Source organism: Pseudomonas arabinosi (genome assembly GCF_047758675.1).
Taxonomy (GTDB): domain Bacteria; phylum Pseudomonadota; class Gammaproteobacteria; order Pseudomonadales; family Pseudomonadaceae; genus Aquipseudomonas; species Aquipseudomonas arabinosi.
On sequence record NZ_CP180480.1, the window covers coordinates 2,392,325 to 2,507,667 of the forward strand.

Here is a 115,343-nt window from a genome sequence, read left to right on the forward strand (position 1 = left end):
CATTGCGGCCGATGGCGGCGCGCTGGCTGACCCTATGTGCGGTGTCGGTACGTTCCTCGTCGAAGCCGCGATGATCGCCGCCGACATGGCGCCGAACCTGCGTCGCGAGCAGTGGGGTTTCACCGCCTGGCTCGGTCACGTCCCGGCGCTGTGGAAAAAGCTTCACGAAGAAGCCAGTGAGCGTTGCGCGGCCGGTCTGGCCAAGCCACCGCTGTGGATACGCGGTTACGAAGCCGACCCACGCCTGATTCAACCGGGTCGCAACAACGTTGAACGTGCCGGCCTGAGCGAGTGGATCAAGATCTACCAGGGCGAAGTCGGGACGTTCGAGCCACGTCCGGACCAGAACCAGAAAGGCCTGGTGATCTGCAACCCACCGTACGGCGAACGTCTGGGTGACGAAGCGAGCTTGCTCTATCTCTACCAGAACCTCGGCGAACGTCTGCGTCAGGCCTGCTTGAACTGGGAAGCCGCGGTATTCACCGGCGCCCCGGACCTGGGCAAGCGCATGGGCATCCGCAGCCACAAACAGTATTCGTTCTGGAACGGCGCGTTGCCGTGCAAGTTGCTGCTGATCAAGGTCACGCCGGACCAGTTCGTCACTGGCGAACGTCGCACTCCGGAACAGCGTCAGGTCGAACGCGAGCAAGCCGAAGTCGAAGTCGCAGACAACGACGTAGCACCCGGCAAGTACGAGAAATACAACAAGAACGGCAACCCGATCAAACCGGCACCGGTAGTGATCGAGCAACCGCGCTTGAGCGAAGGCGGGCAGATGTTTGCCAACCGTCTGCAAAAGAACCTCAAGGCCCTCGGCAAGTGGGTCAAGCGTGAAGGCATCGACTGCTACCGCGTCTACGATGCCGACATGCCGGAATACTCCATGGCCATCGACCTGTATCAGGATTGGGTCCACGTCCAGGAATACGCCGCGCCGAAATCCATCGATCCGGAAAAAGCCTCGGCGCGCATGTTCGACGCCCTGGCCGCCATTCCGCAGGCCCTTAACATCGACAAGAGCCGCGTGGTGGTCAAGCGTCGCGAGCGTCAGAGCGGCACCAAGCAGTACGAACGCCAAGCGGCACAGGGCAAGTTCGTCGAGGTCAACGAAGGCGGCGTGAAGCTGCTGGTGAACCTCACGGATTACCTCGATACCGGGCTGTTCCTCGATCACCGGCCGATGCGCATGCGGATTCAGAAAGAGGCGGCCGGCAAGCGTTTCCTCAACCTGTATAGCTACACCGCAACCGCCAGTGTTCACGCAGCCAAGGGCGGTGCGCGCAGCACCACCAGCGTCGACCTGTCGAAAACTTATCTGGACTGGGCGCGTCGCAACCTGTCGCTGAACGGTTTCTCCGAGAAGAACCGTCTGGAGCAGGGCGACGTGATGGCCTGGCTCGATGCCTGCCGTGACGAATACGACCTGATCTTCATCGATCCGCCGACGTTCTCCAACTCCAAGCGCATGGAAGGGATCTTCGATGTGCAGCGTGACCAGGTGCAATTGATCGACCTGGCCATGGCGCGTCTGGCCCCGGGCGGCGTGTTGTACTTCTCCAACAACTTCCGCAAATTCCAGCTCGAGGAAAATCTCACCGAGCGTTATGCCGTAGAAGAAATCACCGCCCAGACCATCGATCCGGATTTCGCCCGTAATGGCAAAATCCACCGTGCCTGGAAAATCACGGCTCGTTGACACTTGAAGGGATTGGATCCACAGAGCCTTGATTTTTAAAGGCTCTTGGCTTCTTTCTGTGCTGGTCAAATTGATGGCTAATAGCTATAACTCAACGCATGCCAATGGGCTTTCCCGCACCTGGCGTTTTGAGTTGCGTCTATGTCGTTACACGCCGTGCGCCCGAAAATCCTGGGTTTTATCAGTGAAGATGTCTCGGCCTGGCTGGTCGCGCTGCTGGTATTGGTTGTCGGCGGGATTCTCACGGGATTGCTGGCGTGGTCGACGCTGAATCTGTTCCACCATCAATTGCGGCAACGTTTCCAACTGCTGGCCAGTGAACGTTACAGCCGTATCGAAGAACGCTTCGAAGATCAGGAGCAGCGCCTCGATGGCCTGCGCCGGTTCTTTGCCAATTCCGATTCGGTCTCCCGTGCGGAGTTCGACGGTTACACCCAACCGCTGCTGCACCGGACTCAGGCCTATTCCTTCGCCAAGCGGGTAACCGGTGCCGAACGGGCGGTATTTGAACGCCAGGTGCGTGCAGAGGGTTTACCCGACTTCACCCTGCGTGAACTCAATGCCGACGGCCAGTTGCAACTGGCGGGCGAACGGGATGAGTACGTGGCGGTGCTGTATAGCCAGACCCAAAGCAAACTGGGTTCGCCGCTGGGCTACGACTTGTGGGCTCAACCTTTGCGCCGTGCCACCCTTGAACGGGCCGATCAGCACGGCGGCATGGCGGTATCGCAGCCGATGCATCTGGTCAGTATCGAACCGGCCTATGCCCGCGGCGTGCTGCTGGTCGCACCGGTGTTGCTGCGCAATAGTCCGGCTACGGCGGGGGGGAAACCGTACGGTTATGTCATGGCCGTGATCAGCATGCGCCAATTGCTGGCGGACGGGCTGCCGGAGGCTGGCCGTGACTATCTTTCGGTGCGCATCCTCGACTTATCCACAGACGATCAGCACGAAGTGCTTTATGAGTCCCCCAACACCTCGGCCCCCAGTGAGTTGGCCGCGACCCGGCTGCTACGGCTTGCCGACCATGACTATCAAGTTGACATACAGCCCAGCGATGCCTTCCTGCGAGCCAATCACTCTTCGGTGACCACCCTGGTGGTGCTGGGCGGCTTGCTCAGTCTGTTGCTCAGTGCCTTGCTCTATGTGCTGGTCAGTCAGCGTCAACGGGCGCTGAAAATGGTCGAACAACGGACCCGGGAGTTGCGCGCCCGCGAGCAGGAGTTGCGCGGCACCCATGGCCAGTTGCGCGGCGTGCTGAATGCCGCGACCCAAGTGGCAATCATCGCCACTGACCTGCGCGGGGTTATCCAAACCTTCAATGCCGGTGCCGAGCAAATGCTTGGCTACACCAGCGCCGAAGTGGTGGGCCACATGACCCTGGAAAACCTGCACCTGCCCCGGGAACTCCTCGCACGTTCGGCGGAGTTGAGCGCGCGTTATGGCAAACCGATTCCGACCTGCCAGGCGATGTTGGTCGAGGGCGGCGAGGAGGGCGGTCACGAAGCTCGGGAATGGACGCTGCTGCGTAGCGACGGCAGCCATTTGACAGTGAACATGCTGGCGACCCCGGTCCTCGACGAGCAAGGTTTGTGGGTCGGGCACCTGGCGATTTGTATCGACATCACTGAACGCAAGCGGGTCCACGAGGCCTTGGCGGCACGGGACCTGTTGTTGAAGAAACTCAGCGCCCATGTGCCCGGCGGGATCTACCAATTCAAGATGGAGTTCGATGGGCGCTTCAGCGTGATCTACGCCAGCGACGGTATTCGCGAGATCTACGAACTTGAACCGGACGTGCTGTTGTTCAACGCCGAAGCGATTTTCACGCGGATTCATCCGCAGGACACCACCCGGGTCCGCGCCTCGATCCGGGCGTCGGCGGACACCCTCAGCCCTTGGCGCGAGGAATACCGCGTGCAGCTGCCCCTGCGCGGCCTGCGTTGGGTTCGTGGCGAGGCGACCCCGGAGGAATTGCCCGGTGGCGGCGTGCTCTGGCACGGCTATGTCTCGGACATCTCCGACTTGAAACGGGTGGAAGAAGAACTGCGGGCGCTATCGATCACCGACTCTCTGACCGGGATCCACAATCGCCGCTACTTCCAGGAACGCCTGACCACCGAAATGGACCGGGTCGAACGCGGTGGCGGCGAACTGTCGGTGATCATGCTCGATATCGACCACTTCAAACGCATCAATGACCAGCATGGCCACGCGGTCGGCGATCGGGTGTTACAGATCGTGTGCGAACGCATCGGTCATCGGCTGCGCCGCACCGACGTGTTCTGTCGCCTGGGTGGCGAGGAGTTCATGGTGCTTTGCCCGGACATCAACGGCGAGCATGCCCATGTACTGGCCTTGCAGCTATGGCAAGGGTTGCGCAGTTCGCCGATCGAAGGCGTCGGGACCGTGACCGCCAGTTTCGGGATTGCCAGTTGGCGAGTCGGGGAGGGCGCGGATGCGCTGCTGCTGCGGGCGGATTCGGGAGTGTATGCGGCGAAACTGGCCGGACGGGATCGGGTAGAAGGAGAGATGAACTAGAGCTGGCAGCATGATCGTTCCCACGCTCTGCGTGGGAATGCCTCTAGGGACGCTCTGCGTCCAGTGACGCGGAGCGTCACGGGCTGCATTCCCACGCGGAGCGTGGGAACGATCAGTCTGTGGTGTTTTGCAGATCGGGTTAGAGCACCGAAGCCGTTTCCGGCAGTTTCGGCTGGCGATACAGGTCCAGCAGCACCTGATCCAGCACCGACGACGCGCCAAACGGTGCCTTGTCGTTGAGAATCGCCACCACCGCCCAAGTGTTGCCGTTGATGTCGCGGCTGAAGCCGGCAATCGCCCGCACGGTATTCAGGGTGCCGGTCTTGACGTGGGCTTCACCACGCATTGCAGTGGTCTTCAGGCGTTTGCGCATGGTGCCGTCGGTGCCGGCAATTGGCATCGAACTGATGAACTCGGCCGAATACGGGCTTTTCCAGGCCGCTTGCAGCATGCCGGCCATTTCACGCGCACTCACCCGTTCCGCACGGGACAGGCCGGAACCGTTTTCCATCACCAGGTGCGGCGCGGTGATGCCTTTCTTCGCCAGCCACTGACGCACGACCCGCTGTGCAGCCTTGGCATCGTCACCGTCGGCCTCGGTGCGGAACTGCGCGCCCAGGCTCAGGAACAGCTGCTGGGCCATGGTGTTGTTACTGTATTTGTTGATGTCGCGGATGATTTCCGCCAGGTCCGGCGAGAAGGCCCGAGCCAGGACCTTGGCATTTTTAGGTGTTGGCGCCAAACGGTCCACGCCCTGAATGCTGCCGCCCAGTTCCTTCCAGATTGCCCGCACGGCGCCCGCGGTGTAGGTCGCGTGGTCGAGCAGCGACAGGTAAGTCTGGGAGCTGCAACCCTCGCCCAACTGGCCGCCGACCGTCACGGTCACGCTGCCATCGGTCTGGGTCACCGGGTTGTACCGCACGCCACCGGTGCATTGCTTGGAGTTGACGGCTTTGACCTGGTTTTCGATGCGAATGGTGGCAATCGGCGGTTCCACCGACACCAGCACCCGGCCGTTGTCGTTACGCGCCACAAAACGCAGGGCCTTGAGGTTGACCATCAGCGCGTCAGGTTTGACCAGGAATGGCTTGTTATCGTCATTGCCGTCGTCGTTGAACTGCGGCAATTGCGGCTGTATGAAGAAATTGCGGTCCAGCACCAGGTCGCCAGTGATTTGCGTCACACCGTTGGCGCGCAGGTCACGCATCAGCAACCAGAGTTTTTCCATGTTCAGCTTCGGATCGCCGCCACCTTTGAGGTAGAGGTTACCGTTGAGGATGCCGCCGCTGAGCGTGCCGTCGGTGTAAAACTCGGTTTTCCACTGGTGGTTCGGGCCGAGCATTTCCAGCGCCGCGTACGTGGTGACCAGTTTCATGGTCGAGGCCGGATTGACCGAGACGTCAGCGTTGAAAATGGTCGGGGTGCCGGGGCCATTGAGCGGGATCATCACCAGCGACAGGGCGTTGTCCTGCATCTTGCTGGCCTTGAGGGCTTTTTCAACGTTGGGCGACAGCGCGGTGTTGATCTGGGCGGCGGAAACAGAGAAGGCCAGAGGGAGCAGAAAACCGGCCAGTAACAATGGACGCAAAGATTTGATCATGTGAAATAAACCCTACAGCCGAGGGGGAAAAAAACGAGGGCATGAAGATAAATTCCCTCAGTGGTCATGAAAGTGTCGGCATTATGCCCCAAGGTGTAGCGGCTTGTGCCGTGCGCTGGCCTTCTAATCCGCTATTTTTTACCGACGGTAGGGCTTGCAGCCCAGAGAGACGGGCAATCGGCGCCTTAAACTGCTAAAGTGCCGCCCGTTATTACTTATGAGGATTGTTCCAATGGCGACTAACCGTTCCCAGCGTCTGCGCAAAAAACTGTGCGTCGATGAATTTCAAGAGCTGGGTTTCGAACTGAACCTGGATTTCAAAGAAGATTTGGCTGATGAAGCCATTGATGCTTTCCTCGACGCTTTCCTGAAAGAAGCCATGGAAGCCAACGGTCTGGGTTATGTTGGCGGCGACGACTTCGGTCTGGTTTGCCTGCAGAAGCGTGGCTCGGTGTCCGAAGAGCAGCGTGCCGCTGTTGAAGCCTGGCTCAAAGGCCGCAGCGAACTGACCGAAGCAACCGTCAGCCCGCTGATCGACGTCTGGTACCCGGAAAAGCCGATCAATCCGGTAGCTTGATGTCATAAAAAACGGCGACCCAAGGGTCGCCGTTTTTTTATGTCCGGAAGATCAAGAGCTCGCAGCCTCGTTGCACTCGACAGCTGCTACAGGATGAACGCATTCCAATGTAGGAGCTGTCGAGTGAAACGAGGCTGCGATCTTTTGCTTTTCAGGCTTTACGCCAATTCAGAATCACCAACGTCAACACCCCCGCCACAATCCCCCAGAACGCTGAACCGATGGAAAACAGCGTCAGCCCCGACGCCGTGACCATAAAGGTAATCAGCGCAGCTTCCCGTTCCTGCACTTGCGCCATGGCAATGCTCAAGCCATTGATGATCGAGCCGAACAGCGCCAGCGCCGCAATCGACAGCACCAACTCTTTCGGCAGCGCGGCAAACAGCGCCGCCAGCGTCGCGCCGAACACCCCGGCGAACCCGTAGAAAATCCCGCACCAGACGGCCGCCGTGTAGCGCTTGTTGCGATCCTCATGGGCATGCGGCCCGGTGCAAATCGCCGCGCTGATGGCCGCGAGGTTGATCCCGTGGGAACCGAACGGCGCCAGCAGCAACGAAGCGATGCCGGTGGTGGTGATCAGCGGCGAGGCCGGCACGGTGTAACCGTCGGCGCGCAGCACGGCAATGCCTGGCATGTTCTGCGAGGTCATCGCCACGACAAACAGCGGGATGCCGATGCTGATGGTCGCGGCCAGGGAGAAGTGCGGCGTGGTCCAGACCGGCGTCGCCACTTCCAGATGGAAACCGCTGAAGTCCAGCAAGCCCATGAACCCTGACAGCGCCGTCCCGATCAACAGCGCGGCCAGTACGGCATAACGCGGCGACAGACGTTTGACCACCAGATAAGTGAAGAACATGCCCAATACCAGCGCGGTGCGATGCTGCGCGGCGACGAAGATTTCGCTGCCGATCTTGAACAGAATCCCCGCTAAAAGCGCAGCGGCCAATGAAGCCGGAATTTTTTTCACCAGCCGTTCGAAGCTGCCGGTCAGGCCACAGATGGTCACCAGCACCGCGCAGGTAATGTAGGCGCCAATGGCTTCGCCGTAGGTCACGCCGCCCAGACTGGTAATCAGCAACGCCGCACCGGGGGTCGACCAGGCAATGGTGATCGGTGTGCGATAACGCAAAGACAGGCCGATCGAGCACACCGCCATGCCAATGGAGATTGCCCAGATCCACGACGAAATCTGCCCGCTGGTCAGGCCCGCCGCTTGCCCGGCCTGGAACATCAGGACCAGCGAGCTGGTGTAACCGGTCATCATCGCGATGAAGCCGGCGACGATCGCAGAAGGCGATGTATCGGCCAAAGGGCGTAGTTGCGTGTGTGTGACGTCAGTCATGACAACGGTGTTCCTTGTTCAAGCTGCGGATTCTGCGTTCAAGCCTAAACTCAAAAGTAACCAGTCGTTGCAATACAGCGGAAGTGACAAACAGCCGTACAGTCGTGTTGCCACCCTCCATTGTGTACAATCGCGGTGTTTTTTACGCGATACTTGCCAGCGACCCACTGTGCCGTATTACAGTCACGGTCAATTCGCCGCAGTTCTCCCGACTCGAGTGCCCATGAACGAACAGTTGCAACCCCTAAAGAAACAACCGCGAGCAGGCAAAGCCGGCCGCAGCGGTACCCAGGACGATATTGTCTACGCGCATATCTTCGAGGCCATCCTCGAACAGCGTCTGGCGCCCGGCACCAAGTTGAGCGAAGAAGCGCTGGGGGAAATTTTCGGGGTCAGTCGCACCATCATTCGCCGCGCGCTGTCGCGCCTGGCCCATGAAGGCGTCGTGCTGCTGCGTCCGAACCGTGGCGCTGTCGTCGCCAGCCCGAGTGTCGAAGAGGCTCGCCAGGTGTTCATGGCCCGGCGTCTGGTGGAGCGTGCGATCACTGAATTGGCCGTGCAGCACGCCACTGCCGAGCAGATTGCCGAGTTGCGCCAGATGGTCAACGACGAGCGCGACAGCTTCTCCCGTGGCGATCGCGGCGCCGGTATTCGTTTGTCGGGCGAGTTCCACTTGAAGTTGGCCGAAGCGGCGAAAAACGCACCGCTGATCAGCTTCCAGCGCAGCCTGGTGTCCCAGACTTCGTTGATCATTGCCCAGTACGAAAGCGGCAATCGCTCCCACTGTTCCTACGATGAGCACACCCAGCTGATCGACGCCATCGAAGCGCGCAACGCTGAGCTGGCGGTGGACCTGATGATGCATCACATGGATCACATCGACAGCAAACTCAACCTCGACGAAGAAAGCGCGTCGGATGATTTGCATGCGGTGTTCTCGCATTTGTTGCAGACCAAGAAGCCAGGGCGGCCGGTCGCGAAACTCTGATAGACCGCGGCGCGCCCATCGCGAGCAGGCTCACTCCCACAGGGTTTTGTGTTGAACGCAAATCTTGTGTCCACTAGAGATCTACTGTGGGAGCGAGCCTGCTCGCGATAGCGATCGGACAGGCAATAAAAATCCCCCGGGCTGTAAAGCAGCGGGGGATTTTTTTGTGCCCGGAAAAACCTAGCGCTGATGCACCTGACTCCCCGCCGCATACGTCTGCAACACGGTCCGGTCATCGCCTAGCGTCATCAGCACAAACAACGTCTCGGCAATGTTATTGGCCTGCTTCAAGCGATAGCTGAGCAGCGGCGTGGCGTTGTAGTCCAGTACCAGGAAGTCCGCGTCGGTGCCCGGTTGCAGGGTGCCGATCTTGTCTTCCAGACGTAGCGCACGAGCGCCACCGAGGGTGGCCAGGTACAGCGACTTGAACGGGCTCAACCGGGCGCCTTGCATCTGCATGACCTTGTAGGCTTCGTTCAAGGTTTGCAGCAGCGAGAAACTGGTGCCGCCACCGACGTCCGTACCGATGCCGACATTCAATTTGTGCTTCTCGGCCATCGGCAGGTTGAACAGGCCGCTGCCGAGGAAGAAGTTCGACGTCGGGCAGAAGGCGATCGCCGAACCGGTTTCCGCCAGTCGCGCGCACTCGTCATCGCACAGGTGCACGCCGTGGGCGAATACCGAGCGCTCGCCGAGCAGTTTGTAGTGGTCGTAGACGTCCAGGTAGCCCTTGCGCTCCGGGAACAGTTCCTTGACCCACTCGACTTCCTTGAGGTTTTCGCTGATGTGGGTCTGCATGTACAGGTCTGGGAATTCGCTGAGCAACTGGCCGGCGAGGGTCAGTTGTTCCGGGGTGCTGGTCGGGGCAAAGCGCGGAGTGACCGCGTAGTGCAGGCGACCCTTGCCGTGCCAGCGCTCGATCAGCGCCTTGCTTTCGACGTAGCTGGATTCGGCGGTGTCGGTCAGGTAGTCCGGCGCGTTGCGGTCCATCATCACCTTGCCGGCGATCATCCGCAGGTCGAGCTGTTCGGCGGCTTCGAAGAACGAGTTCACCGATTGTGGATGCACGCTGCCGAACACCAGCGCGGTGGTAGTGCCGTTGCGCAGCAGTTCCTTGATGAAAATGCCCGCGACTTCGTCGGCGTGAGCCTTGTCGGCAAACTGGCTTTCGCATGGGAAGGTGTAGGTGTTGAGCCAGTCCAGCAACTGCTCGCCGTAGGCGCCGACCATGCCGGTTTGCGGCAAGTGAATGTGGGTGTCGATGAAGCCCGGGGTGATCAGCGCGTCCTGATAATGGGTGATTTCGATATCGGCCGGCAGGGTCGGCAGCAAGTCGCTGGCGTGACCAAGGGCGCTGATCTGGCCGTTATCAACCACCAGCAGGCCATCTTCGAAATACTCATACGAGGCTTCGATGCCCACTTCGGCAGGGTCGGCGATGCTGTGCAGAATGGCGGCGCGGTAGGCTTTGCGAGTCAGAGGCATAAAATTTCTCAATTCGTGGCTTGGCTGCGGCGTGAAGCAGGCAGCAGTTTGGCGATCGATGATCCGGCGCTGGCGGTGTGCTGGCCGAAATTGGCGTTATAGGTGGCGATGATTTCGCCGGCGATGGAGATGGCGATTTCCACAGGCAACTTGCCTTTGACTTCGCCGATGCCCATCGGGCAGCGCATGCGTTGCAGCACGGCGCTGTCGAAACCACGGTCCCGCAGGCGGTGTTCGAACTTCACCCGTTTGGTCTTCGAACCGATCAGGCCGAAGTAGGCGAAGTCGTTGCGCTTGAGAATCGCGGCGGTGAGTTCGAGGTCGAGCTGGTGGTTGTGCGTCATGACGATGCAGTAGCTGCCGGCGGGCAGGTTGTCGATTTCGTCCACCGGTTCTTCGGCGACGATTTTACGGACGCCGTGGGGGATCTGTTCCGGGAATTCGGCTTCCCGCGAATCGATCCAGCGCACGCGGCAGGGCAGGCTGGCGAGCAGCGGCACCAGCGCCCGGCCGACGTGGCCGGCGCCGAACACGGCGATCTGCGCCTGGACCTGGCCCATCGGTTCGAACAGCAACACGGTCACGCCGCCGCAGCACTGACCCAGGCTGGCGCCGAGACTGAAGCGCTCCAGGTGCGTGTCCTGCTTGCCACTGGCCAGCATCTCGCGGCCGATCTGCATGGCCTTGTATTCCAGATGCCCGCCACCGATGGTGTCGAAGGTCTGGTTGGCGCTGATGACCATCTTCGAACCGGCGTTACGTGGCGTCGAGCCGAGCTCTTCGATGATGGTCACCAACACGCAGGGTTCACCCTGGGATTGCAGGTCGGCGAGGGCGTCGATCCAGTTGTACATATTCACCTCAACATTTCTGTTGTCTATCCGGGCCTCATCGCTAGCAGGCTAGCTCCCACATTGTTTTGTGGTGTCCACCCATTTTGGATTCCCCACGAATCCTGTGGGAGCTAGCCTGCTAGCGATTGGTCGCGCCTCGGTATCAGAGCGAAGCCAACTCAACTTCGGTTTCAACAGCCTTCGCCACCTTCAACTGGCGCATCTGCTCACAGCCCCACAACACCCGCTCCGGGGTCGCCGGTGCGTCGATTTTCGGTTGATGCTTGTAGTCGCCCAGACTGGCCACGGCGTCCTTGATCGCACACCACGACGCGATACCGAGCATGAACGGCGGTTCACCCACGGCCTTGGAGTGGAACACGGTGTCTTCCGGGTTCTTGCGGTTTTCCACCAGCTTCACCCGCAGGTCCAGCGGCATGTCCGCCACCGCCGGGATCTTGTAGCTGGCCGGGCCGTTGGTCATCAGTTTGCCTTTGTTGTTCCACACCAGTTCTTCCATGGTCAGCCAGCCCATGCCCTGAATGAAACCACCCTCGACCTGGCCGATGTCGATCGCCGGGTTCAGTGAGTCGCCGACGTCGTGGAGGATGTCGGTGCGCAGCATTTTGTACTCGCCCGTGAGGGTGTCGATGATCACCTCGCAGCACGCTGCGCCGAAGGCGTAGTAGTAGAACGGCCGACCACGCGCCTGACTACGGTCGTAGAAGATTTTCGGGGTCTTGTAGAACCCGGTGCTCGACAGCGACACCTGAGCGAAATACGCCTGCTGGATCAGCGCTTCGAAGGTCAGGATGTGATCGCGAACTCGCACATGACCGTTGTGGAATTCCACGTCTTCTTCGCTGACCTTGTATTGACGCGCGGCAAATTCAACCAAACGTTTCTTGATGATTTTCGCCGCGTTCTGCGCGGCTTTACCGTTCAGGTCGGCGCCACTGGAAGCGGCGGTCGGCGAGGTGTTCGGCACCTTGTCGGTGTTGGTCGCGGTGATCTGCACGCGGTCCATTTCCACCTGGAACACTTCGGCCACTACCTGCGCGACTTTGGTGTTCAGGCCCTGGCCCATTTCGGTGCCGCCATGGTTCAGGTGGATGCTGCCGTCGGTGTAAACGTGGATCAGCGCACCGGCCTGGTTGAGGAAGCTGGCGGTGAAGGAAATACCGAATTTCACCGGGGTCAGCGCCAGGCCTTTTTTCAGGATCGGGCTGTTGGCGTTGTAGCGACGAATTGCTTCGCGGCGCTCGGCGTACTGACTGCTTTCTTCAAGTTCGGCGGTCATTTCCTCGAGCATGTTGTGCTCGACGGTCTGGTAGTAATGGGTGACGTTGCGCTCGGTCTTGCCGTAGTAGTTGGCCTTGCGCACCGCCAGCGGATCGAGGGCCAGATGGCGGGCAATCGCGTCCATGACTTCTTCGATGGCGACCATGCCTTGCGGGCCGCCGAAGCCACGGTAAGCGGTGTTTGAGGCGGTGTTGGTCTTGCAGCGGTGACCGTTGATGGTCGCGTCGCCCAGGTAGTACGAGTTGTCGGCGTGGAACATCGCACGGTCGACAATCGACGCCGAGAGGTCTGGCGAGCAACCGCAGTTGCCGGCCAGTTCCAGGGCAATGCCGTGCAGGCGGCCGGTGCTGTCGAAGCCGACGTCGTACTCGACGTAGAACGGGTGACGCTTGCCGGTCATCAGCATGTCTTCGACGCGCGGCAGGCGCATCTTGGTCGGCTGGCCGGTGAGGTGCGCGATCACTGCGCACAGGCACGCCGGGCTGGCAGCCTGGGTTTCTTTACCGCCGAAACCACCGCCCATGCGGCGCATGTCGACGACAATTTTGTTCATCGACACATCGAGCACTTCGGCGACGAGCTTCTGCACTTCGGTTGGGTTCTGCGTCGAGCAGTAGACGATCATCCCGCCGTCTTCAGTTGGCATCACCGAAGAGATCTGGGTTTCGAGGTAAAAGTGTTCCTGGCCGCCAATGTGCAGCGTGCCTTGGATACGATGCTCGGCAGTCGCCAAGGCACCAGCCGAATCACCGCGCTGATGCGTGTGACTGTCGAGCACAAAGTGGCGTTTGCGCAGCGCTTCAACCACGTCCAGCACCGGCTCCAGATCTTCGTATTCGATGATCGCGGCCATGGCGGCTTTGCGCGCAGTTTCCAGATCTTTCGCTGCAACGGCGAGCACCGGTTGACCGACGAATTGCACGTCGTCGATGGCCAGCAGCGGATCGCCCGGCAGCAGCGGCCCGATGTCTTTCAGGCCCGGCACGTCTTCGTGCGTAATGGCGATGCGCACGCCTTCAAAGGCGTAACAAGGTTTGGTGTCGATGCTGATGATTTTCGCGTGGGCGCGGTCCGACAGGCGTGCGTAAACATGCAACTGATTCGGAAATTCCAGCCGGTCGTCGATGTACTGCGCTTCACCGGACACGTGCTTGGAGGCGCTGTCGTGCTTGACGCTGCGGCCGACACCGGTGGTCAGGTCCTTGGCGAACAGTTCAGCCAGTTCGGCTTGGGTCTTCTCTACAGCGTGATGATTAGACATAAGCGGTCACCCGAGTCTCGATGTGCGGTGTTTGCAGTTCGATGAAGTATTTACGCAGCAGGTTTTGCGCGCTGAGCAGGCGGTATTCCTTGCTGGCACGGAAGTCCGAGAGCGGCGTGAAATCTTCGGCCAGTGCGGCGCAGGCGCGTTCGACGGTGTCGTTGTTCCAGGTGGCGCCGAGCAATACGGCTTCGCAAGCCTTGGCACGTTTTGGTGTAGCAGCCATACCGCCGAAGGCGACGCGGGCGTCGGCGATCACGCCGTTGTCGATGCGCAGGTTGAAGGCGGCGCAGACGGCGGAAATGTCATCGTCCAGACGCTTGGAGACTTTGTAGGCGCGGAACAGTTGTTCGGCGCTGGCGCGAGGCACGATGATCTTTTCGATGAACTCGCTTTCCTGACGCGCGGTGACCCGGTAATCGATGAAGTAATCTTCCAGCGCCATCGTGCGGCGGACTTCGCCTTTGCACAAAACAATCTGCGCGCCGAGTGCAATCAACAGGGGCGGGGAGTCACCAATCGGCGAGGCGTTGCCGATGTTGCCGCCGAGAGTGCCCTGGTTGCGGATCTGCAGCGAAGCAAAGCGCTGCAGCAATTCGCCGAAGTCCGGGTACTCGGCTTTCAAGGCTTCATAGCAATCGGAGAGGGAAGTGGCGGCGCCGATTTCCAGGCGATCGTCGAAACGCTCGATGCGCTTCATCTCGGTGACATTGCCGACGTAGATCATCACCGGCAAGGTGCGGTGGAACTGTGTGACTTCCAGCGCCAGATCCGTGCCGCCAGCCAGCAGGCGAGCCTGTGGGTAAGCGTCATAGAGGTCAGCCAGATCGGCGACGGTCAGCGGCACCAGACAGCGCTTGTCGCCACTGTTGAGTTCGCCAATATCGGTAGGGGCGATGGCCTTCAGGCGAGCGATGGTGTCGGCTTCACGGGCGTCGAACTGGTCCGTTTGCTTGCCGCAGCAGGATTGTTCGGCGGCCGCCAGAATCGGCCGATAACCGGTGCAGCGGCAAAGGTTGCCGGCCAGGGCTTCGTGGGCTTTATGAGCATCCGGTTGGTCGCTGTTCTTTTGCAGTGCAAACAGCGACATCACGAAGCCGGGTGTGCAGAAGCCGCATTGCGAACCGTGGCACTCGACCATGGCTTTTTGCACGCTGTGCAGCTCGCCTTGGTGCTTGAGGTCTTCAACGCTGATCAATTGTTTGCCGTGCAGTGACGAAACGAACGTCAGGCACGAGTTGAGGCTGCGATAGCGAATGTGTTCGCGGCCATCGTCATCCGTTTGCAGCTCGCCGACCACCACGGTGCACGCGCCGCAGTCACCGCTGGCGCAGCCTTCTTTGGTGCCGGGTTTGCCCACATGGTCGCGCAGATAATTGAGCACGGTCAGGTTTGGGTCCAGGGCGTGCTCGCTACGGAGTTCCTGGTTAAGTAAAAACTGGATCACGGAAGGCCTCGCAGACTCATTATTGTTGTTAACCGACTTGAACCGAATTTATCAGGTCTGACTTTGTGGTCAATGATTTTCTGACTTAAAGGTCAGGAAATAGCATTTTGTCGATCAACGACTCGTTCCTTTATTATTGACCCTCACGGGATAGCCTGCTTTTTTGCTGGATTCGTGCCAAAAACCGCCGAGTGGGCACTCCGCCATGACCCTTCATGTGCGTTACACTGCGCCGCTTGTGCAGATCGAAGAGTTTGAAGGGACAACCATGACGTTCAAGGCGCCGGACAGCCTCGCCGAGCAAATTGCTCACCACCTCGCCGAACGCATCATTCGTGGCGAAATGAAGCCCGGGGAGCGCATCCAGGAACAGAAGGTCACGCTGGCTCTCAATGTCAGCCGCGGTTCGGTCCGTGAAGCCTTGCTGATCCTCGAGCGCCGCCACCTGATCGCGATCCTGCCGCGACGTGGCGCACATGTGACGGAACTCACGGTTCACAAGGTCCAGAGCCTGTGCACGCTGATGAGCGAGCTTTACATCCTGCTGGGCAATGCCGTGGCCAGCGGCTGGAAAGTCCAGGCCGACATGGCGCCGTTCATGCAAATCCAGCAGCGCCTGACCGCCAGCTACGAGCGTCAGGACATTCGCACCTTTGTCGACGACAGCTTCAGTGTGATGCGCGCCGCGTATCCGTTCGCCAACAACCCGTACTTGCAGGAAACCGTCGAGAATCTGCAGCCGGCCATGAGCCGCGCGTATTTCCTCGCCCTGGAACAGCGCAAGGCCTCGATGAGCGAGTTCCTGGAGTTGTTCGAACGCTTGCTCGCCGCCGTGCTGGCCCGTGATTTTCCGCAGATCCGCATCGTGCTGACGGCGTATGCCCAGCGCAGCAGTGATCTGGTGGTCTCCGCCCTGACGGACGCTTAAGCGTGCGGCTAAAGTGCATCAAACTGGCGGGGTTCAAATCCTTCGTCGACCCGACCACGGTGAACTTCCCCAGTAACATGGCGGCGGTGGTCGGGCCCAATGGTTGCGGCAAGTCGAACATCATCGACGCCGTGCGTTGGGTGATGGGCGAAAGTTCGGCCAAGAACCTGCGCGGCGAGTCGATGACCGACGTCATCTTCAACGGCTCGACCAGTCGTAAGCCGGTGAGCCAGGCGAGCATCGAGCTGGTGTTCGATAACTCCGACGGCACCTTGCTCGGCGAATACGCGGCCTACGCGGAAATTTCCATTCGCCGCAAAGTGACCCGCGACAGCCAGACCACTTACTACCTCAACGGCACCAAATGCCGCCGTCGCGATATCACCGATATCTTCCTCGGCACCGGCCTCGGCCCGCGCAGCTACTCGATTATCGAGCAGGGGATGATCTCCAAGCTGATCGAGTCCAAGCCCGAAGACCTGCGCAACTTTATTGAAGAAGCGGCGGGCATCTCCAAGTACAAGGAGCGCCGGCGCGAGACTGAAAACCGCATCCGCCGCACCCACGAAAACCTGGCCCGCCTGACCGACCTGCGCGAAGAACTCGAGCGTCAGCTTGAGCGCTTGTACCGCCAGGCCGAGGCCGCCAAGAAGTATCAGGAATACAAGGGCGAGGAGCGTCAGCTCAAGGCTCAACTGTCGGCCCTGCGCTGGCAGGCGTTGAATGAACAGGTCGGTCAGCGCGAAGCGATCATCGGCAATCAGGAAGTCACCTTCGAAGCGCTGGTGGCCGAGCAGCGCAACGCCGATGCGGCGATCGAACGCTTGCGTGACGGGCACCACGACCTGTCCGAACGCTTCAATCTGGTGCAGGGGCGCTTCTACTCGGTCGGCGGCGACATCGCCCGGGTCGAGCAGAGTATCCAGCATGGTCAGCAACGCCTACGTCAGCTGCAGGACGATCTGAAAGAAGCCGAGCGCGCGCGTCTGGAAACCGAGTCTCACTTGGGCCACGACCGCACCTTGCTGCTGACGCTGGGCGAAGAATTGGACATGCTCACCCCCGAGCAGGAAGTCACCAGCGCCGCCGCCGAAGAAGCTGCCGCCGCGCTGGAAGACTCCGAAACCACCATGCACGCCTGGCAAGAGCAGTGGGACACCTTCAACCTGACGGCCGCCGAGCCGCGTCGCCAATCCGAAGTTCAGCAGTCGCGGATCCAGCAGCTGGAAACCAGCATGGAGCGACTGGCCGATCGACAGAAGCGTCTTGGCGAAGAGCGCGCCTTGCTCTCGGCAGACCCGGAAGACGCGGCGATCATGGAACTCAGCGAGCAATTGGCCGCGAGTGAAGCGACGCTGGAAGATTTGCAGGCCAGTGAAGAAGCCCAGGTCGAACGCCTCGAACAACTGCGTCAGGAATTGCAATTAGCGCTGCAAAATCAGCAGCAGGCTCAGGGCGATTTGCAGCGTCTGAACGGTCGCCTCGCCTCCCTTGAAGCCTTGCAGCAAGCCGCGCTCGATCCGGGCACCGGCACCGCTGAATGGCTGCGCGAACAGCATTTGGCGGACCGTCCGCGTTTGGCCGAAGGCCTGAAAGTCGAGGCCGGTTGGGAGCTGGCGGTGGAAACCGTGCTCGGCGCCGACTTGCAAGCGGTCCTGGTGGATGACTTCGGCGATTTCGATCTGGCCGGTTTTGCCCAGGGCGATTTGCGTTTACTCAGCCCCGCCACTGCTGGTGTGCGCGTGCCCGGCAGCTTGCTCGATAAAGTTGAAGCGCAGATCGATCTGGCGCCATGGCTGGGGCAGGTTAAACCGGTCGACAGCCTCGAACAGGCGTTGGCCCTGCGCAATCAATTGACCGCCGGCCAAAGCCTGATCAGCCGCGATGGTTACTGGGTCGGTCGACACTTTTTGCGGGTGCGCCGGGCCAGCGAAGCGGAAAGCGGTGTGCTCGCCCGCGGCCAGGAAATCCAGCGCCTGGGCCTTGAGCGCGAAGAGCGCGAAGCCACGGTCGAAACCCTGGAAACCCAACTTCAGAATCTCAGGGCGCAACAGCGTCAGCAGGAAAACGGTCGCGAACATCTGCGCCGTCTGCTGCAAGACGAAGCCCGTCAGCAAGGCGAGTTGAAAGCCCAGTTGTCCGCCGGCAAGGCCAAGGCCGAACAATTAACCTTGCGCCGTACACGACTGGACGAAGAACTCACCGAGCTGGCTGAGCAACGCGCTCTGGAACACGAAAATATCGGCGAAGCACGCCTGCAATTGCAGGAAGCCCTCGACAGCATGGCGCTGGACACCGAGCAGCGCGAGTTGCTGCTGGCTCAGCGCGACAGCTTGCGCGAGCGACTTGATCGGGTGCGGCAGGAAGCCCGGCAGCACAAGGATCACGCGCATCAACTGGCAGTGCGTCTGGGTTCGCTCAAGGCACAACACGACTCGACGCGTCAGGCGTTGGAACGTCTGGAAATGCAGTCCGAGCGCCTGACCGAGAAGCGCGAACAGCTCAGCCTCAATCTGGAGGAGGGCGAGGCGCCGCTGGAAGAGTTGCGCCTCAAACTCGAAGAGTTGCTCGACAAGCGCATGACCGTCGACGAAGAACTCAAGACTGCGCAGATCGCTCTGGAAGACGCCGACCGTGAACTGCGCGACGCCGAAAAACGTCGCAGTCAGGCGGAGCAGCAATCGCAATTGATTCGCGGCCAGATGGAAACCCAGCGCATGGAATGGCAAGCCCTGACCGTGCGCCGCAAGGCGCTCGAAGATCAGTTGCTTGAGGACGGCTACGACCTTCATGGCGTACTCGCCACGCTGGTGGCCGAGGCCAACGAGAAAGACGCCGAAGAAGAGCTCGAACGCATCGCCGCGCGGATTCAGCGTCTCGGCGCGATCAACTTGGCGGCCATCGACGAATACCAGCAACAATCCGAGCGTAAACGTTATCTGGATGCGCAGAACGACGATTTGGTCGAGGCGCTGGATACGCTTGAGAACGTGATTCGCAAGATCGACAAGGAAACCCGAAACCGCTTCAAAGATACCTTTGATCAGATCAATGGCGGTTTACAGGCCCTTTTCCCAAAAGTTTTCGGTGGAGGACGCGCCTATTTGGAACTGACGGGCGAAGATCTACTCGATACAGGGGTAACGATCATGGCGCAGCCGCCAGGAAAGAAGAACAGCACCATCCATTTACTGTCCGGTGGCGAAAAAGCCCTGACCGCATTGGCCCTGGTTTTTGCCATCTTCAAGTTGAATCCGGCGCCGTTCTGCATGCTCGATGAGGTTGACGCGCCATTGGATGACGCTAACGTTGGACGCTACGCACGGCTGGTCAAAGAGATGTCGCAGACGGTGCAGTTCATCTATATCACCCACAACAAGATCGCCATGGAAATGGCCGAGCAACTGATGGGGGTGACGATGCACGAGCCGGGTTGTTCGCGTCTGGTGGCAGTGGATGTCGAGGAGGCGATGGCGATGGTGGATGCCTGAGTCGGCGCTTGTAGGAGAGGTATTTTTGAGTTGTAGGACTTATTTACCTGCCCTGACTTGCTGGCCAATCGACATATTCGCGCAAGCCATTGTGACAGACGGTGTAAAGTTGCCTTTGGTCGTGCTAGTTTAATGTCAATTTTTCGTATACGTGGGCAAAACGCCTGTCAGAACATAGAGTTGGCGCCACGTTTTAAAGCGGTTTGCGAGTTGTAAACCCCTTATTTTTCAGCATTTTTTATAGAGGCACGGGATTACATGGAAATCGGTCTGCGCGAGTGGCTGATCGTCATCGGCATTATTGTCATTGCCGGTATTCTTTTCGATGGCTGGCGTCGCATGCGCGGCGGCAAGGGGAAACTGAAATTCCGTCTCGACCGAAGTTTGTCGAACCTGCCGGACGAGGACACCAGCGCCGAGCTGTTGGGCCCGCCCCGTGTGTTGGACACGCATAAAGAGCCGCAACTGGACGAGCACGATCTGCCGTCGGTGAGCATGCCTGCTCGTGAGCCGCGTGAGTCGGGTTCCAAGCGCGGCAAGCGTGGCCATGGCGAGCCTTCCCAGGGCGACATGAACCTCAGCCTGGATCTGGACGGCGGCCCGAGCTTCAGCAGCCGTGACGACGATTTCCCGGATGACACCAAGGCTTCAAGTTCGAGCAGCGACAAGGAACAACCGCAAGCCGAAGAAGTGCTGGTGATCAGCGTGATCTGCCGCGACGCTGCCGGCTTCAAAGGCCCGGCGCTGTTGCAGAACATTCTGGAAAGCGGTCTGCGTTTCGGCGAGATGGACATCTTCCACCGCCACGAAAGCATGGCCGGCAACGGCGAAGTTCTGTTCTCGATGGCCAATGCGGTCAAGCCGGGCGTCTTCGATCTGGACGACATCGACCACTTCAGCACACCGGCAGTGAGCTTTTTCCTCGGTCTGCCAGGCCCGCGTCATCCGAAGCAAGCCTTCGACGTGATGGTGGCCGCGGCGCGTAAACTGTCTCAGGAGCTGAACGGCGAACTGAAAGACGACCAGCGCAGCGTGCTGACTGCCCAGACGATTGAGCATTACCGTCAGCGCATCGTTGAGTTCGAACGTCGCGCCCTGACCCAGAAGCGTTGATTCAAAAGGTTGTTCCCGCGCTGCGCGCGGGACGATCAGCAAAATAGATTGAGCAGCCTCGGCTGCTCTTTTGCTTTATAAGAGAACACCCATGACCGCCGTCAAAAACCGCATTCTAGAGCTGCGCGCTGAGCTGGATCAGCACAACTATCGCTATCACGTGCTGGACGAGCCGAGCATTCCGGACGCCGAATACGATCGGTTGTTCCACGAGCTCAAGGCCCTCGAAGCGGCCCATCCCGAACTGATCACCAGCGACTCGCCGACCCAGCGCGTCGGCAGTGCGGCGCTGTCGGCGTTCACTCAGGTGCGTCACGAAGTACCGATGCTCAGCCTCGGCAACGCCTTCGAAGAAACCGACATGCGCGAGTTCGATCGCCGGGTGACTGAAGGTCTCGACCTGCCTGCAGGCGACTTGTTTGGCGGCGGTGCGGCGGTGGAATACAGCTGCGAACCCAAACTCGATGGCCTGGCGGTCAGCTTGCTGTATCTGGACGGCGTGCTGGTGCGCGGCGCGACTCGCGGCGATGGCACCACTGGCGAAGACATCAGCGTCAACGTCCGTACGGTGCGCAACATTCCGCTCAAGCTGCACGGTACTGGCTGGCCGGCGACCCTGGAAGTACGCGGCGAAGTGTTCATGTCCAAGGCCGGATTCGAGCGCCTCAACGCCACGCAGCTGGAAGTCGGCGGCAAGACCTTCGCTAACCCGCGCAACGCGGCGGCGGGTAGCTTGCGCCAACTCGATTCGAAGATCACGGCCAACCGTCCGTTGGAGTTTTGCTGCTACGGCATCGGCCAGATATCGGCCGATATTGCTGATACGCACATTGGCAATCTCAAGCAGCTCAAGGATTGGGGCATGCCGATCAGTCATGAGTTGAAGCTGGCTCACGGCATCGCTGAATGCCTGGATTATTATCGTGACATCGGTGAGCGCCGCAATTCGCTGCCCTACGAAATCGACGGCGTGGTGTTCAAGGTCAACAGCATCGCCTCTCAGCGTGAGCTGGGCTTCCGTGCTCGTGAACCGCGCTGGGCGATCGCGCACAAATTCCCGGCCATGGAAGAACTCACCGAATTGCTCGACGTGGAATTCCAGGTCGGTCGTACCGGTGCGGTGACGCCGGTGGCGCGCTTGAAACCGGTCAAGGTGGCCGGTGTCACCGTGGCCAACGCGACGCTGCACAACATGGACGAAGTGGCGCGTCTGGGCCTGATGATCGGCGACACGGTGATCATCCGCCGCGCTGGCGATGTGATTCCGCAGGTGGTGCAAGTGGTCATCGAGCGCCGTCCGGACGACGCACGGCCAGTACAGATTCCCGAGAAGTGCCCGGTTTGCGGCTCGCATGTCGAGCGCACGCAACTCGTAAAACGCAGCAAAGGTCGCGAGACCGTCAGCGAAGGCGCGGTGTACCGCTGCGTCGGTCGTCTGGCCTGCGGTGCGCAACTCAAGCAGGCAATCATTCACTTCGTCTCCCGTCGCGCCATGGACATTGAAGGCCTGGGTGAGAAGAGCGTCGAGCAATTGGTGGATGAAGGTCTGGTGAATTCGCCGGCCGATCTTTACGCGCTGACGTTCGAGCAGATCGTTGACCTCGAAGGCTTTGCCGAGCTGTCGAGCAAGAACTTGCTCAGCGCCATCGAAGACAGCAAGCAGCCGAGCCTGGCACGCTTCATCTACGCCCTCGGGATTCCCGATGTCGGCGAAGAGACGGCGAAGGTGCTGGCGCGTTCTCTCGGCTCGCTGGAGCGGGTTCAGCAGGCGTTGCCGCAGGTGCTCACGTACTTGCCGGACGTTGGCCTGGAAGTGGCTCACGAGATTCACAGCTTCTTCGAAGATGCGCATAACCAGCAGGTGATCAAGGACCTGCTCAAGCACGGTATGCAGATTCAGGATCAGGGTGAGCTGGGTGCCGAGTTTTCCGCCAGCACTACGTTGGGTGGCTTCCTCGACAAGCTGCACATACCTTCGGTGGGGCCGGGTGGGGCGCAGAAACTGGCGGATAAGTTTGGTTCGCTGGAGGGGGTCATGAGCGCTGACTGGCTGGACATGCGTCAGGCGCTGCCGGAGAAGCAGGCTACTTCGGTTCGGGAGTTCTTTGCGGTTGCGCAACATCGTCAAATTGCTGAAGCCGCCGAGAAGCAGCTGCGTGATTTCGGCATGCATTGGCAGAGCGAGAAGAAAGTCGTTGAAGGCTTGCCGCTGGCTGGGCAGACCTGGGTGCTGACCGGTTCGCTGGAGTTGATGAGCCGCGACATCGCCAAGGACAAACTTGAAAGTCTCGGTGCCAAGGTAGCGGGTTCGGTGTCGGCCAAGACCCATTGTGTGGTCGCCGGGCCGGGTGCAGGTTCCAAGTTGGCGAAGGCCAATGAGCTGGGATTGAAGGTTCTGGATGAAGAGGCGTTTGTCGCGTTTCTGAAGGCGCACGGTATCGACGTTTAAGATCGACAAGATCGCAGCCTCGTTTCACTCGACAGCTCCTACATTGGGACGAGTGCCCTCTGTAGGAGCTGTCGAGTGAAACGAGGCTGCGATCTTTTGATTTTGCCCACGCAAAACACGGGAACGATCACGGCGCGGGAATGATCTAGTCTTGGCAAGCCCCAGGGAGAGATCGCCATGTACCGCTTCTTCGAACAGCTCAGCTCACGCATCGCCGCGCCATTCATTGGCGAAAGTTCGCGTAACAGCAAGGTCTGGCAGTGCCGCTGCGGGCAGTCGCTGTTTTTTCGCAACAGCCAGTGCCTGGCCTGTTCGGCGGCGTTGGGTTATCAACCGGAGCAGAGCCGTTTATCGTCGCTGCAGCCCGGCGTGCAGGCTGATACCTGGTTGCTCGACGCCGATCCCGAAGCCGGTGTCTTTCGCCGCTGCGCCAACCTCGATTCCCCGGCCGCATGCAATTGGCTGCTGCCCGCCAATGACCACGATGCGCTATGCATCGCCTGTAGCCTGAACCACACCATCCCCGACCTGTCGATTGCCGAAAATCACGAACGCTGGCGCAAGGTCGAAACGGCCAAGCGGCGGCTGGTCGCGCAGTTGGTCAGTCTGGGTTTGCAGGTGATTCCCAAAACCGTGGACGAAGAGTCGGGGTTGGCTTTTGATTTCATCGGTGTCGACCTCGAAGGCAAGCCGCCCACCACGGGTCACGCCAACGGTCTGATCACCCTCGATATCAAAGAAGCCGACGACGCTCATCGCGAGCAGATTCGGGTGCAGATGCACGAACCTTATCGCACGCTACTCGGGCATTTTCGGCATGAAGTCGGCCATTACTACTGGGACCGGCTGATCGCCAACAGCCGTTGGCTGGAACCGTTCCGCGGCCTGTTCGGCGACGAGCGCGCCAGCTATGCCGACGCCCTCGAACGGCATTACCAGCAAGGCGCGCCGCTCGACTGGCAGCAACATTGCGTCAGCGCTTACGCGACCATGCACCCGTGGGAGGATTGGGCCGAAACCTGGGCTCACTACCTGCACATGATGGACGCGGTGGATACGGCGTTGGGGTTCGGGATGAGTGCCAGGGAGATGGACTTCGACTATCAGCCGTTTCCCCTAAGCACCCTCTATGATCCACAGCATCCCGGCGGCGCGGCGTTCCTGTCGTTCGTCAATGCGTGGATAGAACTGGCCGGCATGCTTAATGAGTTGTCGCGCAGCATGGGGCAGCCCGATTTCTATCCGTTCGTCCTGCCGCCGGCAGTGATCGCCAAGCTGCACTTCATCCACTTGGTGATCCAGCAAGAGGGCGGCCGGGCGGATGAGGTGATGCAGGACGTGTAGAGTCTGCTGAACGCTGCTGCGGACAACGGTGTTTCGCGCCCTGTGCATGTCCTTGACCTGATTCATATTTTTAATCTGGATCGAACGGTTGTAACTTCGTCTCAGATAGGTACAATGGCGCGGCTCGCCGTCAGGTGAGCGTCGTTATGGTGACCCCATCGGTCCCCCCGCAACGATTACCCGTGAACCTGGTCAGATCCGGAAGGAAGCAGCCACAGCGGGAACATTGTGTGCCGGGGTGTGGCTGGTGGGGTTGCCTCCATAACGCACCGCGAGTCCTCTCTCGCGTTATCTGTCTAAAAACACATGCTTGTTGCTCTGCCATGGATCTTGTCCAGGGCGGTGTTTTTTCGTGTCCGGTTTTCAGGGCGAACACATAAAAGGAGGCCGAGCTGTCGAATGCGACAGCTCGGCCTCCTTTTTTATTTCTGGCGCTAAGGCTTGGACAAGGCCTGGTCAACCGCTGCAATCAGCTTTCCCAGATCCTTCGGGGTGGCTTTATGTATGACACCGAACAGATACGCCCGCTGTTCATCTTCATCGCGTAAATCTGCGAAAAAGGCTTTCAGCTTCACACCCAACACATCGGCAAACAGGAACAGGGCTTCCACGCTGGGGGTGTAGGTGCCGGTTTCGAAGCGGCTGATGGTTTTGGGGTCAAAACCGGTTTTTTCACCAAGTTCAGCCTGAGTAAGCCCAGCGACCTTGCGGTAGCGCCGAATGGCCGCACCCAAACTTGAAATTTGCATCGCTTAATTCCCATTTAGAATCAAGAACTTAACGATAGATTTTTGCATTAGGCAACTGCATAATCCATCACCTTGCTTTGCAAAATGTGATGCGTTTCGTAGAATTGCCGCTCAAAATGGGCATTTTGGGCCTTTAAGGTTAGTTGATCTCTGCTGTCAGGAGGCCATCAAACGCTGTTCATGGAGCGATATCGTGTTGCTGCGCATTACCTATAAAAACATCTCTTCCGGGCATCCTGCGCTGGTCGAGCGGTATCACCGCTAGCCACTGCGAGCCTGACTCATGGATGAGAAATACCGCAGGGCCGTGGATGCCGCCGCGATTTTTTCCGAGACTGATCTGAGCGGCCGGATCACCCACGTCAACGATCAGTTCTGTGCCGTGTCCGGCTATAGCCGCGAAGAACTGCTCGGGCAGAACCATCGTCTCCTCAACTCGAGTCTGCACTCCGCCGATTTCTTCGCGGCCATGTGGCGCACCATCGCCTTGGGCAAGGTATGGAAAGGCGAGATTTGTAATCGCGCCAAGGACGGCAGCCTGTATTGGGTCGACAGCACCATGGTGCCGGTGCTCGATGACGCTACCGGGCGGGTTGACCGTTATCTTTCGATTCGTTTCGACATCAGCGAAAAACACCAATTGCTGCATTCACTGCAATGGCGGGTGGGTCATGACGTGCTGACCGGGCTGCCGAATCGCGCGTTCCTCTCGGAATTGCTGGATCAGGCGCTGGAGTTCTCCCGTCACGAAAACATCCCGCTGGCGGTATGCATGCTTGATCTCGACGGCTTCAAGGCGGTCAACGATGGCTACGGGCATGCCAGTGGCGATCTGCTGTTGGTCGAGGTGGCCAAGCGTTTGCGCACCATTGTTCGCGGTGAAGATGTGGTGGCGCGGTTGGCCGGTGACGAATTTGTGCTGGTGTTGCGATACGTGCGAGACCTGCCGGAACTGCGTGCGGCGTTGAACCGGGTGCTCGGCGCCATTTCGGCGCCGTACTCGCTGCATGGCAAGGGCGTCAATGTGTTTGCCAGTATCGGCGTCACCCTGTTCCCCGACGACAATCAAGATGCCGAAACATTGTTGCGTCATGCCGATCAGGCCATGTACGTGGCGAAACAACGCGGTCGCAATCGCTTTCATTTGTTCGACGTGTCCCGGGATCAGGAGGTCAAGGCCACTCACCAGACGGTCGAGCGAGTGCGCCAGGCGTTGGCTGCCGGTGAGTTGCGTGTGCATTTCCAGCCCAAGGTGAACATGCGTCGTGGCGAGGTTGTCGGCTTCGAGGCGTTGTTGCGTTGGGAGCATCCGCAACACGGCATGGTGCCGGCCCGGGAGTTTTTGCCGCTGGTGGAAGAAACGGACCTGATCATCGACATTGGTGAGTGGGTGATGGATCAGGTCCTGTCGCAGTTGCACCATTGGCAGCAAGCGGGGCAGGGCTGGCCAGTCAGCATTAATATTGCGGCACGACATTTCCAGCGCGCGGATTTCGTCGACCGGCTCAAGCACGTGCTCGCCCGGCATGCTCAGGTGGCTCCGCAGATGCTCGATCTGGAAATCGTCGAGTCGGTGGCGATCGAGAACATTCAGCATGTCAGTACCTGTTTACAGGCCTGTCAGGCGCTGGGGGTGCAGTTTTCACTGGGGGACTTCGGCACCGGCTATTCGTCTCTGAGCTACCTCAAGCGTTTACAAACCCAAACCATCAAGATCGACAAATCGTTCGTGCGCGACATCCTTAATGATCGTGATGATCTGGCCCTGACCATGGCGGTCATTGGTCTGGCTCGGGCTTTTGGCCGGCAGGTGATCGCCGAAGGGCTGGAAAGTGTCGAGCACGGTGAATTGCTGCTGCGCCTGGGCTGCGAAGTTGCTCAAGGCTATTTCATTGCCCGGCCGATGCCGCCCGCAGAAGTACCGGGCTGGGTCGAGGGTTTTGTAGCGCCGCCGCAATGGCAGGTGATGGATCAAGCAGGCTGAACTCGGTCCATGTAGCAGCTGCCGAAGGCTGTGTTCGACAGCTGCTACAGATCTCCGGGGCCGCCGATATACAGTCGGATAATGTCGTCGATTTCCCCCGACATTTTCATTCGCACCAAGGTGCGCAAAATGCGCTGCACCGGCACCTTGGGATCGTTGCGGATATAGCAGCCGACACTCTGTTCCTGCAAAACCGCCACGCCTTGCAGTTGCCGGCCAGGCAGCAGGCGCTGATTGAACCAGTCCAGCGTCCATTGATTGCTCACGGCGTAGTGATAGCGTCCGGCCAGGAGTTTTTCCAGCACCTGTTCCTGGTTGCGCGCGTCTTCGCGATGCAGTCGGTCGGCGTCGAACAGCGGTTGCAAGGTCGGGTAGCTGTAGCCGAGTACCGTGCCTATGGTTTGTCGCGGCAAGTTCGCAGGCGTCACTGAGGTCGGCGGATCTGCCCGGCTGATCAGCATGTCGCGCTGAAACCAGAGTGGAATGCTCCAGATGTAGTCCCCGGACTGATTCGGCTGCCAGGACTGCGCCGCATAGCAGCGGATATCGACTTCGCCGTGCTCCATGGCGTTTTGCACTCGCGTGCGAGGCAGCACGTGGAATTCGGCCGGCACGCCGACCTGGGTCGCGAGGCTGACCATCACGTCGTGCAGGATGCCTTGGGTGGGGCGGCCGCGTTCCAGTTGCACCATCGGCATCGCCCAACTGTCGGGCACCACGAAGCGCAGCGGCGGCTCGGCGCCAGCGACATTCAGGCTGATCAACAGCAGTGCCCCCAAGGCCAGCCGCATAAACGCTCCGGTGCTGATAAAACCTGAGACGATAAAAGCCCCCGAAAGATCATCTTAGCCAGATTAGACGAGCGCACCGGATGCAATTTTGGCCTTGCTCCGATAGCATTAGCCGCTTCTGTTCCTTCGTTGCGACGGTTTTCGATGAGTTATCAGGTTCTTGCACGTAAATGGCGTCCGCGCTCGTTCCGCGAAATGGTCGGCCAGACCCATGTGCTCAAGGCTCTGATCAATGCCTTGGACAGCCAGCGGCTGCACCACGCCTATCTGTTTACCGGTACCCGCGGGGTCGGCAAGACCACCATCGCGCGGATCATCGCCAAATGCCTGAACTGTGAAACAGGTATCACTTCAACGCCTTGCGGCGAGTGTTCGGTGTGCCGCGAGATTGATGAAGGTCGCTTTGTCGACCTGATCGAGATCGACGCCGCGAGCCGGACCAAGGTCGAAGACACCCGCGAACTGCTCGACAACGTGCAATACGCACCGAGCCGCGGGCGCTTCAAGGTCTACCTGATCGACGAAGTGCACATGCTCTCCAGCCATTCCTTCAATGCGCTGTTGAAAACCCTTGAAGAGCCGCCGCCCTACGTCAAGTTCATCCTGGCGACGACCGATCCTCAGAAACTTCCTGCAACCATTCTTTCGCGGTGCCTGCAGTTCTCTCTGAAGAACATGACGCCGGAGCGTGTGGTCGAGCATTTGACCCACGTGTTGGGCGTCGAGAACGTGCCGTTCGAAGACGACGCACTGTGGCTGCTGGGCCGTGCTGCCGACGGTTCGATGCGCGACGCCATGAGCCTGACCGACCAGGCCATCGCCTTCGGTGAAGGCAAAGTCATGGCCGCCGACGTACGGGCGATGCTCGGCACGCTCGATCACGGTCAGGTCTACGACGTTCTGCATGCGCTGATCGAAGGCGACGCCAAGGCCTTGCTCGAAGCCGTCCGTCACCTGGCCGAACAAGGCCCGGACTGGAATGGCGTGCTCTCGGAAATACTCAACGTGCTGCACCGTGTCGCGATCGCCCAGGCCCTGCCTGAAGGCGTCGACAACGGTCATGGCGACCGTGATCGGGTGCTGGCGCTGGCCCAGGCATTGCCGGCCGAAGACGTGCAGTTTTATTACCAGATGGGCCTGATCGGTCGCCGCGACTTGCCGCTGGCGCCGGATCCGCGCGGTGGCTTCGAAATGGTCCTGCTGAGAATGCTCGCGTTCCGACCGGCAGACACCGAGGACGCTCCGAGGCAACCGCTAAAGCCAGTGGGGATCAGCCAGGCCACAGTTGATTCCGCAAATTCAGTGGCTGCCGCGCCCGTTGTTGCGCCGGTAGTCGTTGCGGCAGTTGCACCCGTCGCGCCTGTGCCGGTTGCGGCGGTGGTTGTTCCCGTGCAAGCGCCCGAGCCTGAGCCGGTTGCGCCCGTCGTTGCGCCCGAGCCTGTCGTTGAGGCTGTAGCGGTCGAAGCCGTCGTCGATCTGCCCTGGAACGACCCGGTAGAACCCGAAGTCGTTCAGCAACCCGCCGTCGAGCCGGTGCTGGAAACCGCCAGCGAGCAACCTGATTTGGCGCCGATGCCGTTGCCGACGCCCGACAGCGTAGTGCCGGACGCGCCGGAGTGGGCCGCTGCGCCGATTCCGGAGCCGTCGGTAGCCGAAGTCGATGCCGCGACACCGGGCATGGACCTGGACGACGAGCCGCCGCTGGACGAGGACTACATCGAGCCGGACATTGAATCGGCCTACAGCTACCTCGATGAACTGGCCAGCGAACACACCGCCGAGCCAGCGCCGGAAGCGGAACCTGAACCGGCCGCCATGCCGGCCACCGGTCTGGCGGCGCAATGGCTGGAGTTGTTCCCGAAACTGCCGATCTCCGGCATGACCGGTAGCATCGCCGCCAACTGCACGTTGATCGCCGTCGAGGGTGACAATTGGCTGATGCACCTGGACCCGGCCCACAGCGCGTTGTTCAACGCGACTCAACAGCGTCGCTTGAACGATGCGTTGAACCAGTTTCACGGGCGTACGCTGACCCTGCGCATGGAGTTGATCAAGCCCGAGCAGGAAACCCCGGCCCAGGCTGCGTCCCGTCGCCGTGCGAACCGTCAGCGCGAGGCCGAGGAGTCGATCCACGGTGATCCGTTCATCCAGCAAATGATGCAGCAGTTCGGTGCGGTGGTCCGTAACGATACTATTGAACCTGTCGAGACCCTGGTCACTCAGGGCTAATAACTGAAGGTGTTCGGCCGAAAGGGCCGGGCGCTGTATTTATCCAAGTACTTTTGAGGTGATTCCCATGATGAAAGGTGGCATGGCCGGCCTGATGAAGCAGGCACAGCAGATGCAGGAAAAAATGGCCAAGATGCAGGAAGAACTGGCCAACGCCGAAGTCACCGGTAAAGCCGGTGGCGATATGGTCACCGTGGTGATGACCGGTCGTCACGACGTCAAGCGTGTGACCATCGATCCAAGCCTGGTCGAAGGCTTGAGCGAAGACGACAAAGAGATGCTGGAGGCTGTGTTCGCCGCCGCCGTCAACGATGCCGTGCGCAAGATCGAAGCCAACAGCCAGGACAAAATGTCCGGCATGACCGCTGGCATGCAACTGCCACCGGGTATGAAACTGCCATTCTGATTCGCCAAAACGCGTCGGATGGGTTACAAAAAAATGCCAGGCATCGCGCCTGGCATTTTTGTTTCTGGTTGTTGGACATAGATCGTTCCCACGCTCTGCGTGGGAATGCCTCAATGGACGCTCTGCGTCCGCTTCGGCAGGGACGCCGAGCGTCCCGGGCTGCATTCCCACGCAGAGCGTGGGAATGATCAGTGCTGGTGAGGCAGAAACATCGAACGCGACACCTGCATAAAGGTCTGCTCCCTATACCGCCGAATTCATCGATCTAAAGGAGAAGTTCACATGCCACAAGCATTGACCCTCAACCAACGTATCGTCCTGGCGTCCCGCCCGGTAGGCGCGCCGACGCCGGAGAATTTCCGCCTGGAGCGCGTTGCGCTGCCGGACCTGGCCGATGGTCAGGTGCTGCTCAAGACCCTTTACCTGTCACTCGATCCCTACATGCGCGGACGCATGAGCGACGCGCCGTCCTACGCCGCTCCGGTTGAAATCGGCGAGGTGATGACCGGTGGCGCTGTCAGCCGGGTCGAGCGTTCGCTGAATCCGAAATTCCACGAAGGTGATCTGGTGGTCGGTTCCACCGGTTGGCAGAGCCACAGCATCAGCGACGGTCGCGACATCATTCCGGTGCCGTCCGGGCTACCGAGCCCGTCAATGGCGCTGGGCGTGTTGGGTATGCCAGGAATGACCGCGTATATGGGCCTGATGGATATCGGCCAGCCCAAGGCCGGCGAAACCCTGGTGGTTGCGGCTGCCTCCGGCGCCGTGGGTTCGGTGGTCGGCCAGGTGGCGAAGATCAAGGGCTTGCGCGTGGTCGGCGTGGCCGGTGGCGCGGACAAGTGCCGTTATGTGGTTGAGGAGTTGGGTTTTGATGCCTGCATCGATCACAAGAGTCCGAACTTCGCCGATGAATTGGCGAAGGCGTGCTCCGAGGGCATCGACATCTATTACGAAAACGTCGGTGGCAAGGTGTTCGATGCGGTGCTGCCGTTGCTCAAGCCCAAGGCGCGAATTCCACTCTGCGGTCTGATCGCGTCCTACAACGCTCACGAAGCACCGGCCGGCCCGGATCGTCTGCCGCAATTGCAGCGCACGCTACTGACCAAACGTGTGCGAATCCAGGGCTTCATCGTGTTCGACGACTACGGCGATCGTCAGCCGGAATTCGTCAGCGCCATGGCGCCGTGGGTGCGCGACGGTAAGGTGAAGTTCCGCGAAGACGTGGTCGATGGCCTGGAGCAGGCACCCGAAGCGTTCATCGGTCTGCTGGAAGGACGCAACTTCGGCAAACTGGTTGTGCGGGTCGCCCAGGACTGAGTAATTGACGCTAAACAGAGGCGCGGGTATAAACCGCGTCTCGTTGTTTTGTCGGACTTTTCCCCATGAGCTTCAGCCCTTTGATTCGCCAACTGATCGACGCCCTGCGAATTTTGCCAGGTGTGGGTCAGAAAACTGCCCAACGCATGGCGTTGCAGCTGCTCGAGCGTGATCGCAGCGGCGGCTCGCGATTGGCCCTGGCACTGAGCCAGGCCATGGAAGGGGTGGGCCATTGCCGGTTATGCCGCACGCTGACCGAAGACGACCTCTGCCCGCAATGCGCCGATACCCGTCGCGACGACACCTTGCTCTGCGTGGTGGAAGGGCCGATGGACGTCTACGCGGTGGAGCAGACCGGTTTCCGTGGGCGCTACTTCGTGCTCAAGGGCCATCTGTCGCCACTCGACGGCCTCGGGCCGGAAGCCATCGGTATTCCGCAACTGCTGGCGCGGATCGAAGAGGCGGGCACGTTCACAGAAGTCATTCTGGCGACCAACCCGACCGTGGAAGGTGAGGCGACAGCGCACTACATCGCCCAGTTGCTGAGCAATAAAGGCCTGATCGCTTCGCGGATCGCCCACGGTGTGCCGTTGGGCGGCGAGCTGGAATTGGTGGATGGCGGGACGTTGGCGCATTCGTTTGCGGGGCGTAAGCCGATCGTTTTGTAATTGTTAAAAACAAAAGATCGCAGCCTTCGGCAGCTCCTACATTGGCATGTGTACACCTGTAGGAGCTGCCGAAGGCTGCGATCTTTTGATCTTCCAGCACTCCTCGACTTGAAAACCAAGCAAGCGCTCGGTTAACTTCGCTGAACCTTCAGTGGAGCTCGCCGATGCCTGCCTTTCAGGAATATTTCGACCCCAGCCACCAATTGGTGCGCGACAGCGTCAGACGTTTCGTCGAACGCGAGATCTTGCCGGACATCGACCAGTGGGAAGAAGCCGAAAGCTTTCCCCGCGAGCTCTACCTCAAGGCCGGAGCGGCGGGAATCCTGGGGATCGGTTATCCCGAAGCCCTGGGTGGCAGCCACGAAGGTGATCTGTTCGCCAAGGTCGCCGCCAGCGAAGAGCTGATGCGCTGTGGCTCCGGCGGCTTGGTGGCGGGGCTCGGCTCGCTGGACATCGGCCTGCCGCCGATCCTCAAGTGGGCCAGGCCCGAAGTTCGCGATCGCGTTGTGCCGCAGGTGCTCGCCGGCAAGAAGATCAGCGCTCTGGCCATAACCGAGCCCAGCGGCGGCTCTGACGTCGCCAACCTGCAAACCCGGGCCGTGCGTGACGGCGAGTGCTACCGGGTCAGCGGCAGCAAAACCTTTATCACCAGTGGCGTCCGTGCGGATTTCTACACCGTCGCGGTGCGCACCGGTGCGCCGGGTTTCGGTGGCATCAGCCTGCTGTTGATCGAAAAGGGCACGCCCGGTTTCACCGTCGGCCGTCAGTTGAAGAAAATGGGCTGGTGGGCGTCGGACACCGCCGAATTGTTCTTTGACGATTGCCGGGTACCGGTAGGCAATCTGATTGGCGCCGAAAACATGGGCTTCGCCTGCATCATGGGCAACTTCCAGAGCGAACGCCTAGCGCTGGCGCTGATGGCCAACATGACCGCGCAACTGGCGCTGGAGGAGAGCCTGAAATGGGCTCGCCAGCGTGAAGCGTTCGGTAAACCCATCGGCAAGTTTCAGGTGCTCAAGCATCGCCTTGCCGAAATGGCCACGGCGCTGGAGGTGTCACGGGAATTCACCTACCGCCAGGCAGCGAAAATGGCGGCGGGGCAGAGTGTGATCAAGGAGATTTCCATGGCCAAGAATTTTGCGACTGACACGGCTGACCGGATTACCACGGATGCCGTGCAGATTTTGGGTGGCCTCGGTTACATGCGCGAGAGCCTGGTGGAGCGGCTGTATCGGGATAACCGGATTTTGTCGATCGGCGGCGGTACGCGGGAAGTGATGAACGAGATCATCAGCAAGCAGATGGGGCTTTAATCGGTGGTGTATCGGCTGACGCTATCGCGAGCAGGCTCGCTCCCACAGGGGATCTCCTGTGTACACAAACGCTGTGAACGACATAGATCAAATGTGGGAGCGAGCCTGCTCGCGATGGCGTCAGCCCAGACGCCGCCTATTTATCAGACAATGCAAACTGCGTCAGGCAAAACGTCGGAATCCCCATATCTTCCAGACGCTGCGACCCGCCCAATTCCGGCAAATCAATGATCGCCGCCGCTTCATGAACCCGCGCGCCCATGCGTCGAACCAGATTTGCCGCCGCAACCAGCGTCCCGCCCGTGGCGATCAGGTCATCGAACATCACCACTGAATCGCCCTCACACAGGCTGTCGGCGTGGACTTCGAGGAAGGCTTCGCCGTATTCGGTCGCATAACCCTCGGCCAGCACGTCGGCCGGCAGTTTGCCTTGCTTGCGGAACAGCACCAGCGGCTTGTTCAGCTGATAGGCCAGGACCGAACCGATCAGAAAGCCGCGAGCGTCCATCGCACCGATGTGGGTGAAGTCAGCCTCGACATAACGGTGGGCGAAGCTGTCCATCACCAGGCGCAGGGCCGTGGGCGACTGGAACAGCGGGGTAATGTCGCGAAAGATCACGCCCGGCTTGGGAAAGTCGATCACAGGGCGGATGAGGGATTTGATGTCGAAGGAGTCGAAGACCATCGTCGAGGTGTCCTGGCAGGCTGCAAACGACGCAGTATAACGGCGGCTGAACCGTTTCGCTCAGCCGCCATCGCCAAATCAGCCGTCTAGCGAGCCGCCGGCCAGGGCGCAGAGCTGGATCGGGTCGAGGATATGGATTTCCTTGCCTTCAGCCGCAATCAGTTCGTTTTGCTGGAAGCGGGTGAACACCCGGGACACGGTTTCCACCGCCAGGCCCAGGTAATTGCCGATTTCGTTGCGCGACATGCTCAGGCGGAACTGGTTGGCCGAGAAACCCCGGGCGCGGAAACGGGCCGACAGGTTGACCAGGAACGTGGCGATGCGCTCGTCGGCGGTTTTCTTCGACAGCAGCAACATCATTTGCTGATCGTCGCGAATCTCGCGGCTCATCACGCGCATCAACTGGCGGCGCAGTTGTGGCAGTTGCAGGGCGAGTTCGTCGAGGCGGTCGAAAGGAATTTCGCACACCGAGGTGGTTTCCAGGGCTTGTGCCGAGACCGGGTGTTTTTCGGTGTCCATGCCCGACAGGCCGACCAGTTCGCTTGGCAGGTGGAAGCCAGTGAGTTGTTCTTCGCCGCCGTCGCTCAGGCTGAAGGTCTTCAGGGCGCCAGAGCGTACTGCATAAACGGAATCGAAGGTGTCGCCCTGGCGGAACAGAAACTCGCCTTTTTTCAGCGGGCGGCCACGTTTAACGATTTCGTCCAGCGCTTCCATGTCTTCCAGATTCAAAGAAAGTGGCAAGCAGAGGGGGGCCAGGCTGCAATCCTTGCAATGGGCCTGACTGTGAGCGCGCAGCTTTACTGGCTCGGACATTTCTTCAATCCTTGTGGGAAAAAACACACATAAGCCGTAAGGGTAACCCACGGGAGGACATTCAGGCACGCGGCGATTTTGTCGCAGGGTCGTAAAGTCAGCGTTTCGCAGACCGGCAATGAGGTAACAGCTAGATCACCCGCGAAAACCGCTGGCGATTTTGCTGTTCCAGGTACGCGTCGAACACCATGCACACCGAACGCACCAGCAATCGCCCGGCGGGCAGTACGGTGATCCGTTCGTTATCCAGTTCGATCAGACCGTCTTCGGCCATTCCCTGCAACTGTGGCCAGAGTTCGCCGAAGTAACCCTGAAAGTCGATGTTGAAGGCGTGTTCGATCTCGGCGAATTCCAGGCTGAAATTACAGATCAGTTGTTGGATGACCGCACGTCGCAGGCGGTCATCGGCGTTGCACAGCAGACCACGGCTGGTGGCCAGCTGCGCGCTGGCCAGCGTGTTCTGGTACTGATTCAAGTCGCTGCTGTTCTGGCAATACAAGTCGCCGATCTGGCTGATGGCCGACACGCCCAGGCCAATCAGGTCGCAATGACCGTGGGTGGTGTAGCCCTGGAAGTTGCGTTGCAGGGTCGATTCTTCCTGAGCAATCGCCAGTTCATCGTCGGGCAGCGCGAAGTGATCCATGCCGATGTAGCGGTAACCGGCCTGGGTCAGTTGTTCGATGGTGCCCTGGAGTATTTCCAGTTTTTGCGCCGGTGTCGGTAGCTCGTCGCTGTTGATGCGCCGTTGCGGCATGAAGCGTTCCGGCAGGTGCGCGTAGTTGAACACCGAGAGGCGGTCGGGTTGCAGGTTGATCACTTCATCGACGGTGCGGGCGAAATTCTCGGGTGTCTGCCTCGGCAGGCCATAGATCAGGTCAATGTTGATCGAGCGAAATTGCAGGGTGCGAGCGGCGTCGATCACCGCGCGGGTTTCTTCCAGGCTTTGCAGGCGATTGACTGCCCGTTGCACCGCCGGATCGAGGTCTTGCAGGCCGATACTGACCCGATTGAAACCCAGTTCACGCAGCAGGCCCATGGTCGCCCAGTCGGCTTCGCGAGGGTCGATTTCGATGCCGTAGTCGCCAGAATCGTCGTCCAGCAAGTTGAAGCTTTTGCGCAACTGGGCCATCAACTGGCGCAGTTCATCGTGGCTGAGAAAGGTCGGGGTGCCGCCGCCGAAATGCAGTTGTTCGACTTTCTGCGCGGGGTCGAGATGGCAGGCGATCAACTGGATCTCCTGCTCTAGGCGCTGCAAATAAGGCTGGGCCCGGCCGCGATCCTTGGTGATGACTTTATTGCAGGCGCAGTAGTAGCAAATGTTCGCGCAGAACGGCACGTGCACATACAGCGATAACGGGCGCAGGGCTTTGCGGCTGTCGCGCAGGGCGTGGAACAGGTCAAACGTGCCGACCTGACCGTCGAATTGCACCGCGGTCGGATAGGAGGTGTAGCGCGGTCCCGCCAGGTCGTAACGGCGGATCAGATCGGTGTCCCAACGAATGGCGTCGAGCATCATGCGGGCATTCCCCCGGATAGGCTGGCAGTGTCAGCGAGTCTAGGGGGCGGCGCGGTGGGGCATCTTGATTTGCATCAACGGGCTTCAAGATCAAAAGATCGCAGCCTTCGGCAGCTCCTACAGATGTACGCGATCCCATGTAGGAGCTGCCGAAGGCTGCGATCTTTTGACTTTGTTTCTAATGGCCCATGAGCCAATGCTGATGCGGCCCCGGCAAGGTCCAGATGCCGAACAGGATCACCAGTAATCCGCCCGTCATCCGCACGCTACGTTTGCGCAACAACGCCGTGACCCGCTCAGCCGCCAACCCCGTGGCGAGCAACACCGGCCAGGTGCCGAGCCCGAACGCCAGCATCAGTAACGCACTGTCCAGCGCATTGCCCTGACTCGCCGACCACAGCAATGTGCTGTAAACCAACCCACACGGCAGCCAACCCCAGAGCGCGCCCAGCAGTAGCGCGCGGGGGACGCTCGACACCGGCAGCAGTTTGTTGGCAACGGGCTGGATGTGCCGCCACAGGCCGCGACCGAGGCTTTCGATGCGGGTCAGGCCGCTCCACCAACCGGCGAGGTACAGGCCCATGGCGACCAACAGCAATCCAGCGATGACGCGCATGAACATCGCCGCCGGGCTGTTGGCCACTGCCCAACCGGCCAGACCGATCAGCAGGCCGGCCGTTGCATAGCTGAGAATTCGCCCCAGGTTGTAGGCCAGCAGCAGTCGAAAACGCCGGCTGCGTTGTTCCTTGGGAATTGCCAGGGTCAACGCGCCCATCAAGCCGCCGCACATGCCCAGGCAATGCCCGCCACCGAGCAGACCGAGAATCACCGCAGACACCAGCAGCGGCGCCAACTCAAGCATGAGGTGGCGCCTTGTCGTCCGGTTTGGCCGGATGACCGCTGGCTTCGTCGACCGCAGCCTTGTGGTTTGGGTCCTGATCGTCGAACAGGATGCTGTGGGCCGGGCCGTCGAGGTCGTCGTACTGACCGCTGTCGACCGCCCAGAAGAAGATGTAAATGGCGATGGCCACGATCAGCAGCGCGGCCGGGATCATCACGTAGAGAGCTGGCATCTTGACTCCATGCCCGCGCGGCTCAGGCCGGCAGCGGACGGGTTTCTGGCGTGGCGCTGACCGCAGGCGTGTTTGGCATGCGAGTCAGGCGCAGGGCGTTCAGCACCACGGTCAACGAACTGATGGACATGCCGACCGCGGCCCACACCGGAGTGATCCAGCCGAGGGCGGCGAACGGCAACATGAGGCCATTGTACAACCCGGCCCAGAGCAGGTTCTCGATGATTACCCGGCGGGTGCGTCGAGCCAGGCTAAAGGCTTGGACCAATGCATCGAGGCGGTTCGACAGCAATACCGCGTCGGCACTGGTTTTCGCCAGATCGGTGGCCGACCCCATGGCCACGCTGATGTCGGCGGCGGCCAGCACGGGCACGTCGTTGACCCCGTCACCGAGCATCAACACCTTGCGGCCTTCCTTGTGCAGCTGTTGCAAGACCTGCAATTTATCGTCCGGACGCAAGCCGCCACGGGCTTCATCGATGCCCAGTTCTGCAGCGACACTGGCGACCATCGGCGAACTGTCGCCGGACAGCAACAGCGTGCGCCAGCCGCGAGCCTTGCAGGCCGCGAGCAGGGCAGGTGCATCGGCACGCAGGCGGTCGTCGAGAACAAACCATGCCAATGGCCCCAGGCTGTCGCCGAGCAACAGCCATTGGCCGGCTTCATCCGGCATCAACGGCACAGTAGCGCCACTGAGTTCACAGACAAAACCCGGTTGGCCGATGCGCAGGCGTTGCTCGCCGACCAACCCTTCGAGGCCCAGCCCCTGCGTGCTGTGGACTTCTTCGGCGGCCAGTGGCGCCCGACCAAACGCGCGGGCGATCGGGTGTTCGGAACGGTTTTCCAGTGCCGCGGCGAGGCTCAGGCATTGATCGCTGTTGAGCGCGCCGAGCGGGCGGATCGAACGCAACGCCAGACGACCTTCCGTCAGCGTGCCGGTTTTGTCGAAAATCACCGTGTCGATCTGGTTCAGGCCTTCCAGCACATGGCCGCGAGTCAGCAGTAAGCCGAGTTTGTGCAGCGTGCCGGTGGCGGCGGTGAGGGCGGTCGGTGTGGCCAGGGACAAGGCGCACGGGCACGTTGCAACGAGCATCGCCAGCACAATCCAGAAGGCTCGCGAAGAATCCAGTTCCCACCAGATCAGGCCGATGACGGCAGCGGCAATCAGCGACAGCAACAGGAACCATTGCGCGGCGCGGTCGGCAATTTCCGCCAGTCGCGGCTTCTCGGCCTGAGCACGGTCCAGCAGGCGGACGATGGCGGACAATCGGGTGTCTTGACCCAGCGCCAGGACTTCCACGGTCAATGCGCCTTCGACGTTCAGGGTGCCAGCGGTGACGGCGTCGCCCGGCGTGCGCGGTTGCGGCAGGTATTCGCCGGTGAGCAGGGATTCGTCGACGCTCGACTGGCCGTCGAGGATCTTGCCGTCAGCCGGAAGGATTGCACCGGGATGCACCAGCACTTGATCGCCGACGCGCAGTTCACTCAGCAGGATTCGTTCGCTCTGGCCATCGGCACTCAGGCGTAGACACGAGGCGGGCAATAGATTGACCAGTTGCGCAGTGGCGGCGGCGGTGCGTTCGCGGGCACGGCGTTCCAGATAACGCCCGGCCAGCAGGAACAGCGCGAACATGCCCACCGCATCGAAATACAGTTCACCGACGCCGGTGATCGAGGTCCAGATCCCTGCGATGTAGGCGCTGCCAATCGCCAGCGACACCGAGACGTCCATGGTCAGGTGGCGGGTGCGCAAGTCACGCATGGCGCCTTTGAAGAAGGGCGCGCAGCTGTAGAACACGATCGGGGTGGTGAGAAACAGCGCGACCCAACGCAGGATGGTGTGCAACTCGGGACTGAGGTCGATGTTGAATTCCGGCCAGGTGGCCATGGTCGCCATCATCGCCTGGAACCACAGCAGCCCGGCCACGCCGAGTTGGCGCAGGGCCAGGCGGTTTTCGCTGGCCAGTTGTTCACTGGCGCGGTCGGCCTGATAGGGGTGCGCGGCGTAACCGATGTGGCGCAATTCGCTGAGCACCTGGCTCAACGGCAGTTGCGCATCGGCCCAGCGCACGTGCAGGCGATGATTGGACAGGTTCAGGCGCGCTTCGGCTACCGCCGGCAAGCCACGCAGGTGTTTCTCGATCAGCCAGCCGCAGGCGGCGCAACTGATGCCTTCCATCAACAGGGTGGTTTCGGCGAGTTCGCCTTCGTGGCGGACGAAGGGGGCTTGCACGTCGGCGCGATCGTACAGCGCCAGTTCGTCCACCAACTGCACCGGCAAGGCTTCGGGGTTGGCCGATGACTCGCTGCGATGCTGGTAATAGGTTTCCAGTCCGCCGGCCACAATGGCTTCGGCCACGGCCTGGCAACCCGGGCAGCAGAACTCGCGGGTTTCACCGAGGACGGCAGCGGTGAAGCGGCTGCCGGCCGGGACGGGGAGGGCGCAGTGGTAGCAGGGAAGTGGAGTGGTCATGAGGTGAAGTCTATATCGTCCGGAAGGGCCTCATCGCGAGCAAGTCGAATCGTCGCACCGTCGCTCCCACATTGGATTTGTGGCGTTCACAAAACCCTGTGGGAGCGAGCTTGCTCGCGATGCGCGAAGCGCAGGCTTTTACTTCTTCAGGTCTTCGGCGCCTTGCAGCGGTTCATCACCCAGCAGCAGATCCTTGTCATGGCTGACCTGTTCTTCTTCGAACATGCGCCAGGTCTTGTCGTCTTGAACGCCCAGAAGTTCTACAAAGCGGCGACCGTCGACCTTGTCGTTCAACTGGCCAATGTAGCGGCCCTGTTCGGTTTCGCTGCGTGCCAGGGTGATCTTGCGATCCTTCTCCGGCTGGGTTGGCGAGATCAGGTTCAGCTCCAGGGTTTTGGGCTGGCTGTTGCCGTTCAGGCGCAGATCGACTTCGCCGGTCACGCCGTCCAGATGCACGCTGGCGCGCAGCAGCAGGGTCTGCGCCAGCAGCTCACGGTCAAGGGAGCGGTTAATGCCTTTGCCAGCCTCGTAATAGTTGTCGTTGACCAGGTTGTCCGGGTTGTTCACCGCGATCGTCACCATGGACAAGGTCAGGGTCACGGAACACGCCAGGATGGCGATGATGATCCACGGCCAAAGGTGCTTGTACCAGGGGCTTGCGGCAGTTGCTGTGGGCATGATCACTTCTCTCAACGAACTTGTGGGCCGATGAACCGGCTCTTGGCTTCAATGTGAATGCTGTCGTCGTCAGCATCCTTGAGGATGAATTTCACCTCGTTGGTGCTGGACGGCAGTTTTTCCGGTGCGATGGACAATTCCACCGGCTGGCTGAAAATCTCACCGGCGGCGACTTTGATTTCGCGCTTGCCTTGCAGCTTGAGGTCCGGCAGGCCAGCAGCTTCGAGCACGTAGGTGTGGTCGCGCTGGTCTTTGTTCATGATCTTCAAGCTGTAGACGTTTTCGATCCGGCCTTCGGCGTTCTCGCGGTACAGCACGCGGTCCTTGCTGACGTCGAAGCCGACCAATGAGCGCATGAAGAACGCGCCCGCCAGCAATCCCATCATTGTCAGCAGCACCATGGCATAGCCGATCAGGCGCGGGCGCAGTTTATGGGTTTTTTGCCCCGACAGGTTGTGCTCGGTGGTGTAGCTGATCAGACCGCGCGGGTAATCCATCTTGTCCATGATGCTGTCGCAGGCATCGATGCAGGCCGCACAGCCGATGCATTCGATTTGCAGGCCGTCGCGGATGTCGATACCGGTCGGGCAGACCTGGACACACATGGTGCAGTCGATGCAGTCGCCCAGGCCCATGGCCTTGTAGTCGGCGCCTTTCTTGCGCGGGCCACGGCCTTCACCACGACGTGGGTCGTAGGAAACGATCAGGGTATCTTTGTCGAACATCACGCTCTGGAAGCGCGCATACGGGCACATGTAAATGCACACCTGCTCGCGCAACCAGCCGGCATTGCCGTAGGTGGCGAGGGTAAAGAAACCGACCCAGAAGTACGACCAGCCGTCGGCTTCGCCGGTGAAGAAGTCGATGGTCAGCTCGCGGATCGGCGAGAAGTAACCGACGAAGGTCATGCCGGTGATGAAGCCGATCAACAACCACATCGTGTGTTTGCTGAATTTGCGCAGGAATTTGTTGGCGCTCATGGGCGCTTTGTCGAGCTTGATGCGCTGGTTGCGGTCGCCTTCGGTGACCTTTTCGCACCACATGAAAATCCAGGTCCAGACACTTTGCGGGCAGGTATAGCCGCACCAGACCCGCCCGGCGTACACGGTAATGAAGAACAGGCCGAAGGCGCTGACGATCAGGATCCCCGAGAGCAGGATGAAGTCCTGAGGCCAGAAGGTTGCGCCAAAGATGAAGAATTTACGTTCCGGCAGGTTCCACCAGACGGCCTGATGGCCACCCCAGCTCAGCCAGACCGTACCGAAATACAACAGAAACAGCCCGGCACCGCCCATCATCCGCAGGTTGCGGAACAGGCCGGTGAAGGCGCGCGTGTAGATTTTTTCCCGAGAGGCGTAGAGGTCGACGCTGTTGTTCGCGTTCTTGGCAGGCGGGGTAACGTCGTGTACCGGAATCTGATTGCTCATCATTGCATCCCACGGCAGTGGAAAAATGCCCCGGTCAGTACATGCCGACCGTGGTCAAAAAGAGGTGTTGCAGTGGCGTAATGATACGCCTGTCGCTCTAGCTCGAGGGTGCGACCTTTGGTCGCGTTGGGCAAAATCAATTGATGGTGTAATGACTTGAATCAATTGACTTGCGGGTTATCGTCGGTTTTTCACTTTGCAGTTTAGAGAGTCTAGGCGATTCATAGCCTCTGCGCTGCGTAGCGTCTGGAGCAGCAGGATTTCAACCTCCGGGTGCATTGTTGTCTGAGATGGAATATTAATAAACTCAGGTTAGCTATTTCGGTTCTTTTTTTGTGTGATTGAAACATATTTATTTAATTGGCTTTAGTTTCGCCTTTGAGGTTTTTTATTTTTTCAAATATGTTGTTGTTCTGCGATATTGATTCGCCTGGATGTATCTAATTTAAATGGAATTTTAATACTATGGCTTCTAATAAGGTTGTAACGTTTTTGCTGGGTGTGTGTGTTGTCTTCGGTTACTTTAGCCCGTGCAATAGAGGGCACTCCTCGGCATATGGTGTTTGCCTCTGATACGCAGTATCCGTGGACAGACAAGACGGATAGCGGGGCGCCTGAATCTGATGCGGACTTCGATGTTCGTGCCAAGTGGCTTGTGGAAACCCAGCTTGCAAGTATTGCCGACTTTCGAAACAAGCAGGGTTCGCAATCACGAGTGCCACTGATGATCAACGGCGACATAACCGCTTTCGGTCATGGCTGGCAACGATCGTATATGAAATCGGCATTAGAGAAGTACTTTAAGGCAGATTATCTTTACGGCTTGGGTAATCACGATTATGAAAATAACGTGAATGATTGTTTTAGTAATAGCTGTGCGGCGGGCAGTATAGTTGAGTTTAACGAGCATCATGCGGGCAAGGTGGACAACTTTGATTTGAAAGTGACTGGCTGGTTCCTTGATAAGTTGTATTCGGGCAGCCTCGCTTATTCAAAGAACATCGGTGAAGTTCACATGGTGCAGCTCAATAACGAGCCCACTTACACGACGAAAATTTCTCACGGGTTGAACCCGACGACGTTCGATATCACCAGCGCATTGGACTGGCTTGAGACCGATCTCAGTGTGGCAAGGACCCAGGGCTACGCCATCATCATTAATATGCATAAACCGTTGGAGATGCAGGGGAACGCTGAGCAACAAAAGCGCTTCCGCGCAATGATCAGCAAGTATCAAGTGACTGCAATATTTGCCGGCCATTTGCATGAAGACGGAGGCGACTCCTTTTGGGTGGGAGACGTGCCGATGTATCTGAGCGGCAGTACTTCTCAGCAAACCTACCTGATCGCCAGTTTTACCGAGGATCGCAAGCAGTTGCAGATCTATCTGGTGAAGAACAATCAATGGCAGAATCGGGAGCTGATCGATACGATCCCGGTGAAATCAATCTGGGCTAAACGTCCATGAAAAAGGCCCCGCCAGATCACTGGCGGGGCCTTTTTGTTGCATCAAGCGTTTGCCTTACTGGGCGTCCGCTACCGGCGCTTTCTCACCGTGAGAAAGGCTGTAGACGTAAGCGGCCAGCAGGTGAACCTTGTCGTTGCCTTGCAGCTGTTCTTGCGCAGGCATCTGGCCCTGACGGCCGTAACGGATGGTCTGCTGCAGTTGAGCGAAGCTCGAACCGTAGATGAACGCGCCCGGGTGGGTCAGGTCAGGTGCGCCCATTGCTGGTGTACCTTTGCCTGCCGGACCGTGGCACGCCACGCAGTTGGCAGCGAACAGTTTCTGCCCGGCAACCGGGTCAGCCTTGGCGCCTTCCGGCAACTTGCGGCCATCGAGGTTGGTCAGTACGAACGCGGCAACATCGCTGACGCCTTGCTCGCCGATCACTTCTGCCCAGGCCGGCATCACAGCGTGACGACCGCCCATGATGGTGGTCTTGATGGTTTCTGCCTCGCCGCCCCAGCGCCAGTCGGCGTCGGTCAGGTTAGGGAAGCCATAAGCGCCTTTGGCGTCAGAACCGTGGCAGACCGAGCAGTTGGAGGCGAACAGACGGCCACCCATCTTCAGGGCTTGCGGGTCCTTGGCGACTTCTTCGATTGGCATGGAAGCGAACTTGGCGAAGATCGGGCCGAACTTGGCGTCCGACTTGGCCATTTCCTTTTCCCACTCGTGAACGCCGGTCCAGCCGCTCTGGCCGTTGGCGAACGCGGTCTGCTTGTCGTTATCGAGGTAGTTGTAACCCGGCAACAGGCCTTTCCAGTTACCCAGGCCCGGGTACAGCACCAGGTAGCCCAGGGCGAAGATGATGGTGCCCACGAACAGCATGAACCACCATTTTGGCAGTGGGTTGTCGTACTCCTCGATCCCGTCGAAGGAGTGGCCAACCGTTTCTTCGGTGGCTTCGCTGCGCTGGCCCTTGCGGGTGGACAGCAGCAGCCAGGTCAGGGCGAAGATCGTGCCGAGACTGAGGACTGTGACGTACAGACTCCAGAACGTAGTCATTCTTTGTTACTCCTAGAAGCTTGCTCGACGTGCTTGATGGCTTCGGGATCATCCGCGAAAGGCAGCAAGGTCGCGTCTTCAAACTCCGACTTGCGCTTGGGGCTGAATACCCACAACGCCAGACCGATGAAGGCCACCATCACAACAACGGTGCCCAGGCCACGAATCATCCCGATATCCATCTAAATCACCGTTTGCTTTTGATGATGGTGCCCAGGCCTTGCAGATAGGCCACCAGCGCGTCCATTTCGGTTTTGCCCTTCACAGCATCCTTGGCGCCGGCGATGTCTTCGTCGGTGTAAGGGACGCCGAGCGTGCGCAAGACTTCCATTTTCTTGGCGGTGTCTTTGCCGTCGAGCTTGTTTTCCACGAGGAACGGGTAGGCCGGCATCTTCGACTCAGGCACAACGTTGCGCGGGTTGTACAAGTGCGCACGCTGCCAGTCATCGGAGTAACGACCGCCAACACGGGCCAGGTCCGGACCGGTACGCTTGGAACCCCACAGGAACGGGTGGTCCCAGACACTTTCACCGGCGACCGAGTAGTGGCCATAACGTTCGGTTTCAGCACGGAACGGGCGGATCATCTGCGAGTGGCAGCCGACACAACCGTTGGAGATGTAGATGTCGCGGCCTTCCAGTTCAAGGGCGGTGCGAGGCTTCATGCCTTCGACCGGCTTGTTGGTGACGTCCTGGAAAAACAGCGGAACGATCTGGGTCAGGCCGCCGATGCTGACGGCGATAACCATGAAGAAGGCCAGCAGGCCAATGTTCTTCTCGACTGCTTCATGCTTCATCAGTGAGCTCCAACTACAGCAATCTGTTCAGCAGCTTTGGCTTCAGCCGGGTTCGAGGCACGTACGGTACGCCATACGTTGTAGGCCATGAACAGCATGCCGCTGGCGAAGAACGCACCGCCCAGGGCGCGAACGATGAAACCAGGATGGCTGGCTTGCAGCGCTTCAACGAACGAGTAGGTGAGGGTGCCGTCGTCGTTGATTGCACGCCACATCAGACCCTGGGTGATGCCGTTGACCCACATCGAAGCGATGTACAGAACGGTACCGATGGTCGCGAGCCAGAAGTGCGTGTTGATCAGGCCGATGCTGTGCATCTGCACACGACCGAACAGTTTCGGGATCATGTGGTAGATCGCGCCGATCGAGATCATCGCTACCCAGCCCAAGGCACCGGCGTGTACGTGGCCGATGGTCCAGTCTGTGTAGTGAGACAGCGAGTTGACGGTCTTGATGGCCATCATCGGGCCTTCGAAGGTCGACATGCCGTAGAAGGCCAGGGACACAACGAGGAAGCGCAGGATCGGGTCGGTGCGCAGCTTATGCCAGGCGCCCGACAGGGTCATCATGCCGTTGATCATGCCGCCCCAGCTTGGTGCCAGCAGGATGATCGACATCGCCATGCCCAGCGACTGAGCCCAGTCCGGCAATGCGGTGTAGTGCAGGTGGTGCGGACCGGCCCAGATGTACAGGGTGATCAGCGCCCAGAAGTGCACGATCGACAGACGATAGGAGTAGATCGGACGCTCGGCCTGCTTCGGAACGAAGTAATACATCATCCCCAGGAAGCCCGTGGTCAGGAAGAAACCCACCGCGTTGTGGCCGTACCACCACTGGATCATCGCGTCAGTCGCACCGGCGTAGGCCGAGTAGGACTTGAAGAAACTGACCGGCAGGGAAGCGTGGTTGACGATGTGTAGCATCGCCGTCACAACGATGAAGGCACCGTAGAACCAGTTACCCACATAGATGTGCTTGGTTTTGCGCTTGGTGATGGTGCCGAAGAACACCAGACCGTAAGTAACCCAGACGATGGCCAGCAGAATAGCCAGTGGCCATTCCAGTTCCGCGTATTCCTTGGTGGTGGTGTAACCCAGCGGCAAGGTAACGATCGCGCCGACGATCACCGCTTGCCAACCCCAGAAGGTGAAGGCGGCGAGGCTGTCGGAAATCAGTCGCGTTTGGCAGGTTCGCTGCACGACGTAATAAGAAGTGGCAAACAGAGCACAACCACCGAAGGCGAAAATCACCAGGTTGGTGTGCAGCGGGCGTAAGCGTCCAAAAGTCGTCCACGGCAGACCGAAGTTCAATTCCGGCCATACAAGCTGTGAGGCGATGAAGACACCAAGCCCCATGCCAAGGATCCCCCAGACCACCGTCATGATGGCGAACTGGCGGACTACCTTATAGTTATAAGCAGTCGGACTGATTGCTGTGCTCATTCTAAGGTTCCACGGTTTGGGTGTTTTATTAGGAGTAAAAATCGGCCGCAAGTATGGAGAAAGCGGGGGGTCATTGCAACGCGCCATGACCTGGGTCAATGCTTTCAAAAGCTGATTCTGCGGCCTTTCCATGCGCCGCGTAGGGACAAAATTGCCTAAGGACAAAATGTCGCAGCAGACGAAAATGGTGAGGGGGTCAGGTCGGATGTAACGGGGTGTGTTCAAACACAACGATCGGGTGACAGATGGCAATTGGCACGACAGCCGGTATCTACCAGCCTTTGCGGCCTGTCATCGAGCAGATTCGTCGAACACATCGGGTCGGGTCGACCTGGAACCGGCTCATGCCAGTCCGCATCGGGGAAGCTTAGACCCGAATCAGGGGAACCGAAAGGAGGACCAACGGAGGGGTGCGACACTTGGTCGCAAAGAGGCAGGGAACTGCCGCATCCGGGAGAATGCGGCAGCAGAGCGGTCGAGATTTATTCGTGTTTGCCTTCAGCCTGCAAACGCTCGGTGTTCAGCCCATGAGACAAGCTGTAAACGTAAGCGGCCAGCAGTTGCACCTTGTCGTTGCCGAGCAGTTCGTTCTGCGCCGGCATATGGCCCTGGCGGCCATGACGAATGGTCTGTTGCAGTTGCGCCAGGCTGGTTCCATAGATAAAACCGGTCGGTTGCGTCAGATTCGGCGCGCCCATGGCTTCAGTGCCCTGGCCGTTTGCCCCATGACAGGCTACGCACATGGTGCTGAACGCTTGCTGTCCGGCGTGCAGGTCGGCACCACTGTCGGCAGGCAACGGCAGGCCGGCCAGGTCATGGCGCACATAAGCCGCGACGTTTTTCACGCCGGTCTCACCAAGGATTTCACCCCAGGCCGGCATTGCGGCCATGCGGCCACCCATGATCGTGGTTTTGATGATGTCGGCGTTGCCGCCCCAGCGCCAGCTGTTGTCCACCAGGTTGGGGAAGCCAAAGGCGCCCTTGGCATCCGAGCCGTGGCAGACCGCGCAATTGGAGGCAAACAGGCGACCGCCCATTTTCAACGCTTGCGGGTCCTGAGCCACTTCTTCCACCGGCATCGCCGCGAATTTGGCGAAGATCGGCCCGAACTTCACATCGGCCTTGTTCATCTCCTTTTCCCACTCGTGGACGCCGGTCCAGCCGTTCTCGTAACCCGGCAGAATGCCTTTCCAGTTACCCAGGCCGGGGTACAGCACCAGATAGCCCACGGCAAACACCAACGTGCCGGCGAACAGCATGAACCACCACTGCGGCAGCGGGTTGTCGTACTCCTCGATGCCGTCGAAGCTGTGGCCCATGGTCTGGTCGACGCTGCCCTTGGTTTCGCCCTTGCGAGTGCCGATCAGCAGCCAGGTCAGGCCGATCAGGCTGCCGATGGTCAGTACGCAGATCCACGTACTCCAGAAGGTGGTCATGGCCGGGTACTCCTTGTTTCAGGTTCTTGGGTGGCGTCGTCGGATAGGGGTTCATCGGCGAACGGCAGCAAACGCGCTTCGGCGAATTCCGGATTGCGCTTGCTGTTGAACACCCACAGCGTCAGGCCGACGAAGGCCATGAACACCACGACCGTGCCCAGGCCGCGGATCATTCCACTGCTCATTACGCTTACGATTTCAAAGGGCATGGACATGGCTCACCTCTTGCTCTTGATGGATGTGCCCAGCACTTGCAGGTAAGCGACCAGGGCGTCCATTTCGGTCTTGCCCTTGAGCGAGGCGACAGCGCCTGTGATGTCGTCGTCGGTATACGGCACGCCGAGGGTGCGCATCGCCTTGATCTTGGTTTCGGTGTGGCTGCTGTCGAGTTGATTGGCCACCAGCCACGGATAGCCGGGCATTTTCGATTCCGGCACCACGTTGCGCGGGTTGTACAAGTGCGCGCGGTGCCAGTCTTCGGAGTAGCGACCGCCGACCCGGGCCAGGTCCGGACCGGTACGTTTCGAGCCCCACAGGAACGGGTGATCCCAGACGCTTTCACCGGCCACCGAGTAGTGCCCGTAGCGTTCGGTCTCGGCGCGGAACGGACGGATCATCTGCGAGTGGCAGCCTACGCAGCCTTCGCGGATGTAGATGTCGCGACCTTCCAGTTGCAGCGCGGTGTAAGGCTTCATGCCTTCCACCGGTTTATTGGTCACGTCCTGGAAGAACAGCGGGACGATCTGGGTCAGACCGCCAATGCTCACGGCCAGTACCATCAGCAACATCAGCAGGCCGACGTTTTTCTCGATTGTTTCGTGTTTCATGGCGGCCTCCTCAGGCGATCTGCGCGGCAGCGGCGGCTTCGGCAGGCTGCGAGGCCCGCACGGTGCGCCAGGTGTTGTAGGCCATCAGCAACATGCCGCTGAAGAAGATCGCACCGCCTACCAGGCGCACGACGAAGCCTGGGTGGCTGGCCACCAGGGTTTCGACGAAGGAGTAGGTCAGCGTGCCGTCTTCATTGACTGCGCGCCACATGAGGCCTTGGGCGATGCCGTTGACCCACATCGAAGCGATGTACAGAACGGTGCCGATGGTCGCGAGCCAGAAGTGCGCGTTGATCAGGCCGATGCTGTGCATCTGCGTGCGACCGAAGATTTTCGGAATCATGTGGTACAGCGCGCCGATGGAGATCATCGCGACCCAACCGAGGGCGCCGGCGTGAACGTGGCCGATGGTCCAGTCGGTGTAGTGGGAGAGGGCGTTGACCGTCTTGATGGCCATCATCGGCCCTTCGAAGGTCGACATGCCGTAGAACGCCAGCGAGACCACGAGGAAGCGCAGGATCGGGTCGCTGCGCAACTTATGCCAGGCGCCCGAGAGCGTCATCATCCCGTTGATCATCCCGCCCCAACTCGGTGCCAGCAGGATCAGCGACATCACCATGCCCAGCGACTGTGCCCAGTCCGGCAGCGCGGTGTAATGCAAGTGGTGCGGACCGGCCCAGATGTACAGGGTGATCAGTGCCCAGAAGTGCACGATCGACAAGCGATAGGAATACACCGGACGCTCGGCCTGTTTCGGCACGAAGTAGTACATCATCCCGAGGAAACCGGCAGTGAGGAAAAAACCTACGGCGTTGTGCCCGTACCACCACTGAACCATGGCATCGGTCGCACCGGCGTACACCGAGTAGGACTTGGTGAAACTCACCGGCAGCTCAAGGTTGTTGACGATGTGCAGAATCGCCACGGTGATGATGAACGCACCGAAGAACCAGTTGCCGACGTAGATGTGCTTGGTCTTGCGCTTGGCCAGCGTGCCAAAGAACACCACGGCGTAGGCGACCCAGACGATGGTGATCAGGATGTCGATCGGCCATTCCAGTTCAGCGTATTCCTTGGAACTGGTGTAACCCAGCGGCAGGCTGATAGCAGCCAGCAGAATCACGACCTGCCAGCCCCAGAAGCAGAACGCGGCGATTTTTGGTGCAAACAGTTGGGTCTGGCAGGTGCGTTGCACCGAATAGAACGAACTGGCGAACAGGGCGCAACCGCCGAAGGCGAAGATCACTGCGTTGGTGTGCAACGGGCGCAGACGCCCGAAGCTGGTCCACGGCAGATTGAAGTTGAGTTCAGGCCAGACCAATTGAGCCGCGAGAAAAACCCCGAGCCCCATACCGACGATGCCCCACACCACCGTCATAATGGCGAATTGGCGGACCACCTTGTAGTTGTAGGCGGTACTGATAGAAGTGTTCATGGTTCCCCATCCACGGTTCAGCCGAAGTGAAGGCCTGTCTTTGCGAGTAAGTCGCACGGCAGACGCTCCCTTCGCCTGGAGTTATAGGCAGACTAAAAGCGAGGCAAGCATGGACAAAGAGCACAAGGCCAGTATTGACGGGGATCAATGGGCGCGGTGTGTGCAGGAACATGGATGGTTGTGGAATGAGGGGGCTTCAAAGGCCTCGGCTGAGCCTGTGGCGATGATTCTCGCCCATGGTGCGGGCGCGCCGATGGACAGCGGCTGGATGAATGACATGGCTGCGCGCCTTGCTGCATCTGGGATCAACGTGCTGCGCTTCGAGTTTCCGTACATGGCGCAACGGCGCATCGATGGTGGCAAACGTCCACCGAACCCGGCACCGAAACTGCTCGAGTGCTGGCGTGAGGTGTATGCGGTGGTGCGACGCCATGTCGCTGGGCGTCTGGCCATTGGCGGCAAGTCCATGGGCGGGCGGATGGCGAGTTTGTTGGCGGATGAATTGGGGGCGGATGCGTTGGTGTGCCTCGGGTATCCGTTTTATGCGGTGGGAAAACCGGAGAAGCCTCGGGTCGAGCATTTGGCTGCGTTGAAGACGCGGACGTTAATTGTGCAGGGCGAGCGGGATGCGTTGGGGAATCGTGAGGCCGTTGAGGCTTACGCGTTGGCGCCGAGTATCGAGGTGTTCTGGCTGGTCGCGGGGGACCATGATTTGAAGCCGTTGAAGGCTTCGGGGTTTACCCATGAGCAGCATTTGGCGGCTGCGGCGAAGATGGTGTCCGAGTTTCTGCAGTGAAGTTTGCGGTGTCGGGCAGGACCTCATCGCGAGCAAGCTCGCTCCCACCTTTGGAATGCATTCTCCTGTGGGAGCGAGCTTGCTCGCGAAAGCGGCTTGCTGGGCGACATCGCTTTCAGGCTGGAATAAACCCGGAATTTTCGTCTCCTGTTTCTGGTTTATTGATCGTCCCTTATCAATTTGAATGTGCCTTGTAGAAGCAGACGATAACCATGGGATTTGAATAGAGCGTTGAAATCGCCTTGGACCGTGCCGTTGACGGGGTCGAGCCTGATGGTCAGTTCGGCATCATCTGCATCGACAGTTCTGAAGCCGGTGAACCCGGGAGGGGCGGGGATCGAGTGCATATGGGAAACATGCAGGTCCTTCCCGTCCCCGAGCTTGTAGGTGTACTCCAGCACGTTGTCGTCGATGTAAGGCACCATCAACAGAAAGCCGAAGAAGTTCTCTTCATCGACCGAGCCAGTAGAGCCGGCGAAGACCCAGCTTTCTTCGCCGGTCGGTTCGAACAGACTGTAGTAAAAAGCGGTACGTCCGGCGTAGACCGGGTCAGCCCCTAAGTTCCAGTGAAAATCGTTTCCTGGTGCCTGAATGCTGTCCTCTTTCGGGATGAAAATATCTTTTGTGCTCATTGCGAAATCCTTCTCTGTCCACATGGGTATGAAGCAAATGCCGACGGGTATGTCGGCACTCGATTGATATCCCGCCCATGCGGGTGCGTCTACTGTCATACCTGACAGCTATACACCGGGTTTCAGATGTGTATGGCGTTTGCCAACGTCCAATCGTGCAACTCGGTAATGCTTTCCATGACGCAATAAAAAACCCGGAAGTATCACCTTCCGGGTTTCTGCCCTGCTTGCAGAGATCAGCGGTTAAACCGCTCCACCAACGAATACTGAGTATTCGCCGTCTTCGTCAGTTCTTCACTCAACAATGCCGAGTGTTGCGCCTGTTCCGAGGTCTGATCCGCCAGGTGCGAGATGTTGCTGATGTTGCGGCTGATCTCTTCGGCGACAGCACTTTGCTCTTCAGTCGCCGCAGCGATCTGGGTGGTCATGTCGGTGATGTTGGCCACCGCTTCGCTGATCCCCACCAGTGCCTGATCCGCTTCCAGAACCCGCGCGACACCTTCTTCGGCCTGGCGATGGCCAGCCTCCATGGTTTGCACCGCCGTGCTGGCGGTTTGCTGGAGCTTGGCGATCAGCGCATGGATCTGCCCGGTGGATTCGCTGGTGCGTTGCGCCAGTTGGCGAACTTCGTCGGCAACCACCGCAAAGCCACGACCCATTTCGCCGGCACGGGCTGCTTCGATGGCGGCGTTCAACGCCAGCAGGTTGGTCTGGTCGGCGATGCCTTTGATCACATCGACCACGCCACCGATCTCGTCGCTGTCCTTGGCCAGTTGGGTCACGGTCAGACCGGTTTCACCGACCACCACCGACAGGCGCTGGATGGCTTCACGGGTTTCCCCGGCGATGTCGCGACCGCGACTGGTCAGGCGATTGGCTTCCTGAGTCGCATCAGCCGTGCGCTGCACGTGGCTGGCGACTTCCTGAGTGGTGGCGGCCATCTGATTGACGGCGGTGGCCACTTGCTCGGTTTCGACACGTTGGCGTTCCAGGCCGTTGGAGCTGTTATGCGCCAGGGTGTCGGACTGTTTCGCTTGGTCGCTCAGGTGCTCGGCGGTGTCCTGCAGACGGGTCAGACAGGTTTTCAGGCGGGCTTCCTGGCTGAGGATCGACATCTCCAGACGTGCTTGAGCGCCGCGACTGTCGGTGTACATCTGCGCGATCAGCGGGTCGGAGGTGGTCTGCCCGGCCAGGTGCAGCAGACGCTTGAGGCCGCGCTGTTGCCAGCTCAACCCCAACAGACCCAATGGCACCGACAGGCCGGCGGCCAACGCAAAACCCCATTGGGAATTGAGCGACGCGCCGATCATGAAGCTCAGTTGGCTGACCAGAATGAACGGCAGCCAGTCCTGTAGCACCGGCAACCATTTGTCCGTTGAAGGAATCGCCGACTTGCCCTGGTTGATGCGTTGGTAGAGCGCTTCGGCACGGCGGATCTGCTCGGCGGTGGGTTTGACCCGCACCGATTCGTAACCGACCACCTGATTGCCTTCGAAAACCGGCGTGACATAGGCATTAACCCAGTAGTGATCACCGGTCTTGCAGCGGTTCTTGACAATGCCCATCCATGGCAAGCCTTGTTTCAGTGTGCCCCACATGTGCGCGAACACCGCGGCCGGGACGTCAGGGTGACGGACCAGGTTATGCGGCGCACGGATCAATTCCTCACGAGAAAACCCGCTGATCTCGACGAAAGCGTCGTTGCAGTAGGTGATCACGCCCTTGGCATCGGTGGTGGAAATCAACCGTTGCTGAGCCGGGAAGGTCCGTTCGCGTTGTGTAGTGGGCTGGTTGTTACGCATGGCTTTTTCAATCCGCAAGGCTTTGACTGGTTGTCGGCATCATCAGCCATTTATTGAGATTATTTTTCGATAATCGGTGGCGTGTCGCAAAACGACCCTTGCGTCAGCCGGCAAGCATCGGATAGGTGAACAGGCCGAAATGCAGCAGGTTCAGGCCGAAATGGGTGGCGATGGCCGCACCCAAGCCACCAAAACGGTAGGCCAGACCATAGCCGACACCCGCCAGACTCGCCAGCAACACCCATTGCCAGCCGGCACCCACATGCGCCAGGCCGAACAGCAGCGACGCGAGGAGCAGGGCGAGATTTTCACCGTAGGGCAGGCTTTTGAAGCACCGGGTCAGACCGCCCTGGATGTAGCCGCGAAAGAGTGCTTCCTCGACCAGCGTCACCAGCAGCAGGTTGTTAACCAGCCACAGCCAGGCTTGATCCGGCCACTTCGGTGCCCAACTGATCACGCCCAGCACCAGCGCGCCACCCAAGGCCAGCGCGGCGCTCAGCGTCAGCCCCAGCGCGGTGGCATAGATGGAAAGGCGTAGCGAACGTCGACCGACAATCCATGGGCAAGCCAGCAAAAGCCAGAACCCGATCAGGGGTTTGTCCTGATTCAGGTACATGGAAAACCGCACGGCATCGTCGGTGAATCGCTGAGGGGCGATGGCGCGACCGTTGTAGAAACCGGGGAGCCAGTGCATCGCCAGTGCCAGGGCCAGGACGAGGAACACCCCATGACCGAGGTAGCGGCCGGCTTGAACCTTTTGCTGGCGCACGGCGAAACCTGTGAACAGCAACAATGCAACGGAGATTACGGCCAGCCAGCCGAGTTGGCCGTAGATCAGTGCCAGACCATAGCCGAGGGAGAGAAGGGCCAGGTAGTTCCATGGCAGAGCAAACATGTGAAGTCCTTGTGTCGAGATTCTGCGGTGCGACTCAGTCCCTTGTGGGAGCGAGCTTACTCGCGATGGGGCCGTCACACCCAACATCGTGTTGCCTGACACTCCGCTATCGCGAGCAAGCTCGCTCCCACAGTGGTTATTTGTCGTACACAGCACCTGTGTTCTGGGTGCGGGATTATAGGGACGCTCGCGGCCCAAACCAAAACACCGCCCGAAGGCGGTGTCTGTGTCAGCAGGCTGTTACGAGGCAATCAACTGTCGCAACACGTAATGCAAAATCCCCCCCGATTTGAAGTACTCCACCTCATTAAGGGTATCGATCCGGCACAACACCTCGACTTTCTCGCGGCTGCCGTTTTCACGGGTGATCACCAGCGTCAGGTTCATCCGCGGCGTCAGCTCGACGCCGGTCAAACCCAGAATATCCAGCGTCTCCTTGCCTGTCAGGTTCAGGCTCTTGCGATTTTGATCCAGCTTGAACTGCAACGGCAACACGCCCATGCCCACCAGGTTGGAGCGGTGAATCCGTTCGAAACTTTCCGCAATAACTGCTTTGACCCCCAGCAGATTGGTGCCCTTGGCTGCCCAGTCACGACTCGATCCGGTGCCGTATTCTTGCCCGGCAATCACCACCAGCGGCGTGCCCGAGGCTTGATAGCGCATCGCCGCGTCGTAGATCGGCATCCTCTCCCCGGTGGGAATGTAAATCGTATTACCGCCTTCTTCGCCGCCGAGCATCTCGTTACGAATGCGGATGTTGGCAAAGGTGCCGCGCATCATCACTTCGTGGTTGCCGCGACGCGAGCCATAGGAGTTGAAGTCCCGTGGTTCCACGCCTTTCTCGCGCAGGTAGTGGCCTGCGGGGCTGTCGGCCTTGATGTTGCCGGCCGGGGAGATGTGGTCGGTGGTCACCGAGTCACCCAGCAGCGCGAGGACTCTGGCACCGGCGACGTCCTTGACCACCGGTGGCGGGCCGCCGATGTCATCGAAGAACGGTGGATGCTGGATGTAAGTCGAATCGTCCTGCCAGACATAGGTCGCCGCTTGCGGCACTTCGATTGCCTGCCATTGCTCGTCGCCGGCAAACACTTCGGCGTATTCCTTGTGGAACATCGCGGTGTTGACCTGGTTTACCGCGTCGGCAATCTCTTTGGTACTCGGCCAGATGTCCCGCAGATAAACCAGATTGCCCTCTTTGTCAGTACCCAACGGCTCGCTACTGATGTCGATGCGCACCGTCCCGGCCAACGCATAAGCGACGACCAGCGGCGGGGAGGCCAGCCAGTTGGTTTTCACCAGAGGATGCACACGACCCTCGAAGTTTCGGTTGCCCGACAACACCGAGGCGACGGTCAGGTCGGCGGCCTGAATGGCTTTTTCGATCGGCTCCGCCAATGGCCCGGAGTTGCCAATACACGTGGTGCAGCCGTAGCCGACCAGGGCAAAACCCAGTTCATCAAGGTACTGGGTCAGGCCGGCAGCCTTGTAGTAATCGGTGACCACTTTCGAGCCTGGGGCCAGCGAGCTCTTGACCCACGGTTTGCGCTTGAGGCCTTTTTCCATGGCTTTCTTCGCCACCAGGCCGGCGGCCATCATCACGCTCGGGTTGGAGGTGTTGGTACAAGAGGTGATCGCCGCGATCACCACCGCGCCGTTTTTCAATCGATAGGTCTGACCGTCGTATTCGTAGTCGGCTTCACCGGCCAGATCGGCATTGCCCACGGCAACGCCACCGCCGCCTTCACTTTCCAGACGACCGACTTCCTTGCTGGTGGGTTTGAATTGCAGGTCGACGAAGTCACTGAACGCTTGCGCGACATTCGGCAGCGATACCCGGTCCTGTGGGCGTTTCGGCCCGGCAAGGCTGGCTTCGACGCTGCCCATGTCCAGCGCCAGGCTGTCGGTGAACGCCGGTTCCTGGCCCGGCAGACGCCACAGGCCCTGGACTTTGCTGTAGGCCTCGACCAGTTTCACGGTTTCGCTGGGGCGACCGGATAAACGCAGGTATTCCAGAGTGATGTCGTCCACCGGGAAGAAGCCGCAGGTGGCGCCGTATTCCGGGGCCATGTTGGCGATGGTCGCGCGGTCGGCCAGCGGCAGATCGGCGAGGCCGTCACCGTAGAACTCGACGAATTTGCCGACCACGCCTTTCTTGCGCAGCATCTGAGTGACAGTCAGCACGAGGTCGGTGGCGGTGATGCCTTCCTTGAGTTTGCCGGTGAGTTTGAAGCCGATCACTTCCGGGATCAGCATCGACACCGGTTGACCCAGCATTGCCGCTTCCGCTTCGATCCCGCCGACACCCCAGCCGAGCACGCCGAGGCCGTTGATCATAGTGGTGTGGGAGTCGGTGCCGACCAGGGTGTCGGGGAAGGCGTAGGTGCGGCCGTCCTCGTCCTTGGTCCAGACTGTGCGCCCCAGGTATTCCAGATTCACCTGGTGGCAGATCCCGGTACCTGGCGGCACCACGCTGAAGTTGTCGAAGGCGCTTTGGCCCCAGCGCAGGAACGCATAACGTTCACCGTTGCGCTGCATTTCGATGTCGACGTTCTGTTCGAAGGCGCTGGCGCTGGCGAATTTGTCGACCATCACCGAGTGGTCGATCACCAGATCCACGGGGGAGAGCGGGTTGATTCGCTGCGGGTCGCCGCCAGCCTTCGCCATCGCGGCACGCATGGCGGCCAGGTCGACCACGGCGGGAACGCCGGTAAAGTCCTGCATTAATACCCGCGCGGGACGGTATTGAATTTCACGGTCGGAGCGACGTTCCTTGAGCCAGGCGGCAATCGCCCTGAGGTCGGCGCCGGTGACGGTTTTTTCATCTTCCCAGCGCAGCAGGTTTTCCAGCAGCACTTTCAACGACATTGGCAGCTTGTCCAGATCGCCCAGGCTTTTGGCGGCATCCGGCAAGCTGAAATAGTGATAGGTCTTGTCGTCGACTTGTAAGGTTTTAAGGGTTTTCAGGCTATCGAGGGACGGCATTGAAATGACTCCTTTGAGTCCGCACGGCTACGGACTGACGGGACGGACAGAGCATTAAAACTAGCCCTGTTTTCAGTAGCTGGCTAATAACTGGACTCTATCGGCAAGTCCAGGGTTCCGAACTCGGCTATCATGCGCCGGTTTTCGTGACAGGCTTTGCTTCAACGCAAGTCTGGGCATCGCGCAGTGGTTGAATTTCTCGCCATCTGCCCAGGAGTAAGAATGAACACCCTCTTTATGCATTGCCGGCCGGGCTTCGAAAGCGAAGTCTGTTCCGAGATTTCCGAACACGCCGCGCGGCTGAACGTGGCCGGTTATGCCAAGGCCAAGACCGCCAGCGCCTGCGCCGAATTCATCTGCACCGAAGAAGACGGCGCCGAGCGCCTGATGCGTGGCCAGCGTTTCGCCGATCTGATCTTCCCGCGCCAGTGGGCTCGCGGGATCTTCATCGATCTGCCGGAAACCGACCGCATCAGCGTGATCCTCGCGCACATGGCGGACTTCCCGCTGTGCGGCAGCCTATGGCTGGAAATGGTCGACACCAACGATGGCAAGGAACTGTCGAACTTCTGCAAGAAGTTCGAAGGCCACCTGCGCAAGGCGCTGATGGCGGCTGGCAAACTGGTGGAAGATGCCCACAAGCCGCGTCTGCTGCTGACCTTCAAAAGTGGCCGCGAAGTGTTCATGGGGCTGGCCGAGTCGAACAACTCGGCGATGTGGCCGATGGGCATCCCGCGTCTGAAGTTTCCGCGTGACGCGCCGAGCCGTTCGACCCTGAAGCTGGAAGAGGCGTGGCACCACTTTATCCCGCGCGATCAGTGGGACGAGCGTCTGCACAGTGACATGACTGGCGTCGACCTTGGCGCTGCTCCCGGCGGCTGGACCTGGCAACTGGTCAACCGCGGCATGCTGGTGACGGCGATCGACAACGGTCCGATGGCCGAAAGCCTGATGGACACCGGTCTGGTGCAGCACTTGATGGCTGACGGTTTCACCTTCAAGCCCAAGCAACCGGTGGACTGGATGGTCTGCGACATCGTCGAGAAACCGGCGCGCAACGCCGCGATGCTGGAAGAATGGATTGGCGAGGGGCATTGCCGCGAAGCGGTGGTCAACCTCAAACTGCCGATGAAACAGCGTTACGCCGAAGTGAAGCGTTTGCTGGAGCGCATCGCCGATGGTTTCAAGGAACGCGGCATTCGGGTCGAGATCGGCTGCAAGCAGCTGTATCACGACCGCGAAGAAGTGACCTGCCATTTGCGCCGGCTCGACGTAAAGAAACCGAAATCCCGCTGACACCCCCGGCCCAATGTGGGAGCGGGCTTGCTCGCGAATGCGGACGAACATTCAGCATTGATGTCGACTGACCCACCGCTTTCGCGAGCAAGCCCGCTCCCACAGGGATCGGTGTAACGCCACAGATGACCGAACACCCGGCAATGCGCGACAATGCCGGCAAGTTTCAGGAGTGAATCATGAGTGAAATGATTGATACGCCGGTAGACGGCACCCTCGACGCCACCGGCCTCAACTGCCCGGAGCCGGTGATGATGCTGCACCAGCACATTCGGGACCTGGTGCCCGGCGGCCTGCTCAAGGTGATCGCCACCGACCCGTCGACCCGTCGCGACATTCCCAAGTTCTGTGTGTTTCTCGACCACGAACTGGTGGCGCAGCACGAAGAGGCAGGCACCTACCTCTACTGGATCCGCAAGAAACTCGCTTAACCCGCCGACTGACTGATGCGGATCCGCTTGCGTGCACTGCGCGTCAGGCGGATCGACAGCATCAGCGCCGCGCAACTCAAGCCCACGATCAAACCCTGCCACAACCCGCTCGGGCCGCTCGGCGTGCCGAACCAATCGGTCAGGCCCAACGCGTAACCCACCGGCAGACCAATGCCCCAGTAAGCGAACAGCGTCAGGATCATCGTCACCCGCGTGTCCTGATAGCCGCGCAACGCGCCGGCAGCCGTCACCTGGATCGCATCGGAAAACTGGAACAGCGCCGAATACACGATCAGCATCGCCGCGACATGAATCACCGTCGGGTCAGCGGTGTAGATCGTTGCGATGTGTTCACGCAGCAACAGCATCATGCTCGCGGAGATGCACGCATAGGCCAGCGCCGTGCCCATGCCGACACCGGCGGCGAAGCGTGCTTCACGCGGCTCCTGACGGCCGAGCGCCTGGCCAACGCGTACGGTCACGGCCATGCCGAGGGAGTAGGGGATCATGAACACCAGCGAGCTGAAGTTCAGCGCGATCTGGTGCCCGGCTACCACTGTCGCGCCGAGGCTGCCGATCAGCAGCGCAATGACCGCGAAGATGCTCGACTCGGCGAACACCGCGATGCCGATCGGCAGGCCGATGCCCAGCAGGCGTTTGATCACCGACCACTTCGGCCAGTCGAAACGGCTGAACAACTCACTCGACCGATACGCCGGCGCCCAGCGCTCCCACCCGGCCATGCCCAGGGCCATCACCCACATCACGATCGCCGTGGCCCAGCCGCAACCGACACCGCCCATGGCCGGCACACCGAAGTGGCCATAGATGAAGACGTAGTTCAGCGGAATGTTCAGCGCCAGCCCGCACAGACCCAGCACCATGGCCGGACGCGTGCGCCCCAGGCCGTCACTGAAGCAGCGCAGCACATGGTAGAACGCGACGGCGGGCAACCCGCTGGCGATGCCATGCAGGTATTGCATGCACGGGCCGATCAGTTCGGGGTCGACCTTCATGATGTGCAAAATCGGCTCGGCGCTGAACAGCATGCCGGTCGCCATCAACCCCACCACCAATGCCAGCCACAGTGCCTGGCGCACGATCGGGCCGATTTCGCTGTGGGTGCCGGCGCCGAAACGCTGGGCGACTTTCGGGGTAGTAGCCAGCAGTGTGCCGGTCATCAACAGAAACACCGGCACCCAGATCGAGTTGCCCAACGCCACCGCCGCCAGATCCCGTGGCCCGACCCGGCCCGCCATCACCGCATCGACGAAGCCCATGGCGGTGGTCGCCAGTTGCGCGATCATGATCGGCAAGGCCAGGCCGAGCAGGTTTTTCAGCTCCAGGCGAACCCGGGCCGGGCGGGTGAGGGAAATAGCGGCGGGGCGGTCGGTCACGGAATTCAAGGGCGAAACGTCCAAAGGTGTTGATGCGCAAGGCGGCGCATTCTACGCCCTGACGCAGTGGTCAGGAAAAGTCCTGTGTTGCGGATTTGTAATCGGATTTTGAATGTTCCTGCATCCCCGGTGGCCCATCACCTCCATCTCCGCCTACACTGCCGATCCGCCAAAGGAGCCTGCCATGCTGATTGTTGCCGACGAAAATATCCCGCTGCTCGATGCCTTCTTCGAAGGTTTCGGTGAAATCCGCCGGGTGCCGGGACGTTCCATCGACCGCGCCACCGTCGAACAGGCCGATGTGTTGCTGGTGCGCTCGGTGACCAACGTTAACCGCGCGCTGCTCGAAGGCAGCAAGGTACGCTTTGTCGGCACCTGCACCATCGGCACGGATCACCTGGATCTGGATTACTTTCAGCGGGCTGGCATCACTTGGTCCAGCGCACCCGGCTGCAACGCCCGGGGCGTGGTCGACTATGTGCTCGGCAGTCTGCTGACCCTGGCCGAAATCGAAGGCGCCGACCTGACTCAGCGCACCTACGGCGTCGTCGGTGCCGGTGAAGTGGGCGGCCGCTTGGTCAAGGTTCTGCAAGGTCTGGGCTGGAACGTGCTGGTCTGCGATCCGCCAAGACAAGCCGCTGAAGGTGGCGATTACGTCAGCCTCGAACAGATCATCGAGCAGTGCGATGTCATCAGCCTGCACACGCCGTTGAAGAAACACGGCGCCCAGTCGACCTGGCATCTGTTTGATAAAAACCGTTTGAACCAGCTCAAGTCCGGCACCTGGCTGATCAATGCCAGTCGTGGCCCGGTGGTCGACAACGCCGCGCTGCGCCAGGTACTGCTGCAACGCGAAGACCTGCAAGCCGTTCTGGATGTCTGGGAAGGTGAGCCTGAGGTCGATGTGGCGCTGGCCGAACTCTGCGTGCTGGCGACGCCGCACATTGCCGGTTACAGCCTCGACGGCAGACAGCGTGGCACCGCGCAGATTTATCAGGCGTATTGCGATTTTCTCGGGCAACCGGCCCAGATCAGCTTGAACGATTTGCTGCCCGCACCCTGGTTGTCGCAAGTGACCTTGAACGCTAACAGCGATCCGGCCTGGTCGCTGGCCATGTTGTGCCGTGGCGTGTACGACCCGCGCCGCGACGATGCGGATTTCCGTCGCAGCCTTGTAGGCAATGTGAACGAACAGCGTGCGGCGTTCGATTCACTGCGGAAGCATTATCCGCTGAGGCGTGAGATTGATGGGTTGCAGGTGCGGATCGATGGGGATTCGCCTGAGTTGCAGAAGATCGTGGCGGCGTTGGGTGCTTCGGCTGTCTGAACCCCGTGACTGGGTGCGCAGCACCCTCAAAAGACACCCATAAAAAACCCGGCCATCAGAGGCCGGGTCAAGAAGACGGTGGCTATATCACTTTTGTTCGGCAGGCTTGACCAATCGCTTCTCCAGTTCGCGGCAAGCGTCCTGGATCATGCCTTCAGTGATCGGTACTTCGCGCCCATCCTTATCGATAATCGAGCAACCCAGAGACTGGTCTGGCTGTGTGCGGATCACTTCAATCTTGTCTTCGCTGCTGTTTTGCAAGGACATTGCCTGTCTCCTCATCAGGTTGTGTGCTTACTGTAGAACCGCCAGGTGACCGGGCTGTGACAACTCCCTGCGATCTTTCCAAAGCGGCAATATCAGTCCACCAGAAATACGGCGGTGTTGCCACCCGAACTTTAGACCAATACCGTCTAGGACCTAGTATTTGCGGTCATATTTAACCTGACTCATTATGATTTACAGCGATCAAGCCCATCGACCGGTGTAGGCTTGATCGCGTCAAACCCTACTGGTTGCGCCATCGAATGATCTCCATCCTCTCATCCCGTCAACGGCGCGCCATGCGCCTGGCCCTGCGTTTCATCGCGCCTTATCGCTGGCCGGCCGTCGGTGCCTTGCTCGCGTTGATCGTCACGGCGGGCATTACCTTGTCCATGGGGCAGGGGATTCGCCTGCTGGTGGATCAGGGTTTCATGACCCAGTCACCGCATTTGCTCAACCAGTCCATTGGTCTGTTTATGTTGCTGGTGGTCGGGTTGGCTATTGGCACCTTCGTGCGTTTTTACCTGGTCTCATGGATCGGCGAACGCGTCGTCGCGGACATCCGTCGTCAGGTGTTCAACCATCTGATCTACCTGCATCCAGGGTTCTACGAAGACAACCGCAGCTCCGAGATCCAGTCGCGGTTGACCGCTGACACCACGTTGCTGCAATCGGTGATCGGCTCTTCGCTGTCTCTGTTTTTACGCAATCTGTTGATGGTGATCGGCGGGATCGTCCTGCTGTTTATCACCAACCCCAAGCTCACCAGCATCGTGGTGGTCGCGTTGCCGTTGGTAATCGCGCCGATCCTGATCTTCGGCCGTCGGGTGCGTAGCCTGTCGCGCCTGAGCCAGGACCGGATTGCCGATATCGGCAGCTATGTTTCCGAAACCCTGGGTCAGATCAAAACCGTGCAGGCCTACAACCATCAGGTCCAGGACGAGCAGCGGTTTGCCGCAACAGTGGAGGAGGCCTTCAACACCGCTCGCAAGCGGATCTTCCAGCGGGCCTGGCTGATTACCCTGGTGATCGTGCTGGTGCTTGGCGCGGTCGGGGTGATGCTCTGGGTCGGCGGAATGGATGTCATCGCCGGGCGGATTTCCGCGGGCGAGCTAGCGGCGTTTGTGTTTTACAGCCTGATCGTCGGCAGCGCATTCGGCACGTTGAGCGAAGTGATCGGCGAACTGCAGCGTGCCGCTGGCGCCGCCGAGCGGATAGCCGAGTTGCTGCGCTCGGAAAATATCATCCAGTCACCGACTACTGGCCTGGTGACCTTGCCTGAACGGGTGAAGGGTGACCTGGTGCTGCAAGACGTGCGCTTTTCCTACCCGTCGCGTCCGGAAAGCTATGCGGTCGATGGTTTGAATCTGACGATCAATGCCGGTGAAACCCTCGCGTTGGTCGGGCCCTCTGGTGCCGGCAAGTCGACGGTGTATGACCTGCTGCTACGCTTTTACGACCCGGCCGAAGGACACATCCTGCTCGATGGCGTGCCGCTGACCCAACTCGATCCGTTGGACCTGCGCCGCTGCTTCGCCCTGGTCTCGCAATCCCCGGCGCTGTTCTTTGGCAGCATCGAAGAGAACATCCGTTACGGCAATCCAACGGCCACCCTGGCCCAGGTTCAGGAAGCGGCGAAAATCGCTTACGCCCACGACTTCATCGAACAAATGCCCAACGGCTATCAGACCCACCTTGGCGACGGTGGCCTCGGTTTGTCCGGCGGCCAACGCCAACGCCTGGCCATCGCCCGGGCGCTGCTGGTGGACGCGCCGATCCTGCTGCTGGACGAAGCCACCAGCGCCCTCGACGCCCAGAGCGAACACCTGATCCAGCAAGCCCTGCCGAGCCTGATGAAAAACCGCACCACGCTGGTCATCGCCCACCGGCTGGCCACGGTGAAAAACGCTGACCGGATCGCGGTGATGGACCAAGGGAGACTGGTGGCGGTGGGGACGCATCAGGAGTTGATTGCGAGCAATGCGTTGTATGCGCGGTTGGCGGCGTTGCAGTTCAGTGATGGGAAGACTGAGCACGGTGTTCACACGTAGGAGCTGCCGCAGGCTGCGATCTTTTGATCTTGTTCTAATAAAAATGCCCGCATAAATCGATGCGGGCATTTTTTGTAAGCGGTTTAAAGCAAAATCAAAAGATCGCAGCCTGCGGCAGCTCCTACATAACCGGGATTACCGGTTATTGATCGTCAAAGTAGCGCTCATGCCAATCCACCAGCGGTTGCGGTGAGTTGAGCTTCTGACCGTAGATCACCGAGTACGACAGCACGTTCTGCACGTACTGACGGGTTTCGTCGAACGGGATGCTTTCCACCCAGACGTCGAAGCTCAGGTGGTCCGCACCGCGCAGCCACTGGCGCACGCGACCCGGGCCGGCGTTGTAGGCGGCGGAGGCGAGGACGCGGTTGCCGTTGAACTGGCTATGGACCTGGCTCAGGTACGCGGCGCCGAGCTGGATGTTCTTGTCCGGGTCCAGCACCTGCTGCGGCGATGCCAGGGGAATGCTGAACTTGCGCGCAGTTTCCTTGGCGGTGCCGGGCATCAGTTGCATCAGGCCGGTGGCGCCGACGCCGGAACGGGCGTCGGCCATAAAGGCACTTTCCTGGCGGGTGATCGCGAACACCCAGCTCGAATGCAGGCCGCGCACCTTGGCTTCGCGCACCAGGGTTTCGCGGTGGGCCATCGGGAAGCGGATGTCCAGGTCGTCCCAGTACTGCGCCTGACTGATGGTGCGGATCGCCGGGAAATACCATTTCAGGTCGTAGGCCAGTTTCGCCTGGGCGACCATTTCATCGCGGCTGAAGTGGCGGCTGACGTGGTACCACTCGCGGCGACCATCGACGATCTGTCCGCGGGCGTGGAACTCAAGGGCGCGACGAATGCCTGGCGTGTTGCGCACCTTGTTCATCAGTGCCTGGCTCATCACCAACGGTTTGTTCATCAGCGAATAAGGGGACTGCGAACGATCGGCGGCGAGGAAACCATAGAAATCGCGCTCGCGGGCGAGGTTTTTGTACAGCGTCTGCACTTCCGGGTTCTGCGGCTGCGCCAGTTCCAGGCTGCGGGCCTGCCAGTAGCGCCAGCGGTTAGTGATCGCCAGATCCTGTGGCAAGCGACGGGTCAACTGATAGGCATCGTCCCAGCGGGCAAGACGCAACAGCAGGCGCAAACGCCATTCGGACACGGTGTTGTCGCGCAGTTCCGGGTCGTACTTGGTCATCATCTCCAGCGCGCGAGGGTCGAAACGTTTGGCGAGGGTCAACCCGATTTCACGGGCGATTGCCACTTTTTCATCGCGGGAGAAGTGCATGCTGCTGGCATAGCCGTCGAGCAGGTCCATGGCCTTGTCCGGGTCCTGGCGGGCCAGGCGGCGCAGGCCGAGGCTGACCACATCGGACATCGGCTCGTCGGCCGGGGTGAAGCGCGACGGCTGGTTCAGCAGTTCAGGTTTTTGCGCCACATCCACCAGCAAACGACCGCGCGGGGCAAGGGTGGTCAGGCCGCTGACCAGGCTGTTGGCCAGTGGATAGTTGCGTGCCTGGGCGGCAAGTTTGGTGCGTTCCCAGCGTTTCTGCTCGGTCAGTTGACCTTCGGCGGCCCATTGCCCGAACAGTGCGTCACAGGCGGCGGGTTGGGATTTGCCGGTCAACCAGAGTTTATTCGCGTTGGCGTAACCTTCGACTTTCTGGTTATGACCGATCTGGTATTGCGCGTTCAGGCAGTCCAGTTCGGTGAAATTGAGCTTGGGGTCGTAGTACTTGACGAAGGTCGCCCAGTCGCCGCGCTCGGCCAGCCAGCGCAACCAGCGAAGTTTCATCCAGTTGGCTTGCGGCAGGTCGCCGTGTTCGGCGAGGAATTTCTCGATTTCGGCATTGCTCGCGGTTTTCAGACGTGCGGTCAGTTCGTCATACGCAAGATAAGGCTCCAACGGGTAATCACTAAGAGCCTGGCTGTAACGGAAGTAAGGACCTGTATCACCCTTGGCCAGGGCACGCTTGGCTTCATCGTAGTATTGGCGCTGGGTAGACAGGTCCACTGCCTGTGCTGTTTGGATGGCAGTGGCAGAAAGAAGAAAACAGGATAAAAGACCAAAAAGGCGACTGCGCATGAGACGTCCGAACAGAGAAATCATGACAAGCGTTGACGATGCCAACACTGAATTAACTGTAGCTTAGCCTTTTGCCAGCAGGGGGCGAAAGCTTTGCCGGCCTGTCGGTACAAGATCGCAACATTTGTTATGCAGAGTACTTCGACATTGAAATTGCCGGCCTTCTGAAGCCTCAAGTCAGGTAGAATGCGCGCCCGGTTTTTGGAGAAGCTCATGACCCTGCTCAAATTCAGCGATGTGTCCCTTGCTTTCGGCGCTATGCCGTTGTTGGACAAGGTGTCCTGGCAGATCGCCCGTGGTGAGCGGGTGTGCATCATCGGCCGCAATGGCACTGGCAAGTCCAGCATGATGAAGCTCGTCAAGGGCGACCAGAAGCCCGATGAGGGCTCCGTTTGGCGCGCACCCGGCCTCAAGATTGGCGAATTGCCACAAGAATTGCCGGTGGCCGACGAGCGGACCGTGTTCGACGTGGTGGCCGAAGGCCTGGACGGTGTCGGCGAGCTGCTCGCGCAGTATCACCACCTCAGCCAGAACATCGTCACCGACGCCGACCTGGACAAACTGATGCACGTCCAGCACGACCTCGAAGCCCGTGACGGCTGGCGTTTGCAGCAACTGGTCGACAGCACGTTGAGCCGTCTGCAGTTGCCGGCCGACAAGACCCTCGCCGAATTGTCCGGTGGCTGGCGTCGTCGCGTCCTGCTGGCTCAGGCTCTGGTTTCCGAACCCGATCTGCTGCTGCTCGACGAACCGACCAACCACCTGGACATCGGTGCAATTGCCTGGCTCGAAGAAGCGCTGAAGGATTTCCAGGGCGCCGTGCTGTTCATCACGCACGACCGTTCATTCCTGCAAAACCTCGCGACCCGCATTCTCGAACTGGATCGCGGTGGCCTGATCGACTGGAACGGCGACTACGCCAGCTTCCTCGTTCACAAAGAGGCCTCGTTGGCCGCTGAAGACACCGCCAACGCGCTGTTCGACAAAAAACTGGCCCAGGAAGAAGTCTGGATCCGCCAGGGCATCAAGGCTCGCCGCACCCGTAACGAAGGCCGCGTCCGCGCCCTCAAAGCCCTGCGCAACGAGCGTAGCGAGCGTCGTGAGCGCACCGGCAAGGCCAACATCCAGCTGGATACGGCTGACAAGTCCGGCAAGCAGGTGATGGTCCTCGAGAACGTGAGCTTCGCTCACCCGGGCGGCCCGTTCCTGATCAAGGACTTCTCGATGGTCCTGCAGCGCGGCGACCGCATCGGTCTGCTGGGCGCCAACGGTACCGGCAAAACCACACTGCTGAAGCTGATGCTCAGCGGTCTGCAGCCAACCAGCGGCACAGTGGAAGAGGGGACGCGCATCGACGTGGCCTACTTCGACCAGTTGCGCCATCAGCTGGACCTGGAAAAGACCGTAATTGACAACGTTGCGGAAGGTCGCGACTTCATCGATATCGATGGTCAGAGCCGCCACGTGCTGAGCTATCTCGGCGATTTCCTGTTCAGCCCGCAGCGTGCCCGCACGCCGGTGAAGGCGCTGTCAGGTGGTGAGCGTGCGCGTCTTTTGCTGGCGAAACTGTTCAGCAAACCGGCGAACCTGCTGGTCCTCGACGAACCGACCAACGACCTCGACGTCGAAACCCTCGAGTTGCTGGAAGAGGTCTTGCTGACCTTCAACGGCACCGTGCTGATGGTCAGCCACGACCGGGCATTCCTCGACAACGTGGTCACCAGCACCCTGGTCTTCGAAGGTGAAGGCAAGGTTCGCGAATACGTCGGTGGTTATCAGGACTGGCTGCGTCAGGGCGGCTCGCCGCGCCTGCTGGGCGTGACCGAAAGCAAGTCCGGCAAAGCCGACCTGACCTCTGCTGTCGTGACGGCGGAAGCTGCGCCAGTCGCTGCTGTCGTCGAAGCGCCGGTGGCGAAGAAGAAGCTCAGCTACAAGTTGCAGCGCGAGCTGGAAATGTTGCCGGGCCAGATCGAAGCCATGGAACAGCAGATCGTTACCGTTGAGGCGCAAATGGCCGATGCCGGTTTCTATCAGCGCCCTGCTGCCGAGACTGCCGCAGTGATCGCTCAGTTGGAGCAATTGCAGGCTGAGCTCGAAGTCATGGTCGAGCGTTGGGCCGAGCTGGATGCCTGATTGATCCTGCTATAAAAAAGCCCGGCGTTCAGTGATGAGCGCCGGGCTTTTCGTATGGAATGCGATTTTTGAGGCTGGACGGCTCAATGTGGGAGCGAGCTTGCTCGCGATGGCGGACTGACAGTCGACAATGATGTTGAATGTTAGATCGCTATCGCGAGCAAGCTCGCTCCCACAGGGTTGCGAGTATTAGCTTTTGATCAGGCGCACCGCGAGCACATCACAGGGGGCACCATGCAGCACGTCATTGGCGGTTGAACCCAGCAGCAATGCCAGGCCGTGTCGGCCATGGCTGCCCACCACGATCAGGTCGCAGGTTTGCTCCTTGGCCAGGTGATGGATCTCCTGGCGTGGCTGGCCGTAGGTCAGGTGGCTGTATTCCTTGGAGAGTTCCGGATACTTCACGATCAGTCGGTCCAGTCGTTCCTTGGCCTGATCGAACTGCTGTTGTTGCAGTTGTGACAGGTCCATGGGCACGTCGCCGCCAAAGGCCATGGCCATTGGCTCGACAATGTGCACCAGGGACAATTTCGCCCCGTTGCTCACCGACAGTTCGCGAGCGCGGTGGATTACAGGATCGCACTCTTCGGTTAGATCTACAGCGACCAGAATGTGGTTGTAGGGCATGAGGTGCTCCTCCTGAGGGTTGCAATATTGGTAAGTATGGCTGGTTTCAAGCGCATTGTTTTCAAAGTGACCCAATGCGCTCATCAAGAATCGGGAGTACAGATATGACGGTCTGGATAGTGGTGTCAATCCTGTTGGTGGTACTGAGTCCGCTGGCATGGTTGCGGCCGTCGCGTCACCAGAGCGGCCGCATGGCCCTGCGCATGGAAGCGCGACGCATCGGATTGGCGATGCAGCTGGCGCCTCAGGACTGGCCGCACTGGCTGAGCAAGGAGCCGCCGAGCCCTTGCGCCCAATACCATCGACCGCGGCGTGGCAATCGGCCGGCGTGCTGGAGTTACTGGCAAAAAGCGCCGGGTGTGTGGGTCAATCAGTGGCAGGAGGTTTGCGAGGAACCGGCGTTGCTGATTCATTTCGAAAAGTTGCCAGACAACGTTTACAAGGTCGAGGCAGACAAGCAGATGATCACGTTGTATTGGGGCGAGAAGGGTGAGGCCGAGGTATTGCAACAAATTGATGCCACGCTCAAAGCACTCGCCTGAATCCGGTCCCTTGTAGCAGCTGACGAACCCGCGAGGCTGCGTTCGGCGACGAAGTCGTCGCGAACCGTAAGCTCGCGATCAGCCTGATGCTCCGCGGCGTCTGAATCGCGACTGCTACGCAGCCGAACGTCCGAACGCGGCCCGAACCTTCGGCAGCTGCAACAAGGGCCCGTACAATATCGCGGGCAATAAAAAGCCCGACATCATCATCGGGCTGGAGTTGGCCAGGCAGGCCGGTAATTCGGTGTGGCGCTGATATTACGCTGGGCATTCGCCAAAAGCGTTCATGTTTTTTCCTCAAGGTCCCGCCAGCGTAGCTTGTTAAACAAAGGCTGCAGCGAATTAGGGCGACTTTTCTAACTATTGATCCTATGAATGGCCTCACATGCATCCGCGTGTTGCAGGGCTTCGTGTTACGGAAATGACCGGAAAGTCGCGTTTCAACCCGTATTTTGGGCGATTGACAATTGTCGGAAATTCCGTGAAGGTGACGTACCCAAATCAAACGGGCGTATGAATTGAGCGTTTGTATTACAGACCGCTCCTACAGAATCCCGACTATCGCGTTGGCGGGTGTGCCGGGTGGATGGGCGTAGCATTGACGTTAAACGTCCGTGCCAAGCCATTCGCCTGCGTCCGACGTGTACTGTTCAGCTTCCATATCGTGGAGATCAGTTGATGATTTACGAAGGTAAAGCCATCACGGTTAAGGCTCTTGAAAGTGGCATCGTCGAATTGAAATTCGACCTCAAGGGTGAGTCCGTCAACAAGTTCAACCGTCTAACCCTGAACGAACTGCGTCAGGCCGTAGACACCATCAAGGCAGATGCTTCGATCAAGGGTGTGATCGTCAGCAGTGGCAAGGACGTGTTCATCGTCGGCGCCGACATCACCGAATTTGTCGAGAACTTCAAGCTGCCTGATGCAGAGCTTGTTGCTGGCAACCTGGAAGCCAACAAGATTTTCAGCGATTTCGAAGACCTCAACGTCCCGACTGTCGCCGCGATCAACGGCATCGCCCTGGGTGGCGGTCTGGAAATGTGCCTGGCGGCGGACTACCGCGTCATGTCCACCAAGGCCAAGATCGGTCTGCCGGAAGTCAAACTGGGCATCTACCCGGGCTTCGGCGGTACCGTGCGCCTGCCGCGCATCATCGGTGCCGACAACGCCATCGAATGGATTGCCGCCGGCAAGGAAAACCGTCCTGACGACGCGCTGAAAGTCGGCGCAGTCGACGCAGTGGTTGCCCCTGAGAAACTGCAGGAAGCGGCCCTGGAGCTGATCAAGCGCGCCATCTCCGGCGAATTCGACTACAAGGCCAAGCGTCAGCCGAAGCTCGAAAAGCTCAAGCTCAACGCCATCGAACAAATGATGTCGTTCGAAACCGCCAAGGGTTTCGTGGCCGGTCAGGCCGGCCCGAACTACCCGGCACCGGTCGAAGCGATCAAGACCATCCAGAAAGCCGCGAACTTCGGTCGCGACAAGGCACTGGAAGTCGAAGCCAACGGTTTCGTCAAACTGGCCAAGACCTCTGCCGCGCAGAGCTTGATCGGTCTGTTCCTGAACGATCAGGAGCTGAAGAAAAAGGCCAAGGCCTACGACGAAATCGCCAAAGACGTGAAGCAGGCTGCCGTTTTGGGCGCCGGCATCATGGGGGGCGGTATCGCTTATCAGTCGGCTTCCAAAGGGACGCCGATCCTGATGAAGGACATCAACGAGCACGGCATCGAGCAAGGTCTGGCTGAAGCTGCCAAATTGCTGGTGGGCCGCGTTGATAAAGGTCGCATGACCCCGGCGAAAATGGCCGAAGTGCTCAACGGCATTCGCCCGACCTTGTCCTACGGGGATTTCGGTCACGTCGACCTGGTGGTTGAAGCGGTCGTCGAGAACCCTAAGGTCAAGCAAGCCGTTCTGGCTGAAGTCGAAGGTAAGGTCAAAGAGGACACCATCCTCGCGTCCAACACCTCGACCATTTCCATCACCTTGCTGGCCAAAGCCCTCAAGCGTCCGGAAAACTTCGTCGGCATGCACTTCTTCAACCCGGTGCACATGATGCCGCTGGTAGAAGTGATCCGCGGCGAGAAGTCCAGCGAAGTGGCTGTTGCCACTACCGTTGCCTACGCCAAGAAAATGGGCAAGAACCCGATTGTCGTCAACGACTGCCCGGGCTTCCTGGTCAATCGCGTGTTGTTCCCGTACTTCGGCGGTTTCGCCAAACTGGTCAGCGCTGGTGTGGACTTCGTCCGTATCGACAAGATCATGGAAAAATTCGGCTGGCCAATGGGCCCGGCGTACCTGATGGACGTGGTCGGCATCGACACCGGCCACCACGGTCGCGACGTAATGGCTGAAGGCTTCCCGGACCGCATGAAAGACGACCGTCGTTCGGCCATCGACGTGCTGTACGAAGCCAAGCGCCTGGGTCAGAAGAACGGCAAGGGCTTCTACGCCTACGAGACCGACAAGCGCGGCAAGCAGAAGAAAGTCGCCGATCCGTCGGTACTGGAAGTGCTCAAGCCGATCGTCTTCGAACAGCGTGAAGTCACTGACGAAGACATCATCAACTGGATGATGATCCCGCTGTGCCTGGAAACCGTGCGCTGCCTGGAAGACCGCATTGTCGAAACCGCTGCCGAAGCCGACATGGGTCTGGTCTACGGTATTGGTTTCCCTCCATTCCGTGGCGGTGCGCTGCGCTACATCGATTCGCTCGGTGTTGCAGAGTTCGTTGCCCTGGCTGACCAGTACGCTGATTTGGGCGCGCTGTACCACCCGACCGCAAAACTGCGTGAAATGGCCAAAACCGGCCAGCGGTTCTTCGGTTAAGCGCCCCCAACTAGAGTGAGAGTGAATATATGAGCTTGAATCCTAGAGACGTCGTGATTGTCGACTTCGGTCGCACTCCGATGGGCCGCTCCAAGGGCGGCATGCACCGCAACACCCGCGCCGAAGACATGTCGGCGCACCTGATCAGTAAACTGCTGGAACGCAACGTCAAGGTTGATCCGAGCGAAGTCGAAGACGTGATCTGGGGCTGTGTGAACCAGACCCTGGAGCAGGGCTGGAACATCGCCCGCATGGCATCCCTGATGACTCAGATCCCGCACACTGCTGCCGGCCAGACCGTCAGCCGTCTGTGTGGTTCGTCGATGAGTGCTCTGCACACTGCTGCGCAAGCGATCATGACCGGCAACGGTGACGTGTTCGTGGTTGGCGGCGTCGAGCATATGGGTCACGTGAGCATGATGCACGGTGTCGATCCGAACCCGCACATGTCGCTGTACGCGGCGAAAGCCTCGGGCATGATGGGTTTGACCGCTGAAATGCTGGGCAAAATGCACGGCATCACTCGCGAACAACAGGACGCTTTCGGCGTGCGCTCCCACCAGCTCGCTCACAAGGCGACATTGGAAGGCAAGTTCAAAGACGAAATCATCCCGATGCAGGGCTACGACGAGAACGGTTTCCTGAAACTGTTCGACTATGACGAAACCATTCGTCCGGAAACTACCCTGGAAAGCCTGGCGGCTCTGAAGCCAGCGTTTAACCCCAAGGGCGGCACCGTGACAGCCGGTACTTCGTCGCAAATCACCGATGGTGCTTCGTGCATGATCGTGATGTCGGCGCAGCGTGCACAGGACCTGGGCATTCAGCCTATGGCGGTGATTCGTTCGATGGCGGTGGCAGGTGTAGACCCGGCAATCATGGGCTATGGTCCAGTACCGGCCACACAAAAAGCACTGAAGCGCGCGGGTCTTGGCATTAACGATATCGACTTCTTCGAGCTCAACGAAGCTTTCGCCGCACAGGCCCTGCCAGTGCTGAAAGATTTGAAAGTGCTCGACAAGATGAACGAGAAGGTTAACCTGCACGGCGGCGCGATCGCCCTGGGTCACCCATTTGGTTGCTCCGGTGCGCGTATCTCCGGCACTCTGCTGAACGTGATGAAGCAAAATGGCGGCACCTTCGGGGTAGCCACCATGTGCATTGGTCTCGGCCAAGGCATCTCCACCGTCTTCGAACGCGTTTAAGCGTTCCGTTGACGGAAGCCGGGGCCAAGTGCCCCGGTTTTTGTTTTTCTGAATTTATTTTTGTTTTTATTTTGAAAAGATTTGAGCGAGGGCCAAACCATGCCGATACAACCTGGGCTCTACCAACATTACAAAGGTCCGCAGTACCGCGTTTTCAGTGTTGCGCGGCATTCGGAAACCGAAGAAGAAGTGGTCTTCTACCAAGCCCTGTATGGCGATTACGGCTTTTGGGTGCGTCCCTTGAGCATGTTCCTGGAGTCGGTCGAGGTTGACGGCGAACAGGTCCAGCGCTTTGCTTTGGTGCAAGCCGAACCGAGCCTTTTTTCCAAGCCATAAGCTGAGTGCGCGCAATACCCTGCGCTTGACCTCACCTTGTAGCCACTATATATAGCGGTGCCGCGTCAGGCGCCAACCGCCTTTCACTTCTAGAATTCAGGAATTTTCTGATCCATGGGCAAATCGCTGGTCATTGTGGAATCCCCGGCTAAGGCCAAGACCATCAACAAGTATCTGGGTAACCAATACGTGGTGAAGTCGAGTATCGGCCATATCCGAGACCTGCCCACCAGCGGTTCGGCTAGCGCCAGCAAAGAGCCAGCCGCCAAGCGCGGCAAGGCCGCTGCGGGTGAAGGTCCGGTGCTCACGCCAAAAGAGAAGGCGCGCAAGCAGCTGGTCTCGCGCATGGGTGTCGATCCCGATCATGGCTGGAAAGCCAAGTACGAGATCCTCCCCGGCAAGGAAAAGGTCATCGAAGAGCTGCGCCGGCTCGCCAAAGATGCTGACACCATCTATCTCGCAACCGACTTGGATCGCGAGGGGGAAGCCATTGCCTGGCACCTGCGCGAAGCCATCGGTGGTGATGACAGCCGCTACAAGCGCGTGGTGTTCAACGAAATCACCAAGAAAGCGATCCAGGAAGCCTTCTCCAAACCGGGCGAGCTGGACATCGACCGTGTAAACGCCCAACAGGCGCGTCGTTTCCTCGACCGCGTGGTGGGTTACATGGTTTCGCCACTGCTGTGGGCCAAGGTCGCCCGTGGCCTGTCCGCCGGTCGCGTGCAATCGGTTGCGGTGAAGCTGGTCGTCGAGCGTGAGCGTGAAATCCGCGCGTTCAACCCGGAAGAGTACTGGGAAGTTCACGCCGACCTCGGCACCGCCAAGGGCGCAACCGTGCGCTTTGACGTGGCTCGCGAGAAAGGCGAAGCCTTCAAGCCGCTCAACGAAGCCCAGGCCATGGCCGCGCTGGAGAAGCTCAAGGCTTCCAGCTACAGCATCGTCAAGCGCGAAGACAAGCCGACCAGCAGCAAGCCGTCGGCCCCGTTCATCACGTCCACTCTGCAACAGGCTGCGAGCAACCGCCTGGGCTTCGGCGTGAAGAAAACCATGATGATGGCCCAGCGTCTGTACGAAGCCGGCTACATCACTTACATGCGTACCGATTCCACCAATCTCTCGGTCGATGCCGTGACGATGGCGCGTACTTATATTGAAGGCGAGTTCGGCAAGAACTACCTGCCGGAAACCCCAAATGTCTACAGCAGCAAGGAAGGCGCACAAGAGGCTCACGAAGCGATTCGTCCCTCCGATGCCAATACCGAGCCAAGCAAACTGTCGGGCATGGAGCGCGATGCAGAGCGGCTCTACGAGCTGATCTGGCGCCAGTTCCTCGCTTGCCAGATGCTGCCGGCCCAATACCTGTCGACCACTGTCACCGTCGGTGCCGGTGACTTCGAGTTGCGCGCCAAAGGCCGCATCCTGAAGTTCGACGGTTACACCCGCGTCATGCCGCAAATTGCCAAGCCTGGCGATGACGACGTGTTGCCGGACATGGCTCAGGGCGACGCGATGAAGCTGATCAAGCTTGATCCGACCCAGCACTTCACCAAGCCGCCGGCGCGTTACTCGGAAGCGAGCCTGGTTAAAGAAATGGAAAAGCGCGGCATCGGTCGTCCTTCGACCTACGCGGCGATCATTTCGACCATCCAGGATCGTGGCTACGTAGCGCTGCATAACCGTCGTTTCTACTCGGAAAAGATGGGCGACATCGTTACCGAGCGTCTGGCCGAGAGCTTCTCCAATCTCATGGACTACGGCTTCACCGCCGGCATGGAAGAGAACCTCGATGACGTGGCTCAGGGTGAGCGCGACTGGAAGAACGTGCTCGACGAGTTCTACGGTGACTTCAAGAAGAAACTCGAAGTAGCCGAAAGCGCCGAAGGTGGCATGCGCGCCAACCAGCCGGTGATGACTGACATTCCGTGCGTGTTGTGCGGTCGTCCGATGCAGATTCGTACCGCATCGACTGGCGTATTCCTCGGTTGCTCGGGCTACAGCCTGCCGCCGAAAGAACGCTGCAAGGCCACCGTCAACCTGGTGCCGGGCGACGAAATCGCGGCGGACGACGAGGGTGAATCGGAATCGCTGGTGCTGCGTGGCAAGCACCGCTGCCCGATTTGCAGCACGGCGATGGACGCTTACCTGCTGGATGAGAAGCGCAAGCTGCACATCTGCGGTAACAACCCGGATTGCTCTGGCTACGAAATCGAGGAAGGCACTTATCGCATCAAAGGCTACGAAGGTCCGAGCCTGGAATGCGACAAGTGCGGCAGCGAGATGCAACTCAAGACCGGCCGTTTCGGCAAGTTCTTCGGTTGCACCAATGCGACGTGCAAGAACACCCGAAAACTGTTGAAAAGCGGTGACGCGGCGCCGCCGAAGATGGATCCGGTGAAGATGCCTGAGCTGAAATGCGAAAAGGTCAACGATACCTACATCCTGCGCGACGGTGCTTCCGGCCTGTTCCTGGCGGCCAGCCAATTCCCGAAAAACCGCGAGACGCGTGCTCCGCTGGTCATGGAAATTGTGCCGCACAAGGATGAGATCGATCCGAAGTACCACTTCCTCTGCGAAGCGCCGAAGAAAGATCCGGACGGCCTGCCTGCTGTGATCCGTTACAGCCGTAAAACCAAAGAACAGTACGTACAGACTGAAGTCGACGGTAAGCCGACTGGCTGGAAGGCGTACTACGACGGCGGCAAGTGGACAGTTGAAGACAAGCGCCCGGCGAAGACTGCCAAGGCTTAAAAGGCGCTGTACACAAAAGGCCGCATGACAACTCTCGGGTTTTCATGCGGCCTTTTTGTTTTGTGCTTGCGGTGAACTCGGGTGATCCACGACACTGTCTGACCTGCGTGAAGCAATTATTTCGTTGTGGAGGCTGCCGTCATGGCCCACGAACTCTATACCCGTACCAACCAGAAGATTTACTTCGCCGGCCTGTCGCTGGAAGCGCTCGCCAGAGCCGAAGAGGGGCGGGCGATGAACTCCCTGGCGCTGATCCAGGCCGGACGCGAGTCGGCCCTGTTTCACCTGTATGGTGCGTTGCTGGGGCTGTGCCATGAAATCGCCGGTTTCTATCGCTTGCCTCAGGCCAATGCGCCTCGGGCCGAGTTGCTGCTGACTCGCGAAGTGCTTGAAGCCATCGCGATTCCGGAAATGGCCGAGATGGTCGAGTTGGCCAGTAATTCGGAAACCTGGCTGGCCAAACTGCTGGCAGCCCATGCTGCACTGTTTCAGCCGCCACGGGCGCCGCACAAGCCTAAGGGTGACGTGACGCAGCCGCTGATCCTGGCCGTTAACCTGGATGAAGAAGAGGCTCCTCAAGAGCTGAGCCGGGAAGAGCTGGAGAGCTGGCGTCAGAACCTCAAGGGGCTGGCGATTCGGTTTCGCGAAGGCCTGAACGAGTGCTGAAGGATTGAGCTGAACAATGGATGGCCCGGTGGGTTGTCCGTTCAGGGATGAGAACTGTCGAACCTTTCTCTTTGTAAAGGCATCTGGTCAAGATCCCGAGCGAAGCCTGACCGATGCCTATATAATCCCCGCCTTTCGTGGAGAACAGACCTTTATGCCAACGTCCTTTCTAGAAATTGTCGAGTTACCAGACGGCCGTATTGAGCTGCGCAGGGCTGAGGACGAGGGTTCTCTGGTTACTTTGGATTTCTCCAAGGATGCCAAAGCGTTCCTGCAGGGCCAGCACGTGGAAGTCGCCAAGGCGATGTTGAGCGTCGGCGTTCAGATGGCCGGACGCTTGGTTGAAGGCGATTTCAATACGGACGAGGGGGCTCGGGTTCTTCATTGATCCCGCCCGTCGGTTTTTTGCCGATATCGCTCCAGGTTGGCTTCTCTATCCTTGGAGGGGCCCCGCGCTGTTCAACGCGCGCTTTGTTTGTCAGTTAACCCAATCGAATATTCAGGCTTTGTGCGTCCCCTATCCGGGCGGCGCTGATCAACTGTTGTCGTGAAGTTGTGCTCAATGGGTTGAGCCAGCTGACCACCGTGTGGCTACGGCCCAGGCGCAAGGCCTCGCAGGTCAACTGCTGAGCGCTCTGAGCGCCGCGCGGTTGCAGCAGCAGGATGCGTTCGCGGTTAAGGCCGGCGTCCCGCAACCAGGCCTGGGTCAGGCTGGCGGGCGGAGCAATCAGCGTCAGCCAGCGCGCGTCCTGGTCCTGACTCAGTTCCCTGAGTATCGGCGCAAGAAGGTTCAGGCAGTTTCCGGCTGCACCACGCAGCGACAGCTCACTGAAGACTTCGGGCTCGGCGCTCCAGGGGGACTCGACCACGTCTTTCAGGATCGGCGCCAATGGCTGCACCATGAAAGCCTCGAACAACGGCAGTTGGGCTTGCTGTGATGTGTGTGGGAACTGCATAAAGCCTCCTTTAGCGGCGAATGACGCCGACACTCAAGCCTTCGATCACCAGTTCCTGATCTTTCAGGTTCACTTCGATAGGGGCGAATTCAGGGTTCTCGGCAATCAACCAGACTTTGCTGCCATCTCGCTTGAAGCGCTTGACGGTCACTTCGTCGCCGATCCGCGCCACTACAATCTGGCCGTTGCGGGCTTCGCGGGTGGTATGCACTGCCAACAGGTCGCCATCGAAAATGCCCACGTCTTTCATGCTCATGCCATGAACCCGCAGTAGATAGTCGGCGCGAGGATGGAAGAATGACGGGTTGATGTTGCAGGACTCTTCGATGTGCTGTTGGGCGAGGATCGGAGCACCGGCAGCCACTCGGCCAATGATCGGCAGGGTGGATTCGTCGGCCTTGGCTTCGAAGCCGGGAATGCGGATGCCACGGGAAGCGCCAGGCGTCATCTCGATCGCACCCTTTCGGGCCAGCGCCTTAAGGTGTTCTTCCGCCGCATTGGGCGACTTGAAACCCAGTTCCTGAGCGATTTCCGCGCGGGTGGGTGGGTAGCCGTTGTCTTCGAGGCAGCGTTTGATGAAGGCCAGAATCTCTGCTTGGCGTGGCGTCAGCTTTAGCATATTGATCGCTCTGTCTTTTTATACAGTGACTGGGATTATATACAGTGAAACTGTCTTGGCAATGCCCCTTTTTTTGCCGGCCGCCAGACGGTCGATAAGCCTGCTGATTCACGCTTGCGAGTTGTATGGTTAAATAGCTGACTGACCATTCCCAAAACGAACCGTCAGGCTTGACAAGGCCTGGGCTGAAACGTATGTTTCAAACAAGTGTTTGTCAGGCGGAGTAGCCATGGCCCAGTCGGAAACCGTTGAACGCATTCTTGATGCTGCCGAGCAATTGTTCGCGGAAAAAGGTTTTGCTGAAACCTCATTGCGTCTGATCACCAGCAAGGCCGGTGTCAATCTGGCGGCGGTGAACTATCACTTCGGTTCGAAGAAGGCGCTGATCCAGGCGGTTTTCTCGCGCTTTCTCGGGCCGTTCTGCTTAAGCCTTGATAAAGAGCTGGAGCGGCGTCAAGCCAAGCCGGAGAACAAGCCGACGCTTGAAGAGTTGCTGGAAATCCTCGTCGAACAAGCCTTGGTGGTGCAACCACGCAGCGGCAACGATCTGTCGATTTTCATGCGGTTGCTGGGTCTGGCTTTCAGTCAGAGCCAAGGGCACTTGCGGCGTTATCTGGAAGACATGTACGGCAAGGTATTCCGCCGCTACATGATGTTGGTCAACGAAGCTGCACCGCGTATTCCGCCGATTGAGCTGTTCTGGCGCGTGCACTTCATGCTCGGCGCCGCCGCGTTCAGCATGTCCGGTATCAAGGCCCTGCGTGCCATTGCTGAGACCGACTTTGGCGTCAACACCTCCATTGAGCAAGTCATGCGTCTGATGGTGCCGTTCCTGGCAGCGGGCATGCGCGCCGAAACCGGTGTGACCGACGCAGCCATGGCCACCGCGCAGTTGCGTCCGCGCAGCAAATCAACCCCGGTTGCCGCCAAGGTTTAACCGCGCACGGGTGGGCGCGGCAGCTGACATCCGCTAAGCTAGCCGCCCATGCCGACTCTCGTTCTGAACCCGCTCCCCATTTGTATCGCCGACCTGCCGGGCATTGCCCATGGCGGCGATTTCGTGCGAGTCGTGTTTATCGTTATCAAGGAATCTCTATGACTGCTGGCCTGCAAGGCTCGTTGATGGTGGACGTCACCGGTACCTGGCTGACGGCTGAAGATCGCCAATTGTTGCGCCAACCCGAAGTGGGTGGCCTGATCATTTTCGCCCGCAACATCGAACACCCCCGCCAGGTGCGCGAGTTGAGCGCCTCAATCCGCGCCATTCGCCCCGATCTGCTGTTGGCAGTCGACCAGGAAGGCGGCCGGGTTCAGCGTTTGCGTCAGGGCTTTGTACGACTGCCGGCCATGCGCGCCATCGCTGACAACCCGAATGCCGAGTACCTGGCCGAGCAGTGCGGCTGGATCATGGCGACTGAAGTGCTGGCCGTCGGCCTCGACCTGAGTTTCGCTCCGGTGCTGGACCTCGACTTCCAGCGCAGTGCCGTGGTCGGCACCCGTTCATTTGAAGGTGATCCCGAGCGTGCAGCGTTGCTGGCGGGAGCCTTCATTCGCGGCATGAACAGCGCCGGCATGGCTGCCACTGGCAAGCACTTTCCCGGTCATGGCTGGGCCGAGGCCGATTCCCACGTTGCGATCCCTGTTGATGAGCGCAGTCTCGACGAAATCCGCGCCAATGACCTGGTGCCGTTCTCCCGACTGAGCAAGCAATTGGCTGCGGTCATGCCGGCCCACGTTATCTATCCACAAGTCGATGCCCAGCCTGCCGGCTTCTCCCGCCGCTGGTTGCAGGACATCCTGCGTGGCGAACTGCAATTCGACGGCGTGATCTTCAGCGATGACCTGTCCATGGCCGGCGCCCATGTAGTCGGCGATGCTGCCAGCCGTATTGAGGCGGCGCTGACTGCCGGTTGCGACATGGGCTTGGTGTGTAACGATCGCGCGGCCGCTGAGTTGGCCCTGAGCGCCGCCCAGCGTCTGAAGGTCAAGCCGTCCGAGCGCATTGCGCGGATGCGTGGCCAGTCGTACGCCAGCACTGAATACCGTCAAGACCCGCGCTGGCTGACAGCCGTGGGCGCGCTCAAAGATGCTCAACTGATTGATTGAGGACTTTTCGTTATGACGGTTTACGCGATTATCGGCGGCACCGGCCTGACTCAACTCGAAGGCCTGAGCATTCGTCAGTCACTGGCGGTGGACACGCCGTACGGCGCGCCTTCGGCTGAAGTGCAGATCGGCGAGTACGCCGGCAAGGAAGTGCTGTTTCTTGCGCGCCACGGTCATCCTCACCGTTTCCCGCCGCATCAGGTGAACTACCGCGCCAACCTCTGGGCGCTGAAACAGGCTGGCGCCGAAGCGATTCTCGCGGTCAACGCCGTGGGTGGGATTCATGCCGTGATGGACGCCGGATATTTCTGTGTCCCGGATCAATTGATCGACTACACCAGTGGTCGCGAACACACCTATTTCGCCGATAATCTCGAACAAGTTACCCACATCGATTTCAGCTATCCCTACAGCGAAGCCCTGCGTCAGCAGCTAATCGCGGCATTGGCGGCTGAAGGCGTTGGTTTTGCCAGTCAAGGTGTGTACGCCTGCACCCAGGGGCCACGGCTGGAAACTGTCGCTGAAATCGCGAGACTGGAGCGCGACGGATGCGACATCGTCGGCATGACCGGAATGCCGGAAGCGGCATTGGCTCGTGAGCTGGAACTGGATTACGCCTGTCTGGCGCTGGTAGTAAACCCGGCAGCGGGCAAGTCGACGGCAGTGATTACGATGGCCGAGATCGAGCAAGCGTTACATGACGGGATGGGCAAGGTGAAGTCGACGTTGGCTCGGGTGCTTAAAGGCTGAGTCTTGATTCCGGCAAACTACAGTCACTTTCAGAAGCGTAGATTTATGCTGGCAATTATTGAACAACTTCATGAGCTGCCGTGGGCGGAAAAGTTCAGTCATCGCGCTCTGGATAAGGCTCGCAGATACGCTGTAGAAAACCGGGTACAAATCCGCGAAATCGAGGACGCTCTCGTTCTTGCAATCTGCAAAGGTTCCCAAGGAAATATCTACGAACAAGCCATTGAACTCATTGAAGACGCTAATGGTGATTTTGAGCTGGTTTGCTCTTGTTCGTGTCCAGTGGTGTTCAATTGCAAACACTGCGCAACCGTGCTTTTTAACCTGCAAGAACTCCCCGTGGACTCGTTCAAAAGCACTGCCTCAGTCCAAATGAATCGCGAGTTGGAGCGCTGGCTCAATGATATTCCTCTCGACGCTCCGGAGCGCGAAGGAGCTGCGCAGGGCACCGGCACGTGCTGGGTCTACAAACTCAAAGCAACGTCCACTGCAGGCAAGTGGTTGCTGGAAATTTACAAGGCTCGTCAGCTCAAGGATGGCCGCCTGCAGGACATCAAATCGGTGTACTCGCCGTCAGACGCACTGATGCGAGAGCCTGGCTATCTGTTGGAACTTGATCTGCGAATCGCAAGATTGCTGGTCGCCGTCCACTCCCAACATTCGTTTTACAGCGGCTATCCTCTTCAAGGCAGCACTGGTGCCGAAGTTCTTCAATTGGCATTGAAAACCTCACGCCTGTATCTCGACCTCGAACAACTGCAACCGCTGGTACCTGGAAAAAGCAGGTCTGCGCAGTTTGCCTGGACCGAGCAAGCCAGCGGCAGCTTCCGTCCTCAATGGCGTAGTGAGGAAGCGCCTGAAGAAACGTTTCTTGCGCTGGAGCCTTTGTACTACCTGGATCGCGAACGGATGGAAGTAGGGCCGCTGCTAAGCGAGCTGGACGAAAAACTGGCCTGCCATTTGTCGTTGGTCCCTGACATTCCCGCACGTCAGGCGATGCAGTTCAGCCATCGGATGAGTGCTGCAACTCGAGTCGTGCCTCCACCGCATGCATTGACCGAGCGGATCGTCGATGACGTCGAACCCCAAGCCTTCCTGACGCTTGCAAGCACCAACCGTTACAGGAGCTGGAAGTACGAACCCGAGCATCGTGCGGCATTGGCGTTTACCTACAACGGCCATATGGCGGCGGACAAAAAATCCTCAGAAATACTGATGCTGTCCGGCACCGAAACCCAGCGCATTCAACGCAAACCAGTGGCTGAAAAAGCCTTGCGCCAAGCCTTGCTGAAACATGGCTTCAAAAAGGCCACCCGTAAAAGTGATGCATTACCCGATAGTGCAGGCGAAATGTTCGATTTGCCGGACGACTCGGCTTGGCTGGCTTTTGTGCAATCCGGGGTCCCGGCGCTCAAAGAGGCAAATTGGCAGATCCGTATCAACGAGGGCTTTCATTTCAATTTGCAGCCCATAGATGAATGGTATGCCGATGTCGAGGAGCCTCCGGGGCGCGAGTGGTTCGATCTGCAGTTGGGTATCGTGGTCAATGGCGAGCGCCACAGTTTGTTACCCATCCTGCTGCAATTGTTGCGTAGACAGCCGCAACTGTTGAACCCGGCAGAGCTGGCCATGCGTGACGACGACGATCACGTGCTGATCGATCTCAATAGTGGGCAATTGGGTGCCAAGCCAGGCATAAAAATTGCGCTGTCCCTGAGGCGGATCAAGCCATTAATGGCAACGCTCGGCGAGTTGTATTTGGGGGTGAGCAACAGTGCCTCGTTACGCTTGAGCGCCCCGGATGCAGCGCGATTGAGTGAGTTGGAGGGGTTGCCGCTGGTGTGGCAGGGCGGAGAGCGTTTGCGCAGTTTCGCCAAACGCCTGCGTGAGTCGACTCATAGGCGCGTTGCTGTTCCGGAAGGTCTCAATGCCACATTGCGGCCTTATCAGCATGAAGGTCTGAACTGGATGCAGACCCTTCGTGAGCTTGAGGTCGGCGGTATCCTTGGCGACGACATGGGTCTGGGCAAGACCCTGCAAACACTGGCTCATTTGTTAGTGGAGAAGCAGGCCGGCCGACTCGATCTTCCGGCTCTCGCGGTGATGCCGACCAGCCTCATTCCTAATTGGCTCGACGAAGCTGCACGCTTCACCCCGCAGCTGAAAGTCTTGGCGCTGCATGGCGCCACTCGGCAAAAGGACTTCGTCAACCTTGCCGAATACGATTTGGTGCTGACCACGTATGCGTTGTTGCCGCGTGATCTTGCGGTTTTGCAGCCGCAGGTCTGGAGCGTTCTGATTCTCGATGAAGCGCAGAACATCAAAAATCCGCTCAGCAAAGCCGCTCAGGCTGCCCGTGATCTGGAGGCTCGGCAGCGTTTGTGCCTGTCCGGCACGCCGTTGGAAAATCACCTCGGCGAGCTATGGTCACTGTTTCACTTCCTGTTACCCGGCTGGCTTGGCGACAGTAAAACCTTCAATCGCGACTACCGCACCCCGATCGAAAAACACGGCAATAGCGAACGGATGCAGCACCTGACAGCCCGGATAAAACCCTTTCTGCTACGCCGCAAGAAAGAACAGGTCGCCACCGAGTTGCCGTTAAAAACCGAGATCGTGCATTGGATCGAACTCAGCGATGGGCAGCAGGATGTTTATGAAACCGTGCGCGTGGCGATGGACAAGAAGGTGCGTGACGAAATTGCCCGCAGCGGCGTTGCGCGTAGCCAGATCATCATCCTCGACGCTTTGCTGAAGTTGCGTCAGGTGTGCTGCGATCTGCGGCTGGTCAAAATGTCTCTGACGGCGAAAGCGCTTCGTGCGGGCAGCGGCAAGTTGATCGGCTTGATGGAGATGCTGGAGGAGTTACTCAGTGAAGGACGCAAGATTTTGCTGTTTTCGCAGTTCACTTCGATGCTTGCATTGATTGAGGAAGAATTGCTGCATCGTGGTGTTGGCTATGCGTTATTGACTGGTGAAACGACCGATCGGCGCACACCAGTCAAAGACTTCCAGAGCGGCAAGGTACCGTTGTTCCTGATCAGTCTGAAGGCGGGTGGCACGGGGCTTAATCTGACCGCGGCCGACACGGTGATTCACTTCGATCCGTGGTGGAATCCTGCTGTTGAAAATCAGGCCACCGATCGTGCTTACAGGATCGGTCAGGACAAGCCGGTGTTCGTTTACAAGATGATTGCCCGGGGCACGGTGGAGGAGAAAATACAGGCTCTGCAACAGGAGAAGGCGGCGTTGGCCGGGGCTGTACTTGAAGGTGGGACGACTGGGGGGTGGAAGCTTGAGCAGAGCGACATTGAAGCGCTGTTTGCGCCGTTGCCTGATCCCAGGTCCTGACAAAGCGTGACTGCAGTGGCGACCCCATCGGGGGCGCCGACTATCTCAGCGCTTTTCCAACTTGTCCGGCAGCGGCGCAAACAACGCTTCAATATCATCACTCTGCAACTTCCAGTCCCCGGTCTTGCGCCCATCCAGCACGCCTGCCGCCAAGTCGGATTTTTCCTTCTGCAGATGCTGAATCTTCTCTTCCACCGTGCCCCTGGCAATCATCTTGTAGACGAACACCGGTTTCTCCTGACCAATGCGATACGCCCGATCAGTCGCCTGATTTTCCGTCGCCGGATTCCACCACGGATCGTAGTGAATCACCGTGTCGGCTTCGGTCAGGTTCAGGCCGACGCCACCTGCCTTCAGACTGATCAGAAAGATCTGACGCTTGCCGCTCTGGAAGTCTTTTACCGGGGCGCGTCGGTCGCGGGTCTGCCCGGTCAGCAGCGCATAATCGACTCCGCGCTTTTTCAGCTCGTCTTCAATCAACGACAGCATCGAAGTGAACTGCGAGAACAACAGAATCCGCCGGCCTTCATCGAACAATTCCTCAAGCATTTCCATCAGGCTGTCGAGCTTGCCCGACGTGCTGCCACGAGTGGGCAGGGTGGCATCGTTGACCAGGCGCAAATCGCAGCAGACCTGACGCAGCTTCAGCAGCGCCTCAAGAATGATGATCTGGCTGCGCGCCACGCCCTTGCGAGTGATCTCGTCGCGGACCTTCTTGTCCATCGCCAAGCGCATCGTTTCGTATACGTCGCGCTGGGCTTCGTTGAGCTCGACCCAATGGATGATTTCGGTTTTCGGCGGCAGCTCGGTCGCCACTTGTTCCTTGGTTCGACGCAGCAGGAACGGTTTTATCCGGCCGTTGAGGTGCTGAAGTCGTACTTCGCTGGCGCGCTTTTCGATTGGCACGCGGTAATCGCGATTGAAGCTTTTTACATCACCCAGCCAGCCGGGCAGCAGGAAGTGAAACAGCGACCACAGTTCACCCAGGTGGTTTTCCAGCGGTGTGCCGCTCAGGCATAGACGTTGACGGGCATTCAACTCGCGGGCAGCGTGAGCGGCCTTGCTGTTGGGGTTCTTGATGTACTGCGCCTCGTCCAGAACCAGTACGTGCAAAGGCTGCGCGGAGAGACGTTCGACGTCCTTGGGCAGCAGCGCATAGGTGGTCAGGATCAGGTCGTAATCGGCCAGCGTGTCGAAATGCTTTTTGCGGCTGGCACCGTACAGTGCCAACACTTTGAGTTGCGGTGTGAAGTGCGCCGCTTCATCCAGCCAGTTGGGGATCAGGCTGGTGGGCATCACCACCATGCACGGCCGATCGAGGCGTCCGGCGTTCTTCTCACTGAGAATGTGCGCCAGGGTTTGTAGGGTTTTGCCCAGACCCATGTCGTCCGCGAGAATCCCGCCGACTTCCAATTGTCGCAACGACTGCATCCAGCTCAAGCCTTCCAGCTGATAGGGGCGCAAGGTCGCGTTCAAGCCTTCCGGTGCGGTCGCGGTGAAGTCCTTGATGTCCCGCAGCCGCTGGGCAAAGGTGCGAATTTGCTCGCCGCCCTCCCAAAGCAACGGCAGGTCTTCCAGCGGATTCAGGCGCGTGGCATCGGCCTTGCTCAGGCGCAGCGTCGTTTCGCCGGGTCCTTGCAGGTAGAACTCGCCGAGGGTCGCCAGTACCGGTTTCAATCGGCCGAAGGGCAGGGCGACTTGCAGCGGGCCGTACTCGGAGTTCGGGCGATTGGGAATGTTCACCAGGATCAACTCGTCGTCGCGACGTCGGGCGAGGCGTTCCGGGTTGAGGATCTCGGTGTGAGAACGCATCAGGTTCAACAGGATCGGCAGCAGACTCAGCCGCTCGCCATTGACGATGATTCCCAATTCCAGATCGAACCAGTCTCGCTCCGGTGCCTGTTCGACGGTGGCGTACCAATCGTCCACGGCAGTCAGGTCGAAACCGAAGTCTTCGTCGATCTGCAACTCCCAGCCCTGAGTGCGCAGCTTCGGCAGTTCATTGAGGGTGAAGGTCAGCCAGGCACTGTCGTTGACCATCTCGAACAGTTCGCCGGCGCTTTCCGGCAAAGCCTTGCTTTGCCGGGTGGCAACTTTGAAACCGAGGATTCGTAGCTGTTCCCTGTAGGTCTGTTCGACTTCCGGGTGGCGTTTTATCCGTAACGTTTGCGTTTCCTGACGAATCAGGATGTCGGCGTTCTTCTGCCCGGAAACGTATTCATCCAGATAGCCGAATGACAACGCGGCGCGATGCTGAATATAACGCTGCATCTTGCCGTTGCGCGGTTCGAAGGCGCTGAACTCGATGCTCGCCAGCCACAAGCGCGGCACCGGTTGCACGTTATCCACCAGCACTTGCGGCGCCTTCGGGCTACGGTTTTCCAGTACGGCTTGAAGTTTCTCGAGTAGCTCGGCGTCTTGCGCGGCGGCTGGGTAGGCCAGGGTTTCCTGCACTTTCAATAGCACCGCTGCGCAGTGTTTGCAGTTGCTGTGGACCGGGCAGGTGCAGGTGGCGTCAATCATCAGCAACGTGGCTTTGGCTGACTCGCGCAGGCGAATGGTCTGACGGTAAACGTTACCGCCAGAGCCCTCGCAGGCGGCAATGATCGTGGCGTCGCCAGCCTCGACAATCCTGACGCGGTTCTCCAAAGCGTAGCGGCGGCCACGCTCCAGGCTCTGTTCCTTGAATCGGCTGACCCAGGAAGGTGCCAGGGGTTTGCTCAGGGTCGGGGGCATAAGGACTTCAATCAGTCCGGAATTTCATCGGGGACTGGCCGAGGCGCAGGGGAAGTCAGCGAGGTGATCTTGATCAGCAGGCCGAGATGGCCGTTGTCGAGGAAGTTCAGCTGGCCGTTCTTGGTGTGGCTTTCCTGTTTCATGCGTTCGCTGGCGGTCACCATGCCGTTGGCGTCAATCTGGTTGACCCAGAAGTCGGCGTCGACGTCGGTGAAGCGTCCCAGTTTCATGCTCAGCGTGCCCTCGATCGGGAACTGGCCGAACTGTTCTTTGCCCTCGCTGATCGCAACTTTGCTGGCTTCGTCGCCAAGGTTCTGTTGCCAGGCCTTGTGCAGCAACACCGTGTATTCATTGCTGGCGGTGAGTTTTTCCACTTCAGCATTGAGGCTCGGTGTGCGCAGGCTGTCGGGGCTGACGGGCTGAGCTCCAGCCGCCCAGTCTTCCGGCGCGGCGCGGCTGACGATAGCGGGCACGGCGTTTTGGCGGACCAGAATCATTTCTATCTGATACAAGTCATCGGCAAATGCCGTAGGAGTGACCAACGCTGTTAATAACATTGTCAACGAGGTCAGTAAGCGAAACAGGCGCATGCGGCGTCCTTCAAGCAGTTTTCGGAATGAGGTGCTCAAACAGCGCCTCTACAGTATTAAAGCGCTCTTCCGGGCGCTCCATCGGCACCTGGAATTTAAACATCGTGGCGCCTTCGAATTTGTAGCGTTTGGGCTGGCTCTGGATCAGTTTGATCAGCGTCAGCGGGTCGACCGGTGTTTGCGTCGCGAATTCGATTCGGCCACCTTGCGGGCCGCCGTCGACTTTCTTGATGCCCAGTAGCTCGGCCTGCAATTTCAGCGCGGTGATGCGCATCAGGTTCTTGGTCGGTTCCGGCAGCAGGCCGAAACGATCGATCATCTCCACCTGCAAGTCCTTGAGACCTTCCTCGTCGGCGGCCGAGGCGATGCGTTTGTAGAGAATCAGTCGGGCATGCACGTCCGGTAGGTAGTCCTCGGGAATCAACGCCGGTACTCGCAGATTGACTTCCGGACCACCGCCGAGCGGTTGATCGAGGTTCGGTTGTTCGCCCTTGCGGATCGACTTCACCGCACGCTCAAGCATCTCCATGTACAGCGTAAAGCCGACGGCCTGGATCTGCCCGCTCTGCCCGTCGCCGAGCAATTCGCCGGCGCCACGGATTTCCAGGTCGTTGGTGGCAAGCACGAAGCCCGCGCCGAGGTCCTGTGTATTGGCGATTGCTTCGAGCCGCTTTTCCGCGTCAGGCGTGATTTGCTGACGAGGCGGTGTCAGCAGGTAAGCATACGCCTGGTGGTGGCTGCGACCGACACGGCCGCGCAACTGGTGCAACTGCGCCAGGCCGAACTTGTCGGCGCGCTCGATGATAATGGTGTTGGCGCTCGGCACGTCAATGCCGGTCTCGATGATGGTCGAGGCGATCAGCACGTTGAAGCGCTTGTGGTAGAAGTCGCTCATCACTTGTTCGAGATCGCGTTCGCGCATCTGCCCGTGGCCGATGCCGATCCGTGCTTCCGGCACCAGTTCGGCGAGGTCGGCGGCGCATTTCTCGATGGTCTTCACGTCGTTGTGCAGGTAGTAGACCTGACCGCCACGCAACAGCTCACGGAGCAAGGCCTCTTTGACCGTGCTCTTGTTCTGCTCCATGACGAACGTCCGTACCGACAGGCGACGGGCCGGCGGCGTGGCGATGATCGACAGGTCGCGCATGCCGGAGACCGCCATGTTCAGCGTGCGCGGAATCGGCGTGGCGGTCAGGGTGAGGATGTCGACTTCACTGCGCAGGGCCTTGAGCTGTTCCTTCTGACGGACACCGAAACGGTGCTCTTCGTCGATGATCACCAGCCCCAGGTTTTTGATTTTGACGTCGTCCTGCAGCAGCTTGTGCGTGCCGATGACGATGTCGATCTTGCCTTCGGCCAAGTCCGCGACCGCGGCGTTGACTTCCTTGGTCGACTTAAAGCGACTCATCACTTCCACGCTCACCGGCCAGTCGGCGAAGCGGTCGCGGAAGCTGTTGTAATGCTGCTGGGCGAGCAGGGTGGTCGGCACCAGAATTGCTACCTGACGACCGCCATGCACCGCGATGAACGCTGCACGCATCGCCACTTCGGTCTTGCCGAAACCGACGTCGCCGCAGACCAGACGGTCCATCGGTTTCGGCGCGAGCATGTCGGCGCGTACGGCTTCGATGGTGGTTTGCTGGTCCGGGGTTTCTTCGAACGGGAAGCCCGCGCTGAAGGTTGCGTAATCGGCTTTCGGGTCGGCGAACGCATAACCTTCGCGAGCGGCGCGGCGGGCATAGATGTCGAGCAACTCGGCGGCCACGTCGCGCACCTGTTCGGCGGCTTTGCGTTTGGCTTTCTGCCAGGTCTCGGAGCCGAGACGGTGCAGTGGGGCCAGGGCATCGTCGCTGCCGGTATAACGGGCGATCAAATGCAGGTTGGCCACCGGCACGTAAAGCTTGGCGTTTTCGGCGTATTCGAGGGTCAGGAATTCGGCGGCCTGACTATCTATTTCCAGAATTGTCAGCCCGAGATAGCGACCGACACCGTGATCGATGTGCACCACCGGCGCGCCTTCGCGCAGCTCGGTGAGGTTTTTGATCACTGCATCGTTGTTGGCGTCGGCGCGTTTCTCGCGACGACGGCGCTGCATCACGCGCTGACCGAACAGCGGGCTTTCGGCGACCAGGGCCAAGGCCGGATCGTCGAGTACCAATCCTTCGTCGAGCGGCGCGATGGTGATCGCCAGACGCTCTTTGCTTGCGACAAAGTCCGGCCAGCTGTCGACGGTTTTCGGTCGCAGCTTCAGGCGTTCCAGCAATTCCAGCAACACTTCTCGACGGCCCGCGGACTCGGCGGTAAACAGCACGCGACCGGGAAACTCGTCGAGGAAACCCGCCAGCGCCGCCAACGGTTGGGTGGCTTTGGCTTCGATGGCCAGGTTTGGCAGCTCCCGAGCGGGGAAGCGCTCGCGACCGACGCCGGTTTCCACGTCCTGTTGACTGGCGACCACGCGCGGCCAGTTCTTCAACCGAGCGAAGCAATCCTCCACTGGCAGGAACAGTTCAGCCGGCGGTAATAAAGGACGGGCCGGATCGACGCGACGCTCTTCATAGCGATTGCGCACGTCGTTCCAGAAGTTTTCCGCCGCCTGCTCGATGCCGGGCAGGGAAAACACTTGCGTGTCCTGCGGCAGGTAATCGAACAGCGTGGAGGTTTCATCGAAGAACAGCGGCAGGTAGTACTCGATGCCGGCCGGTGTAATCCCGCTGCTCAAATCCTGAAAGATCGGGCAGCGACGAAAATCCACATCGAAACGCTCACGGAAGCGCGCCTTGAAGCGGGTGACCGCATCCTTTTGCAGCGGAAACTCTCTCGCTGGCAGGAGGCGAACCGTTTCAACCTTGTCGATGGAGCGCTGGTTTTCCGGATCGAAGGTGCGAAGGGTCTCGATTTCGTCGTCGAACAGGTCAATTCGGAAAGGCAGTTTGCTGCCCATCGGGAACAGGTCGATCAACGAGCCGCGCACGGTGAATTCGCCATGCTCGTAGACGGTATCGACGTAGCGATAGCCGCTGGCCTCAAGCCGCGTGCGCATTTGCTCGACATCGAGCTTCTGGCCGATGTCCAGCACCAGGCTGCTGCCGAGCAGGAATTTGGTCGGTGCCAGGCGATGCAGGGCCGTCGTGATCGGCACGACCAGAACGCCATGACTCAGCTCCGGCAATCGATACAACGCGGAGATCCGCTGGGAAATAATGTCCTGGTGCGGCGAAAACAGATCGTAGGGCAGGGTTTCCCAGTCCGGGAAATGCAGCACCGGCAAATCCGGGGCGAAGAAACTCAGCTCCTGTTCCAGCCGTTCGGCACTTTGGCTGTCGGCGGTCAGTAGCAGGGTGAAGCGCTTGGCAGCGCTGGCGGCCTCGGCAATGGCCAGGCTCAGGGCGGCACCGGGCAGGTTGCCCCAGTGCTGTTTACCTGCCGCGGCAGGGAGAAGCGGTAGACGCAGAACGGGCACGGAAGGTTGAGCTCCAAGCGTTGCGACAAAGTCGGTAATTGTAGCGGTCCCGGGTGCCGCCTGTCAGTTGCAGATGTGTCTATTACGCAGGTTGGGCGAAATGTAGTGGTAAAGACAAAATCGGCTCGTTTTTTAGTAAAAAAGACTGAATATGTAGTGGCAAAACGACTGAGTGTTACGGAGGGTTACAGACAAGACAGCGGTGTCTCCCAAAAAATGACTGCGCTGCAGGCCACGGTTTTATTGGGCTTGAGCCGTGCGTCATTTTTTTGAAGCGGATTTTGTTACTGACCGCGCGACAGGCGCGCATTGCTACGAGAGGCACTCGGCGGCATAATGTAGCCCCTTTTTTCTGCCCCTACATGTGGAAGGTTCCCGTGACTCAGAAGCCCGACCAGTGTCTTGGTGAATGGATCGACCGTGAAGCACTCGCAGAAGCGATGATTCCGCTTATCGGTCAGCTCTACCGCAATAACAACGTGGTGAGCTCGATCTATGGCCGCAGTCTGATCAACCAGTCTGTCATCGCGATTCTCAAAGCTCACCGCTTTGCTCGCCATCGCCAGTCCGATGACAGCGAATTGTCCGTCCACGAAACATTCCCGCTGCTCAAGGCAATGAGCGAGCTCAAGCTCGGCGCTGCTTCGGTAGACCTGGGCAAGCTGGCAGTCAAATTCAAGGCTGAAGGCAATGGCCGTACCGCCGAAGCGTTCGTCCGTGACGAACTGGCCGATGTGGTCGGCAAGCAGAATGGTTCCGGCCGTACCGGCACCGACGTTGTCCTGTATGGCTTCGGCCGTATCGGTCGTCTGCTGGCGCGCATCCTGATCGAGAAAACCGGTGGTGGCGACGGCCTGCGTCTGCGCGCCATCGTTGTCCGCAAGGGCGCCGAGAACGATCTGGTCAAGCGTGCCAGCCTGCTGCGTCGCGACTCGGTGCACGGTTCGTTCAATGGCACCATCACCATTGATGAAGCCAACAACACCATCACCGCCAACGGCAACCTGATCCAGGTTATCTACGCGAAGAACCCGACTGAAGTGGACTACACCCAGTACGGCATCAAAAATGCGCTGCTGGTGGACAACACCGGTGTATGGCGTGATGCCGACGGCTTGGGCCAGCACCTGGCCTGCCCGGGTATCGACCGCGTTGTTCTGACCGCGCCTGGTAAAGGCAAGCTGAAGAACATCGTTCACGGTATCAACCACGGTGAAATCACTGCTGATGACAAGATCGTGTCCGCCGCTTCCTGCACCACCAACGCCATCGTGCCGGTGCTGAAAGCTGTGAATGACAAGTTCGGCATCATCAACGGTCACGTCGAAACTGTTCACTCGTACACCAACGACCAGAACCTGATCGACAACTTCCACAAGGGTGATCGCCGTGGCCGTAGCGCCGCGCTGAACATGGTAATCACCGAGACTGGTGCTGCCACCGCTGCTGCGAAGGCGCTGCCTGAGCTGGCCGGCAAGCTGACCGGTAACGCGATCCGTGTTCCGACGCCGAACGTGTCGATGGCCATTCTCAACCTGAACCTTGAGAAAGCCGCCACCCGTGAAGAGATGAACGAGTACCTGCGCTACATGGCGCTGCACTCCGATCTGCATAAGCAAATCGACTACGTCAATTCGCAGGAAGTGGTTTCCACCGACTTCGTTGGCTCGCGCCACGCAGGCGTTGTGGATGCTGAAGCGACCATCGTTCAAGACAACCGCGTTGTTCTGTACGTCTGGTACGACAACGAGTTCGGTTACAGCTGTCAGGTAGTCCGCGTGATGGAAGACATGGCTGGTGTAAACCCGCCAGCGTTCCCGCGCTAAGCCTTAGCCGCACATGAAAACGCCCCGACTTTGGTCGGGGCGTTTTTGTTTGTGGGGTTTGTCAGTTATAGGTGTGTTGTTTGTATTGGCCTCATCGCGAGCAGGCTCACTCCCACATTTAACCGCGTCCGCCTGGACAACTCGATCAATGTGGGAGCGAGCTTGCTCGCGATGGCGGTCGATCAGGCTCCGCCGACCACAGCGGCTTGCGCAGTCCGCAATTCATGCCGATTGCCACGGAACAACACGAGGGTTGCGATTAACCCCAACACCGCCGCTCCACTGAGCCATATCCCTGGCGCAGCCTTGTTGTCCAGCACATGAATCAGGTACGTACACGCCGCCGGCGTAAACCCGCCGAAGGTTGCTGTCGCCAGGCTGTAGGCCAAAGAGAATCCAGTCGTACGAACTTCCACCGGCATTATCTCGGTCAGGGCCACGACCATGGCGCCGTTATACGAGCCATACAGGAACGACAGCCACAACTCGACGATCAGCAAGTGGCTGAAGCTCGGGTTCGCTACCAGCCATGACAGGGCAGGGTAGGCGGTGAGGATCGCCAGAATTGTCGCCGCCAGCAGCAAGGGTTTGCGTCCGATCCTGTCGGACACAGCACCCATGACCGGCAGCCAGAAGAAGTTCGACAGACCAATGCATACCGTCACCAGCAGCGCGTCCAGGTCCGACAAATGCAGTTCGGCTTTGCCGAAGGTCGGGGTGTAAGCGGTGATCAGATAGAACGACACCGTGGTCACCACCACCAACGCCATGCCGGCGAGGACGATGCCGAAGTTCTGACCAATCGAGCGGACGATGTCTTGCAGGGTAGGGCGGTGCTTACGCGCCTGGAATTCCGGGGTTTCTTCCAGCGAGCGTCGAATCACGAAGATCACCGGCACGATCATGCAGCCGATCAGAAACGGCACACGCCAGCCCCAATCACCCATTTGTTCCGGGCTGAGCCAGTGGTTCAAACCCACGCCGAGCAGGCCGGCGAATACGACCGCCGCTTGCTGACTGGCGGACTGCCAACTGACAAAGAAGCCTTTGCGGCCCGGGGTGGAAATCTCGGCGAGGTAGACCGACACGCCGCCCAGTTCCACGCCGGCCGAGAAACCTTGCAGCAGGCGACCGAACAGCACGATCAGCGGCGCCGCAACGCCCAGCGTGGCGTAACCCGGCACGCAGGCAATCAGGACCGTGCCGGCGGCCATCATTGCGAGGGTGATGATCAGGCCTTTGCGCCGACCGTGACGGTCGATATAGGCACCGAGGAAAATCGCCCCCAATGGGCGCATCAGGAAGCCGGCACCGAAGGTGGCCAAAGACAGCATCAGGGAAGCGAAAGCACTGTCGGCAGGGAAGAAAGTCTTGGCAATGGCCGTGGCGTAAAAGCCATAGACCATAAAGTCGAACATCTCGAGGAAATTACCGCTGACAACGCGAAAAATCGCTTTGCCTTTGCTCGTATTGGAAGACATTTTCAGGTACTCACGCTGGTAAATCTTGTTTGAAGCTGACGGGCACTGGCAGACCTCGCTCCCATGCGCTCTGAGGCCCATAATGGCGGGCGCGGTTTTGAGGGGGGATGAAGAATTGTTAACTGGACGGTGGAGTGGACTTGTGGTGCTGGCCGGCATTTTGTCCGGTTGTGGCAACGGCGACAGCCTGGAACGCTTCGACGGCCCGACCATGGGCAGTCGTTATTCCATTCAATACGTAAGACATTCCTCCACGCCCGGGCCGAAAGCGGTGCAGGCCGAAGTAGAAAAGATCCTCGCCGAAGTGGATCAGCAAATGTCGACCTATCGCAGCGACTCGGACATCGAGCGCTTCAACGATCTGCCCGCCAATCATTGTCAGAAAATGCCCGAGCCGATCCTCGAATTGGTTCGCGTCGGCGAGCAACTGTCTTCGCAAAGCGAAGGCTCCTACGACCTGACGGTGGAGCCGCTGCTCAACCTCTGGGGATTCGGCCCGCAGGCGCGTGAGGAAAAGGTCCCGAGCGCCGAAGCGCTAGCCGAGGTGCGGCAGCGCGTCGGTCACAGTCACCTGCGCATCGACGGCGATCAGCTGTGCAAGGACGCCGCGGTCGAGGTCGACTTCAACAGCATCGCCGCTGGCTACGCAGTCGACACGATTGCCGCAAAACTCGAAGCAATGGGCATTCACAACTACCTCGCCGAAGCCACCGGTGAACTCAAGGCCGCCGGCAAGAAACTCGACGGTTCACCGTGGCGCGTCGCCCTGGAAGAGCCTCGCGACGACCAGCAAGTGGCCGAGCGCATCATCGCCGTCGACGGCTATGGCGTTTCCACTTCCGGTGACTACCGTAACTATTTCGAGCAGGGCGGTCGGCGTTTTTCCCACACCTTCGATGCCCGCACCGGGGCGCCGGTCTTACACACCTTGGCGTCAGTCACGGTGATTCATCCTTCAGCGTTGATGGCCGATGGCTTATCGACGCTGTTGCTGATTCTGGGTCCCGAAAGGGGTTGGGACTATGCCCAAACGCATGACATCGGTGCATTCTTTGTGATTCGTGCCGATACAGGATTCGTCACACGAACCACGCAGGCTTTTGAACGCCTGAGTGGCGTAAAAACCGAGTGACGACGGTGATTCAAGCAGCAAAGACTGGCGTTGTAGTGCAGGCAAAACTAGCCTACGACGCGACCAAGGGTTAATGTGCGCGGCGTTGACGCTTATATAGACTGTGTCCGGGTTCTGCACTGGCCCCAAATTGTTCCTTCACGCCGCAGATCGGCGTGATTTAGCCGCAGGTGCCGAGGGCGCCGCGGCCTGTTCTGAGGAGTATGCATGGCTGTCTACAACTACGACGTGGTGGTGCTGGGTTCCGGCCCGGCGGGAGAAGGCGCGGCAATGAACGCCGCCAAAGCAGGGCGCAAGGTGGCGATGGTCGATAGCCGTCGCCAGGTCGGCGGCAACTGCACCCACCTGGGCACCATCCCGTCCAAGGCACTGCGTCACTCGGTCCGGCAGATCATGCAGTTCAACACCAACCCGATGTTCCGGGCCATTGGTGAGCCACGCTGGTTCTCGTTCCCGGACGTGTTGAAAAGCGCTGAAAAAGTCATCTCCAAACAAGTCGCATCGCGCACCGGCTACTACGCCCGTAACCGCGTCGACGTGTTCTTCGGCACCGGCAGCTTCGCTGACGAGCAAACCATTGAAGTGGTCTGCGCCAACGGCGTGGTCGAGAAGCTTGTCGCCAAGCACATCATTATCGCCACCGGCTCGCGCCCTTATCGTCCGGCGGACATCGATTTCCATCACCCGCGTATCTACGATAGCGATACCATCCTCAGTCTCGGCCACACCCCGCGCAAACTCATTGTTTACGGCGCCGGCGTGATTGGTTGTGAGTACGCCTCGATCTTCAGTGGTCTGGGTGTGTTGGTTGAGCTGGTGGATAACCGCGGTCAGTTGCTGAGCTTCCTCGACTCGGAAATTTCCCAGGCCTTGAGCTATCACTTCAGCAACAACAACATCACGGTTCGCCACAACGAAGACTACGACCGCGTCGAAGGCGTGGACAACGGCGTGATCCTGCACCTCAAGTCTGGCAAGAAGATCAAGGCCGACGCCTTGCTCTGGTGCAACGGTCGTACCGGCAACACCGATCAGTTGGGCCTGGAAAACATCGGAGTGAAGGTCAACAGCCGTGGCCAGATCGAAGTCGACGAGGCCTACCGTACCTGCAAGCCGAACATCTACGGCGCCGGTGACGTGATTGGTTGGCCGAGTCTGGCCAGTGCTGCTCACGACCAGGGTCGTTCGGCCGCTGGCAGCATCGTTGATAACCATAGCTGGCGCTTCGTCAACGACGTGCCGACCGGCATCTACACCATTCCGGAGATCAGCTCGATCGGCAAGAACGAGCAGGAGCTGACTCAGGCCAAGGTGCCGTACGAAGTGGGCAAGGCGTTCTTCAAGGGCATGGCGCGTGCACAAATCGCCGGCGAGCCTCAGGGCATGCTGAAGATTCTGTTCCACCGCGAAACCCTGGAAGTGCTTGGCGTTCACTGCTTCGGTTATCAGGCGTCGGAGATCGTTCACATCGGTCAGGCGATCATGAACCAGCCGGGCGAAATGAACACGCTGAAGTACTTCGTCAACACGACGTTCAACTACCCGACCATGGCCGAAGCCTATCGGGTAGCGGCGTACGATGGCCTCAACCGGCTTTTTTGAGTGGCTCCGGCCGGTGGCCTGAGCCGGCCGGGGAGACCGATTTCAGCAATTCTCGAGCGTGGCGCTGGCCAAACCGGGAAAGTCTGTAATCAGGCTGTCAACGCCGAAGTCGGCGAGTCTGCGCATTAGCGCGGGCTCGTTGACTGTCCATACCGACACATGCAGCCCTTGACGCTGCGCCTTCTGCAGGCGTTCCGGCGTACACAGGGTCCAGTTCAGCGCCAGAATCTCACAGCCATAGCTTTGCGCGACCTTCAGCGGGTCGAGCCAGGCGTACTCGGCCACCAATCCGCGGGACACATCCGGCACGAAGTCCAGGGCAGCTTTCAATACTTCCCGCGAACTCGAGGTGATCGTGACCTTGTCGAGCAGGCCGAAACGCTGAGCCATTTCGCGAATCGCCAGCACCGTAGTCGCAGCGCGGGTGCGTGAAGCGCTTTTGACTTCCAGCTGCCAGTGCTCGAAATCGCATTTCTCGAACAGTTCTTCCAGTGTTGGAATCGGGCACGGTTTGATCCAGCCCGGTCCGCCAGTGCGCGCGTCGTAGGTCACCAGCTCGGCCGCCGTGTGCTCGACGACTTTGCCGCGACGGTCGGTGGTGCGCTTGAGCGTCGGGTCGTGGATGACCATCAACTCGCCGTCCATGGACAGGTGCAAGTCCAGTTCGCAGCGGCGCACGCCGTGCTTGAGGCATTGCTGAAAGCTGGTCAGCGTGTTTTCCGGTGCTTCGCCCTTGGCGCCGCGATGGCCGTAGATGAGGGTCACGGTTCTTCCTTAAATTAAATGCCTGATTCGTTTTGTTCGCGGGCCAGACGTCGTTCCTGGGCCTGCTTCTGCAATATGTAGCGGGCCAGCAATTGGCGCTGGGCATCGGTCGGGTACTCGAACTCGGTGCCGACGTCGTAGCCGTCGCCTTTGCGATCGCAATGGGTGACGCGAGCCCGCAGCAACAGGCCGAGGGCTTGCGGCATCAGCACCAGTTTGACCGACAGGTGCGCGCCCTCGGCAAAGGACGTCGGATGCTGAAAGTCGATCCCGCCTTCGGAAATGATCACTGGCTGCGGCTCGCCGATCTGCCCGAGCACGGTGATTGCGATCACCTGGCTCAGCAAATCGATGCGTTTATTCTGGGATTTCAGGAACGCCGCGAGATTCCGGTCGCGCTCACTGATCTGGCGCAGCAGGTGCTGTGACTCGAATTCGCTCAGGTGCAGTTCGCTGAGCAAGTTGAACAGAGGGGAAGCATCCTGCAACACTTCCTGGCCTGCGGCTTCGGGAGCGGACAGGGGCCGAATTTCCAGTGCGATCGTGTCCTCGATACGGTAGTATTCGCGGCGATCTTCTTCATCTAATGTCGACATGGCGAACCCATGGTAGCGGCGGTGGTCTGAGTGTAAAGCTGGTTATCGACCCCCGCCACAAGGACGTTCCTTTTCCCTCCGAACAAGCCCCGACATGTTCAGACCTCTCTTCGTATTTATTGGCACGCGTTATACCCGTGCAAAGCGTCGCAATCATTTTGTGTCATTCATTTCCCTGACCTCGATGATCGGACTCGCCCTTGGCGTGGTCGTGATGATCGTGGTGCTGTCGGTCATGAACGGCTTCGATCATGAGATGCGCACCCGCGTGCTGGGCATGGTGCCCCACGCGACCATCGAGTCCGGTGAACCGATCAACGACTGGAAAAGCCTGGCCGCGAAGGTCAAGCAGAACCCGCAGGTGACGGCCGTGGCGCCGTTTACCCAGATGCAGGGGTTGCTGACCAACAACGGCAAGGTGTCCAAAGTCCTGCTCAATGCCATCGACCCTGCGCTGGAACGGCAGGTCTCGATCATTGATAACTTCATGCAGCAGGGCAAACTCGATGACCTGGCGCCGGGCAGTTTCGGCATCGTCATCGGTGACAAGGCCGCGGCCAAGTTGGGTGCGGCGATCGGCGACAAACTGACGTTTGTGGCGCCGGAAGTCACCGTGACCCCGGCGGGGATGTTCCCGCGCATGAAGCGCTTTACCGTGGTCGGCATCTTCCATGTCGGCGCCGGTGAGCTGGACGGCTATCTGGGCATCACCAATCTGCAGGATCTGGCCAAGCTGCATCGCTGGAAACCGGATCAGGTCCAGGGCATCCGCCTGAAGTTCGACGACCTGTTCCAGGCGCCACGCGTGGCGTGGACCATCGCCCAGCAACTCGGCGAAGACCATTTCTATGCCCGCGACTGGACGCGCACCCACGGCAATCTGTATCAGGCAATCCGCATGGAAAAAGCCATGATCGGTTTGCTGTTGCTGCTGATCGTCGCCGTTGCCGCGTTCAATATCATTTCCACGCTGGTGATGGTGGTGAACGACAAGAAGGGCGACATCGCGATTCTGCGCACCCTTGGCGCCACGCCGGGTTCGATCATGGCGATCTTCATGGTGCAGGGCACCGTCATTGGTGTGGTCGGGACGCTGATCGGCGCCGTGGTCGGGATCTTCGCCGCGCTGAACGTCAGCGCCGCGATCTCGGCCCTCGAAGGGCTGATCGGGCACAAATTCCTGAACGCCGACGTGTACTTCATCGATTACCTGCCGTCGCAAGTGCAGAGCCAGGATGTGTTGATGGTCTGCGCCGCCGCGTTGGTCCTGAGTTTCCTCGCCACCCTGTATCCAGCCTGGCGTGCCGCGCGCACCCAGCCTGCGGAGGCGCTACGTTATGAGTGAGTTGGGCATGAGTGATAAAGCAATCTTGAGCTGCCGCAACCTGGGCAAATCCTACGAGGAAGGCCCGGAATCGGTAGAGGTTCTGGCCGGTCTGCAACTGGAGTTGCATCCGGGTGAGCGCGTGGCGATTGTCGGGACCTCGGGCTCGGGCAAAAGTACCTTGCTCAATCTGCTGGGCGGCCTCGATACACCAACCAAGGGCAGCGTCTGGCTGGCCGGTGAAGAGTTGTCGGCGCTGAACGAAAAGGCTCGCGGTTTGCTGCGCAATCGGTCGCTGGGTTTCGTTTACCAGTTCCACCACTTGCTGCCTGAGTTCACCGCGCTGGAAAACGTCTGCATGCCGCTGCTGATCGGCAAGACGGCTATCCCGCAAGCACGTCAGCGTGCGACGGCATTGCTGGAGCGGGTAGGGCTGGGCCATCGTCTGGAGCACAAACCGTCGGAACTGTCCGGTGGTGAGCGTCAACGTGTAGCCATTGCCCGCGCCCTGGTGAACAATCCGGGCCTGGTGATGCTCGACGAGCCGACCGGCAACCTCGACTCCCACACCGCCCAGGGCATTCAGGATTTGATGCTGGAACTCAGCACCTCGATGCGCACGGCGTTCCTGGTGGTGACTCACGACATGAACCTGGCTCGCCAGATGGATCGCGTCCTGCATTTGCAGGAAGGTTGCCTGACGCCCATCTGATTGACCGAAACCCGACGTACTGAACAGTACGTCGGGTCTTTTATTTTTATACGGTGCCCAGCGAATGTTCAGACCGTTATCGATCTTTATCGGCGCGCGCTATACCCGCGCCAAGCGCCGCAATCGCTTTGTTTCCTTCATCTCGATGACCTCGATGATCGGCCTCGCCCTGGGCGTGCTGGCGATGATCGTGGTGCTGTCGGTCATGAACGGTTTCCAGCGCGAAATGAGCTCGCGCATCCTCGGCATGGTGCCTCACGCGACTATCGTCGGCGTGAATCCGATCGACGATTGGCAGCCCGTCGCTGCGGCGGCCATGAAGAATCCTGAAGTGACGGCCGCCGTGCCGTTCACCGAGATGGAAGGCATGCTGTCCTACAAGGGGACGATGCAGCCGATCCAGGTCAGCGGCGTCGATCCGGCGCTCGAAGGCAAGGTGTCGATCGTTGCCCAGCACATCGTTCAGGGTCGGCTCGACGCCTTGAAGCCGGGTGAGTTCGGCGTGGTGATCGGCGAGATCACGGCACGACGCTTCCGCTTGAACGTTGGCGACAAGATCACCCTGATCGTGCCGGAAGTCAGCACTGCACCGGGCGGCATCACCCCGCGCATGCAGCGCTTGAACGTGGTCGGCGTGTTCAAGGTCGGCGCCGAACTGGACGGTTCCATGGCGCTGATCCACGTGGCCGATGCCGCGCAGATGCAGCACTGGGCGCCGAATCAAGTGCAAAGCGTGCGCCTGGCGGTGAAGGATTTGTACGCTGCGCCGAAGGTTTCCAGCGATATTGCTGGCGGGCTGGGCACCGCTTACAAGGCTGATGACTGGACTCACACACAGGGCAGTCTGTTCAGTGCGATGAAGATGGAAAAAACCATGATCGGTCTGCTGCTGTTGATGATCGTCGCCGTGGCGGCGTTCAACATCATCGCAACCCTGATCATGGTGGTGAACGACAAGGGCGCGGACATCGCGATCCTGCGCACCATTGGCGCTACGCCGCGGCAGATCATGGCGATCTTCATGGTGCAGGGCACCGTCATCGGGGTTGTTGGTACGTTGATTGGTGGTGTGCTCGGCGTGATTGCGGCGCTGAACGTCAGTGAACTGGTGGGCTGGATGGAGCGGGTCAGCGGGCAGCACATCTTCAGTTCCGACGTGTACTTCGTCAGTAACTTGCCGTCCGAACTGCAGGGTGCGGATGTGGTGTTGATCTGCTCCGCCGGGTTCATTCTGAGCTTCCTCGCCACCGTTTACCCGGCATGGCGTGCGGCGAAAGTCGAGCCGGCTACCGCGTTGCGGTATTCGTAAGCTTTGATAACCCCACCCTGATCGTTCCCACGCAGAGCGTGGGAGCGATCAAACGATCAGGTTCGCGGCAACTCGATCACAAATCTGGTCCATCCGTTATCCGATTCGCAACGAATCTGCCCGCCATGGGCGCGGATGATTGACTGAGTGATCGCCAACCCCAATCCCGCATGTTCACTACTGCCTTCCTGCCGCGCCGGGTCAGCCCGGTAGAAGCGATCAAACAACCGCGGCAGCAACGCCCGGTCAATTCCGTCGCCGCTGTTCTCAACGATCATGTTCAACCCCTTGGGCTGATCAACAATTCGCACCCGAACCTCGCCTTCGACTGGCGTAAACCGCAACGCGTTGTCCAGCAAATTGGAAAGCGCCCGCCGCAACATGCTGCGATCGCCCTCCATGCGCGCACTGCCTTCACGACTCAACCTGACCTGAGCGTCCTCCGCCAACGGCGCAAAAAATTCCAGCAACAGATCCGCTTCTTCCGCCAGTTCCAGCGGTTCGCGCTTGGGCATCAACAACCCGTGGTCAGCCTTGGCCAGGTACAGCATGTCGTTGACCAGTTGCGCCATCCATTGCAGTTCTTCGAGATTGCTGTGCAGTGCTTCGCGGTAATCCTCGATGGGACGTGGGCGGGTGAGGGTGACCTGGGTGTGGGTCAACAGGTTCGACAGCGGCGTGCGCAATTCATGGGCGATGTCGGCGGAGAAGGCCGAGAGCCGCTGAAAAGAGTCGTCGAGGCGTCCGAGCATGGCGTTGAAGTTGTGGGCCATTTCCGCGAGTTCTGGCGGCATGTTTTCTTCGGGCAGGCGTGCATTGAGCGATTGCGCTGAAACGCCGCTGGCAACCGCACTCATGCGCCGCAACGGCCGCAACCCACTGCGCGCGGCCCAGGCACCGAGCAGGGCAGTGGCCAGCGCCGACAAACCGACTGTCAGCCAGATCAGGTGCTGCATGCGTTGCAGAAAGTGCTGGTGATGGGTGATGTCCAGCAGCAAGGTCAACTGCGGCGAGTCAGGTTTGTCGAGGTACAACGGAGCGTTGAGGACGCGGTAGTCGGTACCTTCGCTGCTCACGGTGGATAAACCCGGTTGGGTCGGCAATGCCAGGGGCAAGTGCGTTGAGCTGTCATACCAGCGCTTGCCGTCGCTGCCGGTGATTCGCAGCGACAGGTCAGCCTGTCGGCTCAACTCATCGGCCAGTTTGACTTCACTTTCACTCGACTGAATGTCATGAAGTGCCCGACGCAAACCAATCAACTTGCCGTCCAGCAGCTGCTGATCGAGTTCAACGAAATGCGCTTCACTGGCCCGGCTGAACAACACCCCGGCAAACAGCGACACCACGGCGGTGCACGCCGCAAACAGCAGCGCCAAGCGGCTGCTTAACGAAAGTCGACGCATCAGGCGGGGCGCTCTTCAAGGACGTAACCCATGCCACGCACGGTGTGAATCAACTTGTTCGGGAACTCATCGTCGATCTTCAGGCGCAAACGACGGATCGCCACTTCGATGACATTGGTGTCACTGTCGAAATTCATGTCCCAGACCTGGGACGCGATCAACGACTTGGGCAGGACTTCGCCTTGCCTGCGCAGGAGCATTTCCAGCAGTGCGAATTCCTTGGCCGTCAGGTCGATGCGCTGACCGCTGCGTTCGACCCGGCGGCGGATCAGGTCCAGACGCAAGTCCGCCAGTTGCAGGCTGGTTTCCTGAGGTGTGGCGTTACCACGGCGCAACAGGCTCCGGACCCGGGCCAGCAGTTCGGAGAAGGCGAACGGTTTGACCAGGTAATCGTCGGCGCCCAGTTCGAGGCCGTGGACCCTGTCCTCCACCGCGTCGCGCGCTGTCAGAAACAGTACCGGCGTGTCGAGGCCGGCACCGCGCACCGCTTGCAGAATCTGCCAGCCATCTCGACCGGGCAGCATCACATCAAGAATCAACAGGGCGTAATCGCCGGTCAATGCCAGTTGCTGGCCGGTGCTGCCGTCCGCCACCAGTTCAGTATTGAAACCGGCTTCGGTCAGGCCTTGGCGCAAGTAGTGGCCGGTTTTCGGTTGGTCTTCGACGATCAGCAGCTTCATGGGCGACTCGAGGTAAATGAAACGAACGCTTTATACCGTGGGCGGCGTTAATACAGGTCAACCTGACAAAGTTGTAATCTGGCTGTCAGGTTGCCGGCAGTCGCAGCAGTTTAGAGTTTTCCACAGGCTGAACCTTATCTTGTTGGAGTACGACTATGTTTTTGCGCAAATCACTGGTGCGCGTCGCGTGTTTGCTGGCGCTGAGCTCGCCGGCGTGGGCTGCCCCGGCGCATACCTACGACTTCGGCCAACCGGCCCCGGCGGCCAAGGCGACTCGCAGCATTGAAGTCGTCATGGGCGACATGTCGTTTACGCCCAAGGCGATTGATATCAAGGCCGGTGAGACGGTTCGTTTTGTGTTGGTGAATAAAGGCCAGTTGTTGCACGAATTCAACCTCGGTGACGCGGCAATGCATGCCAAGCATCAGCAGGAAATGATGAAGATGCAGCAGAGCGGCATGCTCACGCCTACAGGCATGAAGGAAATGGACCACGGCGCCATGGCCGGTATGGGCCATGGAATGAAGCACGACGACCCCAACAGTGTGCTCGTTGAGCCTGGAAAAACCGCCGAGATGACCTGGACCTTCACCAAGGCCACCAACCTGGAATTTGCCTGCAACATCCCCGGTCATTACCAGGCTGGCATGGTCGGCAAGATGACTGTCAGTCAGTAAGCACTCAAAGGCGGGAGCAAAGGCTGGTAGAATCCGCTGATTCTTCAGTCAGGTTTCCGCCATGCATCCCGCAGCCGAACACTCGCCGCTGGGCAAATCCAGCGAATACATCGCCACCTACACGCCGTCCTTGCTGTTCCCGATCCCGCGCACCGCGAAATGGGCCGAGCTGGGCCTGACGGCTGAAACCCTGCCGTACAAGGGCGTGGATTTCTGGAATTGCTTCGAGCTGTCGTGGCTGTTGCCGTCCGGCAAGCCCGTGGTGGCGATTGGCGAATTCAGTATCCCGGCGGATTCGCCGAATATCATCGAATCGAAGTCGTTCAAGCTGTACCTCAACTCCCTGAACCAGACGCCGTTTGCCGACACCGCGAGCCTCGAAGCGACGCTGGCGAAAGACCTGTCGGCCGCTGCCGGTAAACCGGTCGGCGTGCGGATTCGTAGCCTGAAGGACGTCGAAGCTGAAGGCGTTGTGGCGTTGCCGGGCGTGTGCATTGATGATCTGGACATCAGCGTCAGCAACTATGAGCATCCGCGTCCGGAACTGCTGCGTTGCGATGGATCGCGCATCGTGGAGGAGAGCGTGCACAGTCATTTGCTCAAATCCAACTGCCCGGTCACCAGTCAGCCGGACTGGGGCAGCGTGGCGGTGGAATACCGTGGCGCGGCGCTGGATCACGCGAGTTTGCTGGAATACATCGTGAGCTTCCGTCAGCACTCCGACTTCCATGAACAGTGCGTGGAGCGGATTTTCCTCGACCTGCAACGGTTGTTGAAACCGGAGAAATTGACGGTGTATGCGCGGTATGTGCGGCGCGGCGGGTTGGACATCAACCCGTATCGCAGCACTGAAACCGTTCAACTGCCGAACAACCGCCTGGTCCGCCAATAAATAACCCCTGTAGGAGCGAGCCTGCTCGCGATGAGTCCAGCACATTCAACATTGATGTTGACTGACACTCCGCCATCGCGAGCAGGCTCGCTCCCACAAAGGATTGCATTTCAAATTGCAGATATGAAAAAGCCCCGCTATCACTAGCGGGGCTTTTTTGTATCTGGCGGATTCAGATACCCATGTTGCCCAAGGCTTGCGCGATGTTGCGCAGGGTGCCGGCAAGGGTTGGGTGTTCGAGTTCGAAGCGTTCCACGGCCAGGTTGACACCATCGGCGAGGCTGGCGTCCTGGGTTTTGGTTTCGAGCTCAAGTTCCAGCTCGATCTGTTGCATCAGCGCGTGCAGGTCTTCGCGCTCGGCTTCGGTCAGCGGTGGATTCTGTTCCAATTGCTCGCGCAGAGTATTGAGTTGTTGTTGCAGTTCGCGGGCAGGCATGGCGTTCTTCCTTTTATCGATAGGCACTGGCATAGACCGCAGCAGCATGCCAAAGGTCTATGGCTTGACCTTTAGATTAATCCACTCGCGCGCAACCTGCATGATCTCGATCAGGGCTTTTCGCCCTTGAGCCGGCGCAGACTGATGTCGGCCAGGCAGGTGTCGAGTTCACCGAGGTGATCGATCACCGAATGCACACCCAGACCGAACAGTTGCACCGTTGCCTTACCGCGTTTGAATTCCCGTTCCTGCTGAGTCAGCGCCTGCCATTCGTTGGGCGCCAGGCCGCAGAGTGAGCCGCAGGACGCCAGCCCAATCGTCCACAATCCGGCATTGAGCCCCGCTTGCAGCAATCGCGGTTCGCCGCTGACCAGCACGCAGCCCTCCAGTCGTTCGACATTCAACGTCATCAAGGCTTGCCAGCAGGCATGCGGTGCCGGCCATGGATTGTTTGTTTCGGGGTGTTGCGAAGGTTTGATCCATGAAGGCAAGGCAGCGGCCAGGGAATGGCTGAGGGCGGGGGGGAGTTCATCGAGCCAGGCACAGGGAATCTGCTGATGCTGCAAGCTGCGCAGGCTGTCCAGCGCGCCGGGCGTGGCCTCGGCGTTTACGGCAGACGGGATGCCGTGTGTGCGTGTGCGGGCACCGAAATCCACCAGGCAACCACTGAGGCCGAACAGGACGGCGGTCAGGCTAGGCGCAATGTGGGGCAAGGTTTCGGCGTGCGGCATATCAACATCCCTGAAATAGCCTCAAGGCTAGGGGGCGACGGTGACAGTTGAGTGACACTGATGTGAATCGCTCACAATCATCACGAATCATCCGCAGGCTGTCTTGCACGGTGCTGCCTAAAGCGGCTTTTCCGTCTTATACTAGCCCGCTTAACGCTTGGGCCAAGTGCCCGCGCCAGTACAATCCAAGGAGTTTTTCTATGCGCTGGAGCAATCATCTAGCTCAGTTTTGTGTGTTTACCAGCGTATTGCTGGTTCCGTTCGTTGCCCAGGCAGCCTCGGAAGACGACCCTTGGGAAAGCATCAACCGCCCGATCTACAAGTTCAACGATGTGCTCGACACCTATGCGCTGAAGCCTTTGGCCCAGGGTTATCAGTTCGTGACGCCGCAGTTCCTTGAAGACGGCATCCACAACATGTTTCGCAACGTCGGTGAAGTCACCAACCTCGCCAACGATATCTTGCAGGCCAAACCGGCCGCCGCTGGCGTCGACACCGCGCGCTTGATCTTCAACACTACCTTTGGCCTGCTGGGCTTCTTCGATGTGGGCACCAAGATGGGCCTGCAACGCAATGACGAAGACTTCGGCCAGACCCTCGGCTACTGGGGCGTAGGCAGCGGCCCGTACGTGATGCTGCCGCTTTTGGGCCCAAGCACCCTGCGTGACGCGCCGTCCAAGTATGTCGACGGCTACACCGGCCCGTACCCGTACATCAACGACGTGCCTGTGCGTAACTCGATCTTCGGCCTGAACATTATCGACACCCGCGCCAGTCTGCTGTCGAGTGAGAAGCTGATCACCGGCGACAAGTACACCTTCATCCGCAATGCGTACCTGCAGAACCGCGAATTCAAAGTCAAAGACGGCCAGGTCGAAGACGATTTTTGATCTCGACCGGTAAAACGAGGAAGGCGGCCAGTGGGCCGCCTTCTTTCGTTTGGGCTTTCGGGACCGGTTTCACACATGGGTTTTAACCTTCCATTACGTTACGGTTTTGCCGGTTCTTATAACTCCCGGTGATTTGAAATCGAAAGACGTCAAGCGACCATCGGCGTGAGCTTGAAACGCCCCGCGGATGGGAGTACCGTCTGCGCCTTAGAAGGGCACCTCTGGTGTACCTGTGTGTAGGGCAAACGCTCGAAAACAGTGCAGTAGAGTGGCTAGAAAGCGAATCCAGTAGTGTGAGCCGGGACAAAGCCCCTGCCTGCTACGCCAACCTAATTCTGGCGCCGTTTGCCCACATGCCAAAAACCAGTGCCACGCTGCTGATAATCGATGATGACGAAGTAGTGCGCGCGAGCCTCGCGGCCTACTTGGAAGACAGTGGTTTCAGTGTCCTGCAGGCCAGCAATGGCCAGCAGGGTCTTCAGGTATTCGAGCAAGACAAGCCCGACTTGGTCATCTGCGATCTGCGCATGCCACAGATGGGCGGACTCGAACTCATTCGCCAGGTCACCGAGCTGTCGCCACAAACCCCGGTGATCGTGGTTTCGGGCGCCGGCGTGATGAACGACGCGGTCGAAGCCCTGCGCCTGGGCGCTGCGGATTACCTGATCAAGCCTCTCGAAGATCTGGCTGTGCTCGAGCACTCTGTGCGCCGGGCCCTGGATCGAGCGCGCCTGCTGCTGGAAAACCAGCGCTACCGCGAGAAGCTGGAAAAGGCCAACCGCGAGCTCGCCGCCAGCCTGAACCTGCTCCAGGAAGACCAGAACGCCGGTCGCCAGGTGCAGATGAACATGCTGCCGGTCAGCCCCTGGACCATCGACGAGTTCCAGTTTGCTCACCAGATCATCCCGTCGCTGTACCTGTCGGGTGATTTCGTCGACTACTTTCGGGTCGACGAGCGTCGGGTAGCCTTCTACCTGGCGGACGTTTCCGGTCATGGCGCCTCTTCAGCCTTCGTTACCGTGCTGCTGAAGTTCATGACCACGCGCTTGCTGTTCGAATCCAAGCGCAGCGGCACATTGCCGGAATTCAAGCCTTCAGAGGTCCTTGGTCATATCAACCGAGGCCTGATCAGTTGTAAGCTGGGTAAACACGTCACAATGGTCGGTGGAGTCATCGACGAGGAGACAGGTTTGTTGACCTATAGCATCGGTGGTCATTTGCCGTTGCCTGTGTTGTACACGCCAGACAGTGTTCGTTATCTGGAAGGGCGTGGTCTGCCGGTGGGCCTCTTCAATGAAGCCACCTACGAAGACCACGTACTGGAGCTGCCGCCGACGTTCAGCCTGACGCTGATGTCCGATGGCATTCTGGACCTTTTGCCAGAACCTACACTCAAAGAAAAAGAAGCGGCTTTGCCCCAACGGGTCAAGGCAGCGGGCGGCAGCCTGGATGGTCTGCGGCAGGTTTTTGGATTGGCCACGCTAGGGGAGATGCCGGATGATATCGCCCTGTTGGTGTTGAGCAGGAATCTTTAATGAGTACCGGTAGAATCCAGTTCGCCGAGCAGGATGGCACCTTCGTCCTGAAGTTCGTCGGTGAAGTTCGCCTGACCCTGTGTTCGGCGTTGGATGCGACTATTGAGCGGATCTTCACGGCGTTGAACTTCAACGCAATCGTGATCGACCTGACCGAAACCCGCAGCATCGACAGCACCACCCTTGGCCTTTTGGCCAAGCTGTCGATCCTGTCGCGGCAAAAGGTCGGCTTGCTGCCGACCGTCGTCACCACCCACGAAGACATCACCCGTCTGCTTCAGTCCATGGGCTTCGAGCAAGTGTTCAACATCGTTGACCGCCCGATCCCGTGCCCTGAGTGCCTGACCGACCTGCCAGACCAGGATCAGTCCGAAGAAGTGGTGCGGATCAAAGTGCTCGAAGCGCACAAGATCCTCATGGGCCTGAACGACTCCAATCGTGAAGCATTCCATGACCTGGTGAATGCCCTCGAGCGTCACTGATAGCTTGAAGTGATGTGGGTCTGAAGGCCCCATCGCGAGCAGGCTCGCTCCCACATTAGTCTTGCGTCGAACACTCTACCCCGGCTCCCCCAAAAATCCCCTGTGGGAGCGAGTTTGCTCGCGATGGCGCCATAACAATCACCACATCTTTCAGCGCGAAGCCACGACCCAAATTCAACACAAAAAAAGGGCGAACCCACCAAGGTTCGCCCTTTTGCATTGCCTTGAACTAGATCACAGCTTGGCTTGCAGCAACGCCTCAAGCTTTTCCTGATCCCGAGCGAACTGACGAATACCTTCGGCCAGTTTCTCGGTCGCCATCGCGTCCTCGTTGGACAACCAACGGAACTGCGCTTCATTCAAGCTCAAGCGCGCTTCACCAGCATGACCCGGCGCCAATTTGCGCTCCAGCTTGCCAGTATCCGCCGCCAGCTTATCAATCAGATCCGGGCTGATGGTCAGACGGTCGCAACCGGCCAACTGCTCGATCTGATTCAGGTTGCGGAAGCTCGCACCCATGACGACAGTCTTGTAGTCATTGGCCTTGTAGTAGTTGTAGATACGCGTCACCGACTGCACGCCCGGATCATCCGCGCCGGTGTAGTCGTTGCCGTTGGCCTTCTTGTACCAGTCGTAGATGCGACCCACGAACGGCGAAATCAGGAACACCCCGGCGTCAGCACAAGCCGCAGCTTGAGCGAATGAGAACAGCAACGTCAGGTTGCACTGAATGCCTTCCTTTTCCAGCTTCTCGGCAGCGCGGATGCCTTCCCAGGTGGAAGCGATCTTGATCAGCACGCGGTCACGGCCAATGCCGGCCTTGTCGTACAGCTCGATCAGACGGTGCGCACGCTTCAATACGGCGTCAGTGTCGAACGACAGGCGCGCATCCACTTCGGTGGAGATACGGCCAGGGATCACTTTCAGAATTTCTTGCCCTACCGCAACGCCAAAACGGTCGCTGGCCAGGCCCACATCGCCCTTGCAGTCGCTGACGCATGCGTTCAGCAACTCGGCATAACCGGGAATGGACGCCGCTTTCAGCAGCAGGGACGGGTTGGTGGTAGCGTCCACGGGTTTAACGCGAGCGATAGCTTCGAAGTCGCCGGTATCGGCAACAACGGTGGTCATTTGTTTGAGTTGTTCCAGCTTGGAAGTCATGGGCGTGCTCTGTCCTATGGGTCTAATGACATTACCCGAGCGCTGACAGCCACTCAAGGGTGCGTGTACGTATCGAGGGCCCCAGCGGCAACATCCGGAAAACGGCTGTTTGAATGGCGGGGCGCGGTATCGGTAAATACGATGCCAAATCAGACCACAGGTTCAACCCAAGCGACCGTTAACGCCCCTCAAGCAGCTCCGCCGCCTGATCCAGCAACACCAAAGGCTCTTTAGCCTTGTGAATATCCACCGACAACAACTGCCGAAACTTGCGCGCCCCCGGAAAACCGGTGCCCAGCCCCAGCACATGCCGAGTGATGTGGTGCATCGAGCCGCCCGCATCGATGTGCGCCGCTATATAAGGCCGCAACTGCGCCAGCACCTCGGCCCGGCTAATCACCGGCGCGGTGCTGCCAAACAGCTGCTGATCCACTTCAGCCATCACGTAAGGGTTGTGATAGGCCTCACGGCCCAACATCACGCCGTCGAACGTCTGCAAATGTTCGTGACAGGCTTCCAGCGTCTTGATCCCGCCGTTGAGAATAATCTCCAGCTCCGGGAAATCCGTCTTCAACCGCGCCGCCACGTCATAACGCAGAGGCGGAATGTCGCGGTTCTCCTTCGGCGACAACCCCTCCAGAATCGCAATCCGCGCATGCACCGTAAAACTCGTGCACCCGGCATCCCGAACCGTGCCGACGAAATCACACAACTCCTCGTAACTGTCCCGCCCATTAATCCCGATGCGATGCTTCACCGTCACCGGAATCGACACCGCATCACGCATCGCCTTCACACAATCAGCCACCAACTGCGGATGCCCCATCAGGCACGCACCGATCATATTGTTCTGCACCCGATCACTCGGGCAGCCAACATTCAGATTCACCTCGTCGTAACCGTGCTCCTGCGCCATGCGCGCGCACATCGCCAAGTCCAGCGGGACACTGCCGCCGAGCTGCAGGGCGAGCGGGTGTTCGGCTTCGTTGTGACGCAGGAAGCGGTCGTGATCGCCGTTAAGGAGCGCGCCGGTGGTGACCATTTCTGTGTAGAGGAGCGCGTGCTTGGAGAGTAGGCGTAGGAAAAAGCGGCAGTGACGATCGGTCCAGTCCATCATCGGGGCGACGGAGAAGCGGCGGGAGAGCGGGGCGGGTGTGGCGGTGATTGGGGGCATTGGCGGTTCTGGAATGGGTGAGGCTGGGAGGTGGGGAGTTTATCAGGATTGGGGTTGCGGGGCTTAGGCGAGTCTTGTTGCCGTTGTTCAGGGCATCTGAACAACGGCATGAGAGGAATTCGATGATGGGGCGACGAGATTGCATGGTAAAGAGAAACCACACCCCGTCATTTCAATAACGGGGTGCTAGTCCAGAGCAGTTGAAAAGCTGATGTAAAGTAAGGGATCAACTGAACTCTGCAGGGGACATTTCGATCCCGAGAGTTCGTTTAGACGATCTTCAACCCTTCGAAAGGGTTCCAGCCTTGTGAACCTTTTACCTGTTTCAGGTAGTAGGCATAGTTGGCGCTCAACCCGTACATAAGTGCAAAGACGACGTTCAGGCCGCTGCCCAAGGCTTTGGGCATTTCATAGCCCAGGATTGCAAAGGTGAACGTCAGGCCGAAGGTGATGCCAACGATGATCGCTATGAGTGCCAGGTTTTTTTTCCACAGACCGAGCACGAAAAGATAAATCGGTCCGAAGAAAATAGCGATGAAGTTTATATTGATCAGCATGCGCTTGCGGGTCGGTAGTTGTTTGAGAGCCGAACTGAAATTGGGGCTTTTAGGGCTGCCGTTCTGATTGAAAAAAGCGAAACGCTCTTTCCATTTTGGGCTGGCATTGTCGGTTTGCAATTCATCCGTGTTGCTCATGTTCTGTCCTTTTTTCGGGGGGCGCTCGGTCGAGGTATCGACCAGATTTTCCTTCAGTGCGCTTGGTATCGCGTTTTTTGCATGCGGCAGGCCAGTGGCCAATGTGGCGAGGTGAGTGTCCGGCAGCGTATGAAATTTCACAAGCCATTATGTTTGGCCGAGACTTCGTTCGTTTCCCCTCATGTACCCGAGGAGACTGCAAGTTGATCTTGAATATCATCAAAGTCGCGCTGGTCGTCGGTGCTTTGTTTCTGAGCGCGTGCTCAGGTGATCCATGAGTTCGAAGGGGCGTCCGGGGAGGGCGCCCCTTTGTGACATCAGGACGGTTCAGCATCCATACGTCTGGCAACGACATCCAGCACATCACATCCATCGCGCAAAGGTATGCAGCAAAGCATTGCGAAGTCGCTGAGAATCACCGAGTCCGTAGTGATATCGCCGCGCATCGCGAGGTTTTCCAGGATCTGTGTTACTGCGCCAATTCGGTAGCGTGCGGTGCTAAGCAGTGAATGCAGCGGTTGGGTGGTATTTACATACAGCGAGGGAAGGTCGTCGGCGTTGCTGGTTAAAGCCATAAATTCTTTCATATGAAGCTCCATTAATTTGAGAGAACTACTACTCAGTCGTCGCCAAACGAATGGGTGGTAGCCGTACGCGGGTTGGCGAACCGGGCAATGGAGAAACCGGCAGACCCTAAGGTCTCCCGCGCACAGCCACCATAAAACAGGCAGCTAAGTGCGTTCCGAAACGCTTCGAAAATAGTCGAAGGATTCAGTTCAATTGCCATCGAGTCGCCAAACCCGACACGCCATTTTGGCGTTGGGTGGACTATAGGCCTCGTGACAAAAGCACAGCAATGCGCAAGTGTACGGACAATTCCCAGAGTCGTGTAGGACGTTACTCTTTTGACAGTTTGTCTGGGCAACTCCCTTTTTTGCCTCAAGCAATCACTACCTGAACCAACGCTGTCGCCCAGCAAAGTTTCATAATTTCCGGCGGGTATGCGGCATAGGATGGCTACCTAAGGTCACCGCGCTTCCAACCCACAGGAAACTGAAAAATGATCTCGAACCTCTTCAAAGTCGCTCTGATCGCCGGCGCATTGCTATTGAGCGCCTGTTCGGGTGCAAGCACCCATAGCGAATATTCGGAAGCCACCCTGCCGTCTGCCGGTTTTGGTCCGGGGCCTACCAACAACCCCAATAAGATGAGTTTCCATGGCAGTGCGCTCGGCAACAGCTTCGGCGAGTACGGTTCGGGGTTGTTGCACGACGATTAACGGCG

General features: G+C 59.3%; 93 protein-coding genes and 1 other RNA gene (1 of these 94 cut by a window edge). 46 read left to right on the forward strand and 48 right to left on the reverse strand.

Annotated features, from left to right (window positions below; genetic code table 11):
* Positions 1 to 1,696, forward strand: the 3' portion of a protein-coding gene (gene rlmKL / locus ACMXYJ_RS11135) for a bifunctional 23S rRNA (guanine(2069)-N(7))-methyltransferase RlmK/23S rRNA (guanine(2445)-N(2))-methyltransferase RlmL (protein WP_415759847.1). Its footprint begins 575 nt before the window's first position; the window shows 1,696 of its 2,271 coding nt (coding positions 576–2,271); its start codon lies beyond the left edge, outside the window; the stop codon is at positions 1,694 to 1,696.
* A 141-nt stretch (positions 1,697 to 1,837) separates the two neighbouring features.
* Positions 1,838 to 4,237: a sensor domain-containing diguanylate cyclase gene (locus tag ACMXYJ_RS11140; protein WP_415759848.1), complete on the forward strand. Its 2,400-nt coding sequence runs from the start codon at positions 1,838 to 1,840 to the stop codon at positions 4,235 to 4,237.
* A 139-nt stretch (positions 4,238 to 4,376) separates the two neighbouring features.
* Here ACMXYJ_RS11140 and dacB read toward each other — a convergent pair whose 3' ends face one another.
* The gene (gene dacB / locus ACMXYJ_RS11145) at positions 4,377 to 5,837 is read right to left on the reverse strand and encodes a D-alanyl-D-alanine carboxypeptidase/D-alanyl-D-alanine endopeptidase (protein ID WP_415759849.1); all 1,461 of its coding nucleotides are present in this window, start codon (positions 5,835 to 5,837) and stop codon (positions 4,377 to 4,379) included.
* A 232-nt stretch (positions 5,838 to 6,069) separates the two neighbouring features.
* Here dacB and ACMXYJ_RS11150 point away from each other — a divergent pair, with 232 nt between their 5' ends.
* Entirely contained in the window at positions 6,070 to 6,414 is a 345-nt protein-coding gene (locus tag ACMXYJ_RS11150) for a YggL family protein (protein ID WP_007896965.1), read from the forward strand.
* Positions 6,415 to 6,565: 151 nt separating this feature from the next.
* Here ACMXYJ_RS11150 and ACMXYJ_RS11155 read toward each other — a convergent pair whose 3' ends face one another.
* Positions 6,566 to 7,756, reverse strand: coding sequence for a benzoate/H(+) symporter BenE family transporter (locus ACMXYJ_RS11155; protein ID WP_415759850.1), 1,191 nt, complete (start codon positions 7,754 to 7,756; stop codon positions 6,566 to 6,568).
* 223 nt (positions 7,757 to 7,979) lie between these two features.
* Between ACMXYJ_RS11155 and ACMXYJ_RS11160 the strand changes: the two genes are divergently transcribed.
* Positions 7,980 to 8,744, forward strand: coding sequence for a GntR family transcriptional regulator (locus tag ACMXYJ_RS11160; RefSeq protein ID WP_046047886.1), 765 nt, complete (start codon positions 7,980 to 7,982; stop codon positions 8,742 to 8,744).
* A 180-nt stretch (positions 8,745 to 8,924) separates the two neighbouring features.
* On the opposite strand, the gene guaD is transcribed toward ACMXYJ_RS11160, so the two are convergent.
* The 4 genes from guaD to xdhA form a co-directional block, all read right to left on the reverse strand.
* On the reverse strand, positions 8,925 to 10,229 hold the full coding sequence (guaD, locus tag ACMXYJ_RS11165) for a guanine deaminase (RefSeq protein WP_415759851.1): 1,305 nt from the start codon (positions 10,227 to 10,229) through the stop codon (positions 8,925 to 8,927).
* Between the two features lie 8 nt (positions 10,230 to 10,237).
* Positions 10,238 to 11,083: a xanthine dehydrogenase accessory protein XdhC gene (xdhC, locus tag ACMXYJ_RS11170; RefSeq protein WP_415759852.1), complete on the reverse strand. Its 846-nt coding sequence runs from the start codon at positions 11,081 to 11,083 to the stop codon at positions 10,238 to 10,240.
* Positions 11,084 to 11,225: 142 nt separating this feature from the next.
* A complete protein-coding gene (xdhB, locus tag ACMXYJ_RS11175; RefSeq protein ID WP_415759853.1) occupies positions 11,226 to 13,625 on the reverse strand; it encodes a xanthine dehydrogenase molybdopterin binding subunit in 2,400 nt (799 codons plus the stop codon).
* Positions 13,618 to 15,072 carry a xanthine dehydrogenase small subunit gene (gene xdhA / locus ACMXYJ_RS11180; RefSeq protein ID WP_415759854.1) on the reverse strand — a complete coding sequence of 485 codons (1,455 nt, stop codon included), beginning with the start codon at positions 15,070 to 15,072 and terminating at the stop codon, positions 13,618 to 13,620. The genes xdhB and xdhA overlap by 8 nt, the downstream gene beginning before the upstream one ends.
* A 268-nt stretch (positions 15,073 to 15,340) precedes the next feature.
* On the opposite strand from xdhA, the gene ACMXYJ_RS11185 reads away from it, so the two are divergent.
* From ACMXYJ_RS11185 to ffs, 6 genes are all read left to right on the forward strand, one after another.
* Positions 15,341 to 16,000, forward strand: coding sequence for a GntR family transcriptional regulator (locus tag ACMXYJ_RS11185; RefSeq protein WP_415760709.1), 660 nt, complete (start codon positions 15,341 to 15,343; stop codon positions 15,998 to 16,000).
* A 2-nt stretch (positions 16,001 to 16,002) separates the two neighbouring features.
* The gene (gene smc / locus ACMXYJ_RS11190; protein ID WP_415759855.1) at positions 16,003 to 19,491 is read left to right on the forward strand and encodes a chromosome segregation protein SMC; all 3,489 of its coding nucleotides are present in this window, start codon (positions 16,003 to 16,005) and stop codon (positions 19,489 to 19,491) included.
* 258 nt (positions 19,492 to 19,749) lie between these two features.
* Positions 19,750 to 20,604 carry a cell division protein ZipA gene (gene zipA / locus ACMXYJ_RS11195; protein WP_415759856.1) on the forward strand — a complete coding sequence of 285 codons (855 nt, stop codon included), beginning with the start codon at positions 19,750 to 19,752 and terminating at the stop codon, positions 20,602 to 20,604.
* Positions 20,605 to 20,695: 91 nt separating this feature from the next.
* Positions 20,696 to 23,053 (forward strand): NAD-dependent DNA ligase LigA, encoded by a 2,358-nt coding sequence (gene ligA, locus ACMXYJ_RS11200; protein ID WP_415759857.1) that lies wholly within the window; start codon positions 20,696 to 20,698, stop codon positions 23,051 to 23,053.
* Positions 23,054 to 23,230: 177 nt separating this feature from the next.
* Positions 23,231 to 24,397, forward strand: coding sequence for a zinc-binding metallopeptidase family protein (locus tag ACMXYJ_RS11205; protein ID WP_415759858.1), 1,167 nt, complete (start codon positions 23,231 to 23,233; stop codon positions 24,395 to 24,397).
* A 156-nt stretch (positions 24,398 to 24,553) separates the two neighbouring features.
* An RNA gene (gene ffs, locus ACMXYJ_RS11210) (signal recognition particle sRNA small type) lies at positions 24,554 to 24,650 on the forward strand.
* A gap of 181 nt (positions 24,651 to 24,831) precedes the next feature.
* Here ffs and ACMXYJ_RS11215 read toward each other — a convergent pair.
* Positions 24,832 to 25,146 (reverse strand): helix-turn-helix domain-containing protein, encoded by a 315-nt coding sequence (locus ACMXYJ_RS11215; RefSeq protein WP_415759859.1) that lies wholly within the window; start codon positions 25,144 to 25,146, stop codon positions 24,832 to 24,834.
* Positions 25,147 to 25,429: 283 nt separating this feature from the next.
* Here ACMXYJ_RS11215 and ACMXYJ_RS11220 point away from each other — a divergent pair, with 283 nt between their 5' ends.
* Positions 25,430 to 27,130, forward strand: a complete 1,701-nt coding sequence (locus tag ACMXYJ_RS11220) for a putative bifunctional diguanylate cyclase/phosphodiesterase (RefSeq protein WP_415759860.1) — start codon at positions 25,430 to 25,432, stop codon at positions 27,128 to 27,130.
* A gap of 44 nt (positions 27,131 to 27,174) precedes the next feature.
* Here the strand turns inward: ACMXYJ_RS11220 and ACMXYJ_RS11225 are convergent, their stop codons facing one another.
* On the reverse strand, positions 27,175 to 27,921 hold the full coding sequence (locus ACMXYJ_RS11225) for a substrate-binding periplasmic protein (protein WP_415759862.1): 747 nt from the start codon (positions 27,919 to 27,921) through the stop codon (positions 27,175 to 27,177).
* Positions 27,922 to 28,065: 144 nt separating this feature from the next.
* On the opposite strand from ACMXYJ_RS11225, the gene dnaX reads away from it, so the two are divergent.
* The 5 genes from dnaX (at position 28,066) to ACMXYJ_RS11250 (ending at position 33,854) form a co-directional block, all read left to right on the forward strand.
* Entirely contained in the window at positions 28,066 to 30,150 is a 2,085-nt protein-coding gene (dnaX, locus tag ACMXYJ_RS11230; RefSeq protein ID WP_415759863.1) for a DNA polymerase III subunit gamma/tau, read from the forward strand.
* 67 nt (positions 30,151 to 30,217) lie between these two features.
* The gene (locus ACMXYJ_RS11235) at positions 30,218 to 30,556 is read left to right on the forward strand and encodes a YbaB/EbfC family nucleoid-associated protein (protein ID WP_008028561.1); all 339 of its coding nucleotides are present in this window, start codon (positions 30,218 to 30,220) and stop codon (positions 30,554 to 30,556) included.
* Positions 30,557 to 30,838: 282 nt separating this feature from the next.
* Positions 30,839 to 31,873 carry an NADP-dependent oxidoreductase gene (locus ACMXYJ_RS11240; RefSeq protein ID WP_415759864.1) on the forward strand — a complete coding sequence of 345 codons (1,035 nt, stop codon included), beginning with the start codon at positions 30,839 to 30,841 and terminating at the stop codon, positions 31,871 to 31,873.
* A 65-nt stretch (positions 31,874 to 31,938) separates the two neighbouring features.
* Entirely contained in the window at positions 31,939 to 32,541 is a 603-nt protein-coding gene (gene recR / locus ACMXYJ_RS11245; protein WP_046047871.1) for a recombination mediator RecR, read from the forward strand.
* 164 nt (positions 32,542 to 32,705) lie between these two features.
* Positions 32,706 to 33,854 carry an acyl-CoA dehydrogenase family protein gene (locus ACMXYJ_RS11250; RefSeq protein ID WP_415759866.1) on the forward strand — a complete coding sequence of 383 codons (1,149 nt, stop codon included), beginning with the start codon at positions 32,706 to 32,708 and terminating at the stop codon, positions 33,852 to 33,854.
* A 136-nt stretch (positions 33,855 to 33,990) separates the two neighbouring features.
* On the opposite strand, the gene ACMXYJ_RS11255 is transcribed toward ACMXYJ_RS11250, so the two are convergent.
* The 8 genes from ACMXYJ_RS11255 to ccoG form a co-directional block, all read right to left on the reverse strand.
* Positions 33,991 to 34,539, reverse strand: a complete 549-nt coding sequence (locus ACMXYJ_RS11255; RefSeq protein WP_415759867.1) for an adenine phosphoribosyltransferase — start codon at positions 34,537 to 34,539, stop codon at positions 33,991 to 33,993.
* A gap of 78 nt (positions 34,540 to 34,617) precedes the next feature.
* Complete coding sequence (gene fnr / locus ACMXYJ_RS11260) at positions 34,618 to 35,352, reverse strand: fumarate/nitrate reduction transcriptional regulator Fnr (RefSeq protein WP_415759868.1); 735 nt, start codon at positions 35,350 to 35,352, stop codon at positions 34,618 to 34,620.
* Positions 35,353 to 35,482: 130 nt separating this feature from the next.
* A complete protein-coding gene (hemN, locus tag ACMXYJ_RS11265) occupies positions 35,483 to 36,865 on the reverse strand; it encodes an oxygen-independent coproporphyrinogen III oxidase (RefSeq protein WP_415760710.1) in 1,383 nt (460 codons plus the stop codon).
* Between the two features lie 181 nt (positions 36,866 to 37,046).
* Positions 37,047 to 37,730: a sulfite exporter TauE/SafE family protein gene (locus ACMXYJ_RS11270; protein WP_033055657.1), complete on the reverse strand. Its 684-nt coding sequence runs from the start codon at positions 37,728 to 37,730 to the stop codon at positions 37,047 to 37,049.
* Positions 37,723 to 37,941, reverse strand: coding sequence for a cbb3-type cytochrome oxidase assembly protein CcoS (gene ccoS, locus ACMXYJ_RS11275; RefSeq protein ID WP_007905420.1), 219 nt, complete (start codon positions 37,939 to 37,941; stop codon positions 37,723 to 37,725). Before ccoS ends, ACMXYJ_RS11270 begins: the two co-directional genes overlap by 8 nt.
* A gap of 22 nt (positions 37,942 to 37,963) precedes the next feature.
* Positions 37,964 to 40,414, reverse strand: a complete 2,451-nt coding sequence (locus ACMXYJ_RS11280; protein WP_415759870.1) for a heavy metal translocating P-type ATPase — start codon at positions 40,412 to 40,414, stop codon at positions 37,964 to 37,966.
* A gap of 138 nt (positions 40,415 to 40,552) precedes the next feature.
* The gene (locus ACMXYJ_RS11285) at positions 40,553 to 41,092 is read right to left on the reverse strand and encodes a FixH family protein (protein WP_415759871.1); all 540 of its coding nucleotides are present in this window, start codon (positions 41,090 to 41,092) and stop codon (positions 40,553 to 40,555) included.
* 11 nt (positions 41,093 to 41,103) lie between these two features.
* On the reverse strand, positions 41,104 to 42,519 hold the full coding sequence (ccoG, locus tag ACMXYJ_RS11290) for a cytochrome c oxidase accessory protein CcoG (protein ID WP_415759872.1): 1,416 nt from the start codon (positions 42,517 to 42,519) through the stop codon (positions 41,104 to 41,106).
* Positions 42,520 to 43,024: 505 nt separating this feature from the next.
* Between ccoG and ACMXYJ_RS11295 the strand changes: the two genes are divergently transcribed.
* The gene (locus tag ACMXYJ_RS11295; RefSeq protein ID WP_415759873.1) at positions 43,025 to 43,987 is read left to right on the forward strand and encodes a metallophosphoesterase family protein; all 963 of its coding nucleotides are present in this window, start codon (positions 43,025 to 43,027) and stop codon (positions 43,985 to 43,987) included.
* Positions 43,988 to 44,041: 54 nt separating this feature from the next.
* Here the strand turns inward: ACMXYJ_RS11295 and ccoP (ACMXYJ_RS11300) are convergent, their stop codons facing one another.
* The 8 genes from ccoP (ACMXYJ_RS11300) to ccoN (ACMXYJ_RS11335) form a co-directional block, all read right to left on the reverse strand.
* The gene (gene ccoP / locus ACMXYJ_RS11300) at positions 44,042 to 45,025 is read right to left on the reverse strand and encodes a cytochrome-c oxidase, cbb3-type subunit III (RefSeq protein ID WP_415759874.1); all 984 of its coding nucleotides are present in this window, start codon (positions 45,023 to 45,025) and stop codon (positions 44,042 to 44,044) included.
* Positions 45,022 to 45,207: a CcoQ/FixQ family Cbb3-type cytochrome c oxidase assembly chaperone gene (locus ACMXYJ_RS11305; RefSeq protein ID WP_003175465.1), complete on the reverse strand. Its 186-nt coding sequence runs from the start codon at positions 45,205 to 45,207 to the stop codon at positions 45,022 to 45,024. Before ACMXYJ_RS11305 ends, ccoP (ACMXYJ_RS11300) begins: the two co-directional genes overlap by 4 nt.
* A gap of 5 nt (positions 45,208 to 45,212) precedes the next feature.
* Entirely contained in the window at positions 45,213 to 45,821 is a 609-nt protein-coding gene (gene ccoO, locus ACMXYJ_RS11310) for a cytochrome-c oxidase, cbb3-type subunit II (RefSeq protein ID WP_415759875.1), read from the reverse strand.
* Positions 45,821 to 47,263, reverse strand: a complete 1,443-nt coding sequence (ccoN, locus tag ACMXYJ_RS11315) for a cytochrome-c oxidase, cbb3-type subunit I (protein WP_008157290.1) — start codon at positions 47,261 to 47,263, stop codon at positions 45,821 to 45,823. The genes ccoO (ACMXYJ_RS11310) and ccoN (ACMXYJ_RS11315) overlap by 1 nt, the downstream gene beginning before the upstream one ends.
* Positions 47,264 to 47,745: 482 nt before the next feature.
* Positions 47,746 to 48,699, reverse strand: coding sequence for a cytochrome-c oxidase, cbb3-type subunit III (ccoP, locus tag ACMXYJ_RS11320; protein ID WP_415759876.1), 954 nt, complete (start codon positions 48,697 to 48,699; stop codon positions 47,746 to 47,748).
* A complete protein-coding gene (locus ACMXYJ_RS11325; RefSeq protein ID WP_415760711.1) occupies positions 48,696 to 48,896 on the reverse strand; it encodes a cbb3-type cytochrome oxidase subunit 3 in 201 nt (66 codons plus the stop codon). Before ACMXYJ_RS11325 ends, ccoP (ACMXYJ_RS11320) begins: the two co-directional genes overlap by 4 nt.
* Positions 48,897 to 48,917: 21 nt before the next feature.
* Complete coding sequence (ccoO, locus tag ACMXYJ_RS11330) at positions 48,918 to 49,526, reverse strand: cytochrome-c oxidase, cbb3-type subunit II (protein WP_415759877.1); 609 nt, start codon at positions 49,524 to 49,526, stop codon at positions 48,918 to 48,920.
* 10 nt (positions 49,527 to 49,536) lie between these two features.
* A complete protein-coding gene (gene ccoN / locus ACMXYJ_RS11335) occupies positions 49,537 to 50,961 on the reverse strand; it encodes a cytochrome-c oxidase, cbb3-type subunit I (protein WP_111450606.1) in 1,425 nt (474 codons plus the stop codon).
* Positions 50,962 to 51,070: 109 nt separating this feature from the next.
* Between ccoN (ACMXYJ_RS11335) and ACMXYJ_RS11340 the strand changes: the two genes are divergently transcribed.
* Positions 51,071 to 51,757: an alpha/beta family hydrolase gene (locus ACMXYJ_RS11340; protein ID WP_415759878.1), complete on the forward strand. Its 687-nt coding sequence runs from the start codon at positions 51,071 to 51,073 to the stop codon at positions 51,755 to 51,757.
* A gap of 158 nt (positions 51,758 to 51,915) precedes the next feature.
* Here the strand turns inward: ACMXYJ_RS11340 and ACMXYJ_RS11345 are convergent, their stop codons facing one another.
* The 4 genes from ACMXYJ_RS11345 to acnA form a co-directional block, all read right to left on the reverse strand.
* Positions 51,916 to 52,389 (reverse strand): hypothetical protein, encoded by a 474-nt coding sequence (locus tag ACMXYJ_RS11345; RefSeq protein WP_415759879.1) that lies wholly within the window; start codon positions 52,387 to 52,389, stop codon positions 51,916 to 51,918.
* A 236-nt stretch (positions 52,390 to 52,625) separates the two neighbouring features.
* Positions 52,626 to 54,191, reverse strand: coding sequence for a methyl-accepting chemotaxis protein (locus ACMXYJ_RS11350; protein ID WP_415759880.1), 1,566 nt, complete (start codon positions 54,189 to 54,191; stop codon positions 52,626 to 52,628).
* Positions 54,192 to 54,294: 103 nt separating this feature from the next.
* Entirely contained in the window at positions 54,295 to 55,086 is a 792-nt protein-coding gene (locus ACMXYJ_RS11355) for a CPBP family intramembrane glutamic endopeptidase (protein WP_415759881.1), read from the reverse strand.
* Between the two features lie 240 nt (positions 55,087 to 55,326).
* A complete protein-coding gene (acnA, locus tag ACMXYJ_RS11360; RefSeq protein WP_415759882.1) occupies positions 55,327 to 58,068 on the reverse strand; it encodes an aconitate hydratase AcnA in 2,742 nt (913 codons plus the stop codon).
* Positions 58,069 to 58,290: 222 nt separating this feature from the next.
* On the opposite strand from acnA, the gene rlmM reads away from it, so the two are divergent.
* Entirely contained in the window at positions 58,291 to 59,364 is a 1,074-nt protein-coding gene (gene rlmM / locus ACMXYJ_RS11365; protein ID WP_415759883.1) for a 23S rRNA (cytidine(2498)-2'-O)-methyltransferase RlmM, read from the forward strand.
* Positions 59,365 to 59,543: 179 nt separating this feature from the next.
* Complete coding sequence (tusA, locus tag ACMXYJ_RS11370) at positions 59,544 to 59,795, forward strand: sulfurtransferase TusA (protein WP_007907805.1); 252 nt, start codon at positions 59,544 to 59,546, stop codon at positions 59,793 to 59,795.
* Here the strand turns inward: tusA and ACMXYJ_RS11375 are convergent.
* A complete protein-coding gene (locus ACMXYJ_RS11375) occupies positions 59,792 to 61,201 on the reverse strand; it encodes an MATE family efflux transporter (RefSeq protein ID WP_415759884.1) in 1,410 nt (469 codons plus the stop codon). The genes tusA and ACMXYJ_RS11375 overlap by 4 nt on opposite strands.
* Before the next feature lie 175 nt (positions 61,202 to 61,376).
* Between ACMXYJ_RS11375 and pdxB the strand changes: the two genes are divergently transcribed.
* On the forward strand, positions 61,377 to 62,519 hold the full coding sequence (gene pdxB, locus ACMXYJ_RS11380) for a 4-phosphoerythronate dehydrogenase PdxB (protein WP_415759886.1): 1,143 nt from the start codon (positions 61,377 to 61,379) through the stop codon (positions 62,517 to 62,519).
* Between the two features lie 87 nt (positions 62,520 to 62,606).
* Here pdxB and ACMXYJ_RS11385 read toward each other — a convergent pair whose 3' ends face one another.
* Entirely contained in the window at positions 62,607 to 62,786 is a 180-nt protein-coding gene (locus tag ACMXYJ_RS11385; RefSeq protein WP_033061931.1) for a PA1571 family protein, read from the reverse strand.
* 260 nt (positions 62,787 to 63,046) lie between these two features.
* Here ACMXYJ_RS11385 and ACMXYJ_RS11390 point away from each other — a divergent pair, with 260 nt between their 5' ends.
* The gene (locus tag ACMXYJ_RS11390) at positions 63,047 to 64,834 is read left to right on the forward strand and encodes an ABC transporter transmembrane domain-containing protein (protein WP_415759887.1); all 1,788 of its coding nucleotides are present in this window, start codon (positions 63,047 to 63,049) and stop codon (positions 64,832 to 64,834) included.
* 142 nt (positions 64,835 to 64,976) lie between these two features.
* Here the strand turns inward: ACMXYJ_RS11390 and ACMXYJ_RS11395 are convergent, their stop codons facing one another.
* Positions 64,977 to 66,905, reverse strand: a complete 1,929-nt coding sequence (locus ACMXYJ_RS11395; protein ID WP_415759888.1) for a transglycosylase SLT domain-containing protein — start codon at positions 66,903 to 66,905, stop codon at positions 64,977 to 64,979.
* A gap of 213 nt (positions 66,906 to 67,118) precedes the next feature.
* Here ACMXYJ_RS11395 and ACMXYJ_RS11400 point away from each other — a divergent pair, with 213 nt between their 5' ends.
* Positions 67,119 to 69,038: an ATP-binding cassette domain-containing protein gene (locus ACMXYJ_RS11400; protein WP_415759889.1), complete on the forward strand. Its 1,920-nt coding sequence runs from the start codon at positions 67,119 to 67,121 to the stop codon at positions 69,036 to 69,038.
* 189 nt (positions 69,039 to 69,227) lie between these two features.
* On the opposite strand, the gene ACMXYJ_RS11405 is transcribed toward ACMXYJ_RS11400, so the two are convergent.
* Positions 69,228 to 69,665 carry a universal stress protein gene (locus ACMXYJ_RS11405; RefSeq protein ID WP_008151425.1) on the reverse strand — a complete coding sequence of 146 codons (438 nt, stop codon included), beginning with the start codon at positions 69,663 to 69,665 and terminating at the stop codon, positions 69,228 to 69,230.
* Between the two features lie 104 nt (positions 69,666 to 69,769).
* On the opposite strand from ACMXYJ_RS11405, the gene ACMXYJ_RS11410 reads away from it, so the two are divergent.
* The 7 genes from ACMXYJ_RS11410 to ACMXYJ_RS11440 all read left to right on the forward strand — a co-directional run bounded on the left by ACMXYJ_RS11410 (position 69,770) and on the right by ACMXYJ_RS11440 (position 78,376).
* Positions 69,770 to 70,207, forward strand: coding sequence for a hypothetical protein (locus ACMXYJ_RS11410; protein ID WP_415759890.1), 438 nt, complete (start codon positions 69,770 to 69,772; stop codon positions 70,205 to 70,207).
* 678 nt (positions 70,208 to 70,885) lie between these two features.
* On the forward strand, positions 70,886 to 73,033 hold the full coding sequence (gene fadB / locus ACMXYJ_RS11415) for a fatty acid oxidation complex subunit alpha FadB (protein WP_415759891.1): 2,148 nt from the start codon (positions 70,886 to 70,888) through the stop codon (positions 73,031 to 73,033).
* 29 nt (positions 73,034 to 73,062) lie between these two features.
* Positions 73,063 to 74,238, forward strand: a complete 1,176-nt coding sequence (fadA, locus tag ACMXYJ_RS11420) for an acetyl-CoA C-acyltransferase FadA (RefSeq protein ID WP_008007076.1) — start codon at positions 73,063 to 73,065, stop codon at positions 74,236 to 74,238.
* Between the two features lie 99 nt (positions 74,239 to 74,337).
* Positions 74,338 to 74,574, forward strand: coding sequence for a DUF1653 domain-containing protein (locus ACMXYJ_RS11425; RefSeq protein WP_415759892.1), 237 nt, complete (start codon positions 74,338 to 74,340; stop codon positions 74,572 to 74,574).
* A 114-nt stretch (positions 74,575 to 74,688) separates the two neighbouring features.
* On the forward strand, positions 74,689 to 77,322 hold the full coding sequence (topA, locus tag ACMXYJ_RS11430) for a type I DNA topoisomerase (protein ID WP_415759893.1): 2,634 nt from the start codon (positions 74,689 to 74,691) through the stop codon (positions 77,320 to 77,322).
* 141 nt (positions 77,323 to 77,463) lie between these two features.
* Positions 77,464 to 77,988, forward strand: coding sequence for a DUF6586 family protein (locus ACMXYJ_RS11435; RefSeq protein WP_415759894.1), 525 nt, complete (start codon positions 77,464 to 77,466; stop codon positions 77,986 to 77,988).
* Positions 77,989 to 78,142: 154 nt separating this feature from the next.
* Entirely contained in the window at positions 78,143 to 78,376 is a 234-nt protein-coding gene (locus ACMXYJ_RS11440; protein ID WP_415760712.1) for a hypothetical protein, read from the forward strand.
* Positions 78,377 to 78,470: 94 nt separating this feature from the next.
* Here ACMXYJ_RS11440 and sulA read toward each other — a convergent pair whose 3' ends face one another.
* Both sulA and lexA read right to left on the reverse strand, forming a co-directional pair.
* Positions 78,471 to 78,944, reverse strand: coding sequence for an SOS-induced cell division inhibitor SulA (sulA, locus tag ACMXYJ_RS11445; RefSeq protein WP_415759895.1), 474 nt, complete (start codon positions 78,942 to 78,944; stop codon positions 78,471 to 78,473).
* A gap of 10 nt (positions 78,945 to 78,954) precedes the next feature.
* Entirely contained in the window at positions 78,955 to 79,563 is a 609-nt protein-coding gene (gene lexA / locus ACMXYJ_RS11450; protein ID WP_007933171.1) for a transcriptional repressor LexA, read from the reverse strand.
* A 229-nt stretch (positions 79,564 to 79,792) separates the two neighbouring features.
* Here lexA and ACMXYJ_RS11455 point away from each other — a divergent pair, with 229 nt between their 5' ends.
* The 4 genes from ACMXYJ_RS11455 to ACMXYJ_RS11470 all read left to right on the forward strand — a co-directional run bounded on the left by ACMXYJ_RS11455 (position 79,793) and on the right by ACMXYJ_RS11470 (position 85,770).
* The gene (locus ACMXYJ_RS11455) at positions 79,793 to 80,500 is read left to right on the forward strand and encodes a TetR/AcrR family transcriptional regulator (RefSeq protein ID WP_033061916.1); all 708 of its coding nucleotides are present in this window, start codon (positions 79,793 to 79,795) and stop codon (positions 80,498 to 80,500) included.
* Positions 80,501 to 80,670: 170 nt separating this feature from the next.
* On the forward strand, positions 80,671 to 81,669 hold the full coding sequence (gene nagZ, locus ACMXYJ_RS11460; protein ID WP_415760713.1) for a beta-N-acetylhexosaminidase: 999 nt from the start codon (positions 80,671 to 80,673) through the stop codon (positions 81,667 to 81,669).
* Between the two features lie 12 nt (positions 81,670 to 81,681).
* Entirely contained in the window at positions 81,682 to 82,419 is a 738-nt protein-coding gene (locus ACMXYJ_RS11465) for an S-methyl-5'-thioinosine phosphorylase (protein ID WP_415759896.1), read from the forward strand.
* 45 nt (positions 82,420 to 82,464) lie between these two features.
* The gene (locus ACMXYJ_RS11470) at positions 82,465 to 85,770 is read left to right on the forward strand and encodes an SNF2-related protein (protein ID WP_415759897.1); all 3,306 of its coding nucleotides are present in this window, start codon (positions 82,465 to 82,467) and stop codon (positions 85,768 to 85,770) included.
* 45 nt (positions 85,771 to 85,815) lie between these two features.
* On the opposite strand, the gene ACMXYJ_RS11475 is transcribed toward ACMXYJ_RS11470, so the two are convergent.
* Genes ACMXYJ_RS11475 through mfd form a run of 3 tightly spaced genes read right to left on the reverse strand, consistent with a single transcriptional unit; the run spans position 85,816 to position 92,556 of the window.
* Entirely contained in the window at positions 85,816 to 88,506 is a 2,691-nt protein-coding gene (locus ACMXYJ_RS11475; protein ID WP_415759898.1) for a DEAD/DEAH box helicase, read from the reverse strand.
* An 11-nt stretch (positions 88,507 to 88,517) separates the two neighbouring features.
* Entirely contained in the window at positions 88,518 to 89,096 is a 579-nt protein-coding gene (locus ACMXYJ_RS11480) for a CsiV family protein (RefSeq protein WP_415759899.1), read from the reverse strand.
* 10 nt (positions 89,097 to 89,106) lie between these two features.
* Entirely contained in the window at positions 89,107 to 92,556 is a 3,450-nt protein-coding gene (gene mfd / locus ACMXYJ_RS11485) for a transcription-repair coupling factor (RefSeq protein ID WP_415759901.1), read from the reverse strand.
* Positions 92,557 to 92,918: 362 nt separating this feature from the next.
* Between mfd and ACMXYJ_RS11490 the strand changes: the two genes are divergently transcribed.
* On the forward strand, positions 92,919 to 94,382 hold the full coding sequence (locus tag ACMXYJ_RS11490; protein WP_095052060.1) for a glyceraldehyde-3-phosphate dehydrogenase: 1,464 nt from the start codon (positions 92,919 to 92,921) through the stop codon (positions 94,380 to 94,382).
* A 182-nt stretch (positions 94,383 to 94,564) separates the two neighbouring features.
* On the opposite strand, the gene ACMXYJ_RS11495 is transcribed toward ACMXYJ_RS11490, so the two are convergent.
* Complete coding sequence (locus ACMXYJ_RS11495; RefSeq protein WP_415759902.1) at positions 94,565 to 95,863, reverse strand: MFS transporter; 1,299 nt, start codon at positions 95,861 to 95,863, stop codon at positions 94,565 to 94,567.
* Between the two features lie 145 nt (positions 95,864 to 96,008).
* Here ACMXYJ_RS11495 and ACMXYJ_RS11500 point away from each other — a divergent pair, with 145 nt between their 5' ends.
* Both ACMXYJ_RS11500 and sthA read left to right on the forward strand, forming a co-directional pair.
* Positions 96,009 to 96,995, forward strand: coding sequence for an FAD:protein FMN transferase (locus tag ACMXYJ_RS11500; protein ID WP_415759903.1), 987 nt, complete (start codon positions 96,009 to 96,011; stop codon positions 96,993 to 96,995).
* Positions 96,996 to 97,202: 207 nt separating this feature from the next.
* Positions 97,203 to 98,597 (forward strand): Si-specific NAD(P)(+) transhydrogenase, encoded by a 1,395-nt coding sequence (sthA, locus tag ACMXYJ_RS11505; protein ID WP_415759904.1) that lies wholly within the window; start codon positions 97,203 to 97,205, stop codon positions 98,595 to 98,597.
* Positions 98,598 to 98,639: 42 nt separating this feature from the next.
* Here sthA and ACMXYJ_RS11510 read toward each other — a convergent pair whose 3' ends face one another.
* Together ACMXYJ_RS11510 and ACMXYJ_RS11515 are read right to left on the reverse strand one after the other, a co-directional pair.
* Entirely contained in the window at positions 98,640 to 99,362 is a 723-nt protein-coding gene (locus tag ACMXYJ_RS11510; RefSeq protein WP_056744312.1) for a glycerophosphodiester phosphodiesterase, read from the reverse strand.
* 14 nt (positions 99,363 to 99,376) lie between these two features.
* A complete protein-coding gene (locus ACMXYJ_RS11515) occupies positions 99,377 to 99,958 on the reverse strand; it encodes a PilZ domain-containing protein (RefSeq protein ID WP_415759905.1) in 582 nt (193 codons plus the stop codon).
* A gap of 94 nt (positions 99,959 to 100,052) precedes the next feature.
* Here ACMXYJ_RS11515 and ACMXYJ_RS11520 point away from each other — a divergent pair, with 94 nt between their 5' ends.
* From ACMXYJ_RS11520 to ACMXYJ_RS11530, 3 genes are all read left to right on the forward strand, one after another.
* Positions 100,053 to 101,303: a lipoprotein-releasing ABC transporter permease subunit gene (locus tag ACMXYJ_RS11520; RefSeq protein ID WP_415759906.1), complete on the forward strand. Its 1,251-nt coding sequence runs from the start codon at positions 100,053 to 100,055 to the stop codon at positions 101,301 to 101,303.
* A gap of 7 nt (positions 101,304 to 101,310) precedes the next feature.
* The gene (gene lolD, locus ACMXYJ_RS11525) at positions 101,311 to 101,994 is read left to right on the forward strand and encodes a lipoprotein-releasing ABC transporter ATP-binding protein LolD (RefSeq protein WP_415759907.1); all 684 of its coding nucleotides are present in this window, start codon (positions 101,311 to 101,313) and stop codon (positions 101,992 to 101,994) included.
* 64 nt (positions 101,995 to 102,058) lie between these two features.
* A complete protein-coding gene (locus ACMXYJ_RS11530; RefSeq protein ID WP_095128737.1) occupies positions 102,059 to 103,303 on the forward strand; it encodes a lipoprotein-releasing ABC transporter permease subunit in 1,245 nt (414 codons plus the stop codon).
* 56 nt (positions 103,304 to 103,359) lie between these two features.
* On the opposite strand, the gene ACMXYJ_RS11535 is transcribed toward ACMXYJ_RS11530, so the two are convergent.
* Entirely contained in the window at positions 103,360 to 104,706 is a 1,347-nt protein-coding gene (locus ACMXYJ_RS11535) for a heavy metal sensor histidine kinase (RefSeq protein ID WP_415759908.1), read from the reverse strand.
* Positions 104,706 to 105,386, reverse strand: a complete 681-nt coding sequence (locus tag ACMXYJ_RS11540) for a heavy metal response regulator transcription factor (RefSeq protein WP_008151374.1) — start codon at positions 105,384 to 105,386, stop codon at positions 104,706 to 104,708. The genes ACMXYJ_RS11535 and ACMXYJ_RS11540 overlap by 1 nt, the downstream gene beginning before the upstream one ends.
* 155 nt (positions 105,387 to 105,541) lie before the next feature.
* Between ACMXYJ_RS11540 and ACMXYJ_RS11545 the strand changes: the two genes are divergently transcribed.
* Together ACMXYJ_RS11545 and queF are read left to right on the forward strand one after the other, a co-directional pair.
* Positions 105,542 to 106,063 (forward strand): copper-resistant cuproprotein CopI, encoded by a 522-nt coding sequence (locus ACMXYJ_RS11545; RefSeq protein ID WP_415759909.1) that lies wholly within the window; start codon positions 105,542 to 105,544, stop codon positions 106,061 to 106,063.
* A 61-nt stretch (positions 106,064 to 106,124) separates the two neighbouring features.
* Complete coding sequence (gene queF / locus ACMXYJ_RS11550; RefSeq protein WP_415759910.1) at positions 106,125 to 106,955, forward strand: NADPH-dependent 7-cyano-7-deazaguanine reductase QueF; 831 nt, start codon at positions 106,125 to 106,127, stop codon at positions 106,953 to 106,955.
* Positions 106,956 to 107,127: 172 nt separating this feature from the next.
* Here the strand turns inward: queF and ACMXYJ_RS11555 are convergent, their stop codons facing one another.
* Both ACMXYJ_RS11555 and ACMXYJ_RS11560 read right to left on the reverse strand, forming a co-directional pair.
* Complete coding sequence (locus ACMXYJ_RS11555; RefSeq protein WP_415759911.1) at positions 107,128 to 107,391, reverse strand: DUF4404 family protein; 264 nt, start codon at positions 107,389 to 107,391, stop codon at positions 107,128 to 107,130.
* Positions 107,392 to 107,501: 110 nt separating this feature from the next.
* The gene (locus ACMXYJ_RS11560; protein ID WP_415759912.1) at positions 107,502 to 108,122 is read right to left on the reverse strand and encodes an HAD family phosphatase; all 621 of its coding nucleotides are present in this window, start codon (positions 108,120 to 108,122) and stop codon (positions 107,502 to 107,504) included.
* A gap of 200 nt (positions 108,123 to 108,322) precedes the next feature.
* On the opposite strand from ACMXYJ_RS11560, the gene ACMXYJ_RS11565 reads away from it, so the two are divergent.
* The 3 genes from ACMXYJ_RS11565 to rssC all read left to right on the forward strand — a co-directional run bounded on the left by ACMXYJ_RS11565 (position 108,323) and on the right by rssC (position 111,029).
* A complete protein-coding gene (locus tag ACMXYJ_RS11565) occupies positions 108,323 to 109,012 on the forward strand; it encodes an MlaA family lipoprotein (RefSeq protein ID WP_415759913.1) in 690 nt (229 codons plus the stop codon).
* Positions 109,013 to 109,365: 353 nt separating this feature from the next.
* Positions 109,366 to 110,547: a two-component system response regulator RssB gene (rssB, locus tag ACMXYJ_RS11570; protein ID WP_010456296.1), complete on the forward strand. Its 1,182-nt coding sequence runs from the start codon at positions 109,366 to 109,368 to the stop codon at positions 110,545 to 110,547.
* The gene (gene rssC / locus ACMXYJ_RS11575; RefSeq protein WP_007935262.1) at positions 110,547 to 111,029 is read left to right on the forward strand and encodes an anti-sigma factor antagonist RssC; all 483 of its coding nucleotides are present in this window, start codon (positions 110,547 to 110,549) and stop codon (positions 111,027 to 111,029) included. The genes rssB and rssC overlap by 1 nt, the downstream gene beginning before the upstream one ends.
* A 234-nt stretch (positions 111,030 to 111,263) precedes the next feature.
* Here rssC and tal read toward each other — a convergent pair whose 3' ends face one another.
* From tal to ACMXYJ_RS11595, 4 genes are all read right to left on the reverse strand, one after another.
* Positions 111,264 to 112,190 (reverse strand): transaldolase, encoded by a 927-nt coding sequence (tal, locus tag ACMXYJ_RS11580; protein WP_415759914.1) that lies wholly within the window; start codon positions 112,188 to 112,190, stop codon positions 111,264 to 111,266.
* Positions 112,191 to 112,368: 178 nt separating this feature from the next.
* Positions 112,369 to 113,364, reverse strand: a complete 996-nt coding sequence (dusA, locus tag ACMXYJ_RS11585; protein ID WP_415759915.1) for a tRNA dihydrouridine(20/20a) synthase DusA — start codon at positions 113,362 to 113,364, stop codon at positions 112,369 to 112,371.
* 269 nt (positions 113,365 to 113,633) lie between these two features.
* Complete coding sequence (locus ACMXYJ_RS11590) at positions 113,634 to 114,059, reverse strand: DUF2628 domain-containing protein (protein WP_214384746.1); 426 nt, start codon at positions 114,057 to 114,059, stop codon at positions 113,634 to 113,636.
* Between the two features lie 317 nt (positions 114,060 to 114,376).
* Positions 114,377 to 114,646: a hypothetical protein gene (locus ACMXYJ_RS11595; RefSeq protein WP_008151340.1), complete on the reverse strand. Its 270-nt coding sequence runs from the start codon at positions 114,644 to 114,646 to the stop codon at positions 114,377 to 114,379.
* Positions 114,647 to 115,119: 473 nt separating this feature from the next.
* Between ACMXYJ_RS11595 and ACMXYJ_RS11600 the strand changes: the two genes are divergently transcribed.
* Complete coding sequence (locus ACMXYJ_RS11600; RefSeq protein WP_415759916.1) at positions 115,120 to 115,338, forward strand: hypothetical protein; 219 nt, start codon at positions 115,120 to 115,122, stop codon at positions 115,336 to 115,338.
* The last annotated feature ends 5 nt before the right edge of the window (positions 115,339 to 115,343 follow it).

Bases quoted from the DNA above. Each gene is read 5' to 3' on its own strand.
- ACMXYJ_RS11140 (WP_415759848.1), top strand. From the start codon at position 1,838: ATGTCGTTACACGCCGTGCGCCCGAAAATCCTGGGTTTTATCAGTGAA.
- ACMXYJ_RS11220 (WP_415759860.1), top strand. From the start codon at position 25,430: ATGGATGAGAAATACCGCAGGGCCGTGGATGCCGCCGCGATTTTTTCC.
- dusA (WP_415759915.1), bottom strand. From the start codon at position 113,364: ATGCCCCCAATCACCGCCACACCCGCCCCGCTCTCCCGCCGCTTCTCC.
- ACMXYJ_RS11215 (WP_415759859.1), bottom strand. From the start codon at position 25,146: ATGCAAATTTCAAGTTTGGGTGCGGCCATTCGGCGCTACCGCAAGGTC.
- ACMXYJ_RS11425 (WP_415759892.1), top strand. From the start codon at position 74,338: ATGCCGATACAACCTGGGCTCTACCAACATTACAAAGGTCCGCAGTAC.
- hemN (WP_415760710.1), bottom strand. From the start codon at position 36,865: ATGCTCGACGCCATTCGTTGGGACACCGATCTGATCCGCCGTTACGAC.
- sulA (WP_415759895.1), bottom strand. From the start codon at position 78,944: ATGCAGTTCCCACACACATCACAGCAAGCCCAACTGCCGTTGTTCGAG.
- fnr (WP_415759868.1), bottom strand. From the start codon at position 35,352: ATGTCCGAGCCAGTAAAGCTGCGCGCTCACAGTCAGGCCCATTGCAAG.
- ACMXYJ_RS11490 (WP_095052060.1), top strand. From the start codon at position 92,919: ATGTGGAAGGTTCCCGTGACTCAGAAGCCCGACCAGTGTCTTGGTGAA.
- xdhB (WP_415759853.1), bottom strand. From the start codon at position 13,625: ATGTCTAATCATCACGCTGTAGAGAAGACCCAAGCCGAACTGGCTGAA.
- ACMXYJ_RS11405 (WP_008151425.1), bottom strand. From the start codon at position 69,665: ATGCCCTACAACCACATTCTGGTCGCTGTAGATCTAACCGAAGAGTGC.
- ACMXYJ_RS11555 (WP_415759911.1), bottom strand. From the start codon at position 107,391: ATGCCTGCCCGCGAACTGCAACAACAACTCAATACTCTGCGCGAGCAA.
- ACMXYJ_RS11340 (WP_415759878.1), top strand. From the start codon at position 51,071: ATGGACAAAGAGCACAAGGCCAGTATTGACGGGGATCAATGGGCGCGG.
- ccoP (WP_415759874.1), bottom strand. From the start codon at position 45,025: ATGACTACGTTCTGGAGTCTGTACGTCACAGTCCTCAGTCTCGGCACG.
- ACMXYJ_RS11270 (WP_033055657.1), bottom strand. From the start codon at position 37,730: ATGCTTGAGTTGGCGCCGCTGCTGGTGTCTGCGGTGATTCTCGGTCTG.
- ligA (WP_415759857.1), top strand. From the start codon at position 20,696: ATGACCGCCGTCAAAAACCGCATTCTAGAGCTGCGCGCTGAGCTGGAT.
- pdxB (WP_415759886.1), top strand. From the start codon at position 61,377: ATGCTGATTGTTGCCGACGAAAATATCCCGCTGCTCGATGCCTTCTTC.
- tal (WP_415759914.1), bottom strand. From the start codon at position 112,190: ATGACTTCCAAGCTGGAACAACTCAAACAAATGACCACCGTTGTTGCC.
- ACMXYJ_RS11465 (WP_415759896.1), top strand. From the start codon at position 81,682: ATGACGGTTTACGCGATTATCGGCGGCACCGGCCTGACTCAACTCGAA.
- ACMXYJ_RS11205 (WP_415759858.1), top strand. From the start codon at position 23,231: ATGTACCGCTTCTTCGAACAGCTCAGCTCACGCATCGCCGCGCCATTC.
- ACMXYJ_RS11385 (WP_033061931.1), bottom strand. From the start codon at position 62,786: ATGTCCTTGCAAAACAGCAGCGAAGACAAGATTGAAGTGATCCGCACA.
- tusA (WP_007907805.1), top strand. From the start codon at position 59,544: ATGAGTGAAATGATTGATACGCCGGTAGACGGCACCCTCGACGCCACC.
- guaD (WP_415759851.1), bottom strand. From the start codon at position 10,229: ATGCCTCTGACTCGCAAAGCCTACCGCGCCGCCATTCTGCACAGCATC.
- ccoP (WP_415759876.1), bottom strand. From the start codon at position 48,699: ATGACCACCTTCTGGAGTACGTGGATCTGCGTACTGACCATCGGCAGC.
- ACMXYJ_RS11515 (WP_415759905.1), bottom strand. From the start codon at position 99,958: ATGTCGACATTAGATGAAGAAGATCGCCGCGAATACTACCGTATCGAG.
- ACMXYJ_RS11390 (WP_415759887.1), top strand. From the start codon at position 63,047: ATGATCTCCATCCTCTCATCCCGTCAACGGCGCGCCATGCGCCTGGCC.
- ccoG (WP_415759872.1), bottom strand. From the start codon at position 42,519: ATGAGCAATCAGATTCCGGTACACGACGTTACCCCGCCTGCCAAGAAC.
- ACMXYJ_RS11480 (WP_415759899.1), bottom strand. From the start codon at position 89,096: ATGCGCCTGTTTCGCTTACTGACCTCGTTGACAATGTTATTAACAGCG.
- ACMXYJ_RS11545 (WP_415759909.1), top strand. From the start codon at position 105,542: ATGTTTTTGCGCAAATCACTGGTGCGCGTCGCGTGTTTGCTGGCGCTG.
- ACMXYJ_RS11440 (WP_415760712.1), top strand. From the start codon at position 78,143: ATGCCAACGTCCTTTCTAGAAATTGTCGAGTTACCAGACGGCCGTATT.
- ACMXYJ_RS11535 (WP_415759908.1), bottom strand. From the start codon at position 104,706: ATGCGTCGACTTTCGTTAAGCAGCCGCTTGGCGCTGCTGTTTGCGGCG.
- ACMXYJ_RS11350 (WP_415759880.1), bottom strand. From the start codon at position 54,191: ATGCGTAACAACCAGCCCACTACACAACGCGAACGGACCTTCCCGGCT.
- ACMXYJ_RS11345 (WP_415759879.1), bottom strand. From the start codon at position 52,389: ATGAGCACAAAAGATATTTTCATCCCGAAAGAGGACAGCATTCAGGCA.
- fadB (WP_415759891.1), top strand. From the start codon at position 70,886: ATGATTTACGAAGGTAAAGCCATCACGGTTAAGGCTCTTGAAAGTGGC.
- ACMXYJ_RS11595 (WP_008151340.1), bottom strand. From the start codon at position 114,646: ATGAAAGAATTTATGGCTTTAACCAGCAACGCCGACGACCTTCCCTCG.
- ACMXYJ_RS11475 (WP_415759898.1), bottom strand. From the start codon at position 88,506: ATGCCCCCGACCCTGAGCAAACCCCTGGCACCTTCCTGGGTCAGCCGA.
- ACMXYJ_RS11435 (WP_415759894.1), top strand. From the start codon at position 77,464: ATGGCCCACGAACTCTATACCCGTACCAACCAGAAGATTTACTTCGCC.
- ACMXYJ_RS11355 (WP_415759881.1), bottom strand. From the start codon at position 55,086: ATGTTTGCTCTGCCATGGAACTACCTGGCCCTTCTCTCCCTCGGCTAT.
- ACMXYJ_RS11520 (WP_415759906.1), top strand. From the start codon at position 100,053: ATGTTCAGACCTCTCTTCGTATTTATTGGCACGCGTTATACCCGTGCA.
- lolD (WP_415759907.1), top strand. From the start codon at position 101,311: ATGAGTGATAAAGCAATCTTGAGCTGCCGCAACCTGGGCAAATCCTAC.
- ACMXYJ_RS11590 (WP_214384746.1), bottom strand. From the start codon at position 114,059: ATGAGCAACACGGATGAATTGCAAACCGACAATGCCAGCCCAAAATGG.
- ACMXYJ_RS11410 (WP_415759890.1), top strand. From the start codon at position 69,770: ATGACGGTCTGGATAGTGGTGTCAATCCTGTTGGTGGTACTGAGTCCG.
- lexA (WP_007933171.1), bottom strand. From the start codon at position 79,563: ATGCTAAAGCTGACGCCACGCCAAGCAGAGATTCTGGCCTTCATCAAA.
- ACMXYJ_RS11565 (WP_415759913.1), top strand. From the start codon at position 108,323: ATGCGCTGGAGCAATCATCTAGCTCAGTTTTGTGTGTTTACCAGCGTA.
- recR (WP_046047871.1), top strand. From the start codon at position 31,939: ATGAGCTTCAGCCCTTTGATTCGCCAACTGATCGACGCCCTGCGAATT.
- ACMXYJ_RS11540 (WP_008151374.1), bottom strand. From the start codon at position 105,386: ATGAAGCTGCTGATCGTCGAAGACCAACCGAAAACCGGCCACTACTTG.
- ACMXYJ_RS11470 (WP_415759897.1), top strand. From the start codon at position 82,465: ATGCTGGCAATTATTGAACAACTTCATGAGCTGCCGTGGGCGGAAAAG.
- ACMXYJ_RS11225 (WP_415759862.1), bottom strand. From the start codon at position 27,921: ATGCGGCTGGCCTTGGGGGCACTGCTGTTGATCAGCCTGAATGTCGCT.
- ACMXYJ_RS11495 (WP_415759902.1), bottom strand. From the start codon at position 95,863: ATGTCTTCCAATACGAGCAAAGGCAAAGCGATTTTTCGCGTTGTCAGC.
- rlmM (WP_415759883.1), top strand. From the start codon at position 58,291: ATGAACACCCTCTTTATGCATTGCCGGCCGGGCTTCGAAAGCGAAGTC.
- ACMXYJ_RS11250 (WP_415759866.1), top strand. From the start codon at position 32,706: ATGCCTGCCTTTCAGGAATATTTCGACCCCAGCCACCAATTGGTGCGC.
- xdhC (WP_415759852.1), bottom strand. From the start codon at position 11,083: ATGTACAACTGGATCGACGCCCTCGCCGACCTGCAATCCCAGGGTGAA.
- ACMXYJ_RS11255 (WP_415759867.1), bottom strand. From the start codon at position 34,539: ATGGTCTTCGACTCCTTCGACATCAAATCCCTCATCCGCCCTGTGATC.
- ccoN (WP_111450606.1), bottom strand. From the start codon at position 50,961: ATGAACACTTCTATCAGTACCGCCTACAACTACAAGGTGGTCCGCCAA.
- ACMXYJ_RS11285 (WP_415759871.1), bottom strand. From the start codon at position 41,092: ATGCCCACAGCAACTGCCGCAAGCCCCTGGTACAAGCACCTTTGGCCG.
- ACMXYJ_RS11455 (WP_033061916.1), top strand. From the start codon at position 79,793: ATGGCCCAGTCGGAAACCGTTGAACGCATTCTTGATGCTGCCGAGCAA.
- ccoS (WP_007905420.1), bottom strand. From the start codon at position 37,941: ATGCCAGCTCTCTACGTGATGATCCCGGCCGCGCTGCTGATCGTGGCC.
- fadA (WP_008007076.1), top strand. From the start codon at position 73,063: ATGAGCTTGAATCCTAGAGACGTCGTGATTGTCGACTTCGGTCGCACT.
- ACMXYJ_RS11530 (WP_095128737.1), top strand. From the start codon at position 102,059: ATGTTCAGACCGTTATCGATCTTTATCGGCGCGCGCTATACCCGCGCC.
- queF (WP_415759910.1), top strand. From the start codon at position 106,125: ATGCATCCCGCAGCCGAACACTCGCCGCTGGGCAAATCCAGCGAATAC.
- sthA (WP_415759904.1), top strand. From the start codon at position 97,203: ATGGCTGTCTACAACTACGACGTGGTGGTGCTGGGTTCCGGCCCGGCG.
- ACMXYJ_RS11560 (WP_415759912.1), bottom strand. From the start codon at position 108,122: ATGCCGCACGCCGAAACCTTGCCCCACATTGCGCCTAGCCTGACCGCC.
- dacB (WP_415759849.1), bottom strand. From the start codon at position 5,837: ATGATCAAATCTTTGCGTCCATTGTTACTGGCCGGTTTTCTGCTCCCT.
- ACMXYJ_RS11600 (WP_415759916.1), top strand. From the start codon at position 115,120: ATGATCTCGAACCTCTTCAAAGTCGCTCTGATCGCCGGCGCATTGCTA.
- acnA (WP_415759882.1), bottom strand. From the start codon at position 58,068: ATGCCGTCCCTCGATAGCCTGAAAACCCTTAAAACCTTACAAGTCGAC.
- ACMXYJ_RS11395 (WP_415759888.1), bottom strand. From the start codon at position 66,905: ATGCGCAGTCGCCTTTTTGGTCTTTTATCCTGTTTTCTTCTTTCTGCC.
- ccoO (WP_415759875.1), bottom strand. From the start codon at position 45,821: ATGAAGCATGAAGCAGTCGAGAAGAACATTGGCCTGCTGGCCTTCTTC.
- ccoO (WP_415759877.1), bottom strand. From the start codon at position 49,526: ATGAAACACGAAACAATCGAGAAAAACGTCGGCCTGCTGATGTTGCTG.
- ACMXYJ_RS11155 (WP_415759850.1), bottom strand. From the start codon at position 7,756: ATGACTGACGTCACACACACGCAACTACGCCCTTTGGCCGATACATCG.
- ACMXYJ_RS11150 (WP_007896965.1), top strand. From the start codon at position 6,070: ATGGCGACTAACCGTTCCCAGCGTCTGCGCAAAAAACTGTGCGTCGAT.
- rssC (WP_007935262.1), top strand. From the start codon at position 110,547: ATGAGTACCGGTAGAATCCAGTTCGCCGAGCAGGATGGCACCTTCGTC.
- zipA (WP_415759856.1), top strand. From the start codon at position 19,750: ATGGAAATCGGTCTGCGCGAGTGGCTGATCGTCATCGGCATTATTGTC.
- dnaX (WP_415759863.1), top strand. From the start codon at position 28,066: ATGAGTTATCAGGTTCTTGCACGTAAATGGCGTCCGCGCTCGTTCCGC.
- ACMXYJ_RS11240 (WP_415759864.1), top strand. From the start codon at position 30,839: ATGCCACAAGCATTGACCCTCAACCAACGTATCGTCCTGGCGTCCCGC.
- ACMXYJ_RS11280 (WP_415759870.1), bottom strand. From the start codon at position 40,414: ATGACCACTCCACTTCCCTGCTACCACTGCGCCCTCCCCGTCCCGGCC.
- topA (WP_415759893.1), top strand. From the start codon at position 74,689: ATGGGCAAATCGCTGGTCATTGTGGAATCCCCGGCTAAGGCCAAGACC.
- rssB (WP_010456296.1), top strand. From the start codon at position 109,366: ATGCCAAAAACCAGTGCCACGCTGCTGATAATCGATGATGACGAAGTA.
- ccoN (WP_008157290.1), bottom strand. From the start codon at position 47,263: ATGAGCACAGCAATCAGTCCGACTGCTTATAACTATAAGGTAGTCCGC.
- ACMXYJ_RS11305 (WP_003175465.1), bottom strand. From the start codon at position 45,207: ATGGATATCGGGATGATTCGTGGCCTGGGCACCGTTGTTGTGATGGTG.
- ACMXYJ_RS11185 (WP_415760709.1), top strand. From the start codon at position 15,341: ATGACGTTCAAGGCGCCGGACAGCCTCGCCGAGCAAATTGCTCACCAC.
- ACMXYJ_RS11235 (WP_008028561.1), top strand. From the start codon at position 30,218: ATGATGAAAGGTGGCATGGCCGGCCTGATGAAGCAGGCACAGCAGATG.
- ACMXYJ_RS11160 (WP_046047886.1), top strand. From the start codon at position 7,980: ATGAACGAACAGTTGCAACCCCTAAAGAAACAACCGCGAGCAGGCAAA.
- ACMXYJ_RS11400 (WP_415759889.1), top strand. From the start codon at position 67,119: ATGACCCTGCTCAAATTCAGCGATGTGTCCCTTGCTTTCGGCGCTATG.